We start from the raw sequence: 115,343 nt of genomic DNA, 5'->3' as shown, positions 1-115,343 counted from the left end.
TAATGCAGCAGCCCCTTTTTTAGTGCAAATTTGACCAGCTCGGGCCGTGTTTTCAGGTTAAGCTTTTCCATCAGATTACTTTTGTGGGACTCCACGGTTTTAACGCTGATCACCAAGCGCTCGGCAATTTCCTTGTTCGCGTATCCCTTGGCTACCCATGAGAGAATTTCCTTTTCCCGTTCAGAAAGGGACTCATACGGGCCGGCTATGCCTTCCTTCTTGATCTTATCCAGATATTCACTCATCAGCCGTTTGGTTGCATTCGGGTACAGATAGGCGCTACCTTCGGCGACAGACTGAATGGCAGCAAGTAATTCCTCGTGAGGTGCGCTTTTTAAAATATATCCGGAGGCTCCGGCCTGAATGGCCCGAAACAGATATTCTTCATCGTCATGCATCGTTAAAATAAGTATTTCTGTATCAGGCAACTGTTTTTTCAATTCAGTGGTTGCCGTAAGACCATCTTTGCCAGGTGGCATACTAAAATCCATGAGTACGACATGGGGCTGTAGCTCTATCGCCTTGCGAATCGCTTCATCCCCATCCGCTGCATCTCCTACCACCTTAATACCGTGTTTGCCGTCCAATAGGGCCATAAGGCCGGAACGTACGACAACATGGTCATCCACTACAAGTATACGAATCAATTTGTCATCCCCTCGAACGGTAGAACCGTACGTTTTGTCATCATCATATCAAATTTAAGGGATTCCAATCAACATAGATAGTTAGGTACAGTTATATGATTTCATAGAATAAGAGTGTGGGCACATAGCTGACCAAGCTGCTCGGCCACTTTTGTGGCCCCTGCGACGTCGGAATCGGTGAACACTTTCACATCACGATTACCGAGAAGCAATACACCGTTCGGCAGATCCCCTGTGCTGGAAAAGGGAATAGCCACAGCAGAGTGAAGCTGTTCCGCCAGCATCAGCGCACATTCCTGACGTAAACGGATGCTGCCGGAGAGCATAGCGCTTACGGTCACGGTACGCCCCAGACGAACGGCCATCCCGGCAATACCATGCCCTACCTTAAAAGAAATACGCCGATAGCGTTCGCTGCGGCTGCCAGAGGCATAATACCATTGCAACACACCGCCCGGCTTGGACATGAGCGCAAGTGCTGTGAGATCCCCATAGATACGATCTCTCAACTGATCCAGTGTTTTGCGCATTTCATCCGTTATTTCTAGCATAGAAGACACATCCTTTTTCGTAACAAAACTGTAGCTCTAACTTATTGTAGTTCCAGCAGTTACAAAAGTAAGTCAGGGAACCCCCTGATCTATAGGCACAGGAAACACTGACTTTTGAACAGGCGGGGCAAGGAGTTGGAGGGAAGCCGATAAATTAGGCTCTGCTTGATGGCGGGAGTGATATTTATCACAGTAAATCAGGGAGTAGGGAGGTATAAAATCAGGTGTTCTCCTGATAACAACTGATGCGTCAAAACATTATGATATAGATATCAGGTAAATACGAGGAGGACGCTAACATGCAAGCCACTTGTACGGAACGGTTTGGGGATAAGGTGGAACGCACGGGAATTCAGCTTTTTTTGACGGAGGAACATTTTGGGCTGCTGAAGGATATCATGTCCTGGAAAAAGGTAAAGGCGGGTATTACGCTTTTTAGAGAGGGCGAAGAATCGGAGCAGCTTTATTATATACATTCGGGCCATGTTAAGCTTCGCAAGTCGACAGAAGACGGAAAAGAATTGATTTTGACCATTCAGCATCAAGGCGACTTAATCGGGGAGTTCAGCGGGATAGATGGAGAAGAGTATAGCTGCACCGCAGAAACAGCCGATGCCTGTGAGCTGGGCGTGGTGCGTGTTCAGGATCTGGAATCGCTTCTGTCCAAAAATGGAGCAATGGGGCTCCAATTCATTCAGTGGATGGCTATGAAGCAACGGATTATGCAATCGCGGTTTCGGGATTTGCTGCTGTATGGTAAAGCAGGAGCATTGGCCTCAACGCTGATCCGGGCGAGCAATACATGCGGTGTAGCGGTGAAGGATGGCATTTTACTGAATATGAAGCTGAGTCACTCCGAACTGGGTGAAATGATTGGAGCGACACGGGAGAGTGTGAATCGGATGCTAAGCTCGTTGAAGGAGCAGGGGACGCTTGATACGCGGGATGGAAAAATAGTCATTCACGATCTTAAGGTACTGCGCATGATGTGCTGCTGCCCTTCGTACGGTCAATGTGCGCATGAAATCTGCCGACTCTAAAAAATATGAACATAAATAAGGCGGAGTCCCTGAGGACCCGCCTTGATTTACGTCTTCTGACGCACCTGTACTTATACATCAGCATTTTGCATAATTCGATTCCGAACGCTAAAAGTACAATATATAGACGAACTAAACCATTTCGATCTTTATATTACTGATTTGAAATCGCTCTTGGGATTTATGCGAAATGCTCACATTTATAACATAAAAAAAGCTAATCAACGCCGTATAGCGGTCAATTAGCTGGGGAGACGATTATTGATCTATTTCAACCTGTTCTGTCTGGAGGACACTTAAGGCTTGAAGTTTACGTGTAATTTCCTTTTGCCACTTTATATCTCCGACCTGTACCGCAAGATTGAGAAGATCCAAATAATCATCAATATGCAGGGAGGTTCTACTAAAAGCTTCTTTCACTGCGGTCCTGCCTCCTTTGGAGTCCATGTATAGTTATCTTTTAATAATGAGAATCATTATCAAAGAATGAGCTTATTCATATTATGCCTGTGTTCGAGATAAATTGCAAGTTATGATATGAATGAATTTTGAAGCGCACGAATGAGGGCTTGAAAAAACAAACCCTTCTCCTTAAGTTCACACATTGTTCACTTCTTTTCTATAGAACATAATGAAAAGAACAAGCGGGCATTGAGTGTTCACCGACAGGGACAATTCGCGCAATGCTTCAACAAGAGGAGGAAAAGGATAATGGGCAGAACAAAAATGAAAGCGTTCTCTATTTTGGTGGCGAGCGCCTTGGCATTGACGCTGACAGCATGTAATAACGGACAGAGCGCAAGTCCCGGAAACTCAGGAAGCAAGGGTGGAGACGCGGTAAGTAAAGAAGTGACGATCACCTTCCAGAACATTAATCCTGATCCCAGCACTCCTTCATACAAAATGATAAAGCAAATTGTAAGTCAATATGAGCAGAATCATCCGAATGTCAAAATTGAGCTGGATTCGCTGAATACAGATCAACAAAAGCTAAAGCTGAAAACACAGGCGGCGGCGAAGGAAGTTCCGGATATTACGATTGTAAACCCGGCCGCACAAATGAAGCCCTTCGTGGATGCCGGGCTACTGGCTCCCCTGAACGATGTGGCAGATAAAGATGGCTTAAAAGATACATTTCAGGATGGACTGCTCGATTATTATAGCTTCGATGATAAGCTGTACGCTTTTCCGGACGGTAACAATATAGAAGTGGTGTTTTACAATAAGGAGCTGTTCGAGCAGGCGGGAATTCAAAAGCTGCCGACCACCTTTGATGAGCTGATTACGGCGGTCAAGGCGCTGAAGGCAAAGGGGATTACCCCGATTGCGATTGGCGAAAAGGATTCGTGGACCGGATCACTCCTTTTCATGAATATTTTGCTGCGTACGAATGAAGGGCCGAATTTCCTCAAAGATGTGCTGGACGGCAAAAAGACGTTTAATGATCCGGCCTTTGTGGAAGCAGTGGATGCATTTCAGGAACTGGTGCAGGCAGGGGCTTTCCCGGATGGAGCTACATCCATTGACTATAATGCGGGCGGCAATATTTTTAAAACAGGAAAAGCTGCGATGTATATCATGGGCACATGGGAAACAGGGTCTATTGATGCTTCTTCGGTAGCAGGCAAGGTGGGCGCGTTCCAATTCCCTACGGTGAATGGCAAGGGAGATGTAAATGAGTATGTGATTGCACCGGGCAGTGCGTTTGCGGTATCGGCGAACAGTGAGCATTTGCAGGAGACGAAGGATTTTCTGCACTATTTTATTACAGAGATGCCCAAGATCCAGTTTGATCTGAAGAATGCAATTGGCAGCGGGCAGAAAATGAAAGGCGATCTAAAGGAGGCGGGCTACTCCGAGCTGGCCATTAACCTTAATGAGCTGTTCAAAAATGTGAAGGGCGGCGACCTCGCTTTTGATAATACGATGAATCCGGCTATCGCGCAGGCGCATCTGAGCAGTATTCAAAACCTATTCGTGCAAAAAGAAGACTCTGCACAAGTTGCCAAGGAGCATCAGAGCGCTTTTGAAGCGAACAAATAGTTGCAGCTTAACAGGGGAGGGGCGCATTGGTTCCTTCCCTGATTTGCAATAACCATGAGCTGCGCATCCTTAGAAGAAGTTCAGAAAAAACACAAAGGAGATTGGAGCATGAATGTACTGAAGGTGCCGGCACGCACCATTGCCGTTTTCGTGCTGCCCTGCCTGCTGCTGTACACCTGTATGGTGTTTGTTCCGATTCTGGTGTCGGTGTACTGTGGACTGCTGGATTGGAACGGGATATCTGAGGCAAAGTTTGTGGGGCTGGCGAATTTCGAACGAATTTTTACAGCCGATCCGGTGTTCTGGCCGTCTGTGAAGCGGACGATGATGTTCGCTGTGTTTTCCATGCTGGAAATTCCGTTCTGTCTGCTGCTGGCTATTTTGCTCAATCGCTATGTGCGTAAGGCGAATACGCTGGTTACGATGTATTTTCTGCCGGTCATTTTGTCAGTAGTTATTATCGGGCAATTGTGGAAAACGATCTATAATCCGGCCTCAATGGGTGGGATGCTGAACGGTATTTTGATGTCGGTCGGGCTGGAAAGCTGGACACGCTCATGGCTGACAGAACCGCAGATTGCCATGTACGCGCTCTATTTTGTGTCGTTGTGGCAGTATTTTGGCTATCATTTGCTGATTCAGTTTACTGGGGTGCAAAATATTCCGAATGAGTTGTACGAGGCAGCCAAAATGGATGGAGCTGAGGGTTTTAAAGCAGACCGTTATATTACACTGCCGCTCATTGTGCCTATTTTCAAAATATCAATGGTATTGGCCTTTATTGGTTCTCTGCAATCGTTTGATCTGATCTGGGTGATGACGGGTGGAGGGCCTGCTCATGCAACGGATACGGTATCCACATATATGTACAACATGTCCTTTTTGTCTATGAAATATGGATATGGCAGCGCATTGGCTTCGTTTCTCGTCATTATCTGTTTGTCATTTACAATTGTGATAAATTTTGTTTTCAAACGAATCGAAAATAAGGTAAGCTAAAGGGGATGAAGCTGTGAACACCATGAAAAAAACATTGGTCTTTTCCTTGCTGGCGGTTTTGATCGTCACGCAGCTGTATCCACTTTTCTGGCTGCTGACCTATTCGTTGAAGACGAATGAAGAGATTTTGAGCGCAAGCTTCTTTGCACTCCCTCAAGTGCCCCAGTGGCACAACTATCAGGAAGCTTATGAATCAGGGAGCTACTTGCGCTATTTGGGAAACAGTGTGCTGGTGACCGGAGTTACGATGTTATTCGTCATTTTGTTAAGCTCGATGACTGCTTATGCGATTACGCGTTTCCGCTGGCGCTTTGGGGCTGCTGTGCTGACCTTGTTTCTGATCGGAATGATGATTCCGATGCAGGCAACGCTGCTGCCGCTGATGGTGATGTTCAAAAACATCAACATTCTCAATACGTATTTCTCGCTAATTTTACCCTACATTGCTTTTCAGACACCGATTGCGGTTTTCATCCTGTCCGGCTTTATGCGGTCCATTCCCCACGAGATTGAAGAATCCGCTTACATTGATGGGGCGAGCATTTATCGTATTTTCCGCAGTGTGATCTTACCCATCTCGATTCCGCCGATGATGACGGTGTGTATTTTGACCTTTATTAATATCTGGAATGAATACATTATGGCTGCCACCTTTATCTCGTCAGAGAAGCTCAAAACACTCCCTTTCGGCGTCTATACATTCGTCAGTCAGTATTCTGTGAACTACGGCAATATTGGCGCTTTTCTGGTCATGGGGGCCTTACCGGTCATTATTATTTATTTTGTCCTGTCCGAAAAGATTACCAAGGGCATGGTAGCGGGGGCGGTTAAAGGGTAGGCGAGCGATTCGAAAGGAGCGCACGGAGGTATGATGCGCCGTTTTCAGTCTATTCACCACCGCTTGTTTATTCTATTCCTGTTGAGCATGTCTGGTATTGTGCTGGCGATCAGTTTGTTATTTTATAACCGTACTACAGTGCAGTTCCATGATAAGGTCAGTGAGTTGGCTCGTAAAAATGTTTCCCAAACGGCAGGACTGTTCGAATTGCTGCTCAGCAGCTATAACAGTCTGTCCAAATCGATCAGCAACAATATGGATTTGGTTCGTCTGCTAACGACGGATACCAGTGATTTACCCGCCGTCAATTACATCAATGAACGTACAATTACCAATATTCTGGGAGCTATCTATTATTCGCGGGAGGACCTGATTGGCATTCATGTCATCACAGACACAGGCAAGGTATACAACTACGGGAATTATATGAATGTTATTGATACCGATTACGAACACACTGAATGGTATAAGGAAATTCGAAAGTCAGCGGGCAAAATTGCATGGCTGGGCGTTTATCCTCACTCTGTCATTGACCAGGTGGAAACCAGACCCGTATTTGCGTTCGGGCGCCAGCTCTATGATCTGGATGAGCATAAGCCGATTGGTATCGTCCTGTTTGAAGCTGAACCGCGCTCGGTTCTGTCCGCCCTTCACAATTTGCGGCTGGGTACCAATAGTCAGGTATATCTGGTAGGCAATGAAAATCGGATTGTGTCGGCTACTTCCTCTGAACCGCCACCAGATCTGCAAAGTCTGGAGCAGCAGGTACCGGAGGAGGATGTCATTGTAAATCGGAGTAATGAGAAGGTTGTAATCGCTTCCAAGTTGCCGTTTGCCGATTGGTCGGTCATTAGTGTGACACCCAGCGGGGATTTGAACGTGGAACTGGTGCAAAATCAAAGGTATTTACTCATCGTGGTGCCTGTGCTCATTATTTTATCCGCGCTGATTGCGTCCATCGTCTCCAGACGTATTTCGCTTCCGCTGAAGCGGGTTATTCGGGAAATGAAGCGGGTGGAGACGGGGAATTTCCGCCATACGGTGGAGATTGAATCGTATGAGGAAATCAACCAATTGGCGACATCCTTCAACCATATGGTAAGACGGATTGCCGAACTGATCGAACTGGTTCGCATATCATCGGTCAGTGAAAAAAATGCCGAGCTGCACGCGCTCCAGACGCAGGTCAATCCGCATTTTCTGTATAATACGCTGGATATGATCTATTGGATGCTGGATGAAAAGGAGCAGGATCAGCTCGGGGAAGTGGTGCTTTCCTTATCCCATATGTTCCGCTACAGCAGTCATTGGGAGGAAGGAGCCGATGTCAGCCTGCGCGAAGAAGTAGAGCAGATAGGGCATTACCTTACGATTATTCAGGCACGACTGGAAGGCAGGGTATCCGTAGACATCAGTATTGATGAGCGCTGGATGGATATCCGTTTGCCGAAAATGACCTTACAGCCGTTGATTGAAAACGCGGTTAAGCACGGGCTGGAGCCACTTCATGCGAATACAGGTGGCAAGCTGCTTGTCAGAGCAGAGGAATATGGTGGCGTATTAAGCCTGCATATTATGGATAATGGCGCAGGGATGGAGTACGAACGATGGGAGGTGGTTCAGGTTGCTTTGGCAGAACCCGGCAAGCAGACGGGCAGCGGGCAGGCGGGAGGCATCGGCCTGCAAAACCTAAATTTACGGCTACGGCACATGTTCGGAGAAGAGTACGGCCTACGGATTTCCAGCGCACCTGGGGCCGGAACGACAGCCACTGTAAGTGTGCCTCTGCCACTGAAGGAGGAGAAACATGAATATTCTGATAGCTGACGATGAAAGTATGATTCGGCAGGGGATTCGGCGCACCATTGGCCAGGCTCTGCCAACCTGCGGCATTCATCTCGCTGCTTCCACCGAGGAAGCAGCAGGCATTCTGGCGGAGCATCCCGTGGATATTGTATTAACTGATATCCTGATGCCCGGTATGGATGGTCTGGAATTCATGCGCATTTCCAAGCGAAAGCATCCTCATCTACAGTGGGTCGTCATCTCGGCCCATTCCGACTTCCAATATGCGCAAAGAGCAGTGAAGCTGGGTGCCAAAGACTATTTGTTAAAGCCAATCGGCAAAAGGAAGCTGCTGGAATGCATTGAAGTGCTGGCAGCCGAAGCGCTTGTCGCCTCACAGCAGGCCAACGAGGGCAGGCTTCTCAAATCCAATATGGTCTATTTGCGTGAGGCTGTTTTTCAACGCTATGCACTTGGACTGGATACTGGGAAGCTCGATATACAGCCGTTTGTGGAAAACTATCCGGAGTTTCATCTCTTCATGGTTCGTATGGAGCCTGATCACAAGCAGACGCATCTGGAGCATTTTATGATTGAAAACGTACTGTCCGAGCTTGTTGAGGCGGGGGGCAGCGGTTTTGTCGTCAGTCTCGACCGCCACAGCCTGCTGGGCATTGCACGACTGCGGGATGAAGCAGAGGCCGCACGGCTGGAGACGTTACTCGAATCCCACTTGAAGCGTTATGTGAGGGTACCGTTACAAATTACGCGTTCGGGGGTTCACCACAATTTTGCATCCATTCCTGAAGAAGTGGCACGGCTAAGACGAACGCCCGAGGAGATTGCGGCGGCGGCAGTGGACGCGGGAGAATGTCTGCGAAAAGGCATGCATACGGTGGATGTGGCGTTGCAATATATCCGGGCCCATTTTACCGAGGAATTGTCGCTGGAGAAGGTAGCTTCGGTTGTCTTTTTGAATCCAGTGTATTTCAGCCAGTTGTTCAAGCAAAAAACCGGACAAGGCTACAAGGATTACGTTATTTGCTTGCGGATGGAGGAAGCGAAGCGGCTGCTCGGTGATCCTCACCTTCGGCTGGCTGATATTTCCGAGCGGATTGGCTATCAGGACATGCGGCATTTTACACAGGTGTTCCGGCGCAAATGTGGAATGACTCCGACCGAGTATCGGCATCAGGGAGTCAAATAAGGCGGCAACAACGATGGAATGAAGGAAGTTGATCCAGCATCAGACTGTTTCAGGAGTAGAGCGGTAGAGCATCTACTCGGGAGCAGTCTTTTTCGTGTGTCCAGCTTGGAGCTGTTCAACCAATTTGCGAGCCGCATTGGATAAATAACGATCCTTGCGCCATACGACGGCAGGCCGGGTAAAGGGAAACGGCTCCTTAATGGAGAGCGTGCGAATTCTGTCCCCGTATTCTTGTCCCAAGCCAGTGTCTGGAATGATGGTAATCCCCATGCCTGTGGATACGAGCGCGAGAATGGTCGATATTTCAGGACAGTCCAGTACGACGCGCGGAATAAGATGGTGTTCCTGAAATTTTCGGATGACGGTTTCGTATAGCCCGTGTCCTTCTGTTCGGCGTGCCAACAAAAGGTCATAGCTGGCTGCTTCCTGTAACGTAATTTGTCCACTCGGATGACGATCTGCCCATTCACACGGAAGTACCGCAACAAAAGAGACGCCCTCCAGTTCAATCGTATGGTACGAGCTGTCGTCTACCGGAAGCAGCAGCAGGGCCAGATCGACTTTATTTTGATGCAGCAGTTCCTCCAGATGATGTGTGTCTCCGTGTCCTATTTTAACGTATACCTCCGGATAATTCTGATGAAAGCGGCTGAGTTGTTCGGTAATCAGAGACATGCAGGCCGATGAAGTGCCTATGGACAGGGTACCGGTTACGTTGTTTTCAAACTCCCCAATTTCTCTACAGGTATCCTCCATTTCAGCCAATAATCGCTTAGCGCGGGTGTATAGTGCGTATCCGGCCTCGGTGACCTCCCACTTCTTTCCTTCCCGGTAAATCAGCTTTACCCCAAGCTCATCCTCCATATTTTTGAGCTGCTGACTCAGCGGAGGCTGGGCCATGTTGAGCGTGCGTGCGGCTTTGGTGATTTGCCCTTCCTCCACGATGACGCAAAAGTAATGCAGCTGCTTCATATCCATTGGGGGTTTCCTCCTCATTTCTGAACAACCACTTCAATTTGAATACTTTTAAAGTATGCATTACATATATTATATATATTTTTCGTGTGCAAGGAACAGGCGTATAATTTTTGACAGTGATGCGTTGGTGAACATACAACGATGGGGTGGAAGGAGGGGACATATGAAGAAAATCATTGTAGGAATATCGGGAGCGACAGGGTCGATCTTCGGTATCCGTATATTGCAACAATTACGGGAGGCCGGAGTGGAGAGCCATCTGGTGCTATCCCCGTGGGCTATTGCGAACATTCCCTATGAGACAGGCTACACGGTGAAGGAAGTGGAGGCCATGGCGGATGCAGTTTATTCGTATAAGGATCAGGCTGCGCGTATTTCCAGCGGCTCCTTCCGGGTAGACGGCATGATCGTCGCTCCTTGCAGCATGAAGACGCTCGCCTCCATTCGTATCGGTATGGCGGACAACCTACTCACCCGATCAGCGGATGTGATGCTGAAGGAGCGAAAGAAGCTGCTGCTCATGACCAGGGAAACACCATTAAGCAGTATTCATCTGGAAAATATGCTGGAGCTGTCACGTATGGGCGTGATGATCCTGCCGCCGATGCCCGCCTTTTATAATCATCCTGCAAGCATTGAGGAATTGGTGGATCATATTGTTTTTCGCGCATTGGATCAGTTCGGTATCGTCACAACCGCAGCCAAACGCTGGGATGGAATGAAGCAGACTGACTCCAGACTGCACCAGAATTGAGAAATCGAAAGACGAAGGAGAATGAATGATGGCTTATAAAGACTTTCGCGATTTTCTACACACCTTGGAAAAGGAGGGACAATTGCTCACGATCAGCGATGAGGTAAAGCCGGAGCCGGACATCGCAGCAGCTAACAGAGCGTTACATAATCTTGGGGATAAAACGCCTGCTCTCTTTTTCAATAATATCTATGGATATACGGATGCTCGTATTGCAATGAATGTGATGGGTTCCTGGCCCAATCATGCCCTCATGATGGGAATGCCCAAAAACACGCCACTCAAGGAGCAGTTTTTTGAATTTGCCAGACGCTATGAACAATTTCCTATGCCCGTGAAGCGGGAAGAAACCGCTCCTTTCCATGAAGTAGAGATTACTGAGGATATAAATTTGTTTGATATTTTGCCGTTGTTTCGTTTGAACCAGGGTGACGGAGGATTTTATCTGGACAAAGCAATTTTGGTTTCACGCGATCTGGATGACCCGGACACCTATGGTAAGCAAAATGTCGGCTTGTACCGGATGCAGGTGAAAGGCAAGAACCGTTTGGGTATCCAGCCTGTACCGCAGCATGATATTGCGATCCATATCCGTCAGGCTGAGGAACGCGGTGAAAATCTGAAGGTCGCTATTGCTCTCGGATGTGAGCCTGTGATTACCACGGCTGCTTCTACGCCGCTGCTGTACGATCAATCGGAATATGAGATGGCGGGGGCCATTCAGGGTGAGCCTTACCGTGTGGTCAAAGCGAAGGATGCGGATCTCGATCTACCTTGGGGAGCTGAGGTTATTCTGGAAGGTGAAGTGTTGGCGGGTGAACGTGAGTATGAAGGTCCATTCGGTGAATTTACAGGTCACTATTCCGGCGGCCGCGCGATGCCAGTCATTCAGATTAATCGTGTGTACCATCGTAAGCAGCCTATCTTTGAGCATTTGTACATCGGGATGCCTTGGACGGAAACGGATTATATGATTGGTGTGAATACAAGTGTACCGTTGTTTCAGCAGCTCAAGGATGCATTTCCTAATGAAATCGTAGCTGTTAATGCCATGTATACGCATGGGCTGGTCGCTATTATTTCCACGAAAACCCGTTATGGCGGCTTTGCGAAGGCTGTGGGGATGCGTGCGCTAACAACTCCGCATGGATTGGGGTATTGCAAGCTGGTGATTGTAGTGGATGAGGATGTCGATCCGTTCAATCTACCGCAGGTCATGTGGGCCTTATCCACCAAGCTGCATCCCAAGCATGATGCTGTCATTGTGCCGGGCCTGTCAATTTTACCGCTTGACCCTGGCTCTGATCCGGCAGGCATGACGCACAAAATGATATTGGATGCGACGACACCTGTAGCACCGGATATTAGAGGCCATTATTCGCAGCCGCTCGATTCTCCGCTTGGTGTAGCGGAATGGGAAAAAAAGCTGAGCCAAATGCTTCGTTAAATATTTTTGAAAATATAGAAAGATTAAAGGAGTGCTGACAGATGCATATTTGTCCCCGTTGTGAATCTAATCGTTCAGAAGTTGTTTCCCATTCGCCAGTGAAAGGCGCCTGGGAGGTCTTGCTGTGTCCTGTATGTATGTTCACATGGCGCACCTCGGAACCGGATAGCATTACTGATCCGGCAAAGTATAAATCAGCGTTCAAAGTGAACCCCCAAGATATTCCGAATGCCGCCCATGTCCCTCCTATTCCAGAGCGGGTACAGGATCGTTCGTAACCCGTTGTAAATTGTGGTACTTTGAAGATATAGGCCAAATGTAAAGGGGAATATACTTCATGCAGACACCAAGGATCGGTAAGGAGCTGTTCACGCTGCTGGACGGCAAGGGGCTGGAGCACAAGCAGCATGAAGCGATGATGCTGCTAACGGTCACTGAGGATCAGTGGCCGCATATTGCAATGATTAGCGTAGGCGAGATTGTGGCGCTGGACGAGGGGAATTTGCGGCTGGCACTATGGCCAGGGACGACTACGACGAGCAACATGATCCGCACCGGGAAGGCAACGCTTGCGGTGTTCAACGATGGCAAGGCGCACTATGTACGGCTGTCACTGGAGCATTTGCCGGTGTTGCCTGGAGCCAAACATGTACGCGAGCGGTTTGCAGCACAGGTATTCGCAGCCCGAGAAGATTCGGCCCAATATGCGGATATTGTGTCAGGTGTTACAGTCCGACTCAAGGAGCCGGAAGCAGTGTTAAATCGCTGGAAAGAAACAGTGGCAGAACTGTTAATGTAAAATTTAGTAGTTAATAAGGACCAAATTTTCTTTAAAGCCTAAACTATTCTTTTCCACATGTCGACATAAAACGTAGGTATAAGGATTTTGCGAAATCCTTAATTTTAAGTTTCGAAATGGGAGGGAATTAGATTTTGAAGAATAGATGGTCCGGTTTCTTGGCGTTGGTCATCCTGATCTCAAGTTTTACATCATACGCAGGGTTTGCATCCGCAGCTGATCCGGTGCTTTCCAAGATTGTCCTTTCCTCTAACGAGGTAACTGTGCAGCAGGGAGATATGGCTGCGTTGACGGCTACGGCTATTTATGCCGATGGGACGACTTCAAATGTAACTGTAAGCACGGATTGGAAAAGTGATAATACTGCTATTGCTACGGTATATAACGGTACGGTTTCAGGTAAGGGCGAAGGGGAAGCAACTGTGGTTGCGACCTATAAAGATAAGATACAATCGGTTCAGGTACATGTAACGAAAAAGGTTAAGGCGCTCACATCCAGTGTACAAAGCTTGAGCTTGCGTTCAAGCGGCACAGGACAGATCAATCTGACAGCGACTTACAGTGATAACACAACAGCTCAGGTATCGGGTGATGCGACTTGGACTTCGGATAATCAAAAGGTAGCAACCGTTGTTAACGGATTGGTGACCGCTCAGGGAGCAGGTACAGCCAATATTAAAGCCGTATACGGTCAACAGACGGTAACGATTGCTGTACAGGTAGAACAGGTTAAACGTCTGGATGTCAGTTCATCAGAAGTTTCCCTTTTGTTGAAGGATACCGAGAAGGTGAAACTGACCGCGACCTTCCCGGATGGAACGGTGCAGGATGTTACAGAGTCCGCCGATTGGAGTTCAAGCAATGCAGCCGTGGCGGATGTACTGAAAGGCACGATTACGGGCTACAGCGCGGGTAAAGCGACGATTACCGGTAAATACGGTACGATGTCTGCTACCATTTCGGTGGATGTGGATCAAACGAATAAGCTGAAAGCCAGCGAATCCAATATTTTCCTCCGTTTGGATGAATCCAAAAAAGTACAGGTTTCTGCGGTGTACCCGGATGGAACGGTAACGGATGTCACGGATAAAGCCACATGGTCCACAAGCGACGAAAAAATTGCGACGGTGACCAAAGGAACGATTATGGCGATTGGAGCGGGTTCGGCTACGGTGACCGCGAAGTATGGCGATAAGATGGTTTCGATTAAGGCAGACGTGGAAACGTCCAGATATCTGAATTTGAGCGAGGACAAGCTGAGCCTGAATGCCAAGGAATCCAAGAAGCTCAAGCTAACCGCGACGTACGTAACAGGTACGGAAGAAGATATCACGGATAAGGCAGATTGGAAATCCAGCAATGAAGATATTGCATTTGTCAGCAAGGGTGAAGTGACGGGCTATAAAACAGGTGAGGCTACGATCACTGCTTCTTATGGCGGCAAAACAGTCACAGCGACGGTATCTGTGAATGTGCCTGGTGATCTGGCATTGTCCTCCAAAACGGCAACGATTGATATTAATGAGGACTATGTTGCGACTCTGACTGCTACCTATGCAGATGGTCGTAAGGAAGATGTTACACAGGATGCAGAATGGACTTCAAGTGCGGAAGATGTTGCTTCGGTATCCAAAGGTACAATTACAGGTAAAGCAGCGGGTAAGGCGGTTGTTACAGCCACTTATAATGGCAAAAAGCTGACCATTAATGTACAAGTCGGTCTCGTAGACCGTTTGGAAACAGATACACGCGTGATTGCGCTTGGTGCCCAGGAAACGAAGCAGTTGAAAGTAACAGGCGTCAAGAGTGGCGGTACAAAAACAGATGTAACCAAGGATGCCACCTGGACTACCAGCAATGTGAAAGTGGTCGAGGTTAGCGAGGGCTTGATCAAAGCGAATGGCAGTGGTAAGGCTACTGTTACAGCTTCTTATGGCAAGCAAAGCATTACATTTACAGTAGAAGTGGATGTGGCGCAACAGATTGAGGCGGATGCTATCGCGTTATCACTTAAATCCGGAGATCAAAAAACCATCGCAATTGTGGTCAAATCCAGTGACGGCAAAGAAAAGGATGTTACGGCCCAAGCTGAATGGAAAACGCTCAATTATAAGGTAGCTACGGTCAAAAAGGGACAGGTTACCGCAGTAAGCTACGGTAAAACCAATATTCAGGCGAAGTTCGGCGGGAAATATATCACCGTACCGGTGGATGTCGATACGCTTAAATATTTGCAAACCGACGAAGTCTCGCTGAATTTGAAAGCAGGACAGATAGCTAAGGTTACGGCTACAGCTACGTATAAGGATGAGTCGGAGAAGGATGTATCCAAGCCGGCAGTCTGGTCCTCTTCCCGAATTATTGTTGCCACGGTCAAAGACGGCAGCATTAAGGCACAGGGTAAAGGTAAAGCTGTGATTACCGTGAAATATGCAGGGAAAACAACGAAGGTACAGGTGAACGTACAGTAAGAAAAAAGGGGTGTCCCAAAAGCCATGGAAATGGCAATGGGGCGCCCCTTTGCTTTAGAGAAGGATATTCGTTGGCACTCAGATGGACGCTTCGCGAACGGACCGTTGTTCCAATCGCTATTGTGACCAGTGAGAAAAGCTTCTACAATCCTTCTAAAATCATAAAAAAACCGTTCTTTGATAAAATGGAAGTGTCTCCCGATTTACATGCGGGAGGAGGGTTACCGCTTAGAAGCTACGACTTATCCTTCTTGGCTGGAATGTTGCGCGTAAGCGACTCCGTCAGACGCTTGCCGGTCGGCGTTTGGGCCAGGCCGCCTTTGGCGGTCTCGCGGTGCTTGGACGGCATCGCGCTGCCGACTTCGAGCATCACGTCGATGACTTCGTCAGACGGGATGGCGCTGCGCACACCCGCCAGAGCCATATCCGCGGCGGCAAGCGCGGTCACGGCTCCCAGCCCGTTGCGCACGATGCACGGAATCTCCACGAGTCCGGCGACGGGGTCGCAAATCAGGCCGAGCGTGTTCTTGAGCGCGAGGCCTACTGCATGGATGGCCTGCTCTGGCGTACCGCCACGCAGCTCGACCATGGCCCCTGCGGCCATCCCGATGGCTGAGCCAATCTCGGCCTGACAGCCTCCCTCCGCACCGGAGATGAAGGAATTGTTGGCGATCACGTAGCCAATCGCTCCAGCGGCGAACAGTCCGCGCACCATATGCTCGTCATCCCAGCCGAATCGCTCCTGCGCGCTGATGAACACGCCGGGGATGACCCCGCATGAGCCTGCGGTGGGCGTAGCGACAATGCGCCCCATAGACGCATTGACCTCCGACACGGAGAGGGCATACGCCATGGCGAGTGCCGAGGCATCGCCAGAGCAGGTTTCTCCAGCACGCAAATATTCCGCCAAGCGTTTGCCGTCGCCGCCCGTCAATCCGCTGCGGGATACCGTGTCCTGTGTTTGCCCGCGATGAACGGCTTCCTTCATGACTTCATAATAATCAGCCATTTGTCGGAAGATTTCTTCCTCCGGTGTGTTCGTCTCTTGTACCTGTTCCTTGATCATCAGGCGACCAATCGTAGTGGATTCCTCGGCGCACAAGGCACCTAATTCATGCAGATGGCTAAACCGCATCGGATTCAGCTCCTTTTTTCAAATTAATCATTTTGATTTCATACATATGAGGCAAAGCCCGCAGCTCGGCAACTAATTCAGCCGGAGCGGGGCTATCGGTTTCGATAGCAGTGAGTGCTTCGCCATCCCGGCCTTTGCGATCCACATGCATGTAGGCAATGTTAATGTCAGCTGCACCCAGCGCCGAAGTCACCGCGCCCAATGTTCCGGGCTTATCCGAGTGAAGAAGCACCAGCGTAGGCAGCTCTCCGGTCAGATTAACCCGGAACTCGTTAAGCTGCTGGACATGAATGTTTCCGCCGCCGATGGAGGAGCCTAGCAGCGTGCGCTGGTCTTCACCTTTCCATAGCTCGAAGCGGACCGTGTTCGGATGGGGGGCGGGCAGTCCGCTGACAGCGAACTCTACTTCCATCCCGGCTTGCTCTGCACATTGCTCCGCATCCGGAATCCGGTGGTCGTCTGTATCGTAATTCAGCAATCCGGCGATGAGTGCCAGGTCTGTGCCGTGTCCCTTGTACGTATCGGCAAATGAGCCGTACAGCGTCAGGCGGGCCCGGTCAGGTTGCGCACCGAGCCAGTGCCGGGCAACACGTGCGAGCCGCACTGCGCCTGCGGTATGCGAGCTGGAGGGTCCGGTCATAGCCGGACCAATAATGGAAAATACATCTTTGAAACGCATGGTGTGGCCCCCTGTATGTTTGAATACCATAGTATATGGTGCTGCCGCGCCTTGCGCGGGTGCGACGGTTTCTAATGCTGACGCAGCATGTAAGCACAAAAAAGGACAGGATAAGGAAATTTCCCTTATCTCTGTCCTCGTTACCTGAGAGTTTCGTGCGGGTGTATACCGCCTTACCCCTTGGGTGGCTTGCGCTCTCTCCAGAGTTGCGTCAGATGGCGATTCATGGACCTGAGAGATTATCCGCCAGCCGGGTGCTGGCGTCTTGCTCCTTCGGTGCCGCCGGGATGTGCTTCCCGGACAGACTCTCCCGTCATCTTCATTCGCGTATACCGTTCAACATTTCCTCCTAAGCGTAATGTATGCCATGCCCGGTGTCAATCACAGGTTGGGATTTTACAGAATCAGGTACCTTCTCAATAAAAAAGATTAAATTTTACATAATTATGGATGAAAACAGGAAGGAATTAGAAGGTTGATAGCTAATCTGATAGAGGACAAGCTAATTTATGGAATAATGGGAGGGACATTTACGTATGGTAAAAGGTTTCCGGTTCACAGGTTCACGCTTAAAAGGAATGCTGCATCTGGCGGCAATCGTATCACTGCTGGTAGGACTCTTCGTTCCATTCGGCCAGGTCAAGGCAGAGGGCTCGTTGACGGTAGCGGAAGCGCTTCAGCGTCAAAGCAGCGGAGGTACGGTGACGGTAGAAGGCTACGTCGTCGGACATGCTACCGGATCGAAAACGGCTAATTTCTCTGCCCCGTTTGCAAACGATTTTAACGTACTGATTGCGGATCAGGCGAGTGAACGTAATACGTCTAATCTGTTAAATGTACAACTGACATCCGCGTATAGAGGAGCATTTGGGCTGTCAGGCCATCCTGAGCTGATCGGCAGTAAAATTCGCGTGACGGGTGCGCTCGGTGCCTATAACAATTTTGGCGGCGTGAAAAGCCCAAGCGCTGTGGAGCTAGTAAGCGGAAGCGAGCCTGGAAATCCTGGTGATCCGGGCGAACCTGATCCTGGTACCCCGGGTCAACCCGGTACGACATTACCGGATGGAAAAGGCAAAAAAGTGCTGTTCGATAATACGCACGCACAGACAGCCGGAGCAGCAGATTGGGTTATTGATGGAGCCTTTTCCGATTTTGCGGGCGGACTGCGTAATGCTGGTTTCACCGTGGACCCGTTGGACCGTTCCATTCCTTTTACCTATGGCGAGCAGGCTATAACGTACGACAAGCTACGTCCATATGATGTGTTCATCATTGGTGAAGCCAATGTTGCCTTTAAGGCATCCGAGCAAGCTGCTCTGGTGCAATATGTGAAGAATGGAGGCAGTATTTTCTTCATTTCTGACCACTATAACGCTGACCGGAACAAAAACCGTTGGGATTCCTCTGAGGTTATGAACGGCTACCGCCGTGGAGCCTATTCCAATCCGGCCAAAGGGATGACTACAGAAGAAGCTGCATCACCAGCTATGCAGGGATTAACCAGTTCCGACTGGCTGGCGACGAACTTTGGCGTTCGTTTCCGCTACAATGCACTTGGTGACGTGAACGCTACGGATATCGTAGCGGCAGATCAATCCTTTGGCATTACGAAGGGTGTACGTTCGATAGCAATGCATGCTGGTTCTACACTGGCGATTATTGACCCGACCAAGGCGAAAGGAATCGCTTATATTCCTACAGGCACGAAAAAATGGGGTAATGCCGTGGACCAGGGTGTCTATAACGGCGGGGGGCGTGCTGAAGGACCTTATGCTGCTGTAGCCAAGGTAGGTCAGGGCAAGGCAGCGTTTATCGGTGATTCTTCCCCAGTTGAGGATGCCACGCCGAAATATGTACGTGAGGAAAACGGACAGTCGAAGAAGACGTACGATGGATTCAAGGAAGTGGACGATTCCACCTTCCTGGTACAGACGGTCCAATGGCTCGCATGGAAGCAGGACTATACGAAGCTGTCCGATGTAGCGGGCCTGACGCTGGACCAGCCAACACAGTTGCTGCCGTTCGAGGAGCCTGCGGCTTCCACGGAACCGCAGCCTGAGCCTTGGGCTGCTCCGGCAGCGGGCTACAAATGGTACGATCCAAGAACGTTCAAATCCGGCTCCTATGGAGCGGCTTCGTAACTAACGAAGAGAGCACAATTTGAGCTGGACCAGCCAGTCGCTTGATCCCTTTAAGGGGGTCAGGCGGCTTTTTTTGCGCTGAAAATTAACCTGTGGTTGGTTATTTCATTACATTTTGTGCCAGAAAGGTCGCGCTGCTGCTGAATCATTGGTTTTATCAATGATGATGATAGTCTAATCTTAATTGATATATCCATATACTGGTGATAGGATGAATTCAAATTATTCCGACTAAATCGGTATGTAATGTTTATGAGAGGTTTAACATCAAGCGTGGCGTGCATAAGCAGGACAAGGCCATGGAGAACGGAGGAAGCACACACATTGAGTATCGAGCCGGTGTTGGAGATCAAAGGGTTAACGGTATCTTTTCGCATTAAGGATCAATATTACCCCGCAGTTGACCATCTCGATCTGACGGTCAACCCCAATGAGGTGCTGGCTGTGGTCGGGGAATCCGGCTGCGGCAAAAGCGCGCTGGCGCTTTCGATAGCACAACTGCACGATCTGGAGCGTGCCCGCGTGCAGGGACAGATTCTTTTTAAAGGCACGGATCTGAATCGCCTCTCCACAGGGCAAATGAACAAAATCCGCGGAGCAGGCATCGGCATGATTTTTCAGGACCCGCTGACCGCGCTGAATCCGCTAATGAGCATTGGTAAGCAAATTGAGGAAAACCTCGATTACCATACGACCCTCTCTACGAAGCAGAAAAAGGCACGTGTGCTGGAATTGCTGGAGAGTGTGGATATTCCGAATCCCGTACGTGTATACGACCAGTATCCGCATGAGCTGTCAGGGGGGATGCGGCAGCGTGTGATGATCGCCATTGCCATAGCTTGTCGTCCTTCCCTCATTATTGCAGACGAGCCGACTACAGCGCTCGATGTAACCATTCAATCTCAAATTCTCGACTTGCTCAAGCAGCTTCAACAGGAGACTGGAAGCGGCATTATCCTGATTACGCACGATCTTGGCGTTGTGGCAGAGGTGGCGGACCGCGTGGTGGTCATGTATGCCGGAGAAATCGTGGAAAGCGCCAATGTTTTTGAATTGTTCCGACAGCCCCAGCATCCGTATACGCGCTCTTTGCTTGCATCCATGCCGGGATCGCATACCAAGGGAGAACCGTTGCACGTCATCGGAGGAATCGTCCCTTCCTTGCAGGATATTCCCCGCAATAGCTGCCGCTTTGCTCCACGTATCCCCTGGATTCAGCATGAGGTGCATGAGGATCATCCCCATTTAAGTGAGGTTTCTCCCGGGCATTGGGTCCGCTGTACATGTTATCAGCATTTTCATTTTGAAGACGAGGCAAAGGGGGGAGCTGCTCATGGCACTGCTGGAGCTAAATGATCTGAGAGTCCATTATCCGGTGCGCGGTGGTTTCTTCCAGCGTGTGGTCGATCAGGTAAAAGCGGTAGATGGTGTGTCCATCAGCATTGAGGCGGGTCAGACGTATGGGCTGGTAGGAGAATCCGGCTGTGGCAAAACGACAACGGGCAGAACGATTATCGGGCTGAACAAGCTGACGAGCGGGCAAATTCTTTTTAACGGAAATGACCTAACGGCCTTGAGCCGTAACAACCGCCATCCGCTGCGGAGAGATATTCAGATGATCTTTCAGGACCCATATTCCTCGCTCAATCCGCGTAAGCGTGTGCTGGATGTCATCGCTGAGCCGTTGCGGAATTTTGAAAGGCTGAGTAGTGAGGAAGAACGTCGAAAAGTTCAGACGCTGCTAGAAAAGGTCGGCTTGAACGCCGATGCGGCCTACAAATATCCGCATGAATTTTCCGGGGGACAGCGGCAGCGGATCGGCATTGCACGTGCACTCACGTTGAATCCAAAGCTGATCATTGCCGATGAGCCGGTATCAGCGTTGGATGTGTCCGTTCAGGCACAGGTGCTTAATTTTATGAAGGATGTGCAGCGGGAATTTAATTTGACGTATTTGTTCATCAGCCACGACCTCGGTATTATCCGCCATATGTGCGACCAAATCGGGATTATGTACCGGGGGCGTCTGGTGGAGCAGGGAAGCGAGCAAGACATTTATGAGCGTCCACAGCATCTGTATACCCAGCGTCTCATTGCAACCATTCCCAATATTGATCCTACAAAACGGCTGGAAAATGCCCAAAAAAGGAGAATGCTTTTATCCTCCTACAAAACAGAGCTGCCCAAACATCTAGACGTGAGTGGAAAGCCGTTTGCACTAAAATCAGTAAGTCCATCCCATCAAGTCGCGCTACCATAAGGGGGTACGGAATATGTGGAAATTTACACTGCGTCGGCTGCTGGTTATGATCCCTCAACTTTTTGCACTGAGCGTGCTTATATTTTTCCTAGCTAAGGCTATGCCGGGGGATGCCCTGACAGGACTTATTACTTCGACACCCAATCTGAATCCGGCCGCACTGGAAGAACAGCGACAAAGACTGGGACTGAATGACCCGGTGTGGGTGCAGTATGGGAACTGGCTCGTCCAGCTTGCTCACGGGGATCTGGGCAAATCTTATGTACATAAAATCGGCGTCACCGATCTGATCGGTAGCCGTCTGGGAAACACGTTCTTTTTGGGCGTGGTGATCCTGATCTTGACGTATCTGATCGCGATTCCGCTCGGTGTACTTAGCGGTCGTTATCAGCATAGCCCGCTGGACAAAACCGTGGTGGGTTATACCTATCTCAGCTTTGCGACCCCCTTATTCATACTCGCGTTGCTGCTGCTGTACGTATTCGGATTCAGGCTTGGCTGGTTTCCGACCAGCGGCAGTGTGGATGTGGGCGTGGAGCCGGGAACCTCGGCATATTACATCAACAAGGCGTACCATCTCATATTGCCAGCGGTTACAGGAGCATTGCTCAGTACGACAGCCACGATTCAGTATTTGCGCAATGAGGTCATCGACACACGGTTAAAGGATTTTGTGAAAACGGCGCGTTCCAAAGGGGTACCCGAGGGGAAAATCTATTCCCGTCATATTTTCAAAAATTCGCTGCTACCGATTGCCGCCTTTTTGGGCTATGACCTGACGGGAGTGATTGCGGGCAACATTTTCCTTGAATCCATCTTTGGGTATCCGGGGCTGGGTCAGCTATTTCTCCAGTCCATCACCCAACGTGATTTTTCAGTCGTGACCGCGCTGGTGATGATTTCCGGCTTTCTGGCATTATTGGGAACCCTTTTGTCTGATGTCATCCTGAGCAAGGTCGATCCCCGCATTCGGATCGAATAACGAACAACTTCAGAGGAAGGGGAGGGATGTAAGGTGTCCATACAGGTGGAGGAGGTTTTCACGCCGGAGATCATTCGTAAATCACCATCGAGCTGGTCTGTACTGCGCCGCGAGCTGGTGCGTGACAAAACGGCGCTGGTGTCCATCGCGTTTGTGGTCTTGTTTTTGCTCTTTATTTATTCATCTGTTCTGTTTGTGAATCAGGGTGTAGTCACGACGGTGGATTTAGGCGCGATCCGTGAGGCTCCAAGCTCGGCGCATTGGCTGGGCACGGACCGGGCGGGCAGAGATATTTTCGGTCAGCTGGTCATTGGGGCGCGTAATTCCTTCACGATTGGCTTCACGATTACGCTATTGTCCGCTGCCATCGGCTTGACGCTGGGACTGCTGGCCGGTTTTTATGGCGGTTTGGTTGATAACATCATCATGCGGATCATTGATTTTATTCTGGTGCTTCCGTTTTTGATGCTGGTCATCGTATTCGTCAGTATTGTGCCCAAGAGCGGCATAGGGTCTTTTATTTTCATCATGACCGCTTTTTTGTGGATTGGAAAAGCACGCCTGATTCGAGCCAAGGTACTGTCGGAGCGGGAGCTGGACTATGTGCAGGCCTCCAAAACGCTCGGCACACCCAATTGGAAAATCATCTGGTTTGGCGTGCTGCCCAATCTCAGCTCGGTCGTGATCGTCAATCTGACGCTCAGCCTCGCGGGAAATATCGGGATTGAAACCGGACTTTCCTATCTCGGCTTTGGGTTGCCGGAATCCACGCCAAGCTTGGGTACGCTGGTGAGTTATGCGAATGACCCGGATGTTTTGCAGAATAGCTGGTGGATGTGGTTGCCTGCATCACTGCTTATTTTGGTGCTAATGCTGGCGATTAACTTTATTGGCCAGGCGCTCAAGCGCGCCACGGATGCCAGACAACGATTGGGTTAACTGAAGTTCAAGGATAAGGACAATGACAAGGAGGGATTTACAATGGTTAAACGCTGGAAAAAAGGAATTCTGCCTGTTCTATCTGCAATTTTGGTATTTTCACTGGCCGCATGTAGCGGTTCGCCTTCCGCTTCAAATGGAGGGAAATCGTCTGACGGTACAGGCGGCTCAGGGTCCGACAGCAAGCAGGTGAATGCGACAGCGCTGGCGAAGGCGACCAAGAACGATAAGGCGCCGATTAAGGGTGGCATCATCAATTATGCACTCGTGTCTGATACCCCTTTTGAAGGAATTCTGAATCCTGTATTTTATGATGGCAATCCTGATTTTGAAGTCTTCCAGTTTTTTTACCCTTCTATGTTTTCGATTGACTCCAATCTGAATATTGACAATAAAGGGGCGGCGACAATTTCCTTTTCCGCAGACAATAAGGCGGTGACTGTCAAAATTGATCCCAAACTGAACTGGACGGATGGTAATCCCGTAACGGCGGAGGACTATGCTTTTTCCTATGAAGTGATCGGTCATAAAGACTACGAAGGTCCGCGTTATGATAGTTTTATGACGAATATTGTGGGCATGGAAGATTATCACTCGGGTAAGGCCAAAACCATTTCTGGCATCAAAGTGCTGAATGAGAAAGAGGTTACCATTCATTTCAAGGAACCTAATCCTTCGGTGAAATCGGGACTCTGGTCTACACCACTGGAGAAAAAGGTGTTTCAGAATATCCCCGTGAAAGATATGGCCGGATCAGATCCTGTCCGTAAAAATCCGATTGGCTATGGGCCGTTTAAAATTAAATCCATGGTCACAGGTGAATCTGTGGAATTCGTCAAAAATGAAGATTATTTCCACGGTGAGCCTAAGTTAGATGGCCTTCATCTGAAGGTGGTGAACCCGAATGTCATTACCGAGGCGCTGAAAAGTGGAGAAGTCGACTGGTCCAGCTATCCAACCACCCGTTACAATGAGGCCAGCAATCCGAAAAATGTACAGTTTCTCGGTCAGGAGGAATTATCTTATAGCTATGTAGGCTTTAAAATGGGAAAATTCGATCAGGCCAAGAGTCTAAATATCATGGACCCGAACGCCAAGCTGGCGAACAAGTCATTGCGTCAGGCCCTTGGCTATGCGCTGAATAATGAGCAGGTTGGCAAGCAGCTCTATCATGGGCTTCGGACTCCTGCGACATCCTTGGTCCCGCCCGCCTTTAAGGGATATCATGATGTGAATGCGAAGGGCATTGCGTATGACCCGGACAAGGCAAAAAAGCTGCTGGACGAGGCAGGGTATGTGGACACCAATGGAGATGGATACCGTGAGGACCCTAAGGGCAAGGAACTGGTGCTCCATTATGCGGCAATGAGCGGGGATGCGACAGCCGAATCGCTGGCGAAGTTTTATTTGCAAAATTGGAAGGATGTCGGACTTCATGTCGAGCTGGTGGACGGTCGTCTGCTTGAGTTCAATTCTTTCTATGACCGTGTGCAGAAGGATGACCCCGGCATTGATATTTTTGGCGGCGCATGGAGTACAGGTACAGATGTAAACCCTAGTGGGCTGTATGGACGCGGAGCCAGCTTTAACTACTCGCGCTTTACCAGTGAAGAGAATGATAAGCTGTTGCAGGAAGGGGTGTCTGTGAAAGCCTTTGACGACAATTATCGTAAAGATATATACAATCAGTGGCAGGCGTATATGAGCGAGGAGGCGCCCATTGTACCGACGTTATTCCGTTATTCGCTGGAGGCAGTGAATAATCGGGTAGCTAATTACGATATTACCCGTGGCAAGGAGTATGATGCAGACACGTTTGCGAATATTACGTTGACTGCAGAAAAAGCAGAAGTAGCCCAATAATCTCAAAAAAGCGCAATAACCTGAAAAAGAAGCGCGAACCGGATGGATCCGATCTTGCGCTTCTTTTGCCCTTTTAATGCAATCATTCTGGGGATTCTCGAAGGGAGAGAAGGAAGACGGAAATACGTCAGCTTCAATACTTCATTGCGGTATGCGAGGAACTTCATTTTACGAAAGCTTCTGAAAAGATCGGAATCTCCCAGCCTACGCTCAGTTTGCAAATTAAGGCGTTGGAGGAAGAACTGGGGATGACTCTCTTTAATCGTGCAGGCAAAAAGATCAAAATGACCGAGGCTGGGAAACTGTTGCTACGGCACAGCGCTCATGCACTCAAGAATTTACAGCAGGCGAAGGCTTCCATTGAGGAGCTTCGTACCGAGCAACGGGGGAGCTTGCGGATCGGTATTGCGTTGCCGGAGCTGGAGGAACCATTGCAAGAGATGTTTATGGATTTTCATCGTTTGTTTCCTAAAATCAGTCTGCACATCCATCCCTCGTATGAATTGCTGGAGCAGGTGCTGGATAATCGGATGGACCTTGGCATTACGCTGCACTCAGGTATAGATGAAAGGCTCGTCCAGCTACCGCTTCGGACGGAGAGCTACTGTCTTATTGTCCCGGCAGGACATGCGTTTGCCAACCGTTCCTCGATTGTACTGGACGAATTGAGGCACATGCCGTGGGCTATGCAGCCAGTGGATCATCCAGGTAGAAGGCATATTGAAAAATACTTCTGTGATCGTGGGTATTCTTTTACCACGGTTATGGAGAGCCATTCGATTCCTGCGATCCTGCGCTGGGTACAGGAGGGACTTGCAGTGACTATCCAGACAAAATCCCTCGCAGCATCTCTGGACCGTTCATCCCTTTGTGCAGTGCCTATTTCACGGGGAGTACCCGAGATTCGGCTGGAGCTGATTCATCGGTCAGACCGTTACATGGGAGAAGCCATTAAACGGCTGATTGAAAAAATACATGCTGTGCTGACAGAACGTTCAGGCTGGCTGCAGCCCTGATCAAGCTATGTGTAATGAATACTAATGAGTGCGAACCTCCAGCCTACGTGCAAGCAGCGACATGCTGTAATTGACAGCGAAGTACAGGAAGGCTGCGAACAGCAGAGCCGGAATGACGAAGGACTGATTTTGACCGCCGACAATCTGAATGTTATGCGTCAGCTCCGGCAGACTGATAATGACCGCGAGAGAAGTATCCTTGAGCAGGGAAATGAACTGACTGACGATAGGTGGCACCATGCGGCGGAGCGCTTGCGGCAGAATGATATGCCATAACGTTCTGGAGCAGCTCAGCCCGGAGGAACGTGCGGCTTCGATCTGTCCTTTATGAACGGAGTTCAAACCGCTACGGACAATCTCGGCAATCATGGCCCCCTCAAAGATCGACAAGCCCGTAATGGCTGCCCATTTGAGCGAAATGGAAAGGCCAATGGACGGTAAGACCATACCGATGAAGAAGATAATGAGCAATAACGGAAGATTGCGAATCAGATCAATCAAAAAGGCCGCCACCTGCGAAATGACAGGTAAGCGCGTATAGCGCAGGATGCCGAACACGATACCGAGCGCGAAGCTGAACACGATGGAGTACACGGCCACCTCCAGCGTCAGCAGGAAGCCCTCCAGTATAAAACGCACATTAGGCCATACAAACAAGCCGCTGAAATCCATACGGGCTTCCCTCCTTAGGATGTTTTGGACAGACGACGCTCCATGTACAGAACAAGAAAGCTGAGCGGAACCGTCAATGTAAGGTATAACAACGCTGTAATGGCATAGACGGTGATGGGCATAAAGGTATCCGAGTTAATCAGATCCGAATAATACATCAGGTCCAGTCCGGCTACTATGGCCAGTACGGAAGAGTTTTTGACCAGATTGATGAACTGGTTGCCAATCGCAGGCAGTACAATTTTAATCGCTTGCGGCAAAATAATGCTGATCATCGTCTGGTTGTAGCTCAGCCCGGAGGAACGCGCGGCTTCAAATTGCCCCTTCGGTACGGACTGGATGCCGGCACGTATCGCTTCTGCAATAAAGGAGGCGGTGTACACGGTCAAGCCAAGCGTTCCAGACACAAAACCATCCAAAGGAATACCCAAAGTAGGAAGTCCCAGATAAAAGAACAATACAACGATCAGTAACGGGATATTACGAATGACCTCTACATAGACAGTCCCAATCCAGTTAAGCCATTGAAAGGGCGCAATTCGGAGGATAGCGATGATCGCGCCCAGAATAAAGCTTCCGATCAAGGCAATGACACTGGCTTGAACGGTATGAAGCAAGCCTTCTCTAAAGCGGTCACCGTGGTCGAAAAGTACGTTGATATCAAAAGTAAGCATCTGCGGATGACACCCCCATTATTCGGGTTTAACCCCAAGCCATTGCTCGTGGAGCTTATCGTATTCACCGTTGCTTTTCAGTTCCTTGAGCGTATCGTTAATGGCTTGCAGCAATTCGGTTTGTCCCTTCTTCACCGCAATGCCGTAAGGTTCCTCAGTGAAGTTTCCGCCTACGAGGGTGTAATTCGGATCTTGCTGTTGCATGCCGAGCAAAATAGAGTTATCGGTGGTCAACGCTTGCCCTTGACCTGCCTTGAGTGCATTAAATGCATCCTGGTAGTTCTCAAACTCCAGTACAGTCGCTTTGGGTGCCTTTTCGCGGATATTTTTGGCGGAGGTGGAGCCTTTAACTGCGAGTACCTTGGTATCAGGAGTCAGGGACTCCAGACCGGTAATCGGGCTTCCTTTTTTCACGAGCAGGGATTGCCCGGCGTTAAAGTAGACGTCGCTGAAATCGACCTGCTTTTTACGTTCGTCCGAAATGGTCATGGTCGCGATAATGGCGTCGATGTCCCCGTTTTGCAGCAAGGTGATTCGTGTCTTGGACGTAACTTCCTTCAATTCAAGCTTGGTTTCGTCTCCAAAAATATGTTTGGCTACCGCCTTGGCAATGTCGATATCAAAGCCTTCTACTTTCCCGCTAGCCGGGTCTTTCAGACCGAACAGCTTGGTGTCGTATTTCACCCCAACAACCAGCTTGCCACGCTGCTTGATGGCTTCCAGCCCATTGGCTGCCGCCGCCTCATTCCCCGACGTTGCCGTTCCTTGGTTGCCTCCACAGCCAGCCAAAACGAGTAGACAGGACAGCATAAGCAGCATAAGGGCACTCCATGAATATCTTTTTCTCATTTGAACAATCCCCTTTCGATTTGCACTCTGAATTTTAAAGGTCTGCTTAATGATGAATTAGACGGCTCAGGAACAGGCGCGCCCGCTCTTCACCCGGATTCTGAAAAAACTCGGCAGGCTGACTGTCTTCTAAAATCTGTCCTTTGTCCATGAAAATGACGCGATCCGCTACTTCACGGGCAAAGCCCATTTCATGAGTCACAATGACCATGGTGATGCCCTGATGGGCGAGCGAACGCATAACATCCAATACCTCCCCGATGGTTTCAGGATCAAGAGCGGAGGTAGGTTCGTCAAACAGCATAATTTTCGGATTCATCGCGAGGCCACGGGCGATAGCAACCCGTTGCTGCTGTCCCCCGGACAATTGGGCGGGGTAGCTCTGTGCTTTTTCCTCGATTCCAACACGCTTCAAATAGGTGATGGCTGTTTGGGTAGCCTCTTCCTTCGAGGTGCCCAGCACCTTCATGGGTGCGAGTACAATATTCTCGATTACCTTTTTATGGGGATACAAATTGAAGTGCTGGAATACCATACCGATATTGCGCCGGAAGGCGTTAATATCAATCTTTTTGTCATGTACAGGTATCTCGTTGACGATCAGTTCCCCGTCCGATATGGTTTCCAGACGATTGATGCAGCGTAGCAGGGTGCTTTTACCCGAGCCGGAGGGTCCGATGATCACGACGACCTCGCCCTCCTTAATCTGAAGATTGATGTCTTTAAGTACATGGAAGTGACCAAAATGCTTGTTGACGTTGCGAAACTGGATCAGAAGGCTCACCCCTTTCAGGCTTGGATACATAGCTTGGTAGATTGGCTGGCAAGATCAAGCTCTATCAAAATTTCAAAATTTTCTCTCATGATACTATAAGCTTACAATAAAAAACAAGATTTTATGTCATAAAACTTAACTCACAATATATTTTTATGTAATTATTCATGAGTAAATTGCTATTTTTATATGGAAATGGGTAAATGCGCACAATTTAATGTTACTAAATATGACGCAAAATAACGACCTTCGACATTCCAAGGGAGAAACGTGACAAAAGCAACGCTATGTTTTACAGTAGGGGAGAAGGAATTTAGGGTAAAGGAAGGTTAGTGCAATGACGAAAGCTATTTCACCGCTGGTAACCGCATTGGGCATGGAGCCCCATCCGGAAGGCGGCTGGTACAAAGAAATGTGGAAGTCCCATTTTCAAATTCCGAAGCCTGTACTGCCGGATGTGTATTCCGGTCCGCGCTTTGCAGCTTCGTCGACGTATTTCTTGCTGCATCCGGGCGAGTTCTCCGAGTGGCATGTCGTACATTCGGATGAACTGTGGCTGTATCATAGCGGTAGCCCAGTGGAGTTGAAATTGGGTGGAAGCGGAGAACAACCTGGTGAAGAAACCGTGATTATCGTCGGTGCCGATGTGGAGGCAGGACAGCATCCACAAGCGCTGGTGCCGGGCACAGTATGGCAAACGGCACGTCCGCTTGGGGATGAGCCTGTGCTGGTAACCTGTGTCGTTGCTCCGGGATTCCACTTTGACGATTTCAGGCTGATTGCAAAGGGTCCTGCGAGTCCAACTGAATAATTGTTATGATGTGTGCATTTGGCGGGTGTATTTCTGTAATTCAACAGGAATGACCCGCCTGATTTATTTTTTGCAGCAGGCTTAGGTGCTCTGTTTGGCTTGAACAATGAGACGATGGGTGGGTTTTACAGGAGGATCGCAGGTAATCAAGGTGAGCAGCTTTTGCTTGTTGAAGCTTTTCAGCACAGATACATCCGTAGGGGCGACTACCTTAATGTTGAAGACCTTATATACGTAATTCTCACCCCGGGTGTTCACAACAATCTCATCCCCGATCTTCACCTCATTCAACCGATTGAATAAACGTCCGTGGGTACGAGCGCGATGAGCAGCAATGGCGGCATTTCCCATCTGTCCCAGCGCTCCCGTTTCAGGCATATGTACAGCTGCATGCCTCATATTTTTCCGGGTCGCGCCTTCCAGTACAGGCAGCTTTAAATCTATACGACTCATGCGAATGGTGGCTATGGGGGTCTGTTGATCTTCAGTTTCAATGGGTTCAGGGATTGGAAAAGCTGCTTCTTGTTGTGCATCGCTGACCGGGATTTCCGCAAAGCGAGTGGACAAGCGATCATAGTTGTTTATCAGACCAGGATTCCATATCGCCTCGCTTTTTTCAGGTATTAGCTCTGCTGCTTTTAATAGCTCGTTCTGTTCTCGATCCTCGTTCCATTCTCTGGCTGTCGGAAACAAAATCATGAGTATGCCCAACATGATAAACATGTAGGAGAGCTTATGCAGCCTCGGCAATTTCAACACCCCCTAAGCAATGTGTGACGTATACATACTTATTAAAAAAATCCCTCATTCCTGGTTAAAGTAAAATGAGCCGGGAATGGGGGAAGGTAATGGCTTTTATTTTTTATGCGTCCGTCTGAATTTCAGCAATACGCCCCATATCATCATGGCTATGCCTGTCAAATAAAACGGAGCCGGGCTGCTTTCACCCGTTTGGGGCAATTGATATACCTCAGGTGTATCCTCTGGGTCTTCCGGTTGTTTCCCCGGGACCTTGAGACTGATCTTAGGTTTAGGGTCTTTCGTCTCCACAGGAGGAGGCGGATCTTGATGAGGCTCGACAATAGGTAACTCTGGCGGTGCTTCCGGTTGATCCTGATCCGCTGGTGGCGGTTCAGGTGCAGGCTCTTCCTGTGGAGGGGCTCCATCATCCGGAGTCTTCGATACTGCTGGAGGAACGACTGTAGACGGCGTATCAGGTATTTTGGGATCGTTGTCGTGCTTTTTGCCACCGCCCCCCGGATTGGTAGGCGTTCCCGGTTCGTTCTTCTTTTCTTTTTTGTTTGTGACTACCATTTTTTTAATTCCAGAGCTTTGCTTAAGGGTTGCATCTATTTTGATTTCGAGCTTGCCCTCGGTTATTTTGTAGCCCTCAGGGGCCGCTAATTCTTCTAAAATGTAATCATCATGCAGCAGCGAGGAAAAGATGACTTTTCCGTCTGCATTGGTGGTCTGAATGAGCGGTGCTCTTTTTTGAGCTTTATCGTAGAGCGCAAACCGCGCTCCGGGCAGCACTTTACCGGGAATATCCTGATCCACCTTGGTCAGCTCCAGGCTTTCGGTCACGCCCCCGCCGGAACCGGAGCCGGAAGAAGTCCGTACGATAATTTCCTGACTGGTCTCCCGCAGCTCTGTTGTCAACCGATCCCCCTCAAAGGAGACCTTGTTGCTCACTTTGGCTCTGTCCTCAGCGTTGATGAAGGATTGATATTCAAGAATAAAGGCAGAGGAAATGTCCTTGGCGAAAGCAAGCTCAAAGGTTTGCTGACCTTGAGGGTCTGTCTTGATGCTCAGCTTGTAATCCAGATCCCGGACCAACTCGGTGCCTTTGCTGGTATTTCCGTTGGCGGCCATCACAGTGGAGTACAAATGAAAAGAGTCCTCAATTAAAATCTGATTGCTGCTGGGCTGATCCACAATTTTCGCGTTGGACACATGGGACTGTCCTTCGTTGATACGGATGCTCCAGTCGATCTTATTCCCATTTTGCGTACCGATCTTGGCGACATATTCTCCGCCATGAGGCACGTTAACCTGGGCCGTCCATTCGGAGACTATTTTTTGTCCGTCCAGTAGCTGGGCTTTGTTGTGAATTTCCTTTTCGATCAATTCTCCTTCCAGCGAGGTTTGAAAGGTGATCCAGTAAGGGGTCTGTATCTGATCCTTGAACTGGACACGCAGTTCATTACCATTGTGCTCGGAGGGAGGAATAATGGTGTATTGATCTGCCGGGATTTCAGCCCCTTTTTGTACGCCATCCCACCATCCCAGCAGGACCATATCGTACACTTTTACGGAGCCGGGCAATAGTTTTTGCCCTTGCAGCAAGGGATCTTTTACTTCCGCCTGGTTTAAAGTCTTGCGATTGTAATTGGCCTTGATGTCCCATGTGATGAGCTTGGAGGTGGGATTGTAGCTGCCTTGCTTGCTCCCGTTCCGTTGGGTCATATAGTCCGGCCAGATCGGGCATTCCACTTCAGCCGATGAAGTTTCCCCGTTCTCGTACTGATACTCTATAGTGGATTTGTTGCGAAACTCGGGCTTGGTCGGATCTGTTTTCCAGTCATTATTGTAGGTGGTTGTGTATTTGATCGTATAAGCTTCTTGAATGGTTTTATGAAAAACGACCGTAAATCCTTGTCTGTAATCCTGTGATAACGGAACTAGATCATAATCTACTGGGGCGTGCAGTACCTTGGTTCCGTCTATACTTTGGATTTTTAGGGTGTCCGGTAACAAGGCCAGGCCGCCATTAGGAAACACATCCTTGATGACAACATTTTTCATGTTGTAAAGATCAGTATTGATGGTAACGACCCAAGGTATGATTTTGGTGTTGTAATTGGGCGTGTCATAGACTTTAGTGATGACACCGCTTTTGATTACCGTAGACGCATCCTTTTCGACTCCATCGGAGGTTACGATATTTATAATTTTTTCATTTTCATAAACGCGATCTCTGGCTTGTGTCTGATACCGTATGGTGTAGGCTGAATCTACGTCAATGTTGAATTGAAGATCGAAGCCGTTACGGTCGGGAAAGCTACTGACAGGGATGGCGGTGTATGCCCAAGACGGGAGTTCTTCCAGTGTATTTCCCTTAAATACCTTCAGGGAGCCGGGCAGCCAGTTTTGGGTTCTGTTAAAACGATCTTTCAAGAAGGCTTTTTCCTTAGGAATCTTTTTCTCGCCAAAGTTATATTTTATAGCCCACGATATCGTTTGCGTGACAGCATCATATTTCTCCACTTCTTTGGACAAAAATGCACCACGTTCCACCTGCACGGTAGCGGTAGCAGAGACATTCTCTATAGCATCTCCTGAAAGAGTCGCGGTGTTGGAAAAACGGGTTTCGTCGCCAGTAATGCGTGTGAAGTATTGCACCTGATAGGCGCTGCTAATACTGTCGTCTTGAAAACGAATCACAAACCCGGTGCCCGCCTGATCCGCTTCGATCGTATATTTACTCTCATTCACGGGGTCCCGAACGACGGTCGTGCCGTCAATATTCACTTGCAAATGATATAGCCGGATGGAGTCTCTTACGAGCTCCAGCCCTGAAGGAGTCGGGTCTGTGATGAGGGCATGCTTTACGGTGTTTAGCTGTTTGTTCACATTAATGGTCCAGTCGATCCGGCTCGTGCCATCCGTTTTCCCTTGCTTGCTCAGGGTTGGCCCTGACGGCGGCTTGACATTCACGATGACCGTTTGGACCCCGCCTTTAATCGGAATCGCAATAATGATCTCCGTGCTGCCTTTTACTGTTTCTTTCGTGAACTCGGTCTTGATTTGCAGCTTGCCGCTGACATTGGAATGGTGCTCTACATAATCGTTGAAGGTCATAATGACCTTGCCTTGACGATCCACGGTGAAAGTACCTACGGTTCCGTCAGTGGACACTAATGGAGATGAGATATCGGTATAAATGGCAAACTGTTGCGGCAGTTGAAAGGTGAAGGTATCTCCTGCTTTATAGGTATTGTCGGGAAGCTCCCATTCATAGCCCAGTTGAATGGCTGCCCCGATGTCCAACTGGCTGCCCGGATTGTATACTGCGTCAATAACACGCCCTGTCTCATCCGTCAGGATCAGCTTGGTTAATATGCTCTCCTGGGTTGTTCCCTCCTGAGTTGTTGGGCCTACTGTTGCCTGCACGATGGGGGTTGTATCGGAAGGAGCCTCAATGGGCGGTTCAGGGTTTGGGATACCGTACACAGTATCCGTAACGGTCTGGGCAGAATCGGTTACGGCGCTTTCCGGTAGTTCCGGTACCGAAGTATCTGCGTAAGCCAGCGTTGCACTGAAAAAGCTCTGGACAATGAGCAATAACGCAATGATCATGATATTTATTTTTATTCTCATGTTTCAAGTAATTCTCCTATTCATCGTAATATGGCCATTCTTCGGCGGATATGGTTCTCCCCTTCCCCTCCTTCTTGTCCGAAATTAGTATATTCAGCATGCTAGGCTTACATGACTATCCCAACAGAAAAAAGCCCTGATCATAGCGATCAAGGCTTTTCTTCAAGAGTGGACATATGATGTTGTCGTGTATTTATGTAAAAAAGACATAATAAAAAGCTCGTTCAACCGGTAGCTGGCTGCCATCTTGGTAGGAAGGCCCTATAGTTTTGCGTCGCTGCCTTTCGACAGTTTTGCCGTTATCCTGAATAGCTTGTACGTCTATCGCTCTATCAAACTGGACTCTTGTGACATTTCCATTTATAGCTTGGAACGGTTACCCCATTTTTTGCGGAAGGAATGCGGTGTTTCTCCTATATGTTCTTTGAATAAGTTAATAAAATGGCTCGTATTAGGAATCCCTACGTACCGCGCGATATCTACAATGGATATGTCACTGGTTTTAAGCCAGCCCTGAGCGGCTGTGATACGAACATTAATGAGATAATCAATAGGAGAAAATCCGATCTGTTTTTTGAAATTTTTAGCCAAATTGAACTTGTTTAACTCGAACATGTCTGCCAGCGAATCCAGCGTAATTCGTTCACTATAAGATTGATCTAAAAATTGCTGGACCCGGCGTACTTCGCTGATAGTATCCGTATTCGCGTGCGGATACTCATAGGGATGCTGTAAAACGCATGTAAGCAATTCACCGATGAGTCTAGACGTCAGCAACTCAGAGGAGAGGCTTCTGTCAGACTGCCCGCATATCAGGGTATGCAGCTTGTTTAATACGATAGATGGATTGTGTAATGATATGACGGGCTTATTGTGCTTGGCAAATTGTTCGTAAAAATTCTCGATCAGGTTGCCGTACAGATATAAACTGATGAACTCCCAAGTTTCATGACCGCTGATACCATATTGCACATACTCCTCGCAATTGACAAAAAACAAATCATGAGGATTCAATATGTATTTCTTCTCGCGGTACTGCAATTCTCCTTTTCCAGACAACGTAAAGACGAGCAAAAAAGAGGTGAGCTCCTTACGTTCCATCCTAAAAGCAGATGTTTTTTGGAAATAGCCAATTTCCTGTATATATAAAAGGGATTGCTTGGCAAAAGCAGAAGGAGTACGTACAATAACGACTGGATCACCGTTCCAGAGACTCCCGTTGTTTTTTTGGTCTGTTGTCATATCCAATTCCTTTACAAAAAAGCAATTTTATTAAGCAGAGTATTGTGTGTTTACCAATATATAATGGCTGTTTACACATGATTTCCTATTTATAAAAGTTTATTTTATCACATCGTATATGTCCAGATAGCAAATAATATTTGTACAAATTATGGATGCTTTATTTCTCATGGGTATTTAACTTGATAATCCCTATGAAGAATGTGGATAATACTAAAAAAATCTGGGGATATCATGGGCTCAAGTCCTTTCTGGGGTGAATTGCAGGAATTGTGCAAAAAGGTATCTTATGCCCATTCCACTTCCCAGGGCACTTATCCTTTCGGTTTAAGAAATTTGGGACTTCATTCAGAGAAAATGGTTCATAGGACTTATCTCTAGGAAAATAATCTTGGGTCCAATGTTGTGATTTTGTTCACGAACATGTAGAGCCAAAAGACAGATAAATGCGGATATATGCATACAAAATTACGCAATAAGTGAGCCCTCTTCATTGCGCAATTTTGTATTCGTTATATAAACTACTTTAGGGAAAATGAACCAAGAAGTTGAAGTTGTCCCGGTCTGCTCCAGCGCGTTCGTTGCGGTTCAGCCCATCAATCTGGGCTAAGTCTTCCGCAGACAGCTCGAAATCAAACACGTTGCCGTTCTCAATAATTATGCCCAGCAAGCAAACACTTCCTCGAATGCGGCTAATGTCGATTCGTAGCCCTGCTGGTATTCCATATTTTGATAGTTCATGAAGAATCGGCTTTTATACTGAGGGAATTACGCTATACCAGCTAATAGCTTGTCAAGCGGCGTCTTCGAAAAGCTTCTTGACAGATCGGCAGTATAATGGTTATTATAGATACATTAAATCTGTAATTAGGGGAGGAAAGATATTCAAAAGCGACGAACTATGCCCTCCACACGATGCTTTATTTGATTGCCTTTGCGCCGGACAGACCGGTAGGCGTTCGGCGGCTTGCCGACACGCAGGGCGTATCTCCCACATACCTTTCGAAAATACTCACGAAGCTGGTGAAAGCGGGGCTGATCGAGTCGGCTTCGCTTATCCATCAGGTGATGCTGGCGGCCGAGGAAGCGATGGAGCGGCATCTAAAGAGCACCAAAATGATCGATCTTACTGATCAAGTTGCATTGTCCTTGTGATTGCAAAGGGCAATACTAAGCTTTGATTAATTATAGATATAATACATCTGTAAAATCTTCAAAACATTAAATGGAGGAATTGAACTTATGAGCTACGATTGTGCCATTGTCGGCGGCGGGCCGGCGGGATTAAATGCAGCGCTGGTGCTCGGCAGAGCGAGACGAAGCGTTGCGCTATTTGACAACAGCCAGCCGAGGAACGGCGTGACGCATGCCTCTCACGGATTCATTACGCGAGATGGGATTCAGCCGGCCGAGTTTCGGCGCATTGCCTACGAGGAGGTGCTGAGCTACCCGTCGGTCCGGCATTGGCCGGCCGAGGTGACCGATATTCAGAGGACGGATCATGACTTTGCCCTTCGCACCTCGTCAGGCGAGCGTGTACAGGCCCGCAAGCTGATTTTGGCTGCCGGGCTGAAGGAGGCGTTTCCCGAGATCGAGGGGCTTCGCGACTTTTACGGGAAAAGCCTGTTCAACTGCCCTTTTTGCGATGGCTGGGAGCTGCGGGATCGACCGCTTGCGGTCATTTCGGACAATCCTGGCATGTTCCATACAGTCAAGCTGCTGCTCAACTGGAGTCGTGATGTGGTCGTATGCACCAATGGCTGCGATATTCTGACTGCCGAACAGCGGCAGCAGCTTGCATCCAAGGACATACGGATCGTGGATACTCCTGTCGCAGCATTTTCCGGGCGGTATGGCTTGCTCGAACGGGTGCATTTTACGGATGGCACGCATATTGAGCGAAGCGGAGGATTTATTGCTCCCACTCTGCTTCCCAAAGCCAGGTTCAATGAAGCATTGGGCTATCAAACTGCAGAAAACGGTGGGATTGTTACCGATGCGATGGGCAGGACCGCCGCAGCAGGAGTATACGCGGCCGGGGATTCGGCTTATGTGATGCCTTCCCAATTGATTTATGCTGCAGCCTCCGGCAGCAAAGCGGCGATGTCCGTTGTTGCGGACCTGACGGAAGAGGATTGGCAGCCGCTTTAAGGGGGGAGCATATGCACTAGGCGAGGGCAAGGCCATTCGTCAGCCCGGACCCACGGGACATAACTGGAGGCAGCATTCCAGGGAAGCCGGCATATTCACCCAAGCGCTCGTCTTTTTCGAATACTTTGAGCATAATTATTTATTTTTTTCGACGATATTTGTGAGAAAATGATCCATTACTATTGTGAACCGTAATCATACAAAAAGGAGACTGAACTTATGTGTAGCGAACACTCTACCAATCATTGGAACTCGGAAGAGTATAATGACAAGCTGGGAGCCGGGGTCTTGTCCTTGCTACAGCCCCGACCGGGGGAGCGAATTCTGGACGTGGGCTGCGGGACAGGGGACCTGATGGCCAAGATCGCAGCTGCCGGAGCAATACCCACAGGTATCGACCTGTCGGAGGAGATGGTGAAGAGGGCCAGACAGAAGTATCCTGGACTGAATATTCAGGTGGAAAACGCTTGTCATTATCGGGCAGATGTTCGCTTTGACGCTGTGTTCTCCAATGCAGTTTTGCACTGGATCAAGGATGCTTCCGCTGTCGTCCGTTCCATCTGGCTGGCCCTCCGGGAAGGTGGCCGATTCGTCGCCGAATTCGCCGGCAGCGGCAATGTCGCCGTGCTGACCGCTGCCATGGAGCAGACGCTGGAGGAGCATGGTTATGCGTGGACGGGCCGGAATCCGTGGTATTTTCCCACCATTGGCGAATACGCCAGCCTGCTGGAGCAGACCGGCTTTCGCGTCACGTTGGCTCAGCACTTCGACAGGCCCACTCCGCTCAATGGAGATACAGGGGTTCGGGACTGGCTGGACAAGTTCGCCGATTATTTCTTCCTGGACGTCACCTCCGCAGACGAAGCGTCGATCTACCGTGCCATCGAGGTAAAGGTTAAGCCACACCTTGACCGGGAAGGTCAATGGATGATCGACACCCGCCGATTGCGCATTGTAGCCATCAAGGAATCCGCTTGAGGAGATAAATATATTTTACATTAGAGGACGTCCTGGGTAATTAGGGGCGTCCTTTTCTTCGTCCATAGCTTTTCCCAAGTCGTATTCCCGAAACAGCTCACTTGTGGGGCGAGCTTTTACAGGAAATAGAGTGTCGTTAGCTTTGGAATTCACACGGGCAATGATATGATGGGTAATACAGATATAGTGTTTTACTTACTAGACAGTCAGTTTGGAGGATTATAGGATGGGAAAACCGAAAAATACGAAAACCGCAGCGGCTTGGTCGCTGGTTATTCTGGGAGCGGGCTTTGCGGCTACGTTGCCTTTTCAGCAATATGGCTGGGTTCGTTTGTTAGCAGGTGCTTTTGAGGCCGGACTTGTCGGAGGATTGGCGGACTGGTTCGCCGTCACCGCATTGTTCCGTCATCCGTTGGGTATTCCGATTCCGCATACAGCACTTCTCTCCAAAAACAGGGACAAGCTCACGAATGCACTGGTGAGTACGGTGGAAAATAACTTGCTGGGCAAAGACAGTATCGCATCTAAAATTTCCGATATTCGGCTGGCTGATCTGATGCTGGGCGGTGTGGAAAAGGGCTTGCGCACGCCGGAAGCGGCCGCATCCATAGATGTTCTCGCCAAACGGCTGGTCCGGTCGCTTCCGCTTGCAGAACTGGCCCCGATGATCGCGGCGGAAATCAAGCGGCAGGCAACAGACTTCGACGCCGGACCACTACTAGAGGCGCTTGCCCGTCAAACCAGTGAGAAGGGCTATGACCGCCGTGCGCTGGATTACACGCTGGAGCAGGCCGAATCCTGGCTTTTGAAGCCGGAAACGGGCTATACGCTGGGTGCCTTGGGGATGCAGGCTATCAGCGGTTTGCAGGTGAGCGGGCTGATGCAATTTGCCCTCAACGCGTTCCTTGGCTATCTGAACGAAGAGCGCATGGGTGAAATGATTCGCCATTTTCTGCTGGATCAGGTTGCAGAGCTGCAAAGGGAAGAACATCCGCGCCGCCATGCCATACTGGATGGACTGAAAACACAGCTAATCCGTCTGGCGACGAAAGATACGGTTCAGGAAGGACTGAACGGCTGGAAGAACGGCCTTGTGGATGCCTGGGAAGGCGATGCGTCGGTGCTCCATAAGATGGAAGAGCTGCGCGTACGCTTATTGGACTATATGGAAGACGGCAGCTATGTACCGATTTATATTTTGCCGCTATTGGATCGGATGCTGGCTGATTTGAAAGGAAATACCGAGTTGCTGGACAAGATCAATTCGCGAATTGTGGAAGGTATTACGGGACTGGTGGAAGCCAACCACAGTCGGATTGGTAATCTGGTACGCGAAAATGTAGATAAAATGGATAACGATTCCCTGATTGCTCTGATGGAGGACAAGCTTGGGCAGGACTTGCAGTGGATACGTATTAACGGTGCGGTTACGGGCTTCCTGATCGGTATTGTACTGACAGGTATCCGTATGATGATCGGCTGATCCATTAGAGAAGAAAATGCTACAGATAAGGTTGTGGAAGCATGAGGCTTTGGCATGAACATTTAATCGACCAGTTGCCCCGACCGCAACTGTTGGGACAGCATCGTGAGTGCTGTGCTCTGCGCGGGAATGGCTGGGGCAAGCCGCACGCAACGGTAAATTATGTGTTCGACTATCATCCGATGCTGCTGGTTCGCTATCATAAGCTCATCATGGACGAAATGAAAAACAGGGGGTACAATGTTGACCCGCTATGGAAACAGCCGTTATATCGCGGCAAGCAATGTGAGCCGTGGGAGACCGAGTATGGAGTGGAACTGGAAACCTCTGGTGCGTATGTTGAGCATGACGATGAATATATGAAGGAATGCCTGGATAATCTGGCGTCCAAGGGTATTTTAATAGAGATTGAAGTGATATAAAAAGACGGGCTGCGGTGTGTTCATCATTCAGATGAAGTGCCGCAAGTCCGCTTTTTTTGTTTTTTTATATACTTGTTACAGAATCCAGCGTGTGACCTGTTCCAGCGGTTGTCTGGATTTTTCCCGCTTGGGCTCATGGGCCCGATAACCAAAGGCAGCGATGAGTGAGATATCCAGCAGCCCGTTCTCCAGCAGTCCTTCTTCCTCTAAAATGGCATGCACCTGATCGTAGTTAAAGCCCTCAATCGGGCAGGAATCAATGCCGATCTGAGCCGCCGCCGTCATCATATTGCCCAAGGCGATATAAGTCTGCTTGGAAGCCCAGTCGAATAACGTACGTTCGTTTTCCAGCAGGCGCTGATTTTCACCCTGAAAAATTTTATATCGGCCCGGCAGTGAGGCAAAGTCTTCCTCAGACATCCCTTTAACCTCTTTATACATATACTCCACATAAGGAGAGTCATAACGGACATCCTTGCGTGCTAAAATCAAGACGACATGGCTGGCCGCAGGAATCTGTTTTTGCCCGCCGCTTGAAACCGCAGCCAGCTTTTCTCTCAATGCCTGATTTTGTACGACCACAAATCGCCACGGCTCAAAACCGACAGAGCTTGGGGAAAGTCGCCCGGTTTCGAGAATAAATTGAAAATCTTCCTCTGGTATGATGCGATCAGGATCGAATTCCTTGGTAGCATGTCTGAACAGAAAGGCATCCAGAATTTCCTGTTTTTTAGCTGATGTATTAGACATGAAGTGTACTCCTTCCGGTTTGGGTTGAGTTGGTGCTCCATTTATTTTCTGCTACTATAATGAGAGCTGATATCGAATGTATAGTCATCATATAAAAAGTTTTTCGCAGGAACAAGTACGCACATATTTGTTCCTTGTCATAAGTCTGGAGACTTCGGTCTACAATCGGCAGAAAGAAGGGGAAACCATGACGCAAGAGATGGAAAATACAGTTAGCGTGAACTTTGGATGTCCGGTAGCGAAAACCGTAGGGGTTATCGGCGGCAAATGGAAAGGGGTCATTTTATATCATTTGACCACAGGACCGCGCCGGTATAACGAAATTCGACGGACCTTGCCCAATATTACGCAGCGTATGCTGACCTTGCAGCTGCGTGAGCTGGAACGTGATGGTATCGTACACCGTGAAATCTATAACGAGAATCCGCCGCGTGTGGAATACTCGCTTACCCCGTTGGGCGATACGTTGAGGCCGTTGCTGGATTTTATGAGAGAATGGGGTATCTTCTATGGGGAACAGACCTGCGAGCCTGTGGCGGCAAATTCCAAGTGTGGGGAGCCTTCTTGTTGAAGTGAAAAATGAGGAAAGCCCGTTGATGATCTCATGAGCTTCGCATGGAAGATGCATGAAATTCATCAGCGGGCGGAATAAGAGCGAGACGTTATTGTGAGGTTTACTTATTTGAACTCGATAGATTCGTTCATCTTCATCCAGGCAGTATCTCCGATGATGCCCAGCCGCCAGATGGCGATGCCTTTCAGGTCATAGCGTTTGGCCAGACCGATCTTGGCGTTGACGGTGCTGTCTTTTTCGCTACCCATAGAAATGCCTAAAATCAACTTGTCCCGCGAGGTTTCCTTCAAGGCCAGTCGAATGGCTTCGTCCACTTTATCGAGTGGCTCAGGTGTTGCCTTTTGTCCGTAGTCATAGGCCATGATGATCAGATCGTCCGCCAGATTACCCAGCGTCTTGTAGTCGTAACCTGAGTAAGAGCTGTTCAGCGGGTGCAGGACGACAGTGAGCTTGAGTCCGGCCTGATGCGCTTTGGCGGACAGCTTTTGGATGAAGGCGTTGTAGTCTGAACGTGCCTTGGCTTTATCTCCGCTCCAGCCAAGCCCCTCGAGATCCAGCGTGATGCCCTTGAATTGCTTGTCAGTGGCGGTGCTGACGATTTGGGAAATAGTTTGCTCCTGAAGCTGTGCATTTTCCAAAACTTTGGTCAGCTCGTGATTGCCATCTCCAGAATAGACCATCAGGTAAGGGGAAGTCCCCTGACTGTCTGCCTCCTGTACAATGAACTCTGGTGTCACGGTGTCGGCGGCTTGAGGCCATTTGTATTCCTTGCCGCTGGTCGTAAATTGTCCGTTCGCATCAATTCGGCTCCAGCCGAAGGCTACCGCGTTAAAATCCGGTATTTTGGATTTTTGGTCGAAGGAAGATAGCGCGTAAAATCCGACTGTATACATAGACTCACGCGGCGATGTAATGGATACCGTCCGCGTTCCCTGATTCCAGTTGACCGTGGCTCCAAACTGCTGTCCGAAGAAGCCTAACGGAATCATCGTGCTGCCGCGCACGGTTTGCGGTGCGGCTGTGAGTTGCACTGACTGTCCGTCTACCGTAGCATTGCGGCTACCCATTTTCAGAACCACCTGCTTGGTCGCAGAGCCTTGAGACTTGGTGGCAGTAATGCTTTGGCTGGCCTGATCCCATTTCACAGTAATTCCGAGAGCTTCGGAAATGGCACGGAAGGGAACCATCGTCGTGCCGCTCATCACTGCGGGCTGTACCGGGAAAGGCAGTGGATATCCGTCCAGCACAATGCTGACCTGCCCCGCTTCTGCCTGCGCCGACGGGCTATAGATACCTGCTGCGGCACTTAGAAAGATAGCGCTGGATAACAGAGCCTTATTTACGATTTTCATCTTATACTCTCCTATGCATCATAGATTGCAAAGCTATCATGTTAGAATCGTGAGGTTTCTACCATTTTACCAAAAAAATGATAGATAGGTGAATGTTAAAATGATATACACTGCTTCGAATTCTATGTAGAATCTTTTTCTCCGGGATATCATACTAATCAAATCAGTTTGAGCAATTCGGCCGTTGGCCTTCTGTGTATATATTTCATCATTTTTAATACCTAATTTTCTACATGGAGCAACTAAAAGGGCTCCTTTTCTTTCAACCAAAACAGTTTAGGAGAAATATAATAGAATAAATTTCAATTTTCCAGCCGATGGTTAACTGCTGTATAAATATTGCAAGTTTAATAAGGAATAGAACAAAAAAGCTGGCACCCTTTTATACAGGTGCCAGCTTTTGCTTTTTATATCGCTCATATAATTCATATAACTAACTTCTATACGCTTGCAAACAAAAATTATTTACGGCGCTTGAGCGCAATGCCGACAGCTGTTGCACCAAGCACGACTGCAATAATCGACAGAACGAGTGCTGTCGTTTGTGCGCCAGAGCTTGCAGATGCAGCGGCGGCAGGTGCGGCTTCGGTAGCATTGTTTGAAGTGGATGCAGGGTTGCTGCTATCCTTAGCCGTGTCTGTGCTCGCATGGCCTGCTGCGGTGCCAGCCGAATCGTGTCCGCTGTCTGCGGCAGGCGCAGGAGCCTCGGATGTGGCATCAGCTGTGATTTTTGTAATGGAATGCGGATTGTTACTTCCTTCATCGCCTGTCCATTCCACGATACTTCCGTCGCTGTAATATTGGAAAGCGTTCCACGCGGCTTCAGTATTCTGGTCTGCATTTTGTGCGACGAAGCTGAAACGCTGATACTGCCCCGCCTGGATGCCATCTTCGTCGGTCGTCCAGGTAACGGTGGTTACTTTGCCGGAGCTGTCTTTTTCGGTTGCTACTTTCCAATCCGGTACAGGCTCATACTGCTTGAAAACGACTTCTTTCGGGATTTTCAAAGCGACTTTGGTGGTTGGAATGTTTTTTTCGACAGGCACTTTCAGCGTGTATGTTTCCCAAGCGTTAGGCTGTGAAACGGAGGGCTTGACCGTCACATGGGCACTGGCCATACCTGCAAAAAGTAAAGCACCTGCTGCAATCAGACCCATAGAGGTCGCAAGTCTGGAAAATCTGGATTTTACCATTTGAATCGTTGTATTCATATTATTTTGCTCCTTTAAACAATATAATGATTATCTTTTTCCACCTACATGCAGAGTAAATTCAGCGTCAACTGCATCCAATGATGCGGTCAGAGCATGTACCTGTACAGCCCATGTTCCTTCGGCGGTCAGCAGCTCTTGAGTTAGGGATGGCTGCTGTTGTCGTGCAGGGAGAACAAATTCCTGCCGGGCTTTGTCAGGGTCTGCCGGGACGAGTGTCAGTGTGACCTGTTGGATGCCCTGAACGCTAGCTCCCTTGGCATCCCTTACGGTTACCTTAAATTCATTGCTGCCCACAGTATTCGGGCTAACCGCCAGCGAAATGCTGTATTCGCCTGCGGTGCGGGTTTCCTCAAACGGTACCGCAGGTGCCTGACCAGGCGAAAGGTGGGTAAGCACCGCCGCCAACAGCATCACGAGCAGGCCGACGGACAGCTCGATGCGCAAGCCCCCGATGGCACGCTTGGCTGCCGCCGCTTGCCGGGCGCTGCGGAATTGGCTGGCCGCGAAGGCCAGCATGACCAGCAGCAGCGCTGCTTTTCCGAGCAGAACGAGTCCGTAGGACGTGTTCAGCAGCATGGAGGGAACCGGGACGTACAGCACGGCTCCATAAATCCCGGTGGCGAGCAGCGCCGCCACCATGGCAATGCCCCAGCCGGCAAAGCGGCGCAGGGCCGCTTGCCGCAGAACTGCCCGCTCAGACTCGGGCAGTTCTCGCCCGGCAACAGGCAGGCACACTGCCATGACGGCAAGTGAGCCAACCCAAAAGGCTGCCGCCGCCAGATGGACGAAGTCCGCCGCGATGGCTGGAGCCGGATGGGCCGCCGCCGCCGGATGGCCCGTGAAGGCCTTGGACAGCATAAGGCCCAACGTCATGACGACGGAGCCATAACCCCAGAGACGGCGCTGGCGGTCAGAGATGCTGTGATCCAGCGCGTAAATCAGCGCAACGCTCAGGAGCAGCACTAGAATCATCTGGATGAACCAGATTTGCCCTGCGCCTGTGAACTGAAGGGCTTCTCCAAGAATTGAAAGCGAAAAGCCCTCCCCCATGGAAACTCCTGCATCCCAAGATGCCTGAAGCGGCAGGCTAATCAGGATGGCGACAGACGTTATACCATAGCCACTCCACAGCAGCGTGGTCCAGCGGGGTAATGGGATTGAGGCCCGTTTATCAAGCTCCTGCTGTTCACTCGCTTCTCGACTTCGATTCACACCCGGTAGGATGAACAGTCGGAAACAGAGTGCTCCCAAAAGCAGCGACTGTCCAATATACAGCAACCAGCGGGTAGCGATTAAGTCAGGCCGCGAAGCTCCCGAGCCTTCGGAGGCGGCAACGGGGTCCTTATACGCATTGGAACCGCTGCCGACTTGAAATGGAATCACTCCATTGACCGGATGTCCGTCCGCCGATAAGGCTCTCCAATTGACGGTGTAAATTCCACTTTTCATCCCCGGAATCAGCTTGATTTCCATCGTGTCTTCATGTTCAGGATTAAGCCGCGCTTTACCTGTATCGACCCGTTTTCCTGTTTCATCGGTCACTTTCATCGACATAAAAGCAGACTGCAAATTCTCATTGAAGGTGATGGTTACCTGGGAAGGCGGCTTGTCCAAAACCTGATTTTCAGTCGGACTGGATTCAACGATAAATGCATGAGCCCATGATAAGTGAGGAAACAGTAAAAGTAACGGTAGACACAGCAGCAGAAGACAAGCCGCGCGGGCTGGTCTGGACAGGTGCAACATGCCCGTGGATTCACCTTCTCTCGATTACTTGAAGCGAGGATGTCCTAAAGTGTGACATCTCATACGGTCAAACCTACATTCATACCTTTAATCATAGTGCATTTGGCAGGAATAGATGAAGCGAATTATGACATTTATATGAAATTTGAAATAATATGAAACCCCTGCCGTTGTTGAAATCTGGACGATTTTAACGGTAGGGGTAAAGGGGCAAGCATATGGAATTAGTGGTCTGCTTCTATGGAATCCATGAAAGCGGGCTGCTTATGCTGGACATAGTGGATAAAAATAGCCGTTAGCTCCGGATCGAATTGGCTACCAGAGCAGTCACGCAGTTCCTTAATGGCCTCATCAAACGTTTTGGTGGGTTGGTAGGGACGTTCGGTGGTCATGGCATCGAAGGAGTCAATAATCGTCAGCATCCGGCACAGCCGGGGAATTTGCTCGCCCTTGAAGCCGAATGGATAGCCGCCTCCGTCATAGCGTTCATGATGAAGCTCCACAAAAGGAACCAGATCCATGAACCGCTCGTTGGCCTCTACAATTCTTCTGCCCCAAGTGACATGCGCTTTCACCATACACCATTCCTCCTCGGTCAGCTTCTCTTTTTTATTCAGAATATTCCAGGGGATTTCCAGCTTTCCGATGTCATGAATGAGCGAGCCCAGTACAAAACGACGCTTGTCTTCCTGGCTGAGCTGAAGCACTTCGCTCATCTCTACTGCGTACTTGAACACTCGCTTGGAATGCTTGAAGGTATTAATATCCTTGTACAAAAACAAATTAAGTTGCTGCTCAATATCACGAATATCCTGTCCGAGATCGACTTCGCGTTCCACCTCATTCAGGCTGCCGTGTGTATGAACGATATTTTTCCCCTGCTTTTTGGCGTAATACAAGGCTTTATCTGCCAGATCGACCAATTGTGATCTGTCATAGATGTCGACGCGGCTCTGCACAATACCTGCGGAGAAGGACAAGCAGCCATGCGGAAAGATTTCGGCACCCTCGTAGCGGGAGTCATTCAGCCTTTTTCGGATGGCATTGACTATTTCGTAAGCTTGCTCCGCGGTATAGTCGGGCATAAGCAGAGTGAACTCCTCTCCGCCATAGCGGGATACGATAATATTGGAGCCGGAAGTTTCCTTTTTGAGAATCTCTCCGAGGAATCCCAACAGTTGATCGCCTTTCAGGTGACCGAAGTGATCGTTGTATTTTTTAAAATCATCAATATCAATAAGGGCAAGGCTGAGGGGGGTATTCTGGGTTCTGGCTATATTCAGCTCGGTTTCGAGTGCATTTTCAAAATAACTGTGATTGTACAGCCCTGTTCTGCGGTCCATGTTGGCCTTTTCTTCAATTTCCCGATACATCGCAAACAACTGCTTGAATGCGTGGGATAGAAGCATACTTAGCGCAAGGAACAACAGAAGCCCCAAAATACCGTTATGATAAATCAGTGTGGTCAGTACGAGAGACAGGATGAGTGTGCATAAGTAAACAAGCAGGGATTCAGCGAGAAAAGCCTTTTTTAGCTCATTGAGAGAGCCTTTGTAAGCAATATAAAAGTAGAGACCCAGTGTAACGGTATTCACCGCAAAGTAGCAGAACAGCGTCAGCAGGTAGGAAGTAAAATGCTCTTCGTTCAAGCCCCCCTGCGTTCCGCCGCTTAGCTCAAAGACGGTAGAAGACAGAAAAATAGAAAGCGCATAGATGGAAAAATTGGCGGCATGCTTCCACCAGGACAGTTCTCTATACCGGATTGCGGCAATGAGTACATTGAACAATAAAATGAGAATAGCGATTTCAGTGCCATGTACAAAAATACAAGCGAGATACACGGAGGAATCCATCGACTGCTTGTTACTGGCTGGTGGCAGCTGGAAGGTAAAATGCTCCAAAATCAGAACTGCTCCCAACAGGGAGTAGATCGTGACCCACTCTGTAGGCGAATAATGCATAAAGGACCAATGGTTCGTATACAAGAGGACGGCCAAGCCTGCCATACATATGAGAAAAACGTATAATCCCGTCGCGCTAACCCGTTCTTGCAGCTTTTTTATTATACTCATCATTTCATTCTCCTGCCTTGTCGTACCTTGATGTCAAAGCTACCAGGGGGTAAATGGGATAATTTACAATTTTGTAATCGAAAATTTTACATGAAAAAACAGGCCGGAATCCAGCCTGTTTTGTTGAGCCTGTGCTTCCCTTTTCCTTATCGGTAATTAGCCTCCGATTTTGTAACCGGAAGTCAAAGCGATTACGACAGAAGCGACGATAATAGCGTTGATAATCACACGGGAATATTTCAAATTTTTCATAGGGTTCACTCCCTTCCTTGGAATAAGGCGCACACTAGGCGTGGCGGGGATGGGTTTCTTGTTGGGTGGTCTTCTTCTTGTTCACGACCATGACACTTTGAATAAACAGAAACATCCCAAAGTTCATGACGACATCTCCAATACTGATCACCTGCGTACGGGGATAGGGCTTGGAGAGTGGAATAATATCACCCAAAAATGATAAACGCGTAGTCGTATCCATCATGTAATGCTTCGAGATAACGCTTCCAGATTTAAGCATATCTGTATAATAGGGGCCTAGTACCTCAGAAGCGCTCAACGAGACCGGCATCCTGCCGCCATTTACCGCCATGACGACAAAATTTAACAGGACTCCGATTAAAATAAGCTTGAATCCCTTGTGGTGCCTGTTCAACCAGAGAAAAATCAATCCAACCGCATAGATGCCCATAAACAGATACCCGTTGATGGACGCGAGCCAAGCCCATTTTTCCTGAGCATAAAAAATAATGAACTGCACCAGCAGCAGCACAGGGAACATCCAGCCAGCTATGAGGTGTATTTGGCTGAAACGGATTAAACCCTGCCGCCAGCCCCCTCTGAACAGACCTACAATGAGACCAAGCAGCACTCCATCATAGACCATAGTTATTCTCCAGCTTTCGCAAATTTTTTTGTTTTGGTTAAGGTATGATTCGACCTTAAATTGGTAAATTCCTGCCTGATATGTAGCAGTTTCGAAAAAAAATTGCGGATTAGCGTGTAAATGATCGAAGCAGCGTAAAATGAATGTTATCATAATATATTGAAGTGATATTTCATATTTTCAGAAAAGGATGATTGTTATTATGAATCGGTTTTCCAATACGGTAATGGTTGCCGCAGATATGACCAAATCCCGGATTTTATGGATTGTCTTTGTTCTGGGAGCATTGAGCGCTTTCGGACCCTTGTCCATAGATATGTATTTGCCGTCATTGCCTACATTAGCCGACAATTTGCATACGACGACTTCGCTGGCGCAACTCAGTCTGACCGCCTGTCTGTTGGGTCTGGCAGTCGGGCAGATCGTTGCGGGGCCGCTGAGTGATGTAAGAGGACGTAGAGGGCCGCTGGTCGTATCGCTTGTCCTGTACGCCGCTGCTTCGCTGTTATGCGTGTTTGCGCCGAATATCGGCGTGCTTATCGGGCTACGCTTTATTCAGGGTCTTACTGGGTCTGCGGGGATCGTTATCTCCAGAGCCGTTGCGCGTGATCTATATTCGGGCAAAGAACTGACGCGCTTCTTTTCACTGCTCATGCTGGTGAACGGTGTGGCTCCGATTGCTGCTCCTGTGCTGGGCGGTGTTCTGTTGAATTTTGTATCCTGGCGTGGTGTGTTCATGGTGCTTTGCGTAGTCGGGGTGGCTATGTTAATTGCCGTCGTGTTGGGGCTACCGGAAACACTGCCTGTCAGCCGCCGTTCATCGGGTGGTTTGAAGCAGACGCTTCGTACACTCGGTCATCTTTTTACGGATCGGCGCTTTATGGGATACGCCTTCTCGCAGGCGCTCATTACAGGAGCCATGTTTGCGTACATCGCTGGCTCGCCGTTCGTGCTTCAGGATATTTTCGGGGTTTCACCTCAGACATACAGTATCATTTTCGCGGTGAATGGTTTGGGGATTGTACTGTTTTCCCAATTGACGGGGAGGCTTGTGGGCCGCTTCAGCGAACGGCAGTTGCTCTTGTCGGGGTTGTTGATTGCGGCTGTAGCCGGAATTAGCCTGCTTACGGTGGCCTTTACCGGAGGTCAACTGTTTGCTGTTCTAGTTCCGCTGTTCTTTGTTGTATCCTGTGTCGGGATCGTGAGTACAACCACCACCTCACTCGCGATGCAAAGCCAGCAGCGCTCCGCAGGCAGTGCGTCCGCCATGCTCGGCTTGCTGCCTCTGTTGCTTGGCTCTATCGCTTCGCCGCTGGTGGGCTTGGGCAGTGGAACAACCCCCATACCGATGGCTATCGTCATCGCTATAGCGGAAGTTGGTGCATTGTTAAGTTTTATGGTACTTGCCAAGGAAGCGCGCGCGAAAGCTTGAAATAAGGCGAACAGGTGACATTTTTCCGGAAGGTTGACATACCCCACGGGGGTATATTATGCTAGGAGAATATTAACAATGCATGAATGCATAACACAACACAGGAGGCTGATGTATGGCTGAAGAGCAACCTGTTTCCAACGCTGAAGTCCATGAGGCTCATTGCGGAGCAGAAGGGGAAAAGACCATCAGAAAAAGCCATCACTCGGCAGAATTCAAGAACAGTCTTACATCCCGATTGAACCGTATTGAAGGTCAGGTTCGGGGAATCAAGGGCTTGATCGAGAAGGATACCTATTGTGACGATGTGCTGAACCAGATTGCGGCTGTCCAGTCCGCCCTGAATGGTGTCGGCAAGCTGCTGCTGGAAGGGCATATGAAAAGCTGTGTCATTGAGCGCATGCAGGCCGGAGAGCCGGAAGTGATCGACGAGCTGCTGGTTACGGTCAAGAAGCTGATCCGTTAAGAGCAATACCCATACACATAAATCGGGTACATAAAGTACCCCGGAGGAGGAAACAGAAATGGCACAAGTAACGTTGAACGTAGAGGGCATGAGCTGCAATCATTGCGTGAAAGCAGTAGAAGGAGCTTTGGAGAAAGTCGGCGCTTCCGGCAAGGTCAGTCTTGAAGCGAAACAAGTGGCTGTAGAATACGATGAGTCCAAGCTGAGCGTTGAAGCTCTGAAAACCGCAATCGAGGACCAAGGCTACGACGTCGTTTAAGTTAAGGATATGTAACGCGTAAAAAAATTTGTTTTAAAGGAAAAGCTTCCATGAAGAGGCTTTTTCTTTTGAACATGAATATACCCCATGGGGGTATGTAGGAGGAGAGTAACCATGGAAAACCGTGTGACCGACGGTGACAAGCAGACAACGCTTCATATTACAGGGATGTCCTGTGCTGCCTGCGCCAGCCGTATTGAAAAAGGTTTAAATCGAATAGACGGCGTGGCGCAAGCTAATGTGAATCTGGCTTTGGAGCAGGCGTCGATTTCGTATGATCCGAAGCAGGCCGATATTCCTGATTTTCGTGATAAAATTGCTTCGCTTGGCTTTGGAACCGTGAGTGAGGAAGCCAATCTGAATGTGACGGGCATGACATGCGCAGCCTGCGCGACCAGGATTGAAAAGGGTCTGAACCGGATGCCGGGTGTGACGGGCGCTACGGTGAATTTGGCGATGGAAACAGCTCATGTGGAATATGCGGCGGGAAGTATTGCGGTCAGTGATCTGGTGAGCAAGATTGAGCAGCTTGGCTATGGAGCCATACCGCAGAGTGCCGAGGATAACATCGCAGACGTGCGCAGCAAGGATTTGAATCGTAAAAAATGGAAGTGGATCGTATCTGCGGTACTGTCACTTCCGCTGTTATGGGCGATGGTCACTCATTTTTCATTTACCTCATGGATGTATGTACCGAGCTTGTTTTTGAACCCTTGGTTCCAGTTCGCACTGGCTACGCCGATACAGTTTGTGATTGGTTGGCAGTTTTACGTAGGAGCATACAAGGCGCTGCGCAATGGCAGTTCCAATATGGATGTATTGGTTGCTCTGGGCACGTCTTCGGCTTATTTTTACAGCTTGTATCTCACCTTGCGTCCGTCGACCGTGATGGATGGTATGGCAGGGATGCCTGTCATGAAAATGCCTGAACTGTACTATGAGACAAGCGCGGTGCTGATTACGCTCATTCTCGTCGGTAAATGGTTCGAGGCAGTAGCCAAGGGCCGTTCGTCCGAGGCGATCAAGAGTCTGATGAGTCTCCAGGCGACAACAGCGCGTGTGGTACGTGATGGGCAAGAGCTTGATATACCGATTGAGCAGGTTCGTGTGAAAGATATCTTTATTGTACGTCCCGGCGAGAAAATTCCTGTCGATGGTGTGGTCGTGGACGGACGCTCGGCGGTGGATGAATCCATGCTGAGTGGCGAAAGTCTTCCGCTGGAAAAAGAAGCGGGTTCTATGGTCACAGGAGCTACGCTCAATAAAAACGGTGTACTTCGTATCCAGGCCGAGCGTGTTGGTGGCGATACGGCATTGGCCCGTATTATTAAGGTCGTGGAGGATGCGCAAAACTCCAAGGCTCCTATTCAGCGGATCGCGGATCAAATCTCGGGTATTTTTGTACCCATTGTTGTTGCTGTTGCCGTGGTGACCTTTTTCGTCTGGTTTTTCCTTGTGACACCGGCTGATTTTGCAGGTTCACTGGAGAAAATGATTGCAGTTCTCGTCATTGCTTGTCCTTGTGCGCTCGGATTGGCTACGCCAACGTCTATTATGGCGGGTTCGGGACGTGCCGCAGAGTATGGCATTCTGTTCAAAGGCGGCGAGCATCTGGAAATGACCCGCTCCATCAACGCGGTGGTACTGGATAAGACGGGTACGGTTACGAACGGCAAGCCGGTGCTGACGGATGTTATGGTCGGAGAAGGAAGCTTGAGTGAAACGGATTTGCTGCGGTTGTTGGCTGCGGCGGAAAAAAGCTCGGAGCATCCGCTGGCGGAAGCCATTGTAAGGGGGATCGCGGATCGCGGCATTGAGCTAGTAGAGCCAACGGATTTTGAAAATATTCCGGGCTATGGCGTGAAGGCTCATGTGGAAGGAAAGCAGGTACTTGCAGGTACACGTCGATTGATGAGCAGGGAAGGCATCGCGATAGCTGACTCTGCCGAGCAGCATATGCATGAGCTGGAGAATGCGGGCAAAACAGCAATGCTGATTGCGGTGGACGGTTCCTATGCCGGACTGGTAGCCGTGGCGGATACGATCAAGGAAACGTCACGGGAGGCGGTTGCCCGTCTGCGGGCGATGAACATTGAGGTTATCATGATTACGGGTGACAATGAACGGACCGCGCGGGCTGTTGCTGCCGAGGCTGGAATTGATCGGGTGCTGGCTGAGGTGCTGCCAGAGGGCAAGGCGGAAGAAGTGAAACGGCTTCAGGAGCAGGGCCTGATCGTAGCTATGGTCGGAGATGGCATTAATGACGCGCCCGCGCTGGCTACCGCTAATATCGGGATGGCCATGGGCACGGGTACGGATGTGGCGATGGAAGCTGCGGATATCACGCTTATGCGCGGCAACCTGAACAGCATTCCCGATGCGATCGAAATGAGCCGCCGTACGATGACGAATATACGGCAAAATCTGTTTTGGGCGTTAGGTTATAATGTGATTGGCATCCCGATTGCAGCTTTGGGTTTTCTGGCCCCGTGGCTGGCGGGAGCGGCCATGGCATTTAGCTCTGTTTCGGTGGTGCTGAATGCACTGCGTCTCCAACGGGTGAAGCTGTAATCCGATTTGTTTACCAGAGACGGGAAACGGGCAGCAGACATCACGATAAAGCGTGATCAGTTGTTCATCAGGCAAGTACGCAGGGATTTAATCTCCTGGGTACTTGCCTTTTTGCTATGTTCAGCTTTTTTAATCAATGCTGTCACCCATCATCCTGTCGTTTCGGGTTGCTTATCATTCCCGAAAGTTTCATAATACTTGTAGTAGTGCCATGCAAACATGCAGAAACCTCTTCGTATACGCACAGTTTGACACAGATAAAAAGCTTATATTATGGATTAGGAGTGAAGCAGTCATGAATGATACGATTTCCTTGTTGATGAATCATCGGTCTGTACGAAAATTCAAGTCAGACGCCGTTACCGACGAGCAGCTCGCAGCTATTATGGCAGCAGGCCAAATGGCTTCCTCGTCCAGCAATGTACAGGCTTATACCGTCATTGCCGTTACAGAGCCTTCTTTGAAAACAAAGCTGGCTGAGTTGGCGGGGGGTCAGGCTTATGTTGAGCAATGCCCGGTATTTCTGGTATGGTGTGCAGATTTGTATCGTTTGAAGCAGGTCACAGTTCACCATCAGCCGGGTCAGCCTTCCTATGAAGGTTCCGTCGAAAATTATACGGTTGCGACCATTGATGCCGCGTTAGCTGCACAGAATGCAGCGGTAGCCGCCGAATCACTTGGCTTGGGCATCGTTTACATCGGGGGCATCCGTACGAAAATAGCCGAGGTATCCGAGCTGTTGGGATTGCCTGAGCTGGTATATCCGGTGTTCGGCATGTGTATTGGTGTACCGGATCAGGAAGGGAGCTTACGTCCACGTCTTCCGCTGTCCGGTGTTTTGCATATGAACGGCTACGACAAAAATCAGACGATGAAAGCTGTGGATCTGTATGATCACACATCGGCTGAATATTTGAAGGAACGCACAGGTGGTCAGCGGTCTACCCCATGGTCAGAGCAGATGGCAGCAAGGCTGACCGAGCCTGCACGTTTGCAGATGAAGTCTTTTTTGGAGCAAAAGGGATTTTTGAAGCAATAAAAGCAGAGCAGCCATAAAAATAAAGCAGGGACCTATTCACAGCTTATAGAGCCATGCATAGGCTTAAAAATACAAAGAACCTCCGGTTACGCTGGCAATAGGATGCGTACTCGGAGGTTCTTTGCTTATGCTGTAACGACTTTATAAATTAGATAGTGCGTAAAAGCGTCTCGTATTGTCATAAAATAATTGCCGAACGGCAATTTCATCTTGACCTGTCAGCTTGCTACACGCCCGAATAACTTCGGCGGTCATGCGTGGATGGGTCTGTTGTTCGGCAAAAGGCCCCTCAAAGGGCCAAGGGCCGTCCGTTTCCGCCATCACCTGACCGAGTGGATACTGTGTTGCCAAACTTCGGATTTCGTCCTCATACAAGAGATCCGGTGTAAAGGAGACATAATAGCCGTTACGGGCCATGCGTTCGGTCGTGGCGGCAGAGCCTTTAAACCAATGGAAATGCGCCTGTGTGACGCCGTGGCGTTCCAGTAAATCGCAGGCAATGTCCGCGTCCTCATAGACGGCATGCAGCACAATCGGTTTGTTATGCTTCCGCGCAAACCGGACAAAACGCTCCAGTAATTCTATGTAAGGAGCGAGGTCAAAGGGAACGCCGCTTCGTAAGGTTTCCAGCCGATTATAGTAGGGCAAGCCGACCTCACCTACGGCGACCATATGCTCTGCATGCTTGTCCATCCAGTCGAACAACAGATCAAGCTCAGCTTGCGGTGGAAGAGGCTGTTCGGGATGAAAGCCAAAGGCGGGTCGTACCAGCCCGGGATAACGCTCAGACAAGCACAAATTGGCCCGGCTGGAGGCGAGATGCATGGACACGGCTATGACGGCTTCGACGCTGCTAGCAGCAAGCGAAGCGAGCAATAGCTCTTGCTGATCAGACGGATAGCTATCCACATGAATGTGCGCATCGATTAGCGGCGCGGGTGCTAACTTTGGCGCTGTCGTGTCCGCTTTCATGTTCTTTGAGTCATTCATAGCGGCTTTACCTCGTCATCTGAAGCATCCTCACGGACGCTTCCCGTGTTGCCCGTGTCGCCTTCCAGTCTGTGCTTTTCCTCGCGCATCCAGCCTGTCATTTTCCGCTTCCATTCGATAAAGCGCGGGTCGAGGGTGATTTCTTCCCTGCGAGGGCGGGGGAAGGGAACGTCTACGACATGTATCACCGAAGCAGGTCGTGCCGACAGTACATAGATACGATCGGAGAGCAACAACGCTTCCTCAATGCTGTGGGTAATAAACAGCACGGAGCGGCGGTTCTTCTCCCACATCCGCAGGAGCCATTGTTGCATGTCTCCGCGCGTCAGCGCATCCAGTGCGCTGAACGGCTCATCCAGCAGCATCAGCTCTTGCGGACTGAGCAGCGCCCGCAGGAAAGCCGCCCGCTGCTGCATGCCGCCAGAGAGCGTATGCGGATACGCCTTGGCGAAGGGGCCAAGCCCGACCTGCTCCAGCCATTGCAGGGCTTCCTTGCGGCGTTCGCGTTCGCTGGTGTGCCAGGGCTGCGCTGCTGTATCTTTACGCGGCGCATTTTCCTGCCCAAGCAGTACATTGTCCAGCGTGGTACGCCACGGGAAAAGCGCGGGCTGTTGCGGCATATAGCTGATATGTCCGCGTTCCCCGGTCACGTCCTGTCCGTGCATACGGATGTGTCCTTGCTGGGGCTTGAGCAGCCCGCCGATGATGTGAAACAACGTACTTTTGCCGCTGCCGGACGGACCGATCAGGGAGACGAATTCCCCGGGTTTGACGGTCAGAGATACATCCTGCAATACAGGCAGCAAGCTTCGCTTTTCACGGAAGGCCAGGCTGATGCCGTCCAGTTCCAGAGCTGGAGGAGTGGAGGAACGCTCCTGCGGCTCCCCGATCCCTTGGACTTGTTGTTCATCAGCCATATTTTGCGGTGATAAGTCAGTCGGATGCAGACTCATACGCACCACGTCCTTTCTTTGGTATCATGGGTTTCCAGCGTATTCTGGTCATACCATTTGGAAGCTATTCCTGATCGGGTTTCCAGCGTACTAGCCATTTTTCCAGCAGTAGAATAGCTACGAACATTAGCAAACTGAGTGTAACAATGATGCCAATGGCGGCAAAAATCAGATCCGTACGGTAGGCTGATTTTTGCAGGTTCATATAATATCCAATTCCTTCGCTGGCTCCGATCCATTCGGCAATGATTGCGCCCATCACGCTGTAGGTGGCGGCAATTTTGATGCCCGAAAATACTTGCGGCAGGGAATGTGGTAATTCCAGCTTCATGAAAATAGCCATGCGGCCTGCGCCCGACATGCGCATATAGCTCATCATCGTGCGGTCCGTCCGTGTCAGCCCGTCCATGGCCGCTACAGCCACGGGGAAAAAGCAGACCAGTGTAATCACCATCAGCTTGGGCAACACGCCAAAACCAAACCACACCATCAGCAATGGACCGAGAGCGATGGTCGGAATGTTTTGACTAAGAATGAGCAGCGGGTACAGAGCCGATTTGAGAAAAGGGATGGTATGAAGAACAATGGCGATCAATAGTCCAGTTGCTGTGCCGATAGCAAATCCCGCCAGCGTTAAGCGAACGGTAGCCCAGGTATGTGCGCTAATCAGCACCGATTGGGCCATTCCTTCCTGCACGATCAGGGACGGAGCAGGCAGTATCCATGATTCCACATGCCAATAGGAAACCGCTCCCTGCCAGGCCGCTAAAAAGAAGAGGACCGCCACAAGGGGCGGCCATACGCTTTTCCACCAGGATGCGTTTTTGCCTTTCGGGTTCATGGGCGATATTTCTCGGTCAGCTTATCCATGCTGATACCCTGCGGGTTATGTGCGATTTTGATCTGTGAAATGACACTTGGACTGCCCGCTTCTGTCAGTGCCTCGTGCATGTCCTTAACCACTTTCAGCAGCTCATCCAGCTCACCTTCCATGGTCGTGTCCAATGGGTTCACCTGATGTTTGACACCGGAGCGCTGAATAACTTCAATCGCTTTATCTACATATGCATAAGAGTCCTCGTTATTGGGGGTTTTAGGAATCACTTGAATACTGAGCAGTGTGTTAGCCATGTGAATTCACCTGTCCTTTATTGTTTAAGTTTTAGGAAAATAAATTGGTTTAAGGCGGGTGAGACCGCTCCGCGTTTCATTTGATCTTACGATCGCTGTTGCCGTGGGATTCTTTGAATAATTTAAAAGGTAAGAATCCCACGGCAAAGGCGAGCGCTTCGCTTCTTCAGATTCAAATGTAACGCTACGCTGCAACCGCCTTAAAAGCACCTTATTTTTAAAGTGGTTTGTGTGGCATTTTTTACACACAAGCGCACCTACTTAGCGCTTAGAATAAGACGAAACTAAAAAACAAACCAAGTGGAACGAGAACGAAGTGGGCGGAATGGTGCTGTAGAAGCGTTAGCGTTCGCTTTAAAAGCTTTCCATAGGAAAGCTCGCTTCGGAAGCATCACCTTGCCCGGATTTCACCTCTGGATATTTATAAAAGAAGTCTGGGTACAACAACGATGGGAAGCACCATCCGTCCGCGTAGTGGCGCTTGGTGCACGTCCCTAGTTCGACTTTATTTATTTGGTAATTTAGCGTTTTGACAAAATGATTAACGCTTGGGCAGGAAGTCGTTGGTGAAGGCTTTATCGACTTCCAAGGGTTTGCTGAGCAGCTTGCGCTCGTACATCCAGTCGGAGTAGTTTTTCCATATCTCCGCTTTTTGTACGCCCCATTGGGTGGCATCGTCCTGATAACGTGGGCTTAGCCATTTTTGGCTGGCGAGCACCAGCTTTTTATCCAGCTCCGGAACCGCTTTAATCAAGATATCTGCGGCTTCTTCCGGGTGAGCGATGGTATATTCATAGCCTTGAGCGGTTGCGTCCATGAAGGACTTGACCAGCTCAGGATCATTTTTAATCGTCTGTTCGTTGCTCACGATGACAGGTGTATAGTAATCCAGACTTTTGGAATAATCTTTTACATACAGCATATCCAGTGGCTCACCCCGTAGTTGGGCTTCAATCCCGGTCCATGCGTAGAAAATCCAGGCAAAGTCGATATCCCGCTTCACGGCTGTAAAATAATCGGCATTGCCCATGTTGATGATCTTCACCTTGCTTACGTCGCCTTTGTCTGCATCCATAATGGATTTCATGACCGCTTCTTCTACGGGCGAACCCCAGCCGCCGTAGGTTTTACCTTCAAAATCCTTAGGACTCTTAATCCCGCGGTCAACCGGGGCTGCGAAGCCTGATGTATTATGCTGAATGACCGCAGCGATGGATACGAGCGGTACCCCTTGCGTACGAGCTTGTGTGACGCCCTCCTGATAGCTGATACCAAAAGGTACAGCATTGGAAGCAACCATTTGATCGGCTCCGCCTGAGCCGGGTTGAACGATTTGGACATTCAAGCCTGCTTTTTCGTAAAATCCTTTGTCCTTGGCGACATAGAGGCCCGTATGATTCGTATTTGGCGTCCAGTCGAGCACGACTTTAACGTCCTTGAGTCCCTTTGTCGGGGAGGATGTTTGGGTGTTGGCGGCAGGAGTCTCGCCTTGTGGGGCAGAGAGGGAGCTTCCGCCGCAGGCGGTCAGGGTCAGGGCCATTAACCACAGGCTGATCAGCCCAAGGCTTAACATTTTCATGCGCTTCATCGTTGTGTTCTCTCCTTTATTACCCGTAATCCGTCGGATCAGACAGCTTATGTTTCCCATTTCACAAAAATAACTTCTGCCGGACGCTATCTGTTCCAACAACATCATCTTCAACAAAAAAAGCGCCCCGATGTTCCGGGACGCTTGCGCATGTATATACCAAAGTAAGGGATGGGCCTGGTCAAAGAAAAGGCGCATCTTGCTTAAGCATTCCTACGCTGGCATTACCCAGATCAGGTTGTAAGGGTCAGTGTCTTGGGACACACTCTCAGCCGGCCGATTCCAGCACCCCTGGCATTGTATAGTCGAATGGGTTATTCATTCGGGTTTACTACGACGATTATATGCCTAGAAGGCGGGTCTGTCCAGCATATAGGAAGAAGTGGCGGTTCATTTGCCAAACGACAGGGTACACTTTTACTGTGAGCTTTGTTCTGAAAATGACCATGATCTTGTCGGAAACCAATTCACAGGAATTCTAATTTGCGAAAAGGAGTTGTTGTACCGTGGGTAAAACGGAAACATTGGATCGCAGCCAACTGGAACAAGCCATTGTAAAGGCTTTGGATAACAACAAATTTTGCTCGTTGGGTACAGTAGAAGGCGGCAAGCCGAAGGTACGCTATATGGCTCTTTTTAACGAAGGGTTTAACATCCATCTGGCGACAGATCGCAAAACACATAAGGTGGAGGAGCTCAAGGACAACCCAAACGCTTATCTGCTGCTGGGCTATGAGGTTGGCGGTACAAAGGAAGTCGTAGAGGTTGAGGCGACTGTCCGTGTAACGGCTGACGAGGGACTGCGCAAACAAGTGTGGAATGATTCGTTGAAGGAATGGTTTTCCGGCCCGGATGACCCTGATTATGTCATTCTGGATGTAAATCCTACTCGAATTGAGTATGTGGGCAAGCAAACCGGACGTCAGGTGTGGGAAAAATAGAAACGGATAGAGTATGAGAAAACCAGCAATTCTCCGAGTTTTTTGGGAGGTTTGCTGGTTTTTAAGTTCTCGGAAAATTAATTATTTTTTCATAAATAAATAGGGTAAATGACTACTCTTTTGTCCCGCGTTGGATTAAAATAGGAATGGTGGGTTCTAAACTTACATATATGTGCAAAAGTATGTGTATGAGGCCTACACCTTAATGAGGAGGGATATATTTTGTTATTTCATAAAAAATGGTTTAAAGGGTTTACAGCAGCCGTCGTAGCCTGTAGTATGCTGGTGCTTTCAGCCGCTCCGTCTTGGGCTGCCAGCGAATCCAAGGATAGCGCTACAGTGAATTTGCGGATCATGGAAACAACGGATATTCATGCGGCCTTGATGAACTACGATTACTATGCGGACAAGGAAACGAACGAATATGGCTTGATTAGCACAGCCGGACTGATCCAGCAGGCGCGCAGTGAAACGAGAAACAGCCTGTTGTTCGATAACGGCGACTTATTGCAGGGCAATCCACTGGGTGATTATATGGCCAGAAGCAAAACCTTCGAGAAAGAAGGCGGTGTCCATCCGGTCTACAAGATGATGAACTTGATGGACTATGATGCGGCTACGGTGGGGAACCACGAATTTAACTATGGTCTCGACTTTTTGGAAAGATCGCTCAAGGGAGCTGATTTCCCTTACGTAAATGCGAATGTGTATTACGATGATGGGGGCCAAGGCACTAAAAATTATTTTACCCCTTATCGCATTCTGGATAAAGAAGTAACGGATGAAAAGGGTGAAGTTCATTCAATCAAAGTAGGCGTGATTGGCTTGGTAACACCACAAATTACGCAGTGGGATGAAAGTAATTTGAAGGGCAAAGTCGTTACCAAGGATATTGTGGAAACGGCGAAAAAGTTTATTCCACAAATGAAAACCGAGGGTGCTGAAATTATTATTGTGCTGGCACACACAGGTTATGAGGATGTACCGCAAACTCCATTGATGGAGAATGCCGTTAAATATTTGAGCAAGGTAGACGGAATTAACGCTATTTTATTTGGACACGCGCATAAATCTTTCCCCGGCCCTGATTTTAAAGGAATGAGCGGTGTAGACCTGGATAAAGGAACCATTAATGGCGTACCGGCTGTAGAAGCTTCCTCATGGGGCAAGGAGTTGGGCATTATTGACCTGAGCCTTGAAAAGAAAAACCGCGTGTGGAATGTAACTAATTCTCAGTCGGAAGTGCGCCCGGTTGTGAATACTACCAATCCAGCGGTGCAACAGATCAAACCCGAATTCAAACTGACAGAGGCGGTCAAGGACGAACATAAAGGAACATTGGATTATGTTCGTCAACCGGTGGGAACAGCGACAGCACCGATCAACAGTTATTTTGCATTAGTGCAGGATGACCCATCCATTCAGATTGTGACGAATGCACAAAAATGGTACGTACAGAACCATCTTAAAGGGACCGAATACGAAAATCTTCCCGTATTGTCGGCTGGCGCCCCATTCAAGGCTGGTGGTCGAAACGGTGCCGAGTATTATACCAACATTCCTGAAGGCACGATAGCCATTAAAAACGTGTCCGATCTGTACGTGTACCCGAACACGGTTCAGGCCGTAGAAGTTACCGGTGCTGAAATTCAGGAATGGCTGGAATGGTCTGCGGGCCAGTTCAACCGTATCGATCCAAAGAAAACCGAGGAACAATCGCTGATTAACAAAGATTTCCCTACCTACAATTTTGATGTCATTGACGGTGTGAACTACCAGATTGATGTGACACAGCCTGCACGATATGATGCCAAGGGAGCCGTTATTGATCCTTCTGCTCATCGTATCAAGGATTTACAATACAACGGGAAAGCAATTGATCCTGCACAGAAATTTATCGTAGCGACCAACAACTATCGTGCTTCCTCATCCAAACTGGCAAATCCGGATGGCAAACGCATTGTGATGGCAGCACCGGACGAAAGCCGCCAAGTCGTTATTGATTACATCCGTACGAATGGAACGATTAATCCGGCTGCGGATGGCAACTGGTCTATTGCTCCTTTCGGTGAGGCAAAGGTTTCCTTCGAATCCTCACCCGATGCTAAAGACGTGCTTGCCGGAAACCAGCAAATTTCATTCCTCGGCAGCGCGGCTGACGGCTTTGCTAAATATAGTCTTAAAGCTGGCGCGAAGCCCAATGCAGCAACGACTCCTGTAAAGGAAACCGTGGCTCCGGCGAAAGCAACGGCGAAGCCAGCCGTAAAAGCAGCCAAACCTGCGGTAGCTAAACCAGCTAAAACAACCAAGCCAAAGGCTTCCAAATAAGCTTCTCAAATGTAATGTGTAAAACGGGATTTATATCTTTCAAAGGGAGTGTCAACAGCTATTACTAGATGTTGACACTCCCTTAATTTTAAGGATTTAGGTAATGAAGTGATTTGGTGGAGAGGGGACTGAACGTGTATTTGAAATGGGACAAAACTTATATTTCCCTTAAGTAGCTCTTTTATAAATGCGTGTTACATTATGCTTAGATCGTCTTGTTGTACGTCGTCGGCGTTGGTGTAATAATCGTTTCTTTTTAAATCTTGATTTTTCTTCGCGTTCATATCTATGCCGAGCTACAATCGAAACAGTGTGGCTTGGTGGAGCAGCCTGCTTGTTCGTAGGATTAGCTGCTGTTATGCGGTTGACTAAAAATGATTCTGGATAATACCACTTGCCATGCCATTCTTTTTGTAATCCAGTTGGATGTATGCATTGTCTGGTGAATGCAAATCATAGATAAAGAACTCGCATGATAAAGCGCTTGTAGTACTTGGAACATACTTGATCATCAAAGAACCTGTATTCATTAGACGAGGTAAAAAATAAAAATGAAGCATTTTATCTTTCATAGGATTCAGATTGACACCTAAGTTACGTATACTGGCTTTATTTAATACTCCTTTAAAGATGTTATTTAGACCTCACATACCTTTGTAATCTTTTAACTGTCTTCCACGTAGAGTCCGTTGTTGCTTTGCAGTCTTTTCAATGCCAACCAAGTGACAAAATTTATTTAAGTCAAACTTTAGCGTAATTGTTTCCCCCGTACTTAAGATAAATTCAAATGTGTAGGGATAAAGTTCTTTATAAAATAGCTCTCGCAGAACTGGTAAGTCAATGTCTGCGAAATTTGGTTTTTTATTTAAGCTGAGTAGCGTTGTCAAATCAAGCATTTATTTTTCCTTGTCCTTTAATATGTATAGTTGTAATGTCACAAAAAAAGCCCTGATGTATCCCATCAGAGCTTGCATATTTAAAGAATGGCGGCACATTTTGGATGAACAAGGTATTTATAAGACCCGCCCGTCGGGTACTGGATGCTATCTTATCCAGCTCGGTTTCGGAAGAAACACGACTACGTATTAATATCTACATTATAACGTAAAATATCCTCTTTGCCAACGGAGAGTTGTTCTAAAAAATAAAATAGGCAGAGATTATATCCCAGAAAAATTATTTCAAGTTTAATCAATGATGTGATTAATTTTTAAACACTCCTTAATATTAGTTCAAAAGACTTTAATTTTTGTCGAATATACACTTAAGTCCTAGGTTGTAGCCGAAAATAACCTTATTTTTTGTAAAAAAACGTAATTACATAGTACTTTTGTTCTAGTTATTTGTGATATAATGGTGAAAAAACCGGAAAATTGTTCCGAGGAGGACCATTATGACTTGCAGCAATTGCAGCATCATATTACCTATTAAGGACCAGGGGTTGCTAAAAATCAGGCATTCCAGGGTGTCGCTTACTCAAGCGTTGGACAACTTGGGTATGCTGTCGGAACAAATGAAACAGGAACAAGGGAGCGAGGACGGCATTGCGTTTCGCTATGACAGTCCTTCGGAGCTGGAGCAATGGATGGACAGACTGGCTCTTTTGCCGAAGGAATGGTTGTTACATATGGAGGTTGTGGTGACCGGAACGTTTCATGTCGAAGGGTATGAGGATTGGCTTCCATTCAGCCAACTGCAAGCCCGAATCAAGCATCCGAATGTCATGGACATTATTGCGGATCAAAGTTTTTCCAGCCATATGCAGCCTATTGTCGACCACAAGCTGAATGTTATCGGGTTTGAGTTTTTGCTGCGTCCGTCACATCCGCAGAGACTTTTTCAGCCCTTTCGGCTGTTTGAAATCGCTCGTGAAGCTGGATTACACGCTCATCTGGATCGGTCAGCCCGTATTTCTGCGATTGAAAAAAGTGCAACATGCCTTCCTGCGGGAATCAAACGTTTTATTAATTTTCTTCCTTCCACTATTTATAATCCGGCTTATTGCTTGAATCATACCTTTGAGACGATTGACCGGTTGTGCATGAATGCGGAGGATTTTGTATTTGAAGTTGTAGAGACAGAAGAGATAGACGACCTGAATGTTTTGCATCATATTTTTGAACTATATCGCAAACGTGGAGTTTCAGTGGCACTGGACGATGTGGGGGCAGGTTATTCTACGACAGAGCTGATGAACTGTCTCCAGCCGGATTATGTCAAAATTGATCGCAGTTTAATTGATGGCTGTTATCGCAACAGTGATCAGAAGCGACAAATTACAGGGATCGTGGAATCGGCTTCTCGTTTTGGCGGTCAGGTACTGGCTGAAGGCGTTGAGCAGATGGAGGATTTTGAATTTTGTCGTGAAGCAGGTGTGTCCCTGGCGCAGGGTTATTTGTTTGGCAAGCCGGAGCCGAGTCCGCCCCCCAATTTTATGCTTAGTAGCGTAATATAGTCAGGGAACAAATTTAAGTAGACGTAGTTTATAATAATTGGAGCTTAAATAAGGCTGTCGCATAAGCAAATTCCAATTCTATTGGACAGCGCTTATATCACCATTAATGTAAAAAAAACGCGAGTGCAGAGGTTATTTCACCCCTGCAACTCGCGTTTTTTGGTCATGCTTGCCCACCTGAGCAAGTTCTGGACAAGAGAAGCCACCCAGTCTCCAATTTTACTTGGTAAGGAACGTTAAAAGCCTGGAAGCAGTTTACGACCGTTTTTATTTTTAAAGTAAAGATTGACGTCTTGAATACAATTGGATACAGTGTATTATATAAGAAACAGTGTTTCTTTCGTAATACGATGTATCCATACTAGGTAAAAAGTTTAACATTACAGGGAGGACAACCAAAATGAAAGCAGTGCAACTGAAAAACGGTTTTGGCTTTGAAGAGTTAACCTTGACGGAACTTGACATACCGGTGCCGGGACGACTGGAAGTTTTGATCCGCATAAGGGCAGCGTCTCTTAATTATCGAGATTTGGTAATACTCAATGGAGTAATGCCGATCGGCATTCAATTTCCCTTCATTCCGTTATCCGATGGAGCGGGTGAAATTGTAGCTGTGGGCGAAGGGGTGACAAAATTTCAGGTTGGACAAAGGGTAGCGGGAAATTTACAACAGAAATTCATTGGCGGGAGTACGAGAGCGGAGGTCTTAAAGGACAGTCTGGGAGGCCCGCTCAGTGGAGTGGCGGCTGAATATATCGTTCTGCATGAAGAAGGGGTCGTCGCCATTCCGGATCACCTTTCTTGGGAGGAGGCTTCCACCTTGCCGATTGCGGCATTAACCGCATGGAGCATGCTGATGGAATCCGGCGGGCTGCGAGCGGGGGATACGGTGCTCTTGCAAGGAACAGGCGGTGTTTCCATCTTTGGGCTTCAATTCTCTCTGATGGCGGGAGCACGGGTAATTATCACATCGAGCAGCAATGACAAGCTGGAACGGGCAAAGGCTCTCGGCGCATGGCAGACAATCAACTATTCGGAAGTTCCCGAGTGGGATAAGGTGGCTTTGGAGCTGACAGGCGGCGGAGTCGACCATGTCCTGGATGTAGGGGGAGCGGCAACAATGGCGCAATCCATCAATGCACTTCGTACCGGAGGGACTGTGAGCATGGTCGGATTCTTATCGGGCTTGACCATTCCTGAGTTCGATGTCACCAGCATTTTGCAGAAGGCTGCGACGATTCGCGGTAGCCAAGTCGGTAACCGGGAACATTTCGAAAACATGAATCGTGCCATTTCCCGCCATCGTTTACATCCTGTCATCGACCGGGTATTCCCGCTCAGCCGAATCGGCGAAGCCTTCGCACTTTTGGCTGAAGGAAAACAGTATTTCGGTAAAATCGTCGTTCAAATATAAATATTATTCACATCACATAGGAGGCACTCTAATGCCCAGTAAACCTGATTTGTCTGTCAAAGATTCTCAAGGAAGAAAGAATAAGAAACCGCGTAAATGGGTACGCAGAACCGGATTATCGCTGCTGGCGGTAATCCTTCTGGGAGTGGTTATTTTTATGCTCATCCCTTCCCCTGTCCAGCCTGCAAAATGGCTTGCACCTACGGCCCCCTCTTTTGAACAAGCGGGTCCATGGCAACAAAACAATAAACTCAGCTCCGCAGAGCTTGTTACAGATGCCCCTAAGTTTCCGGAATTTATCACCTTTGACAAGAAAGGAAATTTATATACGGGAGACTCCGACGGGAAAATTTATAAGGCTGCCATTGATACAAAGGGCAATCCGCAAAAGGCCCAGCTATATGCAGATACCAAAGGAACGCCCAATGGACTTATGTTTGACGCAAGTGGAAATCTGATCGTTACGGATGTTAAGAAGGGGCTGCTATCAGTAGATCCTTCCGGAAACGTGACGGTGTTGGCCAATCAAGTCGACGGCACACCGATCTATTTGGCCAACGAGCTGGATATTGCCAAAGATGGTACCATTTATTTTTCTGACACCTCCAATTATGGCAGTGTAGTCTTCAAAGAAATCGCCGAGAACAAGCCACATGGACGTTTGCTGAAATATGATCCGGCGACCAAGCAGACGACAGTTCTGTTGGAAGGCCTTTATTTTGCGAACGGGGTTGCCTTGTCTGCGGACGAAGATTTTGTGCTTGTGGCAGAGTCGTATCACTACCAATTGACCAGATACTGGCTCAAAGGGCCAAAGAAGGGGACTTCGGATATTTTTGCGGATAATCTCGCTGGTTTTCCGGATAACATTACGCGTGATGATCAAGGCCACTTCTGGGTCGGTCTCTTCACGACACGTATTCCCTTTGTAGATCAGATGCATAAAAGCCCGTGGCTGGCTGGAATGATGGCCAAATTGCCTCAATCGCTGCTCAGCGGTGCAAGCGCACCTGTGAAGCATGGGCTTGCTGTGGAGCTTAATCCGCAGGGTAAACTCATCGGAAGCTGGCATGATCCTGAAGGCTCGGTTTATGGGGTAACCACGGTTGTAAACCATGACGGATATTTATATATAGGTACAGCTCCTGGAGGTAGCCAGGGTGTTCATCGCGTGCTTTTAACCAAATAAGATTGGGAGGGTTTAACATGATATTGGATGAGTTGGAGTTATCCTGGAAAGGGAAGGAAAGCCTAGCCGGTAAAGTAGCTTTGGTAACAGGCGCAAGCAGCGGCATTGGGGCATCGATTGCAAAAAAACTGGCAGAGCGAGGCGCGTATGTAGCTGTATTGGCACGCCGTCAGGAGCGATTGGACGAATTGGTTCGCGACTTGCACCAAGAGGAATTGTACGAGGTCATGGCAATACCTGCCGATATCCAAAAAGCTGAAGATGTACAGCAGGCGGTCCACGCCATTCTTGAACGCTGGGGGCGGCTTGACATTATCGTTGCCAATGCCGGCTTCGGGTATCGAAGCCCACTGGCAGAAGTAGACCTGGAAAGATGGGAGGAGCTTTACAAGACGAATGTGCACGGTCTTGTCCTGACACTGAAGTATGGGCTCCAGCCAATGAGGGAACAGGCCAAGGGGGATGTTGTCATTGTCTCCTCTATTGCAGCGAAGGAAGTGGTTGCCGGAGGAGGACTATACAGTGCTACCAAGTACGGTGTTAGCGCCATAGCCTCCGCCTTGCGTTTGGAGACCAGTACGCAAGGAATCCGTGTAACTGCGATTCACCCCGGGGCGGTGGCGACGGAATTTTCGCAGGTGGCTGGATATCCAGAGCAGGAGATTCGGGCGTTTGCTTCGAGCGTTTTGCCGCTGCATCCCGATGATGTTGCAGAAGCTGCCCTTTATGCACTAGAGCAGCCGGAGCATGTCAATATTCCAGAGTTGACCATTATGCCTTCGAGGCAGGTCCAGCGGTTCAAATAGAGCGATATTTATTCTGACACAAACCGGGTATGGTCATCGCCGATGCCGGGTATGGCGGCGAAGAGGACTACGTGCCTTCGCTTGACCATAACCTGCTCAATTGGGTGAGCATGAACCAAAAAGCGCGAGCTACAGGGGGAATAACCCTTGTACTCGCGCTTTTTTACACTAATGACGAAGCGGGACAGCTCCATTTACTATAGCGCAGACCATATCCTGTGAAAATTTTGGCCCCACGTTCGCTCATCCAGTCATGCGATCTGTTATAGCGTGATGACGTACAGGCCCAACGGCGTGGTTGCGCTGCCTGCAATCATAAAACTTAGAGAATAGCTGGACTTGCCGGGGGGCACGCTGATATCAGCCAATCGGCATACCTTGGTATTATCTCGTAGCAGAGGGATACCATATACATGATCATTCACACGCACAGACCCGGCGAACGCTCCCCCACGCGGATTGGCGTAGATGCGGACCGTACGTTCCTCGTGACCGTCGTTAACGATGGGGATCGTAGCGTTATATATGACACCGAATTGTCCACGATTATCAAGCGCAGGGCCTAGCTCGCTGCGAGCCCCGGTAAACAGTAGATCGGCGGGCGTCTCGCCATCCAATTTTTTGGTGGCACATGCTCGGTAGTTGGCGCTTTGCCCGACCACGTACTCCGGCATCCGCGCGTTCGTTTCGGAAAAGGACCATGTACCGCGCGGATGCGCCTGCGGCGGCGGTACGGGTGGTAGCGGCTCCGCATGAATCCCGCGCAGGTCGGTTTGTATATCCTTGCTGACCACGGTGCGGATTACATAGTCCAACGTACCGTGGCCTTCGGCATATTCCACAGTGAGATCATAGGTGAATCCGGCCAGCGACCCTTCAGGCAGCTCGAATTCTTCCAGCAGCGCTGTGCCTTTGCCAAATTTATGACGGTCTACCAGCTTCAAGCGCTTCATCGTACCCGCCAAACAGCTTTTGGCAATAGACTGCCCGACATCCATAATCCAGTTACCATCCTCAGGCGCAATCTCTAGAGCCCGCTCGATATGACGTACTTCAAGCGCAGCATCGCTTTTGTTCTCTACGGTAATGCCCAGTTTGACAGGGCCGCCGATTTTGTTGTAATGCCAGCCGAAAATGCGATGCTTGACCGTCCGGGTTGTCGTGCGTATCACGTCATGCCACAGGGTAGCTTGCCGGGCAGGTACAGTCACGGGGGTGAGTGTCTCCGGGTTATCGCTAAGCATCAGACGGCGCTTTCCCCCTTCGGTGGCTGATTTCACATCCACATTGATATTTGGCGGGATCACAGCCGACTCCACAATCAGATCCTTTGGCTCTTTGGGGCGATGGTTCATGTGAGTTCCTCCTTTGATTTAGAGAATGGGACCGCTTACTGGTTCATGGATATGGGCGGTTCATATATATAGGTAACGCCGGAGTAACTTTTACAACCTGTTTTTTTAAAAATGTTTTTTCAATCTCCCTTCTCCCCATTATACAAACGATTCGCCAGCAGGTATTGCGTGTATGTTAAGAGCATATGCTATTGGATGTACAGAGAAGCTATAGGAGGGAAACATGCCTAAAAAGATATGGTGGAAGGAAGCCGTTGTGTATCAGATTTATCCGATCAGCTTTCAGGATTCGGACGGAGACGGAAAAGGAGATTTACAGGGTATTCTGTCCAGGCTGGACTATCTGAGTGAGCTGGGCATTGATGTCATCTGGATTTGCCCGGTGTACAAATCGCCCAATCATGATAACGGCTACGATATTAGCGATTATTATGCCATTATGGATGAATTCGGAACGATGGAGGATTTTGATAAACTCCTTCACAAGGCGCATGAACGAGGCATCAAAATTATGATGGATCTGGTATTAAATCATACCTCAGATGAGCATCCATGGTTTACGGAGTCACGCTCGTCCAAGCACAATCCGAAACGAGACTACTACATATGGCGAACAGGTAAAAATGGCAGATATCCAAACAATTGGGAATCGTATTTTTCCGGCTCTGTGTGGAAATATGACAAGCTTACAGACGAATATTACATGCATCTGTATTCCGAGCATCAGCCGGACCTCAACTGGAACAATGAAGAAATGGTCGCTGAACTGTACCGCATGGTGGAATGGTGGCTGAAAAAGGGAGTCGACGGCTTCCGGTTTGATGCCATTGCTCATATTGTCAAAGCCGAAGGGCTGCCGGACGCCAATAATCCCGAGAAACGGACATTGGTACGGGCCTATCAGCTTTTTTCCAATTTGGAACAGGTGCATGTGCTTCTTCGCATGCTGAATGAAAGGGTGCTGGAGCGGTATCCCTTAATGACCGTCGGTGAGACATCAGGCTTGGGCCCTGAACAGGCGCTCGATTATGTGGGGGATCAGCGACATGAACTGAATATGGTTTTCCAGTTTGAACACATGTTTATAGATGCCGAGGGACAGGGAACAGAAAAGTGGAGACCCAAGCCGTGGACACTGGTAGAGCTTAAAAAAATTATGAGCAGCTGGCAGACGGTGCTTCATCAGGAAGGCTGGAATGCGAATTATCTGAACAACCATGATCAGCCGCGCGCCCTCTCGCGATTCGGAAATGATGGACATTACCGTGTGGAGTCGGGCAAAATGCTGGCTACTTTCACGCATATGCTCGAAGGGACGCCGTACATTTATCAGGGCGAGGAAATCGGCATGACCAATATCGCATACTCGTCGATTGATGATTACCGGGACGTGGAGACGTTGAATTACTATGAACAGCAACGGAAGCTTGGCCAACCGGAAGAGCAGATTATGGCGGCCATTTGGAGAAAAAGCCGGGATAATGCGCGGACGCCCATGCAGTGGAATGGAGGGCATGCGGCCGGGTTTACCGATGGAGAGCCATGGATGAAAATCAACGATAACTACACGTACATCCACGCTGAGGCGGAAAGACATAACTCGGATTCGATTTTTCACTATTATCGTAAACTGATTGCCCTGCGTAAACAACATGAGGTGATCGTTTATGGTGAATATAAGCTGCTGTTGCCGCTGGATACCGAGTTGTATGTGTTTACCCGCACGTTGGGGAAGGAGCATGTGCTAGTCATTTTGAATTTCTTTGAGCGTGACCCGGTGTTCCACTGGCCTGAGGAGGAGGGCTATCCTGCCGCCAAAGCGGAGCTGCTTCTGTCCAACTACGTGCCGGTAAAAGGGGAGAATCTGCAAGCCTTGAAGCTCCGCCCTTATGAAGCCAGAGTGTATAAGTTAAGCTTGGAATAAGCATATGATCCCTTACCTTCCTTGATCATAAAGCAAAAAAAGCCCGATTCACACTGTCTGCTGTATGCAGGTGTGGATCGGGCTAATCATATTTAGCGATTCGTCCAATTCAGTGACTGTTTCAGTGGTAATGCTTGACCTTAAGGTCGTCCAGGCTTTTGAACTCATACCCTTGCTTGCGGGCTTCGTCAATGATAGAACCAAGCGCTTCGGCATTGTCCTTGGACACGGAATGGAGCAGAATGACCGCTCCAGGGTGGAGCTGATTCATGACCTGACGATAGGCATAGTCTGTTCCTTGCTGGATATTCGTATCCCAGTCCTTGTAAGCCACAGACCAGAATACGCTTGTATATCCCGCTTCCCGGCATGAAGCCAAGGCTTTTTCGCTAAAAATGCCGCGTGGCGGTCGGACGTATTTCATTTCTTTTTGTCCGGTCAGTTCGGCCGATGCGCTTCGTACCTTATCCAGCTCAGACCGAATCTGTGCCGAAGAAATTGTACTCATATCAGGATGGCTCCATGAATGGTTCCCGATGATATGGCCTTCGCTGGCCATACGGCGCATCAAAGCAGGCTGGTCTTTTACAAAATGCCCGGTCACAAAGAAGGCAGCCGGGACTTTTTTAGCCTTCAATACATCCAGCACTCTGGGGGTAAATCCATTCTCATAGCCGTTGTCAAAGGTGAGATACAGTTCTTTTTTGGTTGTATCCCCCAAAAAGATGCCTCCCTGTCTTTCGATCAGGTGCATAAAGCCCTCTTGCGCGATGGAAGGCAGCTCCCCTCCCTTGCTTTTTTTAAATCCAAAATGATAAGGCTGTCCGTCAACAGCCTGCGTAGCTAGTGCGGGTTGACTCGTAACTACCAACATGCCAACCATCGCAGTGCATAACCATAAGGCAAATATTCGCTTCATCTATGTTCCTCCGTTTCTCCGTCCCGTTCGGGTAAGGTGTGTATGCATATTCCATAGATTCTGCAAAACGGTTCTTTTTTATGCAATATAAATTAATGGGGAGAAGGGATGTAATTCCCTCTAATCTTAAAACCTAGTTTTTTGATGAGATATGTATGATATTATTCATAGAAGAGGAACGTAAATGATAATGTGTATTAAAAAACTCATATTGACATGAATATTAATTCCAAGTAGTATACTTTTTAAAACATACTTCATTACTCGGATTTGGATATAAGCAAAAATTGACCTGTACGTTTGTTGCTAGCGTTGGCAGAATCGCATTGACAGGTCTGGAAGACAATTAATAGAGGTCGGAACGGAAGGGGCTGCCAGTAATGATTGAACTCAAAAATGTATCCAAAACCTATGTGAGAAAAGGCTTAAGCATAGAAGCGCTAAAAAATATAAATATCAAAGTGGATAAAGGTGATATCTTTGGCTTTATTGGATTCAGCGGCGCAGGTAAAAGTACGCTGATCCGGTTGGTTAACCGTCTTGAGAAGGTCACCAGCGGGGAGGTTATTGTCGAAGGAGAGCGGTTGAATACTTATTCGACATCGGGGCTTCGGAAGGTAAGGAAGAAGATCGGAATGATTTTTCAGCATTTCAATCTGTTGGAGTCGAAAACGGTGTTCGACAATATTGCGATTCCGCTGGTGCTGCTCAAGCGCAACAAACGGGAGATTGAGCAACGGGTAAAAGAGTTGCTGGAGTTCACAGGCTTGTCCGATAAGGCGAACAGCTATCCGAGTGAGCTGTCCGGCGGACAGAAGCAGCGTGTCGGCATTGCGAGGGCGCTGGCGAGCAACCCTTCCATTCTGCTCTGTGATGAGGCCACTTCGGCGCTTGATCCGCAGACCACGCAGTCGATTCTGGATTTGCTTCGTAAAATCAACAAGGAATACAAGATCACCATTCTGATCATCACGCATGAGATGTCAGTCATTCAGCGGATTTGCAACAAGGTGGCTGTGATGGAAAAGGGTGAAATCATCGAGCAAGGCAATGTGCTGGAGGTATTCGGACAGCCACAGCACCCGACGACGCAAAGCTTTGTGCGTACGGTTATTCACGATACGGTGCCGGATAGTGTACTGCAAACGTTCGAACAGCAAGAAGCACAGCGGATTTACAAGCTGGAATTTATCGGACAGGCTGCTTCCGAGCCGGTGGTTCATGAATTGATACGGCACCATGAGGTCTATGTCAATATTTTGTTTGCCAATATGACGGAAATACAAGAGACGACCATTGGCTATATGACAATCCAGGTGCGCGGGGAGGAGCATGCTGTCCAGCAGGCTGTTGATTTTATCAAGAGTAGAGGGGTCAACATTCAGGAGGTGAAGGCCATATGATGATTACAGGAACCTCTATAACCTGGGATCAACTGTGGGAAGCTTTATATCAATCCTTGCTCATGGTCAGTATCTCGCTGTTCATTGGCGCATTAATCGGTATACCTATCGGTATTTTGCTGGTCATTACCCGTCCGGGTGGGATTTTGGAGAACAAATGGTTTTACGGTATTTTTAATCCGATTATCAACATTGTTCGTTCCTTACCGTTTATCATATTGCTGGTAGCGATCATTCCGTTGACGCGTCTGATTGTGAATACATCCATTGGAACCAGCGCGGCGATTGTACCATTGATTTTCTATATTGCGCCATATATCGGCAGACTGGTCGAGAATTCGCTGTTGGAGGTTAATCCAGGCATATTGGAGGCAGCCGACGCGATGGGAGCGACCCCTTTTCAGGTCATTCGTTACTTCTTGCTCCCCGAAGCATTCAGCTCCCTTATTCTGTCGTTAACGACAGCCGCAATCGGCTTGATTGGAGCCACTGCCATGGCAGGCGCGGTCGGTGGCGGCGGGATTGGCGATCTGGCGATATCGTATGGTTATCAGCGATTCGATACGATTGTTACGTTAATTGCCGTCGTGATTCTTGTCGTATTTGTGCAAGGTGTTCAGTCCTTGGGTAATCTATTGTCCCGTAAAGTACGCAGAGGTTGATTTTTATAATGAATTTTAGTTCTGAGCCCGCCAATATTGGCGGGTTTTTTGTCGCGGACGACTAAGTAAGGCTCGATCCTAGAAGCGGCAGCAATGATGGCAGTTTGATTCCTTAAAAGGAGATCGTTATTATATTTTGACTTGCGGTTGTTAGGGAAGGTCTGGAGTTACCTATATTAATGGGGGGGAAATGATGCTGACATCCAATGAATGTGGAGCCATTCCAATGTACAGCGACTCCATCGTATCTCTTCAATACCATTTTAGGGGGAAACAAATATGGAAAGAACCGCCAAAACCTATGCAGCAGCAATTGACTCTTTAAATGCTGAATCCAATTATTTACCTAATGGGGGTGTTACTCATTGTAACGAATTTGCACAAGATGTAATGAAGAAGATGTCGGCTGCCCTGCCTGGTGGTTTAGCTAATGAAATGGCAGATGCATTGAGTAATAAAAAAGCTCCCGGTTGGTATGCTGTCACATTCAGCGACGCTCAAAAAAGGGCCAACCTCGGTTATCCAACAATCGGTATCAAAAAAGAGACAGGTCATGGTCACGTGGTGGTGGTCAGACCTAAAGGCTCATCCATTACAGTATTGAAAGAAGTACAGGTTGCACAGGCAGGCACTTCTAATTTTAACAGTAAAACGATCAATTGGTCGTGGAAGGCGGCAGACCTGCCAGGGGTAAAATTTTATACGCACGATTAATTAGGCTGAAAGCGGCAGTAAACAACCCAAAGGCGCGGCTTTATGCTTTCCGCACCTTTGGGTTATAAGATTTACTTTGAAGGTAAGTGCTTGGTAAGGAGAAATGCAATACCCTGTTCTTTCGATGCCACGGCGTAGCCATTTGCAAAAGAGGAGGATATATTCAAATATTGAAGTTTGGTCAGCAGCTTGCCTTGGCGGTCAATGTAGCCGAACTTACCGTCAGAATTCGTTCCAACACCCACGAGGGCAATGCCTTCCTTGAAAGACTCGGCTCGGGTGTAATTCTGATAACCAATGACCAATTTTCCTTTGGGATCAATGAAACCGACTTTGCCGTTTTGATTATAAACAGCGGCCAAACCTTCGCTAAAATAACTCGCATCCGTATACCGAAAAGGAATAACGTTCTTTCCCTTTTTATTGATAAAGCCCCACTGACCTTTGGTATTTTGCACGGCAGCCAGCCCTTCGGAGAAATCGTCCCCGGATTTATATTGCAGAGGAATAACAACTTTACCCGTCGTATCCATGTACCCATACATTCCTTTACTGTTTTTAACCAGAGCCAGCCCTTCGTAAAATCCACGGGAAGTAGCATAGTGATAAGGAATAGCTAATTGTCCTTTTTTATTGATAAACCCGATTTTATCGCCTTTTGGATTGTATACCAGAGCTATGCCGTATGTGAAATGATAATCTGAACTGTATTTTTGCGTCAGACGGGTAACGGTCTTTCCTGTTCGGTCGATGAGTAAATCGCTTTTGGTATCTGCTGTTATTACGTGGGCCAAGCCTTCGGAGAAATGACCTGCATCTGTATATTGGCAAGGGATAGCCAGTTGTCCTTTCGTGTTAATGAAGCCGTACAAATTCGTTTTATTGTTTTTAACCAGCGCACGTTGCTCGTTAAAATCGCTGACAGGTGAAATATAGTCGGGGAGGGTAAAGGCCTCTTTCCCTTTCGCGTTATAGTACACGAGCGAGCCGTTGGATTGTTCCGCAAATAGCAAGCCATCATGAAAGTTCCCGTCACTTTCAGGTATAACCATATTATAATCGAGAGGTGTTTGAGAAACTTCAAGAGTTGGCGTGTTGCTAGATGCGAAGCCTGTGCTCGTCGTTGAGAATGCAGTACATAACAGTAGTAAAGCTAATGCTAACTTTATTTTCATTTCAATGCTCCTTCATGGATTCTATTTTATAGAAAATAATTCCATGGATATAGACGAACAATTTGTAAATAAGTTTCTTTATACTGTACATTAACCTGCAACCGGGATGAGGAATTCGATTTCGTGTTTATACTGCAAGGTCAAGCGCCAGGCAGGTATTCTCCACCCCACAGCCTCTTTTCTCTATGATCTGCTATCCGCCGATACAACTTCCCATACTCTAGCATATTCATATAACATATCTCTTCACAGTTGAGATCGACTCAAGGAGTGGTTTATATCCTGTAGTAAACAAAGGAATCGCAATTGAGAGATTAAAAGAAAATCACGTATTTAAGGAGGTAATTGCTTTGGGAAGAAAGAGAAGAAGCGGCTTTAAAAATAAAAAAATTTCGGTAGACGTCAGACAATCTTCTTCAGCTCAGTCTGGACAAGGTGGCAACCCCATTTCTATCAATGCTTCTGATGTCGGGGTAGTAAGAACAGATATTCAGAATAAGTAATCCGATAAAAAAGCTATGCAAACAACGCGCACCGATACACAATCGGCGCGCGTTGTTTGAGTTTAGCCTATTCAGTCATCATCTCCCTGATAAGCTACGTCCATTAATCTCTTATACTCTGCATCAGTTTCACGGGACGCAAATAATCGAGAATGCTCATAAAGCCCAATATATTTAATGATACAGGATGTATTATCGACCTCAAAGGCTTTTTCCAAACCGTCGATTAGATATTGAAAACCAATGTCAAATGCCCCTCTGCTTAAATAATAGTGAGCCAGCTCATGCAGAAAAAGTATATATAAATCTGGCGTGATCTTGTGCGTATACGTAACAATAGCTTTTTCCCGTGCAATAAAGGCTGCAATGTCTGTTTCGAACTTTTTAAGAAAATAATCCAACTTGATATCCTGCTGATTGGCGGCTCTGACGATCTTAAATAAACCCGGTATCAGCTCCGTTTGTGAAGCCTCAATGCTTTTAACATAATCCAAAATTGCGCTTACATCTCCGGTTAACATTTTATATAAAAATAGACTGGACCGTGCCCATCCTTTACATTTGTTCAGCCAGTATTGTGTTTCCTCATCGGTCTCCTTCACCCAGCTTAGATCAGTATATGCGTAAGTATATTGTAGTGCTTGCTTGTAGTTTCCTTGGGCCTCACAAATGTTCGCACGAAGATAGTTAGAATAGGCCATATAAAAGAACATTGGTCTTTGTGGACTTTTGAGTGGTTCCTGATTAACTTTATTGGGTTGGTGCATAAGAAGGTATTGAATATTAGCCTCATCGTCCATATCCTTAGCCAAGTCCTTGGCTAAATCCCATAATTTCCTTTGCATATATACATTCGCCAGTTCTCTTAATGCGTCGAGTCGGTCTATGTCGTCGAGCTGATCCAAAAGGGTAAAAACCCGGTTAGCAGCCTCCACGTTTTGTTCTTTATCGGGCCCCAGCCCAAGAATAAACAAGCGATACTGGCACAAGGCAAGTCGTTCTGAACGCTGGCCGCCCTCTCTTTTGACGATATTTTTGTAGAGAAGGGCTGCGGCGGCATGTTTGTCATGTATGAAAAAATCCTCAGCTACTTCGAACAACAGAGGAGCGTAAGTCGCGTTATCCAACCATAAATAGCTGGTTTGCTGAATGCAATCCAGCTTGTTCAGTTCTTCACATCGGTATAAAAAAGGTTTAATATTACGCCAATCGGGTACAGCTTCGACCAAATATTCCTCGATGTAATGCCCATAAAAATGGCCTGGATTCAGTCGCATACCGTATGTAACCCGATCCAGCTGCTCTACCGAGAATGGCATTTTTTTGCCCAAAATAGCATGGACTGTTACCGCTTCTATATCCGCTATTTGGCAAAATTGGGTTATGCTTAGGTCTTCTCGTGTCATGAATTGCCCCAGTTCTGTGCATATCGTGGTTGTATGTTTCAAATAGACCACCCCTTTCACAATCTGGTTGCTAAATTAGCGTTTATCTGAAAATATTATATCACCATTTTGGGAATGTTTGTATGTAGAGAGGGGCAGCCTCAAGGGATGAGACTACTCCACTTATTAAAAGGAGAGCGTCTATTCCACCCGCGTCGCAGGCGTTGCCTTCAGCACGGCGTAGCCGTAGGCTGGAAGCTCAGCGCGGAAGCCCTTCGCTCCTGCGGACCACTGGCTTTCGCCAAAAGCCAATTCCCAATCCTGCTCGGGAATGTCCAGCTCAAACACGTGGCTCTTACCGGAACGGTTAAACAGCACGAGCAGCCTCTCTTCCTCGCTGCGGCGCTCATAGGCGAGAGATGCGCCTTCCGGCTCTGCCTCCAGGAAAGTGAGGCTTCCCGCAGCACGCAGCGCCGGGTGCTCCTTACGCAGCGCAATCAGCTCGCGGTAAAAGTCGAACAGCTCGCGGTCCTGCTTGTCAGGGTCCCACTCCATGCACTTGCGGCAGCCTGGGTCGGCATCTCCATCCAGACCGATTTCATCACCGTAATAGATGCAGGGCGCGCCCATGTACGTGAATTGGAACAGAGCGGCCAGCCGCATCAGCCGCTTGTCATCGCCACACAGCGTCAGGAGGCGCGGCGTGTCGTGGCTATCCAGCAGATTGAAGGCCACTTCAGAGGCCTGCTGCGGATAGCGGGCCAGCTGCCGTCCGATGGCAAAGGCGAAGCTTTGGGCATCGGTTTCTTTTTTGACGAAAAAATCATTCACCGCGTAAGTGAACGGATAATTCATCGTCGCATCAAACTGGTCGCCCTGTAGCCATTCAGACGATTCATTCCACATTTCACCCAGAATGTACGCATCCGGGTTAGCCTGTTTGACCGTGGTGCGGAACTCCCGCCAAAAGGCGTGATCCACCTCATCTGCCACATCCAGCCGCCACCCGTCGATGCCGATCTCTTCGATCCAATATTTTGCAACATCGAGCAGGTACTTTTTCACCTCGGGATGCTCGGTGTTCAGCTTGGGCATCATCGGCTCCAGCCCAAAGGTATCGTAGGTCGGTGTATCATCAACGACTTCCAGCGGGAAGCTACGTACGTGGAACCAGTCCTTGTAAGGGGAGGATTCGCCTTTTTCCAGCACGTCCACGAACGGCTTAAAGGTACGTCCCGAATGGTTGAACACTGCATCGAACAGTACCCGGATTCCCCGATTGTGGCAGGCGGATACCAGTTTTTTTAACGTCTCCTTGTTCCCAAAATGCGGGTCCACCTCCATATAATCCTCGGTATCGTATTTATGATTGGTCGTCGCCTTGAAGACAGGCGTCATATACAGGGCGTTAATCCCCAGCTCGTTCAGGTGGTCCAGATGATCTATGATCCCCTGGAGATCGCCGCCAAAAAAATTGTCGGTTCGCGGCGTGTCCCCCCATGTCTCGGCACCTTCCGGGCTAATAGAGGGGTCACCGTTCGCAAAGCGTTCCGGGAAAATCTGATAAAAAACCGCATCCTTCACCCATGCAGGTGGTTTGAGAATATCAATTGGATTCAAAAATGGGTATTGGAACAGGCCGTCTGCATTTTGAGGTTCTTGGGTGGTAAAGTCATTCTCGTTCATCCATAGTTGTTCTTCTTCGTCTTCCAGCAAAAATCCATATTTCAGCCGGCGGTGAGTGGGCTTTACGGTACACTGGTAGTAATCAAATCTGCCGTCGGTGGCGAATTTGGACATCGGAATGAGCTGTCGGGTGCGATCCCAGTCGTATTTGTCTCCGGTTAGAGCGTGTACAGCGGTCAGGTCATTTTTCTTCACACGAAGCCGTAAAAATAGGGTTGCATCATCATAACCAAAAGCCCAATTGCGCTTCGGATGATGGTATATCGCTTCCAGCAGCATATGGTATTCCTCCTATTTTGCAAGCAGTAGAATTTGAAATCATATAGCATATGTCGTATAAGGTAGTTATTAACCTTTTTATGCGGGATTTGTACCATCAATGCTATAATGCCCATTACTATAAAAGAAAAACGATAAGTAGGTGTGCGTGAATGAAAACAAATGTGTTATACATCGAGGACGATCAGGATATCGGCGCTTGGATGCATCGGTATTTGGAAGAGCGGAATTACGCTGTGGTGTGGCTGCGCAGCGGGGATGGAGCTGTGGAAGCATCCCATACATGCCAGCTTGTGATTCTGGATGTGATGCTGCCCGGTCTGGATGGATTTACGATTGGAAAAAGGCTCAAGAAGGAGCGGCCGGAGCTTCCGATTCTTATGCTGTCCGCCCGAACCTCCATTGACGATAAGCTGCAAGGGCTGGATTTTGCCGACGATTATGTGACGAAGCCCTTTCACCCGGACGAGCTGATTGCACGTATGGAGGTTTTGCTGCGTCGATCAGGTACGGTGCCCGAGGAATCCTTGCAGTTGGGACATCTGTCAGTGTACCCTCCCGATAACCGTATTGTGAACCGTGATACCGGGGAAGAAATTGCGCTGACAGGCAAGCAATATCATATTTTTGCTTATTTGCTGCGGCATTTGGGCCAGATTATGACGAAGGAGCAAATGTATGAAGCCGTGTGGGGCGATCCGTATATCGACGGGGACAAAACCTTAATGGTCCACATTCGACATCTGCGCGAAAAGCTGGAGGTTGATCCTGCCACTCCCCGCATCATTGAGACGATCCGTGGCGTAGGCTATCGGGTGAAGGCATAATGAGCAGGACGCGCAAGAGTTGGGCGAGGTTGCGTCGCAGCTCCAGGCCAGGTCAGGGAGGTCGGTTTCGCAGTTCACTGTTGTTCCGCTATCTGGTCATTATTGTGGTTGCTATGATGCTATTGCCGATTATGTTACCTGCTACGTTAATTGTAAGCAGTGTCTTGTCTGCTTGGGTTACGGATATGAAGCCTGCAAATTCACATTATCTCTCCAGTTCACGGACCGAAGATAGCTGGCATCGTGAAGCTGTAGCCTTAAAAGGAGCCACCCCGGAGCAAATCTCAACCCATTTAAAAAAAATACAGGGAAATACGTTTCCCGATTCACAGATATTTTGGGTGGATGCAGCGGGGAAAACAAGGCTGGAGTTGCCGACACAACCAGACCTTCCAGAGCATTGGGACGCGATGCAAGCTATTACATTCATGAAACAAGCAAGCTATCAGGGGCCGTTTACTGTAGTCGCATTTATTGGTGGTGGCCAGAAGAACGCCGATCAGGGCTATATGGTATTGAAAGTTCCTCGTTCGTTTTTTGATCAGTCGCGTACGGACAATAGCATGGCACTGTACTATCTCTTTTTTATTTTACTGATACTCGCAGCATTTATATTCGTATCTCTCCTGTTTTTTGGAGGCATTCGGCACAGACTGGTGCGGCTTCAGGCAGCTATGTCGCAACGGGGAGAGGATGGGTTGCCCATTCTTGTCAGCACCGGACGGCCGGATGAAATCGGCAAGCTGGAGGAAGCGTTCAATCAGATGGTTGAGCAACTGGCCGAGAGTCGGGGACGTGAGCGCCAAGAGGAAGAATTGCGAAAAAGGCTGGTCGCCGATCTGTCACACGATATCCGGACACCGCTTACCGTCGTGCGCAGCCATCTGTACTCATTGGACGACGAAAACCTGAGTAACAGGGGAAGGCAGTCTATTACACTGATGGAAAACAAGTTAAAAGACCTCGGAAGCCTGATCGACAACCTGCTCGCCTATAATCTTCTTTCCAGCGGCAAATATACATTGAATAACGAACCGCGTGATATCCTGCGGCTGGTGCGGGAATGTGCGGCCAGCTGGTATCCGGTTTGGGAGAAGGAAGATTTGGAGGTGGATATCGACTTGCCTGAGCATAGTATCGTGTGGAAGGTCGATGAGCAGGGCTTCCGCCGTTTGCTGGACAATCTCTTTCAAAATGTAGTTCGCCATGCTGCTTCAGGCCGATATATTGGTATCCATGTAGAGGAACTTAACGGGAAAGAGGCATTAGTCATTGCGGATAAAGGACCGGGAATGGAGCAGCAATCCAGTGAAAAAGGAGTCGGGATTGGATTGGCGATTACAGAATTACTGGCCCGTGAAATGAATCTGGAGAGGGATATTGTCAGTTCATCCGCCGGGACACAAATCCGTTTCTTAAACAAAACTTAAACTAAGAGTTCCCTTGGCTTTAAACTTGGCACGTTACGATAAGTGTCGAGGTGAGGAACTTGAACGAATACATTATTGAAACGAACAGTCTCAGCAAAATATACAAAGGCCGCCCTGCGGTTAATCAGCTGGATCTGAAAATAGGGCGGGGAGATATTTACGGCTTTCTCGGTCCGAATGGAGCCGGGAAAACGACAACCATTCGCATGTTACTTGGACTCATTCGCCCGACAAGAGGAACGATCCGCATATTCGGTAAGGATATCCGCAGACATAAGCTGGATATTTTGCGTAAAGTCGGCTCGCTGGTCGAATACCCTTCGTATTACGGTCATTTGAACGCAGTGGAAAATCTGGAGGCCATTCGTCGCATTTTAAATGTGCCCAAAGAGAACATTGCGGAAGTGCTGGAAGTCGTTCGACTGACCAAGCATGCCAAACGCCCGGTCAAGGGATACTCGCTGGGGATGAAGCAACGGCTTGGTATCGCCGCCGCGCTGCTAGGCAATCCGGAATTGCTTATTTTGGACGAGCCTACAAATGGTTTGGACCCGGAGGGCATTCAGGAAATGCGCGCATTGATTCAGGCGATGCCCAAGGAACGAGGAATCACCGTGCTGGTATCCAGCCATCTGCTGAGCGAAGTGGAGCATATGGCGAATACGGTGGGAATTATCCGCGAAGGAGAACTGGTTTTCCAGAATACGATTCACAATCTCCGTCAGGAATCCGCAGGGGGCATTCGCATCGTCACGTCCGACCCGGAAACAGCCCAGCTCATTGCACGCGAGCAGGGTTATCATTCGGTGAGGGACGGGGCTGCTCTGGATTTTGAAAACATGAATGATGCGGCAGTGGCGCTACTGGTCAGAAGGCTGGTCGAAAATACGCATGCTATATACCGTGTAGAGGAACGCCGCAAATCCCTGGAGGATATGTTCATGCAGGTCGTCGGCAAAGGAGGGACTTCCCTATGATGCTGCGAGCGCTGACTGCGGATCTGCTCAAAGCGCGCAGAAAGGGTATCTGGTTTCTGGTGTTTCTAGGACCCCTTGGGCTGGTGGCGATGCAGGCACTGAATTTCGGGCTTCGTTATGATTATCTGATTCCGCGCAGCAAGGGTCATCTGTGGGAAGCCCTGATGGATAACATTGCTATTTTCGTTCCCCTTGCGCTGGTGTTAGGGGCCACGATGGTCGCTTCCATGCTGGCGAATGTGGAGCATTCGTCCAACTCCTGGAAGCAGCTATTGGCCTTGCCTATCTCCAGATTCAGTGTCTATATGGCCAAGCTGACGCTGGCTATCGGGATGCTGTGTGTATCCTGCCTGCTCCTTACCGTTGGAACATGGGGACTGGGCATGATACTTGGCTTCGGGGGAGAGCCTGCTCCAATAGGAGAATTGCTGCGGATCGGGTTTTGGCCCTTGGGAGGAACACTGCCCATGCTCGTACTGCTATTGTGGCTAACGGTCACGTTTCATAATCAGGCGCTGCCTGTAACACTGGGCATTACGCTAGGGATCGGCAGCCTGTTTGCTTCCCAGCTATCTGAATGGTTTCCGCTGGCTTGGCCGCAATTCGCATGGGTTGCGCCTCAAGCGTGGATGTTTGCGTCCATCGGCTGCGGAACGGGTGTGCTTCTCAGTCTGCTGACGGCGGCTTATTTTAGCAGAAAGGATGTGGCGTAATGTTCGGAGGATATGTACGACTGCTATCTGTCGAACGTTTGAAAATAGCCAAGTCACCCGTCTGGTTGCTCGCGCTCGTCAGCCCGGCGATTGCCGTCCTGATCGGACTGCTGTCGAACCCCGGAGGGAATTGGCTGGCATTGTTATCTAGCATGCTTTCAGTGCATGCGCTGCTGTTCATGCCGATGCTGACCGCCGTATTTGCATCCATGGTCTGCCGATTCGAGCATGGGGGCGGCGGCTGGAAGCAACTGCTGTCGTTGCCATTATCCCGCACCAGTCTCTACGCAGCCAAGCTGACGATGATTATGGCTTTGGTGGGGCTGACTCAACTATTGTTCGGGGGAGCGCTGCTGGGTGTTGGAGCTGTGCGAGACATGAATGGGCCGATCCCTTGGTCAGTCATCGCCCAAAGTCTGCTCGCAGGCTGGGTAGCCTGTCTGCCGCTGGCTGCGTTACAGCTAATGGTGTCTTTCCTGTGGTCCAGCTTTGCCGCGCCGCTCGCCTTGAACTTTGTTTTCACAGTGCCCAATATTCTGGTCGCCAACTCACAGACCTATGGACCGTTTTATCCGTGGGTACAGCCTGTGCTGGCGATGATGCCTACCGGAAGAGACCGCTTCGGGGCTTTCATCGTACCAGCCGATACGCTGATTACGGTTGTCCTGGGTAGCTTTGTTGTGTTTGGGATTGCGGGCCTGACGGTATTCCGTCGTAAAGAAATATAGGACGGAATATGAGGATTCAGCTCTATCTGTTTTTTCAAGGGCTCTATTAAAACAAATGACCCTCTTATGGGTCATTTGTTTTAAAGTTATCATTCTTCTGGGTCACATTTCAGCATGGGTACATAAAGATCAGTCAACTTCTAGCTCGGGAAGTTATTCTAAATGCGGCATAGGTCATCAGGGCATAAATAATACCGTACATCGCCCATGCGTCCAGGTTAGATTTAAAGGTAGCAATATTTGTTGTGATAAACAGGAGGGGAAGTAAAAGAGCTACACCTACAGCCAGTAGAACCCTCGAATGAAGAATTGCGCACATAATTCCAATTATAATGGCGATTAGAGGGCAGATGAGCAGAGTGGGGACAAGGGGGTTCAGTTGGTGAAAAACTAAATAAATCATAATTACACCTCGCTTTGAAGGAGTGTGGCAACTTCGTAGCTAATTTGTGCCAAAAAAACGAACCATTATTTTGCCCCACTGGATAATATGCTTGCTCCTGAGACTTATGATTTGGAACTCTCCATTCCCGTCTATGTATAGTACATAAGCTTTATTCATTGAGAAAAATAGATATTCTCACTACTTTTGACAAAAGAGGTGCCGATTGCTCTGTCCTGGTCGTACTTTGAGGGACCAAAAAGAGAGTGAATTATTCCTAATTTATCCAGGCAATAATGCCGATTTTGTCGCTCAGAGGAATATAGTAGTTGCCAGACAATTTGGTAGAATAATAGAGGGCACGACCATCTTCTAGTTTCTGCACACCTATAATATCTCCAGTCGGGTTGTAGCTTACAAGATCAGCACCTTCCTTCATTGCGTCAGAGTAGATGGCCACAAAGCCTTTTTCAGCGGTATTCAGTTTTATACTTTTTGAGAGGGCACTCATAGATTGATTAGAATTTTCGGATGATTTATTTTCTCCACAGCTTTTAGAATGAAGAAAGTGTATTTGATAAGTGGAGTTTTTTTGAAGTATACATCGCGCCGGATTGATAAAATACGATAATACATTTCAATCCGGCGTATGATACATTTTAAACTAAGCCCGACATGGCACGGATATTATCGCTGATGAAGCGGCATGAGGCGTCGAACTTGGCTTGTTCTTCCGGGCTTAGCTCCAGCTCGATGACCTCCTGAATTCCTTTGCTGCCGATGATCGCCGGAACACCTGTGCAGACATTCGTGTGCCCGTACTCGCCATCCAATACGGCAGAAACCGCTATAATTTTACCGTCATCATTTAAAATGGAACGGGTAATGTATGCCAGCGCATTGGCAATACCGAAATAAGTAGCCCCTTTGCGGGTGAAAATCTCCCAGCCTGCATCCTTCGTTTTGCGGGCGATGTCATCCAGATCGACGTGGCTGAAACGCTCCTTATGCTGGCGCAGAATATGCAGGATCGGCTTGCCGCCAATGGTCACGTGTGACCATGCGACGAATTGCGAATCGCCGTGCTCGCCAAGAGCATACCCCTGTACGCTGCGTGGATCTATGGAAAATACCTCGGAAAGCAGCGTTTTAAGCCGGGACGAGTCAATGGAGGTGCCAGTGCCGATTATCTTGTTGCGTGGTAGACCGGATATGCTTTGTACGAGATAGGTCACAATGTCGACAGGATTAGCCGCAATGACGAAAATGCCGTCGAAGCCGCTCTCCATAATCGCCGTTACAATTTCGCGCGTAATGATCACCGCATCATCCAGTACAGACAAACGATCTTGACCTGGTTTGGGGTTAGCCCCGGCCGTGATAATGACAACATCCATATCCGTGCAATCTGCATACGTTCCTGCGTGTACCTTGGTACGTGTAGACGTGAAATCCATACAATGGGACAGATCCAGTGCATGGGCCAAAGCTCGATCATATGTGCGGTCAATCATCATAATTTCGTCACAAATGGACTGATTGACCATTGAGTAGGCACAGCTCGAACCGACCATCCCTGCGCCGACAATAGCTACTTTCCTTGCCTTCCCCTTCATTTATGTTTCCCCCTCGTTCCCAGCGAACGTTAATATGCTACAAATTATGTCTGAAACCCATTTTACGTTACATAACATAACATATTGCTGATCTTTTGGAAATATCCATCGTTTTGCCTTTATTCCGAAAAATATAAAAATAACGATCACCAGAGGCACATGTATAGGCTGTAATATAGAAGATACGTGAAATACGCAGTATTTTTGCAGGTATGTATTGCAGGGAGTGAGAAGCTTCTTTTTGAGGCGGTATCCGCATTGATTGTGCTTTACGGCGCGCTGATGGTAGAAATAATGCCATAGGATCATGGAAACGTGACATTTATGTGACGTTTCTAAAAAGGACACCCTATCGAATGGGAAATAGGCGAGCTACCACATACTTTGTCAGATTTTAAATGCTGCTGGTTTATCCAACAATAAGCTATATAAGCCGAACTCGAAAAATGAACATAAAAACGGAGTAGGCGGAATGGTGCTGCACAAGCGAAACGGTCGCTTTAAAAGCTTTCCGTAGGAAAGCGCGCTTCGGAAGCACCATCCGACTGCGCAGTGGCACAATAGGAAACTTTTAAGCCAAGCTTATATGGCAATATGAAGTCGCTTCTTGCATTTTTATAAAATATTCGCTTATGACAAAGGTTCCTAGCAGTCCGCAATATTAGAACATTTATGCCAAAGGGTTTCCATTTGATTCCGCGAATTGTACATATACAAGCTTATTTCTTTCCATACCATCCAGGGAGGTAATGATCAATGGAAGAAAGCAGATCGACGACGGAAGCAGCAAAGCAGTTGGGAATCGGGGCCAGTACCCTTCGTAAATATGCGGCAGCGCTGGAGGAGCAGGGCTATGTGTTCCCGCGTTCCGCCAACCAATCGAGAATGTTCAGTACAGAGGATGTAGAGTGCTTAAAGGTGATGCGAGGGGCGTTGCGTGAGGAGCATTTGACGATGGAGCAGGCGGTTCAGGTGGTGCTTGAGAGGGTAACCGCACCCTTCCAAATCGAGGATGCAGGCATCCGCTTGCCATCTGTATCGGATGGTGAGTCGCTGGCTGCAACCTGGGAGGAAATATTGGCTGCGGCAGAGGGCAGAGATGAGTCTGTGATGCAGGCGCAAGCCGCCGCTACTCTTGAATCGGCAGGATTAGAGGATGAAGTTAGCGTACAGGAACAGTCAGAAGGCCCGATGCAGCTACAACCGCAGGAACAACAGACGCATACCTTGGCGTTAACGATTGAGCACAGGCTGGAGCAAACAAGGGAGAGGGGAAAAGAAGAACTGGAACAAACACTCGTACAGATACAAACGCAGGAGCCTATAGAGTCCCAAGCACTGACGGAGATGCAAATTATGGTGCAGAGCGCTCTACTGGAGATGAGGATTCGTTTGGAAGAGCTGGAAATAGAGCATAGCCGGTTGGTGGAGAAGAACATCAACCTTTCCAATCAGTTGGAGGACCAAAAGCGCTGGATGAAAGAACGGGTGGAAGAGGAACGGGATCGGCAGTTAATCACCAATTTGCGCACCTATCAGGGCAGACAGCGAAAGTCCCGTGGTTCGCTGCTGTCCTGGCTCGGTTTGGCACCACGCAGACGTAGAGAGGCATAGGCATGATAATGATAAGACCATCAGACCTACCCGGTTCTGATGGTCTTATTGTGGATGGTATAATAGCGGAATAGACCGGAGTGAATGGATATAGGGCAGCGGGCGGCATACAAGAAGACAAGGGCAAGTCGCATATATAGTGTTCCCGCAGCGTGTATAGGAAAGGGATATCAGAATGTTTGCTTGGTTACGGAATGCTTATGAATCTTGGATAGATTACCCGAAACAGCCCGGCGATCTGTTGAGCGGACGTTATCATATTTTGTCGCTGCTGGGTATGGGCAGCTATGGTCTGACCTACCTCTGTTTGGACAAGCACAGCGGGCAGGAGGTGGCGGTCAAGCTACCCAGACCGAGCAAGCGGGCGAAGGGTGTTCAACTGTTGCAGCGCGAAGCTGATATTATGCGACAAATGGAACATCCCTGTATCCCGAAGCTGCTCGAAAGTGTGGAGTATCGGAATGGAATGTACCTGGTCATGGAATATATCTCCGGCATGACGCTGGAGGAGCTTATATTTGAACAGGGGCGTTCTTTTACCGAACAGGAATGTATCGTCTACACCCTGGAGCTGATGGAGCGGGTTCTGCATGTGCATGAACGGGGCTACATCCATCGGGATATCCGTATTCCCAATGTGATCCACCGCGAAGGGAAACCGTACCTGATCGACTTTGGCCTTGCACTGGCGATGGGCGAGCAGCAGGAAGATGTATTTACCGAATCTATGCTGGAAAAGCGTGCAGCCGAACGGCAGGATGTCGCTATTTACAGCGATTTGTACGATGTCGGGCATTTGATGCTTTTTATGCTGTACAGCAGTTACGAGCCTCGACCGGATCAACCGCCGGGAAGCTGGCAGGAAGAATTGAAGCTGAGTCCACCTGTACGCCATCTGCTGGAACGTCTTTTTCAGATTGGCCCCAGGTATGAACGTAGTCGTCAGTTTATGCTGGAGCTGGAGAAGGCGTTGGTGCAGCAGGAGGGCTAGTCCATAAAGATCGTCCATAAATACGGGCATTCGCCGCAAAAATGGGGGAATGCCCCCCTTACACATCTGACCATATCTACATACAATGATCCTGTAAATGAGCGAAAGGAGTGTTGTAAATGAGTCATATGTATGGAATGGGCGGTATGGGGTACGGCGGAGCTTGGACCTCTGTAGGAGCGATTCTGGTTCTGTTTATTTTGCTGGTAATTATCTCCAAAACTCTATTTCTGTAATTTTGTTAATAGACGGTTTCCTGTAAAATGCAGAGATGTTGCCCTGCATAGCGCCAGGCGCACAACAATAAAGCGAAGGCCCTTGATGAGAAGGGCCTTCGCTTTATAGGGTTTGAAGGAGCCACTGGCTTCCTTCCTATGCCTGGTTTCATTCGTCGTAGTTCTTTACTTACGAACTGGAGTAATGACGGCGTTTGTCCTTGTAATATTGGTGCCCGTTATGGCTGTTCTTGTATCCTAAATCGGATGAAGAGCGGCGTTTACGTTCGTAATAACGGTCCGAGCTACTGTATTTCCGCTTATGAGTATGAGAGGTGGAATGTAGCAGGCGGTGCAATAATTTTTTGAGCATCGTCTAATCCTCCTTCTTAATCCTGTCCGACTGATTTTTTAGATCATTTTCTGACATAGACAGGTTCTTATGAAACGGTAATACGCAGCGGTGCTGGAACGGGTTCCACTAATTTAAAGGTTTTAAGGATTTGGCCTGAAACTCGGCAATATCCTTGAATTCCTCTTCAAATTTACGCGAAATGCGGATATAGATTGGCAGTAAATCACGGTAAATATCCACATGCTCCGCCACGGGCTTATGCTGGTGAGTGGTGCCGATCATATCGGATACAGCGTCCAGCGAATCAATCCGTCCCAGTGCGTACAAGCCCAAAATAGCTGCGCCAAGACAGGAGCTTTCCAGACTTTCCGGGATAATGACCTCCTGATCGAAAATATCCGCCATAAGCTGTCGCCACAGCTCCGAGCGTGCGAATCCGCCAGTGGCGTGAATGACCGAAGGTCTGTCGATGACCTCTTCCATGGCCAGCATAACCGTGTACAGGTTGAACAACACACCCTCCAGAGCGGCGCGGATCATGTGCTCTTTTTTGTGACGCAGGGACAAGCCGAAGAAGGAGCCGCGGGCATTCGGGTCCCACAGGGGTGCACGTTCTCCGGAAAGATACGGGAGAAAGAGCAGGCCGTCCGAGCCGGGGTGTACCTGTTCTGCGATTTGGGTCAGCACATGGTACGGATCAAGCCCTAATCGTTTGGCGGTTTCCACCTCGGAGGCTGCAAATTCATCGCGAATCCAGCGGAAAACGATGCCGCCATTGTTCACCGGGCCGCCGATCACCCACAGCTTTTCGGTCAATGCGTAGCAGAAAAAGCGTCCCTTGGCATCGGTCAACGGCTTATCGACCACAGTGCGGATGGCTCCGCTGGTACCGATCGTGACAGCGACAACTCCCGGTTTGATGGCATTCACACCAAGGTTGGACAAGACACCGTCACTGGCTCCGATGACAAAAGGAGTCGTCTCCAGCAAGCCCATGTCATGCGCATAGGTCGCATCCAGTCTCTTCAGGACATGAGTCGTAGGCACCAGCTCAGACAACTGCTCCTTCGTCACACCGGCAATACGCAGTGCTTCCTCGTCCCAATCCAGTTGCTCCAAATTCATGAGGCCGGTAGCGGAGGCAATCGAATGATCCACGACATATTGCTGGAACAACCGGACAAATACGTATTCCTTGATAGAAATATATTTGTACGTTTGTGCCGCAATATCCGGCAAATCCCGTGTAATCCACATCAGCTTCGTCAGCGGCGACATGGGATGAACGGGTGTCCCGGTGCGCAAGTAAATGTCATGTCCGTTGTATTCATGCTGGAGCGCTTCAGCCCACTTGGCGCTGCGGTTATCTGCCCACGTGATGGAGGCGGTCAGCGGCTTGCCGTTCTTATCCACCGCCAGAACGCTGTGCATGGCCGAACTGAAGGAGACGAACAACACATGCTCGGCTGCTACTCCGCTTTGTTTCATGACCTCCTGCACCGTTGTCACGACGGCTTTGAAAATATCCTCCGGGTCCTGTTCCGCCGCATCCGGCTCAGGTGTGTGCAGCGGATAGCCTACATGATGCTGGGCAGCAATATTGCCGTTTTCTTCGAAAAGCACCGCCTTGGTACTGGTCGTACCGATATCAACGCCGATCATATACCGAGTGTCTGTCATATTCAATCTCCCCTTCACTTACCGTTATTAGCTCATTATCGTTAAATTAACACACTCAGCAGCATAATCAAACCGAAGGCGACCAGGGAGAGGATGGTTTCCATAGCGGTCCATGATTTGAGAGTCTGGGGAACCGTCATGTTGAAAAATTCTTTGATCATCCAAAAACCGGCGTCATTCACATGCGAAAGGATCAGCGATCCCGCCCCTGTAGCAAGTACAACCAGCTCGACATTCACGCCGGGTGTAAGTGCCAGCACAGGTGCGACAATACCGGAGCCTGTCGTCATCGCGACCGTAGCGGACCCGGTGGCTACACGAATGAGCGCAGCGACCAGAAAAGCAAACACGATTACATTCATATGCGCCCCCGTAGCCACCGCTGCAATGGCCTGACCTACGCCGCTGTCGATCAATACGGTTTTAAACGCGCCCCCACTGCCGATGATTAAAATAATAGAGGCTGTGGGTGCCAGACATTCACTAGTAAAACGGGATAAATCCTCTTTCTTTAAGCCGCGTGCGTAACCAAGTGAGAAAAACGAAAATACAGCCGCAATCAGTAACGCCATAACCTCATCACCGATGAATTTGAAAAATACCGTAAGTGGATGCGTATTGGACGGGTCCACAATTTCAGCGACCGATCCGCTGAGCATCAGGATAACGGGCAGCAAAATAGTAAACAAGGTAATCCAAAAAGGCGGCAACGGCCGTCCTGTTGTATTGGTGAACTGCTCGTCCAGCTTCTCGGAGGGTCTGACCATAATTTTTTTGCCAATCCAGGCACCGAAGACCGGACCTGCAATAATAGCGGAAGGAATACCGACGATGAGCGCATACCCTATCGTGCGTCCGATATTGGCGTTAAAGGCTTCAATCGCGATCATCGGAGCCGGATGGGGCGGCAAAAGTCCATGTACCGTCGATAGCCCCGCCAGCATGGGAATACCGATTTTCAGCAGAGACATATTCATTTTACGGGCGACCGTGAACAGAATCGGAATTAATAAAATAATGCCAACTTCGAAAAATACCGGAATACCCACGATAAAGCCTACGATCATCATGGCCCAATGGACACGTTTTTCACCAAACCGATCCATAAGTGTAGTTGCAATACGCTCGGCACCGCCGGATTCCGCCATCATTTTACCAAGCATGGTGCCCAGCCCGATGACGATGGCGATGGAGCCAAGTGTGCTCCCGAGGCCCTTGGTGATGGAGGCAGTAACTTCATGTCCCGGCATCCCGTTAACCAGCCCGAGAAATACGGAGGAAAGTAGTAGTGAAACAAAGGGATTCCATTTAAACTTGGCAATCAGCAAAATCAAAAGGATGATGGTAATTAGCGCCCACGTAAGTAGTGAAGCGTTATGGCTCAAGCCGAATAGGGTGTTCATGAAGTAATGCCTCCTTATGCGTTAATGTGTAGTACATGTATACTTGTCGACAACTTTAGTCTAAAAAGGAACTGCGCCAGCTTAGAACACCTAAGCGCGGTGCAGCGGCTCCTTTTATACATTTTACAAATTAGGACAGACTCTTGCAGTAGGGGGACAGAACGCTGTCGTTTACCGCGTTGCGGGTGTCCCGGTAATGATCCTCGATAAATTCGGACAGCTCCTGAGCGCTCCCTTGGTTTAAAGCGTTTGCAAAGGTACGATGATTGTGAATCGTGACTTGGGATTCTTCAATCTTGGACGTAAAGCGTTGTTCTGTGGCAGCCAGCATGACCGTCAGGATCAACTGCCTCATTCCGTTCCAGGTGTGGAGAATACGAGTATGGCCTGCTTCCAGCACCAGGGCCTCATGAAAATTGAAGTCCTGAAGAGAAAATTCAACGACGTCTCTGTGCTTAAGAGCGACTTCCATTTTATCAATCATCCGGTTTAAAGCGATCACCAACCCGGCATTGTCTCTATGTACAAATCTTTGTACAACAAAATGCTCAATCAGCATTCGCACATCGAAAAGCTCCTCCATATCAGCGGGCGTCATGCCTATGACAATCGCCCCCATGCGTTCCAAGCGAAGCAATCCTTCACTGGAAAGCACTTTTAACGCTTCACGAACAGGAGAACGGCTGGTGCCAAAATCGGCAGCAATCTGATTTTCAGATAATACCGTGCCGGGTGTCTGCATGCCACGGATAATCTGAAGTCGAAGCTCACAAGCAATCCTTTCACCAAGCGATGCACCCTGTAGCCAGACTGACGGATATTTCATAGGCATACTCCTTCTTGAAAATTAGGTTGCCTCTTTCGAGCATACTTGTATACAAGTTATTAGTATTATATACCCAATTTAAAATATCTGTAAACGGTGCCAATGGACATCGGTTCCATTTCAATGCTTTTAGCGTTACAATAGAAGCAGAAAAGAAGCAGAAAAAAGCAGCAGTGAAAGTGGAACGAACACGGAAAAGAAGGAGACCGTTTAATGATTATTATTAAAACCAAAGAACAAATTGAAAATATGAAGAAAGCTGGCGAAATTTTGGCTGCTTGCCACCGGGAAATTGCCAAAATGATCAAGCCGGGTATTACAACACTGGAAATTGATGCCTTCGCGGAATCGTTTATGAAAAAGCATGGCGCAACGCCGGAACAAAAGGGCTACAACGGCTACCAGTTTGCGACTTGTGGATCGCCTAACGATGTCATTTGCCACGGTTTCCCGAACAAGACACCGTTGAAGGACGGGGACATCGTGACGATTGACATGGTCGTAAACCTGAACGGCTGGCTGGCGGATTCCGCCTGGTCGTATGCAGTGGGTAATGTTTCCGAGCAGGCACAAAAGCTGCTGGACGTTACGAAGGAATCCCTGTACAGAGGGATTGAGCAGGCTGTAATCGGTAACCGGATCGGCGATATTTCCCATGCGATCCAAACCTATGCGGAAGCGGAAGGCTTCTCGGTTGTACGCGAATTCATCGGTCACGGTATCGGAGAAGATATGCATGAGCAACCGCAGGTGCCGCATTATGGACCACCGCATCGCGGACCGCGCCTGAAAGAAGGCATGGTCATTACGATTGAGCCGATGCTGAACACGGGCACCTACCGCAGCAAAGTGGATGCAGACGGATGGACGGCGCGTACACTGGACGGCGGTTTGTCGGCGCAATACGAGCATACGCTGGCGATTACAGCGGACGGCCCGATTATTTTGACACAGCAATAAAAAGCAGACATTTAACCAGGTAGCGTATAGATTAGCGGGTTGAATGAATTTTCCGTCCTGCGCTGCAAATATAAACCAAAAAGACACGACACCCCATGGGGAGAACGTGTCTTTTTGGTTTATGCAACAATATGCCATGATACATGTAAGCATCCGTTTGTCAGATGCGGACTTCCTTCTCGTCCGGAACAAATTGGCGATATTGAAAATACATACGAAGTCGCCAGTGCAGCAATGTCCCGAAGGCGAGGATGAAAAATAGCCCCGCCGTCTGTGGAATGGTAATGTAGCGCTGGATAAACTCATGCAGCAGCAGGCGAATGATCAGCAGACTAGTCAGGATAAAAAAGAAGGTGCGTGAGCGTTGTACAAAAACTTGTCCTTCTTGCATCTCAAACTTGGTGCTGCGAATCAGCGGATACGAGAAAATAAACCAGCCGACCAGAAAAGCGCCCATCGCCCAAAGCCAGGGAACCCGTACCTCTGGCACGATAAACATCATAAAGCCGGTGCTCATGCCGAGCGGAGGGATGATAATCTTTTTGGCGTTAACCGGGCGGTGACCTGTCTTCATACGGATGAAAATAGCCGAAACAGCGATCAAGATCATGCCGAAGGTTGCGCCATATTGCAGAATTGGGGTGCTGATATGAAACATGGACTGGGCCCCCTCTATAAGAAATGTAAGCGTTATTGGCCAGACTGCAAACCTTTTTTATTATATCACATAAGTAATGGATATATTTAGTTACAGTCTTTCCTCCGGCAAGCGGATTATACGCTCGATTGTGGTGACTGGCCCAATGATCTAGGGTCTCTATCATACTTATGCAAGATGCTCTGCTTGTACCTCTCCTTGCGCCGATTTTTTCTCCTGATGCAGGATATAACCCATGGCTGCAATAATAAGGATAAAAGCGATGAGTGCGAGAAAAGGAATGGTAATAAAATCAAACCAGTTCAGGTAATCCTGCTCACAGGATACTCTTCCACAGGACGTTGAAGCCTGCGTAGCCGCTTTTGCGGCTGCATGGATGCGCTGAATCACAAAATGGTAGGTCGAAATACCGCCACCAATGATCGCCAGCGGCATGACATAACGCCGTATTCCTGTATCTCCCCGAAAATAACCGATTCCGAGCAGCAGAGTCAGGGGATACATCAGAATGCGCTGAAACCAGCATAGCTTGCAAGGCTCATACCCCAAAATTTCGCTGAGATAGAGGCTGCCTAATGTAGCCACACAAGCCACAACCCAGGCGGCAAACAAAGCAATATCCGTTTTTTTAAACGATCCAATCATAGCAACGCTCCTTTTTTGATTCAAATGAGAACAAAATGAACTCACCGTGTCTTGTCCAATCGGGCGGGCATCTGCCGATATGGATGTCTTATCCATATTGTACTGTATTTTGAGTGCAGGGTCATACTTAAACATATTGACATCATTCACTATCGTTTTTATAATTACAATAGTTTGGGAAGTTAATAAGGATTCAAGATTCAGATATATATACTATGAGAAATGTAGGAGTGTGTCCAGAATGTCAAATATCCAAAAAAACGAAACTCTGTCTGTCATTAGTGAAAGACATGCAGTAAAAAGTTATGTTAAGGATTTTAAATTGCCAGAGGAAGATCTGGAAGCTATTTTGACAGCTGCGATAGAAGCTCCTTCCGCCTGGAACCTTCAACACTGGAAATTCCTCGTGATTGAAACCGAAGCAGACAAGCAAAAGTTGCTGCCTATCGCTTACAATCAGGGTCAAGTAGCGGAAAGTTCCGTTACGATTGCCGTATTGGGTGATTTGGAAGCGAACCGCAACACTGTCATTTATGATCAAGCGGTGGAAGCAGGCGCACTGCCAGCGGAAATCCGTGACGCATTGGTAGGTCAAATCAACGGTGCTTACCAAAACGCACAAGTAGCTCGCGATGCAGCGATCCTGAACTCTGCTTTTGCGGCACAAAACATTATGTTGGCTGCTAGATCTCTTGGCTATGACACTTGCGCTATGGGTGGCTTCATTCCTGCGCAGTTGATCGAGCAATTCAACATTCCTGCACGTTACCTGCCAACGATGCTTATTACAGTAGGTAAAGCACAAGTGCCAGCACGTCCATCAGGACGTTTCCCATTGTCTGAAGTTGTTGTAAAAGGTAGCTTCTAAGAAGAATTTTTAACATAAAAAGGGTGTTCCTGCAACCGTCGTGGTTGGGGGAGCACCCTTTTGTTATGCTTTTGTTGCAAGAAATGCTTTTACCTAATCCGAGCGTTTGGAGACCAGATATACCAGCTCCAGCGTCAGAATAGGCAAAAAGACAGAAGCCGGATAGGCCAGATAGCGTGGCTCCCATTGCGGCTTGAACTTATCCTTGAAGCGGCGAAGCCCTTGAAAGCCGTAAAAATGTCCTCCGTATTGGAAAACGAGCCGAGCCAGCTTTTCCTCGCGCAACGCTTTTTCGCTTTGTCCTACTTGGGACAGCGGAGCCATACCGAGATTGAAGGTCGTATACCCGCTGTCTTTGGCCCACTCGATCACTCGTGTGAACAAGTAGTCCATCGTGCCATTTGGCGTATCAGGCAGATGCCGCATCAGGTCTATGGAGACGGTCTGTCCACGGTCATAGGCAGGGGCCATTGTCGCGAAGGCGATGACCTTTCCTTCAGGGTCCTTTAACAGCGCAATCGGGGCTAACTGAAGATAAGGCTCCTTGAACCACCCGAGCGAATAGCCCTTCTCCTTTCGTCCGTCCAGCCAGATATTCGAAATGTGACGAAGCTCCTCAATTAATGCTCCATCCAAAGGCGGCTGGATCATTTCGAATGTGTATCCTTCGCGGTCAAAGCGGTTTTTGGCACTGCGCAGCACCTGATTGCTTTTACCTGTCAGTGTAAAGGACTCCAGCGGCACCAGTGCTTCCTCGCCCAGCTTGAAAAACCGATAGCCGTTCTCATGGTAGATGGACAAATACTCTGGTGATGCCTGATAAAATACAGCCGTTAACGCATATCGGTCTGCGAAGCGCTGAAATTCCTGAATCGCTTCGCTCACACGTTCCTTCGGACCGAGCGGGTCACCTAACACAATCAGCTTGTCTCGGCTGCGTGCATAGGGAATAACCACTTGTTCGTTCTTGGTCCAATACAGATACTTATCGCCTAGAAAGAGCATATGAGAAACCAAATTGCCGCCTTGCTTTTCCAAAAATTCTTTTAGCTTACCCAGCTCTTGCGAGTCAGGCAGATTTCCAATTCCACGCTGGGGACGGAGGAAGAAATACACCGTCAGGAACACCCACGCCAAAATCAGACTGAACACCGCTGTAACCCCGTAATCACTGCGGTTCATAAAAAAGTCCAGATGGACCTTGGCGTGCAGATGGCGCATAAACGGAGTATTGGAGCCTGCCCCTATCATAAAGTAAGCGCCGGTCACGAGCAGAGACAATCCGCCCCATATTAAAATATTGTGCCGATTCAGCGGCGCACTAACCCGATAAAACCGCGAGCGCGAGACCCACAGCATCAGCGCTACGAACAACAGGAATAGAGCTTCCTCGAAATCCAGACCCTTAATGAAGGTGAAAATGGACCCCGCAAGCAGCAGTACCAGCGTCAGCCGCAGGGCTCTGCGAATGCGCAGGGATATGCCGTGAGACAGCACTACGAGCATAATCCCGATGACGACTGAGATTTCGTGCGACAGGCGCATGACGGGCAGACTGAGCAGATGCTCGGCAAAACGCAGTCGATACAGTAGACCTGGCGTAGCCGCCGACAGAAGAAGCACCACGCCGGAGATGAGTACCAGCTTGCCGAGTGCCCATACCCCGAGGTCGGCCAGAAAGCGGAATTGACCGGGCCAGCCCCATACCTTTTGCCAAGCGTTGAGTGAGGTTTCCCAACCCGTCTCTGCCAGTTGGCTCAGACGTTCGTTGCGCGGTATCATTTCCAGCGCAGCCAGCACCAGGCCGATTAGCCACGGAATGATGTAATAAAAGACGCGAAAGGCCAGCAGCACAGCCAATGCCCGATCCGAGTTGGCGCCTGCCATTTGCAGCCCGAGCAGGGCAATGATGTCGAATGCGCCGACCCCTCCGGGTGCTAGACTGATCAGCCCGGCAATCGCAGCAATCACATAAATGCCGAACACGGCATTTATCGGCAGCTCATGCAGCAAGTGCGAGCCGATCCATGCAAAAGTAAGACCAGCCAGCAGCCATTCCAGCAGCGAAGCGCCGATGGAGGCGGAGATGGTGGACCAGGAAAGCTGGCCTTCTCCCTTGTTGAACCATGTGGCGTACCGTTTGGATCGCTGCATAATCAGGAACAGTGGCAGGTACAGCGCCATTCCCCATAACGCCCAATGAAGCCACGGATGAGCATCCAGCACGGGCTGTACCGGATATAGATGGGCAATCCCGCCCCAGGCCAGCAAAGAAAGCCCGGTAATGACTACAGGCGAAAGGAACACAACCGCAGAGGTGATGACACCCAGCGGCACGCCGCTTTTTTTGTACAGCACCGTACGCAATCCCGCTCCTGTAAAGCCAGCGAAGCCAAAGACGTTATTGAAGGTGTTCGAAATCCAGGCGTACCGGAATGTCGCTGCGGATTTGACCTGTAGCTTGAAATGATGCCTGATCACGTAATCGTATGCGCTCATGGCGGCCACGGCTATCAGTGAGAACAAGCCAATTTCGATGAGAAAGGTAGCATCCATTCGCCGCAGCTCATGAAGCATACGTGCCAGATTGAAGCTCTTCAGCTCTTGTCCGGCCTCCCATATAATAAAAGCCAATACAGCCAGCGGAAGCAAAATACGTGTCAGCCGCTGCCTGTAGATGGTCATCATGAACTGTACGATTTTAAAGGATTGGATCGGTTTGTGATTTGAATTCATAGATTCACCTGCCTGAAAAATAATGAAATAAATTCTGAATGATACACAAAGATATCATGCCCATGAACAGGCTACTATATATTATACCTGTATTAAACGCCTGAATAACAACAGAAGGGTTACGAAAGCCGGATTTCGGATTGATTGTCGTAAATAATTCCAATATAATGATGGAAAACCCAGCCATTTGCTTGGTAATGGAGCTGAACGGAAATGAGTATGTGGGATCGTGATCTTTTTGTACGTCGATTGGAGCTGATGTGGCCGCAGGATGCTGACGAGAGCCAATATCCCTTTAACTTAAAAGCCATGCGTCAATGGAATGAGCTGAAATTTCACCCGTCTGTTACCTATATTGTTGGAGAAAACGGTGTGGGTAAATCAACGCTTATGGAAGCGATAGCGGTCGCGTGGGGATTTAATCCGGAGGGCGGCACTAAAAATTTCAATTTCTCTACACAGGCCACGCATTCCTCGCTGCATGAGTATGTCCGGCTGGTGAGAGGGGCCCACAAGCCGCGGGATGGTTTCTTTTTCCGTGCAGAAAGCTATTATAATCTGGCGACTCATATCGACGAGCTGGATCGGGAAGGAAGGGGCCGGCCCATCCGAGACTCCTACGGGGGAAAATCGTTGCATGAGCAGTCGCATGGCGAGTCTTTTTTTGCTGCATTTTTGCATCGGTTTGGAGGTCAGGGGCTGTATATTCTGGATGAGCCAGAGGCTGCGCTATCGCCCCTGCGCCAGATGGCCATGCTTGCACGTATCCACGAGCTGGTACAGCAGGGCTCGCAGTTCATCATTTCTACGCATTCCCCGATTTTGATGGCCTATCCCGACTCCGTCCTGTACCACCTGACACATGAAGGCATAGACACCCGGACGCTGGAGGAAACCGATCATTTCATCATCATGAAACAATTTCTGAACAACAAGGAAAAGATGATGCAGGAGCTATTCGAAGATCACTAATAAGGAATGGGTGACCTCAATAACATCCGTTTGGATGAGGAGGAAACAGTATGAGTTCAAATGTATAAAATACCTTTAGTAAACGAGGGCTACCCGTACTCGTATAAAACTTAGACTTTAGCTACAAGAAGGCGACCTATACGTTGGTCTAAGCAGATGAGATCGAAGTTTGTCTTTTGCCCAAATATTCACCGGATATGCACCTCACTATTGGTTATCATTCCTATTTATGGTATATTTATAAGGGGAAATAAAATGAGTATTCTGCTCTTATGGTGAGGTGCGAATGTGAAGCTCACATAAAAACCCCGGATCCTTCGCACCTCGAAATTAGTCGAAAAACATTAAATTAGTTTTCTTCAGTAGAAGTCAATGGTTGATTCAAGCCTTTTTGGCATCGTTTTTTGCTAAAATGTATGGAATTTATATCATTAAGGTATGAATTACTGCATTTTCGCTGTCGCACTCTACATGAGTGCGTGGATTGAAATACATTGGAACCGGGGGGCATTTTAAAGGGTACCGCCGTCGCACTCTACATGAGTGCGTGGATTGAAATTCGTCTTTCTCGACTGAACGCGTTGCTGTGCCGGCGTCGCACTCTACATGAGTGCGTGGATTGAAATCTCTGCCATGTGTTCCCCCCCTCTCTCCCGTGTAGTCGCACTCTACATGAGTGCGTGGATTGAAATTTCGATTGCGTCCTTTAGATCTTGTAGATTTGGCGGTCGCACTCTACATGAGTGCGTGGATTGAAATCTATGGCTGATTTGCAAGGAGGAACAGCAATGGGGGTCGCACTCTACATGAGTGCGTGGATTGAAATAAATCGACTATATCCTGTGGAAGCATTCGGACCCCACGTCGCACTCTACATGAGTGCGTGGATTGAAATTACGTTAACGGCGAACTTAAGCGATTTATTAACGGTGTCGCACTCTACATGAGTGCGTGGATTGAAATTTTTACGGGGGGGATAAAAGAAGTGATGACTATAGTCGCACTCTACATGAGTGCGTGGATTGAAATTGCCGAGATGAACAACGAATATGTGATTACCACGGTCGCACTCTACATGAGTGCGTGGATTGAAATATTGGAAGTTCAGGAACGTTTGAATAAGATGTATAGTCGCACTCTACATGAGTGCGTGGATTGAAATCAAACGTACAGTTTCTAAGGCTTCACGCTCGGATTTTAAGTCGCACTCTACATGAGTGCGTGGATTGAAATTGTGGCGGAACAATACTCCATGCTTTGTGATCACGTCGCACTCTACATGAGTGCGTGGATTGAAATCTTAGTCGCCTGCATTTGCTGATCTGTTTGTCCGGTGTCGCACTCTACATGAGTGCGTGGATTGAAATTTGATCCATAACACCACCCCAAATTCCGAACATTGTCGCACTCTACATGAGTGCGTGGATTGAAATCTGAAAGGTGGGTAAGGTAGATATGCTCACCACACGTCGCACTCTACATGAGTGCGTGGATTGAAATCCGTCCATCCAGTAGCTTATATGTCCGTTCACTCAGTCGCACTCTACATGAGTGCGTGGATTGAAATGGGGATTTTGTTCAGTAGCTAAGTTGAAAGAAAAAGGGTCGGACTCTACATGAGTGCGTGGATTGAAATATTAGCCTGTTCTTCGGTGCTGACGCGTCCATAGTCGCACTCTACATGAGTGCGTGGATTGAAATAAAGGTCTACCTCAGCATCATAAAGAGGTTTTTGAGTCGCACTCTACATGAGTGCGTGGATTGAAATAGTTGAACAACCTCATCCATCTTATAGAGAAACTGTCGCACTCTATATGAGTGCGTGGATTGAAATTGGATCTGACGGGTTACCTCCTGATCGTGGTAAGTACGTCGCACTCTATATGTAAGCTGAACTAAAAAAATGTACTTTGCATTAAATTTAAAATAAGGGTTCTGCCAGTATTGTGCTGGCAGTGCCTTTTTTTGTGTATTGAATATAGAACGCATGTTTGTATATAATATATGCAGAAGAGTTATCTAAGTGTTTCACGATGCCCAATGCAAGCTGCTTAGTGTGATTTATGATTGTTATTTGCTCGTGGGTCTATTAATATAGTGAAGAGTTTTGAACTAATAGTTGCAAAATAAGATTTTCGTATGCGAAATAAATAACCTTAGGAGGACAACACGCAACATGTCAGAATCACAATTGAAAATGGGGCCGTTGGTCATTTTGATGATTAATATGTTTATTGCCATGCTGGGAATTGGCCTCATCATTCCGATCCTCCCCAAATTCATGGGTTCCCTCGGAGGCACTGGTGAAACGGGAGGCTACCTGGTTGCCGTGTTCGGCTTGACCCAGTTTCTGTTTTCACCGTTGGCTGGTGAATGGTCCGATAAATACGGACGCAAAAAAATGATCATTATCGGTTTGGTGATCATGACGATTTCTTCAGTATTATTTGCCAGCGGGCATTCGTTGACGATGCTATATATATCCCGTTTGCTCGGAGGTGCAGGGGCTGCCTTTATGATTCCTCCGATGATGGCTTATATCGCCGACATTACGACGGTACACAATCGCGGTCGGGGAATGGGTTTGTTGGGCGCGGCCATGTCTCTTGGGTTTGTTATCGGCCCTGGCGTGGGTGGCTTGCTGGCAGATATCTCGATTCGCACGCCTTTGTACGTTTCGGCTGGGGTATCGGGTGTAGCTGCGCTGATTTCGTTGATATTGTTGCCTGAAACCTTGTCGATGGAGAAGCAGTTGAAATTCCGGAATGTCAAAGTCAAGCACGACAATATCATTAAGCAGTTTGCACTTTCTTTTCGCAAGCCGTACTTCATGCTGTTGATTATGATTTTCACCCTAACCTTTGGGCTGACGCATTTTGAAACGATGTTTCCTTTCTTCGTGACAGGCAAGTTTCATTACAATGAGCGTGATATTGCCATCATCATTACGGTAGGCGCGCTGGTCGGAACGGTGATCCAGGCGGTTGTGATCAGTCCGTTGTTGAATCGTTTTGGCGAAAAAGGTGTCATTATCGGCTCCTTTCTGTTTTCCGCGATTTCTCTTGTGCTTATGCTGCTCTCCGGCAACTTTTATTATGTACTGGGGGTATCGCTCATCTTCTTTACCGCCACGTCGCTACTGCGACCAGCCATTAATACGGCTTTATCCAAAATGGCCGGGGATGAGCAGGGGGTTGCAGCCGGGATGAACAATGCCTATATGAGTATCGGTAATATTTTGGGACCTGCGCTGGCGGGTACGCTGTTTGAGGTGCATATCAATTTGCCGTACATTTTCGGGGCGGCCATTCTCATTCTTAGTTTAGGGCTGGCTGTAAAATGGAACAGCAAAGGTACGCAAACGACAGCGGTTTAGTATTGCCTGACGATCGAAAATATTTTTTGAAGGATCATTCTTTCTCCGGGTTATTGAAAAACAGGGCGTTTCCTGAACTAAACGTCCTGTTTTTTTTTGACTTGTATCCTTAAAGATCATTAAGTTGCCGATGCCTGAATAAATACAATATCATAAGTCGCCGCAACACCTCCCGGCGTGCAAAACTTGTCTTCATACTCTTTATACAAATTGGCGAACAGACGCCGCGATCCGAGACTGCGCGAAATGACGGCTTCTGAAGTGCTGGCTCCCAGTGCTTTTACAGATAATAGAAAATCCCTTGGTGAAGCGTACTCTTCCGTTAAAAGCATACATTCATATTGGATGTTTGAGAACCCAGCCTTTGTTAACGAATCTTTCCACTGATTTGCAGATTGAAACGACAGTCCGTGCCTCTGGGGCTCCATACCTTCAGCACGGTAAACTTCTTCAAAAGCCGTATGCAGCTCGCGGAACGTATCAGGCCCGAAGGTCGCGAATGCGAGTATCCCTCCGGGGCGAAGCAGCCGGTGAAGGTAATTCAGCGTTTGCTGCGGCTGGCTCAACCATTGAAAACAAGCGCTGGAAACCATGAGATCGAACGAAGAGGCAGGAGCGTTAGCCGCCCACATTTCGACATCGGCAAGCAAAAAGTGGATATCAGATGAGGGTCTACCGTTGGAGCCTACATGGTTTGCAGCGCTTAACACACGCTTTTCAGCCGCCAGAATCATTGCAGGCGCAATATCCAGCGCAGTAATAGACGAGTGTGGCCACCTGTTCATCAAAATTTCAGTTAGAGTGCCAGTGCCGCAACCGATCTCAAGAATGCTGAGTCTGTTTGAATCACCAGCATTTGTCCGTTTCATGAGAGATTTTGCAAGCATGTCCGCCATAATGCGCTGTACATGGGCATGAGTATCATACAACCCTGCCGCGCTACGGTTAAATTGACGTCCAATAGCTGCTTTTCTACTGATCATGCCACCAACTCCTAATTGATTCAGCTATATGGGCTTCCCTTCCCAAAAACGGAGCATGCCCGCTGTCGGGTATGGTTAGTAACTTTGCCTGAGGCAATTGCGTGAGCAACTCTTCTGCCGCCGCGTAAGGACAAATCTTATCCCCGGTACCGTGTATAAGAAGAACCGGACAATGGATTGCCGGAATTCGGGAAAGGCATTCCACTTTACGGAGGACTTCAAGACCTGCGATGAGCGCCGGAGTTGTCCAGTTGCCGATGAGGGGATGATTGTTCCTGAGATCCGTCTCTGTTCCCGACTCCGTAAACACCATCTGACTGAATTTGCTCTCTATAGCCTGCCGATCTTTTCTGAGTCCGGTGATCATCTGTCTAACATATGCATCTGCCCAGCCGCGATTCCGCTGTTCTTTAGGACGGGTAAACCTGGCTGTTGCTGAAAAAAGTACAAGTCCGTCCGCCAGTTCCTGGTCCGCGAGTTTCAATGCCAATAACCCGCCCAGTGACCAGCCTCCGATCAGAACCGGACCGGAGCACAAGGAAAACAGAATTTTTGCTGCCGTTTCTGTTAAATGTAGTATATCCTCTGAAGAAGCGGCAGCACTGTAATCTATAGAAACATGATGAAAATCAGGAAGAAGCTCGCGAAGTCGGTCAAAGACCTTATCTGACATACTCCACCCGGTCAGCCACAAGATTGTGCCGCCTAACTCTGATCGCATGATTCCAATACCCCCAATCGAAGTCCTATTCTGCGGATTTTCGTAACGGCATCTGTCAGCTCCTCCAGAGAATGTGCAGCCGACAAGGAGAAGCGAATTCGCGCTGTACCATCAGGCACTGTTGGAGGGCGAATGGCTATCGCCGCAATACCTTCGGTTTCTAGAGCACTACTAAATTGCAGAGCCTTATGATTGTTGCCTATGATCAAAGGCACAATCGGAGAATCTCCGTTACCGACGTTAAAACCCGCCATACATAACGAGGAACGAAAAAATTCGCTTGCCGTAAACAGCCGTTCGCGACGCCAGTGTTCTGTTTGTATCAGCTCCAATGCTTGGGTAGTCCCCGCTATAAGAGAAGGTGGCAATGCCGTTGAATAGATAAGCGGCCTAGCCTTATTCATCAGCCACCTGATGAGCGTTTCATTTCCACAAACATAAGCTCCATAGACGCCAAACGATTTGCTGAGTGTACCCATATGAATATCCACATCATTTTTTAACCCGAGCGCAAGGGCCAATCCCTCACCGTGTAAACCGTAAACCCCTCCGCTGTGTGCCTCGTCAACCATCAGCAGAGCATTATACTCCCGTTTGAGCTCAATAAGGTCAAGCAAGCGCGCCTGATCACCATCCATGGAAAAGATGGCGTCCGTAACGATCAGCTTCCGCCGTTTATCACGGAATTTATGTAATAAGGCACGCAAATGTTCAATATCGTTATGACGGTACCGTGCATGCTCGGCGCGGCTTAAAATAATGCCGTCGACTATGCTCGCATGGTTGAACTGGTCGCTGAATACCACATCGCCACGACCCGCAAGCGCACTAATGACACCGACATTAGCTATATATCCGTTTGCGAAGACAAGTGCCGCATCACAGTTCTGCCATTCTGCCAACGCTTTTTCAAGCTGTCCATATGGCCGTCGGTTGCCGGTTACAAGCCTCGAGGCACCGGCACCGGCTCCTTCGATGAGGAGTGCATCACGCATCGCTTCAATAATGGCAGGATGTTGGGCAAGTCCCAGATAGTCATTCGAGGACAAGTCGAGCAGCACTCGTCCGCCATGCATCATATAACCAGGACTTTCGGGGATAGGAACATGGGTACGCAAGCGGCGTTCCAATGATGCGTGGTTCAATGCCTCAAGTTCTTTTTTCATCCAATTGATGATCATCACCCCCTTGTAGAGCGTTTAATTTCATTTCAAAGCCTGGATCTTCAATTGTTTTTTAATTTCCATCATTCCCTGTAGACGATTGTACTGAAAATGCTTGCCTGATCGGCGCTAATTGAATCGTTCTTCGAACGGAATGTATAAGCATCTCGGCATTTGCCTCGTCATGTAAGCGTGGAAAACGGCCAAGGACCTTCAGGCCGCCGCTGTAACGTTCGATGAGTTCCGCATTCGCAGCGGCACTCGGATCGTCCAGGGGGTTAATGCATTCGCTGTCGTTCATAATGATGCCTACAATCGGGATTCCGCGCTGCTGTAAGAAGGAAACGGTCAAAAGCGTATGATTAATTGTGCCCAGACCGGACCGGGCCACGATCAGAACGGGGATGTGGAGCGCGGAAATCAGGTCAATCACTAGCGCGTCATCGGTCAGCGGTACAGCGACGCCACCGGCCCCTTCGATAAACAGTGTTTTATAACGTTTTATGAGTGGTTCTCCTGCGGCGATAATCTCCTTAAGAGTAAGTGTCACACCAGCCTGCTTGGCGGCCAGCATTGGGGTAAGCGGTGCTTCGAATGTAAAAGGCGCTACGGCCTCGGGGCGTTCACAGATGCCTGTGCTTTGCAGCAGACGTTCGGCATCCGTTGCTCCGCTGCCAAGAAGGCCGCCGGACTGCACAGGTTTCCAGACACCTGCATTCAGACCTTCTGCACGCAACGTAGCGGCAAGAGCCGCCGTCACAATTGTTTTCCCAACGCTGGTATCTGTACCGGTTATAAACATTCCCCGTAGTGTGCTCATGTAGTTAACCCATTTTCGGTGACGTCAATAATGGATGCTGCCAAAATATCTGTCATGGCATCCAACTCATCCTCCGTGCTGGCAAGAGGAGGGATAAATACGACAACATTGCCAAGCGGTCTTGTAAGCATTCCAAGCTCTCTTGCACGCTCGGCAGCGCGAACGCCGATCCGATCTGCCCAATCGTATGGCTCGCGTGAAACCTTATCACGTATGAGTTCGATCCCGATCATCAGACCCTTTTGCCGAATTTCACCGACATGCGGTCGTTCTTTAAGTGCCATGAGCTTTTGCTGGACAAATGAGGCCTTTGCTATTACGCCCTTTAGCATGTCTCGCTCTTCGAATCGTTTTAGACTGGCTAAGGCGACGGCACAGCCAAGCGGGTTTCCGGTAAAGGAGTGTCCGTGGAAAAATGTTTTCTGCTCTTGATAATCGGCATAGAATGCGTCATATACCTCGTCAGTTGCAAGTGTCGCGGCGACGGGCAAGTAGCCGCCAGTGAGTCCTTTGCCGACAACCATCAGATCAGGTGAAACTCCTTCGAGATCGCAGGCAAACATGGCTCCCGTCCGACCGAATCCTGTGGCCACTTCGTCCGCGATGAGAAGTACGCGGTGTTTACGGCAAAGCGAGGCCATTTCCCGTAAACAGCCTGGCGGCATGATGATCATTCCTCCGGCTCCCTGCACGATCGGTTCCACAATGAGAGCTGCAATTTCATCCCCACGAGTCTCAAGCAAAATGCGTAAAGCGGTTAAAGTAGACTCCATTGCACCCGTTGCGCCACCCTTGTGGCGATAAGCATAAGGATAAGGAATGACCTGTGTCGGAAACAACATCGGTCGAAACACATCATGATACAGCGGAATCGCGCCGACGCTGACTGCCCCGATTGTATCTCCATGGTACGCTTGATTCATCGTAATAAATGTCTTTTTCTCATGTAGTCCGCGGTTGTGCCAGTATTGAAACGCCATTTTGATTGCGATTTCGACACCGGTTGCTCCTGAATCTGAGTAAAACACTTTGTTTAAGCCCTTCGGGGCGATCCCTACCAGCTTTTCAGCAAGCTCGATGGCAGGTACATTCGCCATTCCAAGCAGTGTAGAGTGGGCGACCCGATCTAACTGATCAGTGATTGCCTGATTCAGTTCCGGCACGTTGTGTCCGTGTACATTAAGCCAAACAGACGAGAACCCGTCATAATAAGACCGTCCCTGGACATCATACAGTTTGACACCTTCACCACGTTCGATAATAAGAGGGTCCGACTCGTTGTAATCTTTCATTTGAGTAAAGGGAAGCCATAAGTGCGCCTTATTCATGGCGGCAAGACGTTCATAGTGCGTAATGATCACCATCCTTCACCAACCTAGTATTTTAATTGTCAACCAAAATGAAATTTAAAAGGTTGACAATTAACTTTAACAATATTAACAAAACGAGAAGTCTGTGTAAAGAGAATCAAAGTGTGCGACAAGATCTTACGGTGATGTTTACTTCATTAAATGAGGATTTTGCAAAAATCCAAGAAGCGAATTGTAATCAACAATATAGAGATCGAAATGATTTTGTTCGTCTATATATTGCACTTTGGGGCGGATCATGGGTAATAATGAATGGTGGATCTAAATGGCAGGGTTTTGATTAAAGACATGCCACATGGGCTGATGCCCATAAGACGACGCAACAGCCAAAAGGAGATGAGAGCCGATGGAAGAGCGAAATGAACAGTTATTTTATACAGGAACTTATGCGTCTCGCGATGATAGAGGTATTTATGTATGCGCTTTACATGTGGAAAACGGTGATTTGCGCATCATTGGAGGCGTGGAAGGAATCGAGCGGCCTTCATTTCTGGCACTGCACCCGGATGGAACGAAGCTGTATGCCGCCAGTGAAACAGAGGAAGGCGAGCTGTACGCGTATCAGGTACATGCGCAGACGGGAGAGCTGCACCCATTGGATCGAAAAGGGACAGAAGGGGCGCACACTTGCTATGTTTCGGTCACAACAGATGGACGGTATGTAATGGCTTCCAATTATTCAGGCGGAAATGCTGTGGTATTCCCGGTGACGGAAGCTGGCGGGTTGGGGGAAATGTCGGGGCAGGTTCAACATACCGGCTCAGGTATTCGTCAGGACCGTCAGGATGCGGCACATCCGCATTCGATTATTCCTGATCCTTCAGGACAGTATGCAATGATATGTGATCTGGGGTTGGATCAGATTGTGGTATACCGTTTGACGGAAGACGGGAAACTGGTGGCCCATCGTGAGGCAGACCTGCCGCCCGGTTCGGGTCCGCGTCATCTGGTCTTTCATCCTTCGCGTCCCTATGCCTTTGTGGCTAACGAGCTGAATAATACTGTCGATGTATTTAGCTACAACGAACGCAATGGGGAGCTTCAATTGCTGCAAAGCTTGTCCACACTGCCGGACGGCATCATAGATGTGGAAAATACAGCCGCGGACATTCGGATTACGCCTTGTGGACGCTATCTGTACGTGTCAAACCGGGGGCATAACAGCATCGTGCTGTACCATGTCGATCTGGACAGCGGCAAGCTGGAGACGGTTGAATGGGTGGAGACTTTTGGCAGCACGCCGCGTAACTTCAACATCCTGTCCGGGTATTTGGTTGTCGCGAATCAGGACGGGAATAATATCGTATCCTTTGCTATTCACGGCGATGACGGACGCTTGACTCGAACAGGATATGTGCTGGAAGTTCCTTCACCCGTATGCATTGAACCTGTGCGGCAGTCATAGCGTATGGCAAAAAGGCACGTTAGAACAAGATGAAAAAATAAAAACACGGTGCTTTGCTTGCCATGAACGCATGGGGCAAAGCGTCGTGTTTTAGGGTCTGAGAAGAAAATGGTCTGAAAGTTTATTTGCTGCTGTCGCCAGCTTCTACCGTTGCTGTTTTCGTATGGTTTTCCGCAGGCTTGTAGTACAAGCGGAACAGAATGTCCTGATTGTAGTTACCGAATCCGGTACCGAACAGGGTAACCCCTCCAACATGCTTGGCATCATCCAGAATGGCAATGCGGAATTTCCATTGCTTCTGATCAATCAGCACCTGGCTTAAGGTCACATTGGATATTTGCTTGCCGTCCATAAAGGTACCCTCAGACGTAACGCGAAGTCTTTTGAGCAGACCGTATTGGTTGATAAAATCAGGCCACCATGCAGGTGTGTACTTTCCCCGGTTATCGCCGAAATCTCCCGGGCTGGTCCAAGTCCCCAGATTCACATCGTTCAGGAAAAAGGTAATGTCCGAAGGCCAGTTGTCATTGGTAAAAGGGGCCTCAGACGATAGCTCCATCGAAATTTCCAGCTCCTCGGCCTTTTGGCTGGACAGGAGGAAATTCGGTACTTTATAATCCATATATCCTTGGCTAAACCACAGAATTTTGGAATTGAAGCGCTCAGGGTCCAGAAACGAACGAGGCTCGTCGAATTCTCCAATAATTTTCTCGACGGTAGCCAGCCCGCAGGTCGGCTGAATTTCAAAATCCGTAAAGTGCCCGACGGAAATCTCCGTCTGATGAAATTGCCGTACATCCTGCTGATAGCGGGGCATGGCTATTTCAATTTTGTCCGTAGCCAGTGAGCATACTTTCTGCACGCCACCGCGTCCGGGCAGCATTTTGGTCGAAATAATGGACGCTCTCTCCAGCTTTTTAACATGCATGGTCATGATGGCACTGCTTAGTCCCAGCGCTTCCGCCAACTCGCGTATATTCATAGGCTTCTCCGCAAGCAGAACAATCATGTTCAGCCGTACCTCGCTGGCCAGTGCTTCATATACGGGAAGTGATTTTTCAGAAATGTCCAGTTGCATAGTTCCTCCAATTCTAACGCACATCAACAATTGATGATAGTTTAACATATATGGATTTTTTTCAATATTCATACATAAAAAACGATATGATTTACATTTATATAAACAATATACCCTTTCCTTGATTGTCGGCACAAGCTTAACCCATCAAAAAGCCTAAAATTGTTCAAAAAACAGGACACCCCATAAAAACCATTCGGTGTCTGTCGGGATGTCCTGCGAGGGTATGCGGTTGAACGTTCATGCTGTATATAATCCTGCTTCGCTTGCCGTTTAGGAACGGCTATGCTCCTCCGCCAAAGAAGAGTCGGACGTTCTGTCTCTGTCTGCTGTGTGCATTTCCGGATATTGAGAAGGATCGGCCTTCATCAAGCCGGGATGACCGACATAAGGGCGATCACTCCGTGAGCGGCCTCGGGTGAGTCGGAAGCCAATCAAAAACAGGACAAGTTGCACAGCCAGTATGTAGGGAGAAGCCTCCGGTCCGATCCATTGAAACAGGGCAACGGCGGCGATTACCATGGACAACAGGCTTGTCGGGAAATGGGATGCCGTCACATCCAGATCATTTTGTCTGCGCAGGGTCATCAACCGGTATACGTACAGCAGGGCGATCAAGCCGGAAACAAATCTCATACATGTACACCATATGAGCCAGGATGCAGTTGGGACAGCTTCGGGCAGACTATTATAGATTGTACTATACGACATAAGTTCCACAATCAGCCGTGAGATTAGCCACACTATACCCGCCAGCGCCAAAGGCCCGGCAGCGGGACGCAGCAGCTTCCATAAAGCCGTACCCCAGCCCGGAGCATGCGATTCCAGCAGAACAAGCCGACGTTCGTCGATCAGTTTGTTCATTTCGCGCTCCAGTGATTTGAGAAGCAATTCCCTGCGGAATGCGTCACATTCTCTTAGAGATGCCTGAACCTGTTCCTGAAGGTGCGGGGTTAAATAGGGAGCAGCCTTCGCTTCCTGAAGGGCATGAATCAGTCCACTCTGCTGCTGGCGCGTTTCACTGCTGCTTATGCCGTTCTGAGTGGAGGTTTGGAGATAGCCTGCCAACCGTCCGTAGATACGCAGCGATTCCTGTAATTCATTCAACCGCTGCTGACGTGAATTTCGAAGCTGGGCTGCGCTGTGAACATACAGCCACACCAGCAAAGACAATGCCAGCAGGACGGCAATCAGACCGGGTGAGATATATGCGGCCAATGCCGCGAAGTCCGTCGGGGACACCCGCAATCCCTCCTTCCATTGTTCTTTCTACACTATTGCACAGACTACACAGGCATTTCAAGGGCTTGGTCACGTCTGACAGAGATATATGAAGTATTTTTTGGTAAAATAGACAAGATGATAAGCAGGGAGGGGAGATTCAGCATGAACGAGTATATAGAAAATACCGCAGAACATCATAGAGGATCGAATCACCCGGACGGGCAGCTTCGCGTGGAGTACGTCGTTCCATCCGTTGAGGAGTATCGGGCACTGCGGAAGGAGGCGGGTCTGACGCAGATTACAGAAGAAGCAGCAGCCAAGGACCTGCCGAACAGCCTGTTTGCGGTGACGCTACGGATCGGGCAGGAATTGATCGGCATGGGCCGGGTGAGCGGTGACGGCGGTGTTTTCTTTTTGGTGACGGATATTGCAGTCAAGCCCTCCTACCAGGGAAAAGGTTACGGGCGTAAGCTTATGGAAGAGATTATGGCCTATTTGAAACGTGAGGTTCCAGCGGGTAGCTTTGCGACGCTGATCGCAGACAAACCAGCCGACCGCTTGTATGCGCAATTCGGCTTCCAATTGACCAGCCCTGGATCGGAAGGGATGTACTGGCGGCAGCCGGGCGGGGTTTGAGCAAGGGCCGAAGTGGATAAGTAATAGTAAGGAAATTATAGACAGGAAGAAGGCAAGGACATATGAAAGTCATTATTTTTGGAGCAACAGGAACCATTGGGCAAGCATTGGTGAAGGAGGCGATCAAGCGCAAGTACCAGGTGACGGCGGCGGTGCGTGATCCGCAGCGTGTGACGGAGCAAAGTGAATATTTGACGGTCGTTCAAGCGGATATTTTGAATCCCAATTCCGTAACAGCCGTGGCGAAAGGACATGATGCCATTATTAGCGCCTACGGTCCCAAGTTTGGAGCCGAGGAAGAATTGCTCGAAGCAACCCGTTCTTTATTGGAAGGAACCCGGCGTTCCGGCGCAGAGCGCATACTGGTAGTCGGCGGGGCTGGCAGCCTGAAAACGGAAAACGGTGAACGTCTGATGGATACCGCCGAGTTTCCAGAGGAAGTCAAGCCACTGGCAGCCGCACATGCCGAAGCACTGGAGCTGTATCGTGCTGCGGATGTGGACTGGACATATTGCAGTCCTGCCGCAATCATTGAGTCGGGACGGCGTACAGGACAGTTTCGCATTGGCTTGAACCATGTAGTTGTTGATGAATTGGGTCACAGCCGCATCTCAGTTGAGGATTATGCAGTTGCCCTGATTGATGAGCTGGTGGAAGGGGAATTTGTGAATTCCCGTTTTACGGTCGGGTATTAAAAACAGGGATGGCACTACGGGAGGCGAAGAAGCATGTATGTTGTGACCGCCGAAGAAATGCGGCAACTGGATCGGTATACGATTGACAAGCTGGGCATCCCGGCCCTTAC

The 115,343-nt window shown here is 48.7% G+C and carries 103 protein-coding genes, 2 pseudogenes, 1 CRISPR repeat array and 3 riboswitches (3 of these 109 only partly in view); of the genes and pseudogenes, 58 read left to right on the top strand and 47 right to left on the bottom strand.

Going from position 1 to position 115,343, the window contains the following annotated elements:
* Nucleotide 1 carries a 1-nt sliver of a PAS domain-containing protein gene (locus ACQ4MX_RS12840; RefSeq protein ID WP_431090991.1) on the bottom strand. Its footprint begins 1,103 nt before the window's first position, so a 1-nt sliver of its 1,104-nt coding sequence is all that appears in the window; only part of the start codon is in view: it crosses the left edge, with 1 base visible at nt 1; its stop codon lies off the left edge, out of view.
* Nucleotides 1-647: the 5' portion of a response regulator gene (locus ACQ4MX_RS12835; protein ID WP_431090990.1), read on the bottom strand. It extends 7 nt beyond the left edge of the window; the window shows 647 of its 654 coding nt (coding positions 1-647); its start codon is at nt 645-647; its stop codon lies beyond the left edge, outside the window. Before ACQ4MX_RS12835 ends, ACQ4MX_RS12840 begins: the two co-directional genes overlap by 8 nt.
* A 101-nt stretch (nt 648-748) precedes the next feature.
* Entirely contained in the window at nt 749-1,198 is a 450-nt protein-coding gene (locus ACQ4MX_RS12830; protein WP_134911498.1) for a GAF domain-containing protein, read from the bottom strand.
* 299 nt (nt 1,199-1,497) lie between these two features.
* Here ACQ4MX_RS12830 and ACQ4MX_RS12825 point away from each other — a divergent pair, with 299 nt between their 5' ends.
* Nucleotides 1,498-2,238 carry a Crp/Fnr family transcriptional regulator gene (locus tag ACQ4MX_RS12825; RefSeq protein WP_431090989.1) on the top strand — a complete coding sequence of 247 codons (741 nt, stop codon included), beginning with the start codon at nt 1,498-1,500 and terminating at the stop codon, nt 2,236-2,238.
* 258 nt (nt 2,239-2,496) lie between these two features.
* Here ACQ4MX_RS12825 and ACQ4MX_RS12820 read toward each other — a convergent pair whose 3' ends face one another.
* Nucleotides 2,497-2,658: a lysine-specific demethylase gene (locus ACQ4MX_RS12820; protein WP_014279404.1), complete on the bottom strand. Its 162-nt coding sequence runs from the start codon at nt 2,656-2,658 to the stop codon at nt 2,497-2,499.
* A gap of 291 nt (nt 2,659-2,949) precedes the next feature.
* Between ACQ4MX_RS12820 and ACQ4MX_RS12815 the strand changes: the two genes are divergently transcribed.
* From ACQ4MX_RS12815 to ACQ4MX_RS12795, 5 genes are all read left to right on the top strand, one after another.
* A complete protein-coding gene (locus tag ACQ4MX_RS12815; RefSeq protein ID WP_431090988.1) occupies nt 2,950-4,281 on the top strand; it encodes an extracellular solute-binding protein in 1,332 nt (443 codons plus the stop codon).
* Nucleotides 4,282-4,389: 108 nt separating this feature from the next.
* Nucleotides 4,390-5,280, top strand: a complete 891-nt coding sequence (locus ACQ4MX_RS12810) for a carbohydrate ABC transporter permease (RefSeq protein WP_149096396.1) — start codon at nt 4,390-4,392, stop codon at nt 5,278-5,280.
* Nucleotides 5,281-5,293: 13 nt separating this feature from the next.
* Nucleotides 5,294-6,118 (top strand): carbohydrate ABC transporter permease, encoded by an 825-nt coding sequence (locus tag ACQ4MX_RS12805; RefSeq protein WP_283654274.1) that lies wholly within the window; start codon nt 5,294-5,296, stop codon nt 6,116-6,118.
* A gap of 30 nt (nt 6,119-6,148) precedes the next feature.
* The gene (locus ACQ4MX_RS12800; protein ID WP_431090986.1) at nt 6,149-7,945 is read left to right on the top strand and encodes a sensor histidine kinase; all 1,797 of its coding nucleotides are present in this window, start codon (nt 6,149-6,151) and stop codon (nt 7,943-7,945) included.
* Nucleotides 7,926-9,110: a response regulator transcription factor gene (locus ACQ4MX_RS12795; protein ID WP_431090984.1), complete on the top strand. Its 1,185-nt coding sequence runs from the start codon at nt 7,926-7,928 to the stop codon at nt 9,108-9,110. Before ACQ4MX_RS12800 ends, ACQ4MX_RS12795 begins: the two co-directional genes overlap by 20 nt.
* Before the next feature lie 72 nt (nt 9,111-9,182).
* Here the strand turns inward: ACQ4MX_RS12795 and ACQ4MX_RS12790 are convergent, their stop codons facing one another.
* On the bottom strand, nt 9,183-10,088 hold the full coding sequence (locus ACQ4MX_RS12790) for a LysR family transcriptional regulator (RefSeq protein WP_431090982.1): 906 nt from the start codon (nt 10,086-10,088) through the stop codon (nt 9,183-9,185).
* A 163-nt stretch (nt 10,089-10,251) separates the two neighbouring features.
* Here ACQ4MX_RS12790 and ACQ4MX_RS12785 point away from each other — a divergent pair, with 163 nt between their 5' ends.
* From ACQ4MX_RS12785 to ACQ4MX_RS12765, 5 genes are all read left to right on the top strand, one after another.
* Nucleotides 10,252-10,842 carry a UbiX family flavin prenyltransferase gene (locus ACQ4MX_RS12785; protein WP_431090981.1) on the top strand — a complete coding sequence of 197 codons (591 nt, stop codon included), beginning with the start codon at nt 10,252-10,254 and terminating at the stop codon, nt 10,840-10,842.
* Nucleotides 10,843-10,870: 28 nt separating this feature from the next.
* The gene (locus ACQ4MX_RS12780) at nt 10,871-12,289 is read left to right on the top strand and encodes a non-oxidative hydroxyarylic acid decarboxylases subunit C (RefSeq protein WP_431091320.1); all 1,419 of its coding nucleotides are present in this window, start codon (nt 10,871-10,873) and stop codon (nt 12,287-12,289) included.
* A 41-nt stretch (nt 12,290-12,330) separates the two neighbouring features.
* The gene (locus ACQ4MX_RS12775; protein ID WP_431090980.1) at nt 12,331-12,567 is read left to right on the top strand and encodes a non-oxidative hydroxyarylic acid decarboxylases subunit D; all 237 of its coding nucleotides are present in this window, start codon (nt 12,331-12,333) and stop codon (nt 12,565-12,567) included.
* Nucleotides 12,568-12,626: 59 nt separating this feature from the next.
* Nucleotides 12,627-13,088 (top strand): pyridoxamine 5'-phosphate oxidase family protein, encoded by a 462-nt coding sequence (locus ACQ4MX_RS12770; RefSeq protein ID WP_431090978.1) that lies wholly within the window; start codon nt 12,627-12,629, stop codon nt 13,086-13,088.
* Between the two features lie 134 nt (nt 13,089-13,222).
* Nucleotides 13,223-15,559 carry an Ig-like domain-containing protein gene (locus ACQ4MX_RS12765; protein WP_431090977.1) on the top strand — a complete coding sequence of 779 codons (2,337 nt, stop codon included), beginning with the start codon at nt 13,223-13,225 and terminating at the stop codon, nt 15,557-15,559.
* 235 nt (nt 15,560-15,794) lie between these two features.
* Here ACQ4MX_RS12765 and sdaAA read toward each other — a convergent pair whose 3' ends face one another.
* Complete coding sequence (gene sdaAA / locus ACQ4MX_RS12760) at nt 15,795-16,694, bottom strand: L-serine ammonia-lyase, iron-sulfur-dependent, subunit alpha (protein WP_283654284.1); 900 nt, start codon at nt 16,692-16,694, stop codon at nt 15,795-15,797.
* Entirely contained in the window at nt 16,684-17,373 is a 690-nt protein-coding gene (gene sdaAB, locus ACQ4MX_RS12755) for an L-serine ammonia-lyase, iron-sulfur-dependent subunit beta (RefSeq protein WP_431090975.1), read from the bottom strand. Before sdaAB ends, sdaAA begins: the two co-directional genes overlap by 11 nt.
* 209 nt (nt 17,374-17,582) lie before the next feature.
* Nucleotides 17,583-17,696: riboswitch (glycine riboswitch) on the bottom strand.
* A 213-nt stretch (nt 17,697-17,909) separates the two neighbouring features.
* Between sdaAB and ACQ4MX_RS12750 the strand changes: the two genes are divergently transcribed.
* The 8 genes and pseudogenes from ACQ4MX_RS12750 to ACQ4MX_RS12715 all read left to right on the top strand — a co-directional run bounded on the left by ACQ4MX_RS12750 (nt 17,910) and on the right by ACQ4MX_RS12715 (nt 26,574).
* A complete protein-coding gene (locus ACQ4MX_RS12750; RefSeq protein ID WP_431090974.1) occupies nt 17,910-19,514 on the top strand; it encodes a DUF6359 domain-containing protein in 1,605 nt (534 codons plus the stop codon).
* Between the two features lie 324 nt (nt 19,515-19,838).
* On the top strand, nt 19,839-20,870 hold the full coding sequence (locus ACQ4MX_RS12745) for an ABC transporter ATP-binding protein (RefSeq protein WP_431090973.1): 1,032 nt from the start codon (nt 19,839-19,841) through the stop codon (nt 20,868-20,870).
* On the top strand, nt 20,848-21,774 hold the full coding sequence (locus ACQ4MX_RS12740) for an ABC transporter ATP-binding protein (protein ID WP_431090972.1): 927 nt from the start codon (nt 20,848-20,850) through the stop codon (nt 21,772-21,774). Before ACQ4MX_RS12745 ends, ACQ4MX_RS12740 begins: the two co-directional genes overlap by 23 nt.
* A 13-nt stretch (nt 21,775-21,787) precedes the next feature.
* The gene (gene opp4B / locus ACQ4MX_RS12735) at nt 21,788-22,756 is read left to right on the top strand and encodes an oligopeptide ABC transporter permease (RefSeq protein ID WP_431090971.1); all 969 of its coding nucleotides are present in this window, start codon (nt 21,788-21,790) and stop codon (nt 22,754-22,756) included.
* A 39-nt stretch (nt 22,757-22,795) separates the two neighbouring features.
* Nucleotides 22,796-23,695, top strand: coding sequence for an ABC transporter permease (locus ACQ4MX_RS12730; protein WP_431091319.1), 900 nt, complete (start codon nt 22,796-22,798; stop codon nt 23,693-23,695).
* Nucleotides 23,696-23,737: 42 nt separating this feature from the next.
* Nucleotides 23,738-25,558 (top strand): oligopeptide ABC transporter substrate-binding protein, encoded by a 1,821-nt coding sequence (gene opp4A / locus ACQ4MX_RS12725; RefSeq protein ID WP_431090970.1) that lies wholly within the window; start codon nt 23,738-23,740, stop codon nt 25,556-25,558.
* A gap of 122 nt (nt 25,559-25,680) precedes the next feature.
* Nucleotides 25,681-25,800: pseudogene (locus ACQ4MX_RS12720) on the top strand (LysR family transcriptional regulator); the annotation flags it as partial.
* Between the two features lie 6 nt (nt 25,801-25,806).
* Nucleotides 25,807-26,574: a LysR substrate-binding domain-containing protein gene (locus tag ACQ4MX_RS12715; RefSeq protein ID WP_431090969.1), complete on the top strand. Its 768-nt coding sequence runs from the start codon at nt 25,807-25,809 to the stop codon at nt 26,572-26,574.
* Nucleotides 26,575-26,595: 21 nt separating this feature from the next.
* On the opposite strand, the gene ACQ4MX_RS12710 is transcribed toward ACQ4MX_RS12715, so the two are convergent.
* From ACQ4MX_RS12710 to ACQ4MX_RS12695, 4 genes are read right to left on the bottom strand one after another with little or no spacing between them, the layout of a single operon-like run.
* Nucleotides 26,596-27,246, bottom strand: a complete 651-nt coding sequence (locus ACQ4MX_RS12710) for an amino acid ABC transporter permease (RefSeq protein ID WP_431090967.1) — start codon at nt 27,244-27,246, stop codon at nt 26,596-26,598.
* Nucleotides 27,247-27,260: 14 nt separating this feature from the next.
* Nucleotides 27,261-27,920 carry an amino acid ABC transporter permease gene (locus tag ACQ4MX_RS12705; protein ID WP_431090966.1) on the bottom strand — a complete coding sequence of 220 codons (660 nt, stop codon included), beginning with the start codon at nt 27,918-27,920 and terminating at the stop codon, nt 27,261-27,263.
* Between the two features lie 18 nt (nt 27,921-27,938).
* Nucleotides 27,939-28,769: a transporter substrate-binding domain-containing protein gene (locus ACQ4MX_RS12700; protein WP_431090965.1), complete on the bottom strand. Its 831-nt coding sequence runs from the start codon at nt 28,767-28,769 to the stop codon at nt 27,939-27,941.
* 46 nt (nt 28,770-28,815) lie between these two features.
* On the bottom strand, nt 28,816-29,574 hold the full coding sequence (locus ACQ4MX_RS12695; RefSeq protein ID WP_431090963.1) for an amino acid ABC transporter ATP-binding protein: 759 nt from the start codon (nt 29,572-29,574) through the stop codon (nt 28,816-28,818).
* 307 nt (nt 29,575-29,881) lie between these two features.
* Here ACQ4MX_RS12695 and ACQ4MX_RS12690 point away from each other — a divergent pair, with 307 nt between their 5' ends.
* Nucleotides 29,882-30,355: a cupin domain-containing protein gene (locus tag ACQ4MX_RS12690; protein ID WP_431090961.1), complete on the top strand. Its 474-nt coding sequence runs from the start codon at nt 29,882-29,884 to the stop codon at nt 30,353-30,355.
* A gap of 81 nt (nt 30,356-30,436) precedes the next feature.
* Here the strand turns inward: ACQ4MX_RS12690 and ACQ4MX_RS12685 are convergent, their stop codons facing one another.
* From ACQ4MX_RS12685 to ACQ4MX_RS12670, 4 genes are all read right to left on the bottom strand, one after another.
* Nucleotides 30,437-31,105 carry a class D sortase gene (locus ACQ4MX_RS12685; protein WP_431090960.1) on the bottom strand — a complete coding sequence of 223 codons (669 nt, stop codon included), beginning with the start codon at nt 31,103-31,105 and terminating at the stop codon, nt 30,437-30,439.
* Nucleotides 31,106-31,210: 105 nt separating this feature from the next.
* Nucleotides 31,211-34,735: a collagen binding domain-containing protein gene (locus ACQ4MX_RS12680; protein ID WP_431090958.1), complete on the bottom strand. Its 3,525-nt coding sequence runs from the start codon at nt 34,733-34,735 to the stop codon at nt 31,211-31,213.
* Nucleotides 34,736-34,962: 227 nt separating this feature from the next.
* A riboswitch (cyclic di-GMP riboswitch) is annotated at nt 34,963-35,043 on the bottom strand.
* Nucleotides 35,044-35,095: 52 nt separating this feature from the next.
* A complete protein-coding gene (locus ACQ4MX_RS12675; protein ID WP_431090956.1) occupies nt 35,096-35,977 on the bottom strand; it encodes an AraC family transcriptional regulator in 882 nt (293 codons plus the stop codon).
* A 526-nt stretch (nt 35,978-36,503) separates the two neighbouring features.
* Nucleotides 36,504-36,647 carry a hypothetical protein gene (locus ACQ4MX_RS12670; RefSeq protein ID WP_431091442.1) on the bottom strand — a complete coding sequence of 48 codons (144 nt, stop codon included), beginning with the start codon at nt 36,645-36,647 and terminating at the stop codon, nt 36,504-36,506.
* Between the two features lie 209 nt (nt 36,648-36,856).
* Between ACQ4MX_RS12670 and ACQ4MX_RS12665 the strand changes: the two are divergent.
* The 5 genes and pseudogenes from ACQ4MX_RS12665 to ACQ4MX_RS12645 all read left to right on the top strand — a co-directional run.
* Nucleotides 36,857-37,132: pseudogene (locus tag ACQ4MX_RS12665) on the top strand (RrF2 family transcriptional regulator); the annotation flags it as partial.
* A gap of 87 nt (nt 37,133-37,219) precedes the next feature.
* On the top strand, nt 37,220-38,128 hold the full coding sequence (locus tag ACQ4MX_RS12660; protein ID WP_431090955.1) for an NAD(P)/FAD-dependent oxidoreductase: 909 nt from the start codon (nt 37,220-37,222) through the stop codon (nt 38,126-38,128).
* A 219-nt stretch (nt 38,129-38,347) separates the two neighbouring features.
* Entirely contained in the window at nt 38,348-39,106 is a 759-nt protein-coding gene (locus ACQ4MX_RS12655) for a class I SAM-dependent methyltransferase (RefSeq protein ID WP_431090954.1), read from the top strand.
* 226 nt (nt 39,107-39,332) lie between these two features.
* Nucleotides 39,333-40,589 (top strand): DUF445 domain-containing protein, encoded by a 1,257-nt coding sequence (locus ACQ4MX_RS12650; protein ID WP_431090952.1) that lies wholly within the window; start codon nt 39,333-39,335, stop codon nt 40,587-40,589.
* Between the two features lie 41 nt (nt 40,590-40,630).
* Nucleotides 40,631-41,011, top strand: coding sequence for a TIGR02328 family protein (locus ACQ4MX_RS12645; RefSeq protein WP_431090950.1), 381 nt, complete (start codon nt 40,631-40,633; stop codon nt 41,009-41,011).
* 75 nt (nt 41,012-41,086) lie between these two features.
* Here the strand turns inward: ACQ4MX_RS12645 and ACQ4MX_RS12640 are convergent, their stop codons facing one another.
* The gene (locus tag ACQ4MX_RS12640; RefSeq protein ID WP_431090949.1) at nt 41,087-41,761 is read right to left on the bottom strand and encodes an NAD(P)H-dependent oxidoreductase; all 675 of its coding nucleotides are present in this window, start codon (nt 41,759-41,761) and stop codon (nt 41,087-41,089) included.
* Between the two features lie 187 nt (nt 41,762-41,948).
* On the opposite strand from ACQ4MX_RS12640, the gene ACQ4MX_RS12635 reads away from it, so the two are divergent.
* Nucleotides 41,949-42,332, top strand: a complete 384-nt coding sequence (locus ACQ4MX_RS12635; RefSeq protein WP_044647758.1) for a winged helix-turn-helix transcriptional regulator — start codon at nt 41,949-41,951, stop codon at nt 42,330-42,332.
* A gap of 107 nt (nt 42,333-42,439) precedes the next feature.
* Here the strand turns inward: ACQ4MX_RS12635 and ACQ4MX_RS12630 are convergent, their stop codons facing one another.
* The 5 genes from ACQ4MX_RS12630 to ACQ4MX_RS12610 all read right to left on the bottom strand — a co-directional run bounded on the left by ACQ4MX_RS12630 (nt 42,440) and on the right by ACQ4MX_RS12610 (nt 49,599).
* On the bottom strand, nt 42,440-43,687 hold the full coding sequence (locus ACQ4MX_RS12630) for a stalk domain-containing protein (protein ID WP_431090948.1): 1,248 nt from the start codon (nt 43,685-43,687) through the stop codon (nt 42,440-42,442).
* A 461-nt stretch (nt 43,688-44,148) separates the two neighbouring features.
* Nucleotides 44,149-44,898 (bottom strand): YcnI family protein, encoded by a 750-nt coding sequence (locus ACQ4MX_RS12625; RefSeq protein ID WP_431090947.1) that lies wholly within the window; start codon nt 44,896-44,898, stop codon nt 44,149-44,151.
* Between the two features lie 30 nt (nt 44,899-44,928).
* Complete coding sequence (locus ACQ4MX_RS12620; RefSeq protein ID WP_431090945.1) at nt 44,929-46,647, bottom strand: copper resistance CopC/CopD family protein; 1,719 nt, start codon at nt 46,645-46,647, stop codon at nt 44,929-44,931.
* A 224-nt stretch (nt 46,648-46,871) separates the two neighbouring features.
* Entirely contained in the window at nt 46,872-48,722 is a 1,851-nt protein-coding gene (locus tag ACQ4MX_RS12615; protein ID WP_431090944.1) for a bifunctional diguanylate cyclase/phosphohydrolase, read from the bottom strand.
* Between the two features lie 283 nt (nt 48,723-49,005).
* Nucleotides 49,006-49,599 (bottom strand): DUF5317 domain-containing protein, encoded by a 594-nt coding sequence (locus tag ACQ4MX_RS12610; protein ID WP_134911465.1) that lies wholly within the window; start codon nt 49,597-49,599, stop codon nt 49,006-49,008.
* A 202-nt stretch (nt 49,600-49,801) separates the two neighbouring features.
* Here ACQ4MX_RS12610 and ACQ4MX_RS12605 point away from each other — a divergent pair, with 202 nt between their 5' ends.
* The 5 genes from ACQ4MX_RS12605 (at nt 49,802) to nfsA (ending at nt 55,366) form a co-directional block, all read left to right on the top strand.
* Nucleotides 49,802-51,031: a multidrug effflux MFS transporter gene (locus ACQ4MX_RS12605; protein ID WP_431090942.1), complete on the top strand. Its 1,230-nt coding sequence runs from the start codon at nt 49,802-49,804 to the stop codon at nt 51,029-51,031.
* 115 nt (nt 51,032-51,146) lie between these two features.
* Nucleotides 51,147-51,497, top strand: coding sequence for a metal-sensitive transcriptional regulator (locus ACQ4MX_RS12600; RefSeq protein WP_044646242.1), 351 nt, complete (start codon nt 51,147-51,149; stop codon nt 51,495-51,497).
* 58 nt (nt 51,498-51,555) lie between these two features.
* A complete protein-coding gene (locus tag ACQ4MX_RS12595) occupies nt 51,556-51,756 on the top strand; it encodes a copper ion binding protein (RefSeq protein ID WP_431090941.1) in 201 nt (66 codons plus the stop codon).
* Nucleotides 51,757-51,870: 114 nt separating this feature from the next.
* Nucleotides 51,871-54,327 (top strand): heavy metal translocating P-type ATPase, encoded by a 2,457-nt coding sequence (locus ACQ4MX_RS12590; RefSeq protein ID WP_431090940.1) that lies wholly within the window; start codon nt 51,871-51,873, stop codon nt 54,325-54,327.
* A gap of 295 nt (nt 54,328-54,622) precedes the next feature.
* Nucleotides 54,623-55,366, top strand: a complete 744-nt coding sequence (nfsA, locus tag ACQ4MX_RS12585; RefSeq protein WP_014279445.1) for an oxygen-insensitive NADPH nitroreductase — start codon at nt 54,623-54,625, stop codon at nt 55,364-55,366.
* A gap of 141 nt (nt 55,367-55,507) precedes the next feature.
* Here the strand turns inward: nfsA and ACQ4MX_RS12580 are convergent, their stop codons facing one another.
* The 5 genes from ACQ4MX_RS12580 to ACQ4MX_RS12560 all read right to left on the bottom strand — a co-directional run bounded on the left by ACQ4MX_RS12580 (nt 55,508) and on the right by ACQ4MX_RS12560 (nt 60,028).
* Entirely contained in the window at nt 55,508-56,356 is an 849-nt protein-coding gene (locus tag ACQ4MX_RS12580; RefSeq protein ID WP_431090939.1) for a TatD family hydrolase, read from the bottom strand.
* Nucleotides 56,353-57,309, bottom strand: coding sequence for an ABC transporter ATP-binding protein (locus tag ACQ4MX_RS12575; protein WP_431090938.1), 957 nt, complete (start codon nt 57,307-57,309; stop codon nt 56,353-56,355). Before ACQ4MX_RS12575 ends, ACQ4MX_RS12580 begins: the two co-directional genes overlap by 4 nt.
* Before the next feature lie 64 nt (nt 57,310-57,373).
* Complete coding sequence (locus tag ACQ4MX_RS12570; protein WP_134911459.1) at nt 57,374-58,150, bottom strand: ABC transporter permease; 777 nt, start codon at nt 58,148-58,150, stop codon at nt 57,374-57,376.
* A complete protein-coding gene (locus ACQ4MX_RS12565; RefSeq protein WP_134911458.1) occupies nt 58,147-58,440 on the bottom strand; it encodes an MTH1187 family thiamine-binding protein in 294 nt (97 codons plus the stop codon). The genes ACQ4MX_RS12570 and ACQ4MX_RS12565 overlap by 4 nt, the downstream gene beginning before the upstream one ends.
* Nucleotides 58,441-58,981: 541 nt before the next feature.
* Nucleotides 58,982-60,028 (bottom strand): ABC transporter substrate-binding protein, encoded by a 1,047-nt coding sequence (locus ACQ4MX_RS12560; protein ID WP_431090936.1) that lies wholly within the window; start codon nt 60,026-60,028, stop codon nt 58,982-58,984.
* 193 nt (nt 60,029-60,221) lie between these two features.
* Nucleotides 60,222-60,331: riboswitch (TPP riboswitch) on the bottom strand.
* A 203-nt stretch (nt 60,332-60,534) separates the two neighbouring features.
* Between ACQ4MX_RS12560 and ACQ4MX_RS12555 the strand changes: the two genes are divergently transcribed.
* Together ACQ4MX_RS12555 and ACQ4MX_RS12550 are read left to right on the top strand one after the other, a co-directional pair.
* Complete coding sequence (locus ACQ4MX_RS12555) at nt 60,535-60,969, top strand: pyridoxamine 5'-phosphate oxidase family protein (RefSeq protein ID WP_431090934.1); 435 nt, start codon at nt 60,535-60,537, stop codon at nt 60,967-60,969.
* Between the two features lie 222 nt (nt 60,970-61,191).
* Nucleotides 61,192-63,297: a bifunctional 2',3'-cyclic-nucleotide 2'-phosphodiesterase/3'-nucleotidase gene (locus tag ACQ4MX_RS12550; protein WP_431090932.1), complete on the top strand. Its 2,106-nt coding sequence runs from the start codon at nt 61,192-61,194 to the stop codon at nt 63,295-63,297.
* A 644-nt stretch (nt 63,298-63,941) separates the two neighbouring features.
* On the opposite strand, the gene ACQ4MX_RS12545 is transcribed toward ACQ4MX_RS12550, so the two are convergent.
* Nucleotides 63,942-64,193, bottom strand: a complete 252-nt coding sequence (locus tag ACQ4MX_RS12545; protein ID WP_431090930.1) for a PBECR4 domain-containing protein — start codon at nt 64,191-64,193, stop codon at nt 63,942-63,944.
* A gap of 497 nt (nt 64,194-64,690) precedes the next feature.
* On the opposite strand from ACQ4MX_RS12545, the gene ACQ4MX_RS12540 reads away from it, so the two are divergent.
* From ACQ4MX_RS12540 to ACQ4MX_RS12525, 4 genes are all read left to right on the top strand, one after another.
* Nucleotides 64,691-65,752 carry an EAL domain-containing protein gene (locus ACQ4MX_RS12540; RefSeq protein ID WP_431090929.1) on the top strand — a complete coding sequence of 354 codons (1,062 nt, stop codon included), beginning with the start codon at nt 64,691-64,693 and terminating at the stop codon, nt 65,750-65,752.
* A gap of 400 nt (nt 65,753-66,152) precedes the next feature.
* Nucleotides 66,153-67,166, top strand: a complete 1,014-nt coding sequence (locus ACQ4MX_RS12535; protein ID WP_431090928.1) for a zinc-dependent alcohol dehydrogenase family protein — start codon at nt 66,153-66,155, stop codon at nt 67,164-67,166.
* A gap of 31 nt (nt 67,167-67,197) precedes the next feature.
* Complete coding sequence (locus ACQ4MX_RS12530) at nt 67,198-68,355, top strand: SMP-30/gluconolactonase/LRE family protein (RefSeq protein ID WP_431090927.1); 1,158 nt, start codon at nt 67,198-67,200, stop codon at nt 68,353-68,355.
* Between the two features lie 17 nt (nt 68,356-68,372).
* Complete coding sequence (locus ACQ4MX_RS12525; protein WP_431090925.1) at nt 68,373-69,161, top strand: SDR family oxidoreductase; 789 nt, start codon at nt 68,373-68,375, stop codon at nt 69,159-69,161.
* 263 nt (nt 69,162-69,424) lie between these two features.
* Here the strand turns inward: ACQ4MX_RS12525 and ACQ4MX_RS12520 are convergent, their stop codons facing one another.
* The gene (locus ACQ4MX_RS12520) at nt 69,425-70,516 is read right to left on the bottom strand and encodes a hypothetical protein (RefSeq protein ID WP_431090924.1); all 1,092 of its coding nucleotides are present in this window, start codon (nt 70,514-70,516) and stop codon (nt 69,425-69,427) included.
* Nucleotides 70,517-70,739: 223 nt separating this feature from the next.
* On the opposite strand from ACQ4MX_RS12520, the gene ACQ4MX_RS12515 reads away from it, so the two are divergent.
* A complete protein-coding gene (locus ACQ4MX_RS12515) occupies nt 70,740-72,440 on the top strand; it encodes a glycoside hydrolase family 13 protein (RefSeq protein ID WP_431090923.1) in 1,701 nt (566 codons plus the stop codon).
* A gap of 121 nt (nt 72,441-72,561) precedes the next feature.
* Here ACQ4MX_RS12515 and pdaA read toward each other — a convergent pair whose 3' ends face one another.
* Entirely contained in the window at nt 72,562-73,359 is a 798-nt protein-coding gene (gene pdaA / locus ACQ4MX_RS12510; protein WP_431090922.1) for a delta-lactam-biosynthetic de-N-acetylase, read from the bottom strand.
* Nucleotides 73,360-73,739: 380 nt separating this feature from the next.
* Between pdaA and ACQ4MX_RS12505 the strand changes: the two genes are divergently transcribed.
* The 3 genes from ACQ4MX_RS12505 to ACQ4MX_RS12495 all read left to right on the top strand — a co-directional run bounded on the left by ACQ4MX_RS12505 (nt 73,740) and on the right by ACQ4MX_RS12495 (nt 76,138).
* A complete protein-coding gene (locus ACQ4MX_RS12505; RefSeq protein WP_431090921.1) occupies nt 73,740-74,762 on the top strand; it encodes a methionine ABC transporter ATP-binding protein in 1,023 nt (340 codons plus the stop codon).
* On the top strand, nt 74,759-75,424 hold the full coding sequence (locus ACQ4MX_RS12500) for a methionine ABC transporter permease (protein ID WP_431090920.1): 666 nt from the start codon (nt 74,759-74,761) through the stop codon (nt 75,422-75,424). The genes ACQ4MX_RS12505 and ACQ4MX_RS12500 overlap by 4 nt, the downstream gene beginning before the upstream one ends.
* A gap of 279 nt (nt 75,425-75,703) precedes the next feature.
* Complete coding sequence (locus ACQ4MX_RS12495; RefSeq protein WP_431090919.1) at nt 75,704-76,138, top strand: hypothetical protein; 435 nt, start codon at nt 75,704-75,706, stop codon at nt 76,136-76,138.
* A gap of 71 nt (nt 76,139-76,209) precedes the next feature.
* On the opposite strand, the gene ACQ4MX_RS12490 is transcribed toward ACQ4MX_RS12495, so the two are convergent.
* The gene (locus ACQ4MX_RS12490) at nt 76,210-77,313 is read right to left on the bottom strand and encodes a WG repeat-containing protein (protein ID WP_431090918.1); all 1,104 of its coding nucleotides are present in this window, start codon (nt 77,311-77,313) and stop codon (nt 76,210-76,212) included.
* A gap of 350 nt (nt 77,314-77,663) precedes the next feature.
* On the opposite strand from ACQ4MX_RS12490, the gene ACQ4MX_RS12485 reads away from it, so the two are divergent.
* On the top strand, nt 77,664-77,816 hold the full coding sequence (locus ACQ4MX_RS12485) for a hypothetical protein (protein ID WP_014279467.1): 153 nt from the start codon (nt 77,664-77,666) through the stop codon (nt 77,814-77,816).
* Between the two features lie 71 nt (nt 77,817-77,887).
* Here the strand turns inward: ACQ4MX_RS12485 and ACQ4MX_RS12480 are convergent, their stop codons facing one another.
* A complete protein-coding gene (locus ACQ4MX_RS12480) occupies nt 77,888-79,264 on the bottom strand; it encodes a transcriptional regulator (RefSeq protein ID WP_431090916.1) in 1,377 nt (458 codons plus the stop codon).
* A 138-nt stretch (nt 79,265-79,402) separates the two neighbouring features.
* Nucleotides 79,403-81,166, bottom strand: a complete 1,764-nt coding sequence (locus tag ACQ4MX_RS12475) for an alpha-glycosidase (RefSeq protein WP_431090915.1) — start codon at nt 81,164-81,166, stop codon at nt 79,403-79,405.
* A gap of 152 nt (nt 81,167-81,318) precedes the next feature.
* Between ACQ4MX_RS12475 and ACQ4MX_RS12470 the strand changes: the two genes are divergently transcribed.
* From ACQ4MX_RS12470 to ACQ4MX_RS12450, 5 genes are read left to right on the top strand one after another with little or no spacing between them, the layout of a single operon-like run.
* Entirely contained in the window at nt 81,319-81,993 is a 675-nt protein-coding gene (locus ACQ4MX_RS12470) for a response regulator transcription factor (RefSeq protein ID WP_431090914.1), read from the top strand.
* Nucleotides 81,993-83,423 (top strand): sensor histidine kinase, encoded by a 1,431-nt coding sequence (locus ACQ4MX_RS12465; protein WP_431090913.1) that lies wholly within the window; start codon nt 81,993-81,995, stop codon nt 83,421-83,423. The genes ACQ4MX_RS12470 and ACQ4MX_RS12465 overlap by 1 nt, the downstream gene beginning before the upstream one ends.
* 59 nt (nt 83,424-83,482) lie before the next feature.
* Nucleotides 83,483-84,400 (top strand): ABC transporter ATP-binding protein, encoded by a 918-nt coding sequence (locus ACQ4MX_RS12460; protein WP_431090912.1) that lies wholly within the window; start codon nt 83,483-83,485, stop codon nt 84,398-84,400.
* Nucleotides 84,397-85,113: an ABC transporter permease gene (locus ACQ4MX_RS12455; protein ID WP_431090910.1), complete on the top strand. Its 717-nt coding sequence runs from the start codon at nt 84,397-84,399 to the stop codon at nt 85,111-85,113. The genes ACQ4MX_RS12460 and ACQ4MX_RS12455 overlap by 4 nt, the downstream gene beginning before the upstream one ends.
* Nucleotides 85,113-85,841 (top strand): ABC transporter permease, encoded by a 729-nt coding sequence (locus ACQ4MX_RS12450; RefSeq protein ID WP_431090909.1) that lies wholly within the window; start codon nt 85,113-85,115, stop codon nt 85,839-85,841. Before ACQ4MX_RS12455 ends, ACQ4MX_RS12450 begins: the two co-directional genes overlap by 1 nt.
* Before the next feature lie 1,041 nt (nt 85,842-86,882).
* Here the strand turns inward: ACQ4MX_RS12450 and ACQ4MX_RS12445 are convergent.
* A complete protein-coding gene (locus ACQ4MX_RS12445; protein WP_431090908.1) occupies nt 86,883-87,839 on the bottom strand; it encodes an L-lactate dehydrogenase in 957 nt (318 codons plus the stop codon).
* 756 nt (nt 87,840-88,595) lie between these two features.
* Between ACQ4MX_RS12445 and ACQ4MX_RS12440 the strand changes: the two genes are divergently transcribed.
* From ACQ4MX_RS12440 to ACQ4MX_RS12430, 3 genes are all read left to right on the top strand, one after another.
* On the top strand, nt 88,596-89,453 hold the full coding sequence (locus tag ACQ4MX_RS12440) for a MerR family transcriptional regulator (RefSeq protein ID WP_431090907.1): 858 nt from the start codon (nt 88,596-88,598) through the stop codon (nt 89,451-89,453).
* A gap of 175 nt (nt 89,454-89,628) precedes the next feature.
* Nucleotides 89,629-90,444 (top strand): serine/threonine protein kinase, encoded by an 816-nt coding sequence (locus ACQ4MX_RS12435; RefSeq protein ID WP_431090905.1) that lies wholly within the window; start codon nt 89,629-89,631, stop codon nt 90,442-90,444.
* Nucleotides 90,445-90,581: 137 nt separating this feature from the next.
* Nucleotides 90,582-90,680, top strand: coding sequence for a YjcZ family sporulation protein (locus ACQ4MX_RS12430; protein ID WP_412177974.1), 99 nt, complete (start codon nt 90,582-90,584; stop codon nt 90,678-90,680).
* A 169-nt stretch (nt 90,681-90,849) separates the two neighbouring features.
* On the opposite strand, the gene ACQ4MX_RS12425 is transcribed toward ACQ4MX_RS12430, so the two are convergent.
* The 4 genes from ACQ4MX_RS12425 to ACQ4MX_RS12410 all read right to left on the bottom strand — a co-directional run bounded on the left by ACQ4MX_RS12425 (nt 90,850) and on the right by ACQ4MX_RS12410 (nt 94,923).
* Nucleotides 90,850-91,032 carry a hypothetical protein gene (locus tag ACQ4MX_RS12425; protein WP_431090904.1) on the bottom strand — a complete coding sequence of 61 codons (183 nt, stop codon included), beginning with the start codon at nt 91,030-91,032 and terminating at the stop codon, nt 90,850-90,852.
* Nucleotides 91,033-91,140: 108 nt separating this feature from the next.
* Nucleotides 91,141-92,694: a gluconokinase gene (gene gntK, locus ACQ4MX_RS12420; RefSeq protein ID WP_431090903.1), complete on the bottom strand. Its 1,554-nt coding sequence runs from the start codon at nt 92,692-92,694 to the stop codon at nt 91,141-91,143.
* Nucleotides 92,695-92,735: 41 nt separating this feature from the next.
* The gene (locus ACQ4MX_RS12415) at nt 92,736-94,097 is read right to left on the bottom strand and encodes a GntP family permease (RefSeq protein WP_431090902.1); all 1,362 of its coding nucleotides are present in this window, start codon (nt 94,095-94,097) and stop codon (nt 92,736-92,738) included.
* 130 nt (nt 94,098-94,227) lie between these two features.
* Complete coding sequence (locus tag ACQ4MX_RS12410; RefSeq protein WP_431090901.1) at nt 94,228-94,923, bottom strand: GntR family transcriptional regulator; 696 nt, start codon at nt 94,921-94,923, stop codon at nt 94,228-94,230.
* 213 nt (nt 94,924-95,136) lie between these two features.
* On the opposite strand from ACQ4MX_RS12410, the gene map reads away from it, so the two are divergent.
* A complete protein-coding gene (gene map / locus ACQ4MX_RS12405; protein ID WP_044646282.1) occupies nt 95,137-95,883 on the top strand; it encodes a type I methionyl aminopeptidase in 747 nt (248 codons plus the stop codon).
* A 160-nt stretch (nt 95,884-96,043) separates the two neighbouring features.
* Here the strand turns inward: map and ACQ4MX_RS12400 are convergent, their stop codons facing one another.
* Nucleotides 96,044-96,541, bottom strand: coding sequence for a CcdC family protein (locus ACQ4MX_RS12400; protein ID WP_431090900.1), 498 nt, complete (start codon nt 96,539-96,541; stop codon nt 96,044-96,046).
* Nucleotides 96,542-96,709: 168 nt separating this feature from the next.
* Nucleotides 96,710-97,186, bottom strand: coding sequence for a disulfide oxidoreductase (locus tag ACQ4MX_RS12395; RefSeq protein WP_431090899.1), 477 nt, complete (start codon nt 97,184-97,186; stop codon nt 96,710-96,712).
* Between the two features lie 241 nt (nt 97,187-97,427).
* Here ACQ4MX_RS12395 and ACQ4MX_RS12390 point away from each other — a divergent pair, with 241 nt between their 5' ends.
* Nucleotides 97,428-98,054 (top strand): nitroreductase family protein, encoded by a 627-nt coding sequence (locus ACQ4MX_RS12390; RefSeq protein ID WP_431090898.1) that lies wholly within the window; start codon nt 97,428-97,430, stop codon nt 98,052-98,054.
* 93 nt (nt 98,055-98,147) lie between these two features.
* Here the strand turns inward: ACQ4MX_RS12390 and mprF are convergent, their stop codons facing one another.
* Entirely contained in the window at nt 98,148-100,790 is a 2,643-nt protein-coding gene (gene mprF / locus ACQ4MX_RS12385) for a bifunctional lysylphosphatidylglycerol flippase/synthetase MprF (protein ID WP_431090897.1), read from the bottom strand.
* A gap of 213 nt (nt 100,791-101,003) precedes the next feature.
* Between mprF and ACQ4MX_RS12380 the strand changes: the two genes are divergently transcribed.
* Complete coding sequence (locus ACQ4MX_RS12380; protein WP_431090896.1) at nt 101,004-101,762, top strand: AAA family ATPase; 759 nt, start codon at nt 101,004-101,006, stop codon at nt 101,760-101,762.
* Nucleotides 101,763-102,221: 459 nt separating this feature from the next.
* A CRISPR array of direct repeats spans nt 102,222-103,596; the repeat unit is 32 nt; unit sequence GTCGCACTCTACATGAGTGCGTGGATTGAAAT.
* A gap of 342 nt (nt 103,597-103,938) precedes the next feature.
* Nucleotides 103,939-105,138 (top strand): MFS transporter, encoded by a 1,200-nt coding sequence (locus ACQ4MX_RS12375; RefSeq protein ID WP_431090895.1) that lies wholly within the window; start codon nt 103,939-103,941, stop codon nt 105,136-105,138.
* 119 nt (nt 105,139-105,257) lie between these two features.
* Here the strand turns inward: ACQ4MX_RS12375 and bioC are convergent, their stop codons facing one another.
* From bioC to bioA, 5 genes are read right to left on the bottom strand one after another with little or no spacing between them, the layout of a single operon-like run.
* Complete coding sequence (bioC, locus tag ACQ4MX_RS12370; protein WP_431090893.1) at nt 105,258-106,121, bottom strand: malonyl-ACP O-methyltransferase BioC; 864 nt, start codon at nt 106,119-106,121, stop codon at nt 105,258-105,260.
* Nucleotides 106,111-106,842 carry an alpha/beta fold hydrolase gene (locus ACQ4MX_RS12365; protein ID WP_431090892.1) on the bottom strand — a complete coding sequence of 244 codons (732 nt, stop codon included), beginning with the start codon at nt 106,840-106,842 and terminating at the stop codon, nt 106,111-106,113. Before ACQ4MX_RS12365 ends, bioC begins: the two co-directional genes overlap by 11 nt.
* Entirely contained in the window at nt 106,827-108,023 is a 1,197-nt protein-coding gene (gene bioF / locus ACQ4MX_RS12360) for an 8-amino-7-oxononanoate synthase (RefSeq protein WP_431090891.1), read from the bottom strand. Before bioF ends, ACQ4MX_RS12365 begins: the two co-directional genes overlap by 16 nt.
* 55 nt (nt 108,024-108,078) lie before the next feature.
* Nucleotides 108,079-108,825: a dethiobiotin synthase gene (gene bioD, locus ACQ4MX_RS12355; protein WP_431090890.1), complete on the bottom strand. Its 747-nt coding sequence runs from the start codon at nt 108,823-108,825 to the stop codon at nt 108,079-108,081.
* Nucleotides 108,822-110,189 (bottom strand): adenosylmethionine--8-amino-7-oxononanoate transaminase, encoded by a 1,368-nt coding sequence (gene bioA / locus ACQ4MX_RS12350; RefSeq protein ID WP_431090889.1) that lies wholly within the window; start codon nt 110,187-110,189, stop codon nt 108,822-108,824. Before bioA ends, bioD begins: the two co-directional genes overlap by 4 nt.
* A gap of 352 nt (nt 110,190-110,541) precedes the next feature.
* Here bioA and ACQ4MX_RS12345 point away from each other — a divergent pair, with 352 nt between their 5' ends.
* Nucleotides 110,542-111,600 (top strand): lactonase family protein, encoded by a 1,059-nt coding sequence (locus tag ACQ4MX_RS12345; RefSeq protein ID WP_431090888.1) that lies wholly within the window; start codon nt 110,542-110,544, stop codon nt 111,598-111,600.
* Nucleotides 111,601-111,721: 121 nt separating this feature from the next.
* Here ACQ4MX_RS12345 and ACQ4MX_RS12340 read toward each other — a convergent pair whose 3' ends face one another.
* A complete protein-coding gene (locus ACQ4MX_RS12340; RefSeq protein WP_431090886.1) occupies nt 111,722-112,678 on the bottom strand; it encodes an ArsR/SmtB family transcription factor in 957 nt (318 codons plus the stop codon).
* Between the two features lie 273 nt (nt 112,679-112,951).
* Nucleotides 112,952-113,920 carry a flagellar export protein FliJ gene (locus ACQ4MX_RS12335; RefSeq protein ID WP_431090885.1) on the bottom strand — a complete coding sequence of 323 codons (969 nt, stop codon included), beginning with the start codon at nt 113,918-113,920 and terminating at the stop codon, nt 112,952-112,954.
* A 144-nt stretch (nt 113,921-114,064) separates the two neighbouring features.
* Between ACQ4MX_RS12335 and ACQ4MX_RS12330 the strand changes: the two genes are divergently transcribed.
* The 3 genes from ACQ4MX_RS12330 to ACQ4MX_RS12320 form a co-directional block, all read left to right on the top strand.
* Nucleotides 114,065-114,538 carry a GNAT family N-acetyltransferase gene (locus tag ACQ4MX_RS12330; protein WP_431090884.1) on the top strand — a complete coding sequence of 158 codons (474 nt, stop codon included), beginning with the start codon at nt 114,065-114,067 and terminating at the stop codon, nt 114,536-114,538.
* A 62-nt stretch (nt 114,539-114,600) separates the two neighbouring features.
* Nucleotides 114,601-115,233 (top strand): NAD(P)-dependent oxidoreductase, encoded by a 633-nt coding sequence (locus tag ACQ4MX_RS12325; protein ID WP_431090883.1) that lies wholly within the window; start codon nt 114,601-114,603, stop codon nt 115,231-115,233.
* Between the two features lie 33 nt (nt 115,234-115,266).
* Nucleotides 115,267-115,343, top strand: the 5' end (the start) of a protein-coding gene (locus ACQ4MX_RS12320) for an NAD(P)H-hydrate dehydratase (protein WP_431090882.1). 1,657 nt of this gene lie beyond the right edge of the window; only the first 77 of its 1,734 coding nucleotides appear in the window; its start codon is at nt 115,267-115,269; the stop codon falls past the right edge of the window.

Source organism: Paenibacillus sp. 8b26, from assembly GCF_050626875.1.
Classification (GTDB): domain Bacteria; phylum Bacillota; class Bacilli; order Paenibacillales; family Paenibacillaceae; genus Paenibacillus.
The sequence above is the reverse complement of the archived record's forward strand: the minus strand, read 5'-3'. Positions and strand labels throughout refer to the sequence as shown.

Bases quoted from the DNA above. Each gene is read 5' to 3' on its own strand.
- ACQ4MX_RS12575 (WP_431090938.1), bottom strand. From the start codon at position 57,309: ATGAGTCTGCATCCGACTGACTTATCACCGCAAAATATGGCTGATGAA.
- ACQ4MX_RS12700 (WP_431090965.1), bottom strand. From the start codon at position 28,769: ATGAGAAAAAGATATTCATGGAGTGCCCTTATGCTGCTTATGCTGTCC.
- ACQ4MX_RS12540 (WP_431090929.1), top strand. From the start codon at position 64,691: ATGACTTGCAGCAATTGCAGCATCATATTACCTATTAAGGACCAGGGG.
- ACQ4MX_RS12390 (WP_431090898.1), top strand. From the start codon at position 97,428: ATGTCAAATATCCAAAAAAACGAAACTCTGTCTGTCATTAGTGAAAGA.
- ACQ4MX_RS12640 (WP_431090949.1), bottom strand. From the start codon at position 41,761: ATGTCTAATACATCAGCTAAAAAACAGGAAATTCTGGATGCCTTTCTG.
- ACQ4MX_RS12795 (WP_431090984.1), top strand. From the start codon at position 7,926: ATGAATATTCTGATAGCTGACGATGAAAGTATGATTCGGCAGGGGATT.
- ACQ4MX_RS12465 (WP_431090913.1), top strand. From the start codon at position 81,993: ATGAGCAGGACGCGCAAGAGTTGGGCGAGGTTGCGTCGCAGCTCCAGG.
- ACQ4MX_RS12400 (WP_431090900.1), bottom strand. From the start codon at position 96,541: ATGTTTCATATCAGCACCCCAATTCTGCAATATGGCGCAACCTTCGGC.
- ACQ4MX_RS12615 (WP_431090944.1), bottom strand. From the start codon at position 48,722: ATGATGAGTATAATAAAAAAGCTGCAAGAACGGGTTAGCGCGACGGGA.
- ACQ4MX_RS12600 (WP_044646242.1), top strand. From the start codon at position 51,147: ATGGCTGAAGAGCAACCTGTTTCCAACGCTGAAGTCCATGAGGCTCAT.
- ACQ4MX_RS12595 (WP_431090941.1), top strand. From the start codon at position 51,556: ATGGCACAAGTAACGTTGAACGTAGAGGGCATGAGCTGCAATCATTGC.
- ACQ4MX_RS12695 (WP_431090963.1), bottom strand. From the start codon at position 29,574: ATGTATCCAAGCCTGAAAGGGGTGAGCCTTCTGATCCAGTTTCGCAAC.
- ACQ4MX_RS12535 (WP_431090928.1), top strand. From the start codon at position 66,153: ATGAAAGCAGTGCAACTGAAAAACGGTTTTGGCTTTGAAGAGTTAACC.
- ACQ4MX_RS12775 (WP_431090980.1), top strand. From the start codon at position 12,331: ATGCATATTTGTCCCCGTTGTGAATCTAATCGTTCAGAAGTTGTTTCC.
- ACQ4MX_RS12650 (WP_431090952.1), top strand. From the start codon at position 39,333: ATGGGAAAACCGAAAAATACGAAAACCGCAGCGGCTTGGTCGCTGGTT.
- bioA (WP_431090889.1), bottom strand. From the start codon at position 110,189: ATGGTGATCATTACGCACTATGAACGTCTTGCCGCCATGAATAAGGCG.
- opp4B (WP_431090971.1), top strand. From the start codon at position 21,788: ATGTGGAAATTTACACTGCGTCGGCTGCTGGTTATGATCCCTCAACTT.
- ACQ4MX_RS12530 (WP_431090927.1), top strand. From the start codon at position 67,198: ATGCCCAGTAAACCTGATTTGTCTGTCAAAGATTCTCAAGGAAGAAAG.
- ACQ4MX_RS12605 (WP_431090942.1), top strand. From the start codon at position 49,802: ATGAATCGGTTTTCCAATACGGTAATGGTTGCCGCAGATATGACCAAA.
- ACQ4MX_RS12330 (WP_431090884.1), top strand. From the start codon at position 114,065: ATGAACGAGTATATAGAAAATACCGCAGAACATCATAGAGGATCGAAT.
- ACQ4MX_RS12625 (WP_431090947.1), bottom strand. From the start codon at position 44,898: ATGAATACAACGATTCAAATGGTAAAATCCAGATTTTCCAGACTTGCG.
- ACQ4MX_RS12445 (WP_431090908.1), bottom strand. From the start codon at position 87,839: ATGAAGGGGAAGGCAAGGAAAGTAGCTATTGTCGGCGCAGGGATGGTC.
- ACQ4MX_RS12645 (WP_431090950.1), top strand. From the start codon at position 40,631: ATGAGGCTTTGGCATGAACATTTAATCGACCAGTTGCCCCGACCGCAA.
- map (WP_044646282.1), top strand. From the start codon at position 95,137: ATGATTATTATTAAAACCAAAGAACAAATTGAAAATATGAAGAAAGCT.
- ACQ4MX_RS12430 (WP_412177974.1), top strand. From the start codon at position 90,582: ATGGGCGGTATGGGGTACGGCGGAGCTTGGACCTCTGTAGGAGCGATT.
- ACQ4MX_RS12715 (WP_431090969.1), top strand. From the start codon at position 25,807: ATGACTCTCTTTAATCGTGCAGGCAAAAAGATCAAAATGACCGAGGCT.
- bioC (WP_431090893.1), bottom strand. From the start codon at position 106,121: ATGATCAGTAGAAAAGCAGCTATTGGACGTCAATTTAACCGTAGCGCG.
- ACQ4MX_RS12740 (WP_431090972.1), top strand. From the start codon at position 20,848: ATGGCACTGCTGGAGCTAAATGATCTGAGAGTCCATTATCCGGTGCGC.
- sdaAA (WP_283654284.1), bottom strand. From the start codon at position 16,694: ATGCGGTTTAGCCATCTGCATGAATTAGGTGCCTTGTGCGCCGAGGAA.
- ACQ4MX_RS12560 (WP_431090936.1), bottom strand. From the start codon at position 60,028: ATGAAGCGCATGAAAATGTTAAGCCTTGGGCTGATCAGCCTGTGGTTA.
- ACQ4MX_RS12475 (WP_431090915.1), bottom strand. From the start codon at position 81,166: ATGCTGCTGGAAGCGATATACCATCATCCGAAGCGCAATTGGGCTTTT.
- ACQ4MX_RS12825 (WP_431090989.1), top strand. From the start codon at position 1,498: ATGCAAGCCACTTGTACGGAACGGTTTGGGGATAAGGTGGAACGCACG.
- ACQ4MX_RS12505 (WP_431090921.1), top strand. From the start codon at position 73,740: ATGATTGAACTCAAAAATGTATCCAAAACCTATGTGAGAAAAGGCTTA.
- bioF (WP_431090891.1), bottom strand. From the start codon at position 108,023: ATGATCATCAATTGGATGAAAAAAGAACTTGAGGCATTGAACCACGCA.
- ACQ4MX_RS12630 (WP_431090948.1), bottom strand. From the start codon at position 43,687: ATGAAAATCGTAAATAAGGCTCTGTTATCCAGCGCTATCTTTCTAAGT.
- ACQ4MX_RS12635 (WP_044647758.1), top strand. From the start codon at position 41,949: ATGACGCAAGAGATGGAAAATACAGTTAGCGTGAACTTTGGATGTCCG.
- mprF (WP_431090897.1), bottom strand. From the start codon at position 100,790: ATGAATTCAAATCACAAACCGATCCAATCCTTTAAAATCGTACAGTTC.
- ACQ4MX_RS12770 (WP_431090978.1), top strand. From the start codon at position 12,627: ATGCAGACACCAAGGATCGGTAAGGAGCTGTTCACGCTGCTGGACGGC.
- ACQ4MX_RS12690 (WP_431090961.1), top strand. From the start codon at position 29,882: ATGACGAAAGCTATTTCACCGCTGGTAACCGCATTGGGCATGGAGCCC.
- opp4A (WP_431090970.1), top strand. From the start codon at position 23,738: ATGGTTAAACGCTGGAAAAAAGGAATTCTGCCTGTTCTATCTGCAATT.
- ACQ4MX_RS12655 (WP_431090954.1), top strand. From the start codon at position 38,348: ATGTGTAGCGAACACTCTACCAATCATTGGAACTCGGAAGAGTATAAT.
- ACQ4MX_RS12495 (WP_431090919.1), top strand. From the start codon at position 75,704: ATGGAAAGAACCGCCAAAACCTATGCAGCAGCAATTGACTCTTTAAAT.
- ACQ4MX_RS12750 (WP_431090974.1), top strand. From the start codon at position 17,910: ATGGTAAAAGGTTTCCGGTTCACAGGTTCACGCTTAAAAGGAATGCTG.
- ACQ4MX_RS12705 (WP_431090966.1), bottom strand. From the start codon at position 27,920: ATGCTTACTTTTGATATCAACGTACTTTTCGACCACGGTGACCGCTTT.
- ACQ4MX_RS12340 (WP_431090886.1), bottom strand. From the start codon at position 112,678: ATGCAACTGGACATTTCTGAAAAATCACTTCCCGTATATGAAGCACTG.
- ACQ4MX_RS12590 (WP_431090940.1), top strand. From the start codon at position 51,871: ATGGAAAACCGTGTGACCGACGGTGACAAGCAGACAACGCTTCATATT.
- ACQ4MX_RS12815 (WP_431090988.1), top strand. From the start codon at position 2,950: ATGGGCAGAACAAAAATGAAAGCGTTCTCTATTTTGGTGGCGAGCGCC.
- ACQ4MX_RS12790 (WP_431090982.1), bottom strand. From the start codon at position 10,088: ATGGATATGAAGCAGCTGCATTACTTTTGCGTCATCGTGGAGGAAGGG.
- bioD (WP_431090890.1), bottom strand. From the start codon at position 108,825: ATGAGCACACTACGGGGAATGTTTATAACCGGTACAGATACCAGCGTT.
- pdaA (WP_431090922.1), bottom strand. From the start codon at position 73,359: ATGAAGCGAATATTTGCCTTATGGTTATGCACTGCGATGGTTGGCATG.
- gntK (WP_431090903.1), bottom strand. From the start codon at position 92,694: ATGACAGACACTCGGTATATGATCGGCGTTGATATCGGTACGACCAGT.
- ACQ4MX_RS12785 (WP_431090981.1), top strand. From the start codon at position 10,252: ATGAAGAAAATCATTGTAGGAATATCGGGAGCGACAGGGTCGATCTTC.
- ACQ4MX_RS12545 (WP_431090930.1), bottom strand. From the start codon at position 64,193: ATGCTTGATTTGACAACGCTACTCAGCTTAAATAAAAAACCAAATTTC.
- ACQ4MX_RS12380 (WP_431090896.1), top strand. From the start codon at position 101,004: ATGAGTATGTGGGATCGTGATCTTTTTGTACGTCGATTGGAGCTGATG.
- ACQ4MX_RS12450 (WP_431090909.1), top strand. From the start codon at position 85,113: ATGTTCGGAGGATATGTACGACTGCTATCTGTCGAACGTTTGAAAATA.
- ACQ4MX_RS12565 (WP_134911458.1), bottom strand. From the start codon at position 58,440: ATGGCTAACACACTGCTCAGTATTCAAGTGATTCCTAAAACCCCCAAT.
- ACQ4MX_RS12410 (WP_431090901.1), bottom strand. From the start codon at position 94,923: ATGAAATATCCGTCAGTCTGGCTACAGGGTGCATCGCTTGGTGAAAGG.
- ACQ4MX_RS12515 (WP_431090923.1), top strand. From the start codon at position 70,740: ATGCCTAAAAAGATATGGTGGAAGGAAGCCGTTGTGTATCAGATTTAT.
- ACQ4MX_RS12435 (WP_431090905.1), top strand. From the start codon at position 89,629: ATGTTTGCTTGGTTACGGAATGCTTATGAATCTTGGATAGATTACCCG.
- ACQ4MX_RS12440 (WP_431090907.1), top strand. From the start codon at position 88,596: ATGGAAGAAAGCAGATCGACGACGGAAGCAGCAAAGCAGTTGGGAATC.
- ACQ4MX_RS12580 (WP_431090939.1), bottom strand. From the start codon at position 56,356: ATGAATGACTCAAAGAACATGAAAGCGGACACGACAGCGCCAAAGTTA.
- ACQ4MX_RS12710 (WP_431090967.1), bottom strand. From the start codon at position 27,246: ATGGATTTCAGCGGCTTGTTTGTATGGCCTAATGTGCGTTTTATACTG.
- ACQ4MX_RS12365 (WP_431090892.1), bottom strand. From the start codon at position 106,842: ATGCGATCAGAGTTAGGCGGCACAATCTTGTGGCTGACCGGGTGGAGT.
- sdaAB (WP_431090975.1), bottom strand. From the start codon at position 17,373: ATGCGTTTCAAAGATGTATTTTCCATTATTGGTCCGGCTATGACCGGA.
- ACQ4MX_RS12780 (WP_431091320.1), top strand. From the start codon at position 10,871: ATGGCTTATAAAGACTTTCGCGATTTTCTACACACCTTGGAAAAGGAG.
- ACQ4MX_RS12490 (WP_431090918.1), bottom strand. From the start codon at position 77,313: ATGAAAATAAAGTTAGCATTAGCTTTACTACTGTTATGTACTGCATTC.
- ACQ4MX_RS12525 (WP_431090925.1), top strand. From the start codon at position 68,373: ATGATATTGGATGAGTTGGAGTTATCCTGGAAAGGGAAGGAAAGCCTA.
- ACQ4MX_RS12675 (WP_431090956.1), bottom strand. From the start codon at position 35,977: ATGACAACAGACCAAAAAAACAACGGGAGTCTCTGGAACGGTGATCCA.
- ACQ4MX_RS12415 (WP_431090902.1), bottom strand. From the start codon at position 94,097: ATGAACACCCTATTCGGCTTGAGCCATAACGCTTCACTACTTACGTGG.
- ACQ4MX_RS12680 (WP_431090958.1), bottom strand. From the start codon at position 34,735: ATGAGAATAAAAATAAATATCATGATCATTGCGTTATTGCTCATTGTC.
- ACQ4MX_RS12520 (WP_431090924.1), bottom strand. From the start codon at position 70,516: ATGAACCATCGCCCCAAAGAGCCAAAGGATCTGATTGTGGAGTCGGCT.
- ACQ4MX_RS12425 (WP_431090904.1), bottom strand. From the start codon at position 91,032: ATGCTCAAAAAATTATTGCACCGCCTGCTACATTCCACCTCTCATACT.
- ACQ4MX_RS12610 (WP_134911465.1), bottom strand. From the start codon at position 49,599: ATGGTCTATGATGGAGTGCTGCTTGGTCTCATTGTAGGTCTGTTCAGA.
- ACQ4MX_RS12830 (WP_134911498.1), bottom strand. From the start codon at position 1,198: ATGCTAGAAATAACGGATGAAATGCGCAAAACACTGGATCAGTTGAGA.
- ACQ4MX_RS12345 (WP_431090888.1), top strand. From the start codon at position 110,542: ATGGAAGAGCGAAATGAACAGTTATTTTATACAGGAACTTATGCGTCT.
- ACQ4MX_RS12375 (WP_431090895.1), top strand. From the start codon at position 103,939: ATGTCAGAATCACAATTGAAAATGGGGCCGTTGGTCATTTTGATGATT.
- ACQ4MX_RS12500 (WP_431090920.1), top strand. From the start codon at position 74,759: ATGATGATTACAGGAACCTCTATAACCTGGGATCAACTGTGGGAAGCT.
- ACQ4MX_RS12325 (WP_431090883.1), top strand. From the start codon at position 114,601: ATGAAAGTCATTATTTTTGGAGCAACAGGAACCATTGGGCAAGCATTG.
- ACQ4MX_RS12620 (WP_431090945.1), bottom strand. From the start codon at position 46,647: ATGTTGCACCTGTCCAGACCAGCCCGCGCGGCTTGTCTTCTGCTGCTG.
- ACQ4MX_RS12395 (WP_431090899.1), bottom strand. From the start codon at position 97,186: ATGATTGGATCGTTTAAAAAAACGGATATTGCTTTGTTTGCCGCCTGG.
- ACQ4MX_RS12800 (WP_431090986.1), top strand. From the start codon at position 6,149: ATGATGCGCCGTTTTCAGTCTATTCACCACCGCTTGTTTATTCTATTC.
- ACQ4MX_RS12570 (WP_134911459.1), bottom strand. From the start codon at position 58,150: ATGAACCCGAAAGGCAAAAACGCATCCTGGTGGAAAAGCGTATGGCCG.
- ACQ4MX_RS12455 (WP_431090910.1), top strand. From the start codon at position 84,397: ATGATGCTGCGAGCGCTGACTGCGGATCTGCTCAAAGCGCGCAGAAAG.
- ACQ4MX_RS12810 (WP_149096396.1), top strand. From the start codon at position 4,390: ATGAATGTACTGAAGGTGCCGGCACGCACCATTGCCGTTTTCGTGCTG.
- ACQ4MX_RS12660 (WP_431090955.1), top strand. From the start codon at position 37,220: ATGAGCTACGATTGTGCCATTGTCGGCGGCGGGCCGGCGGGATTAAAT.
- ACQ4MX_RS12470 (WP_431090914.1), top strand. From the start codon at position 81,319: ATGAAAACAAATGTGTTATACATCGAGGACGATCAGGATATCGGCGCT.
- nfsA (WP_014279445.1), top strand. From the start codon at position 54,623: ATGAATGATACGATTTCCTTGTTGATGAATCATCGGTCTGTACGAAAA.